125 protein-coding genes, 1 tRNA gene and 3 pseudogenes are annotated in these 109549 nt (G+C 58.2%); 69 read left to right on the top strand and 60 right to left on the bottom strand.

Features of this window, described 5'->3' with window-relative positions; all coding sequences use genetic code 11:
- The first annotated feature begins 48 nt into the window (after positions 1-48).
- On the top strand, positions 49-645 hold the full coding sequence (locus tag AB7M29_RS22375; protein WP_454248008.1) for a TetR/AcrR family transcriptional regulator: 597 nt from the start codon (positions 49-51) through the stop codon (positions 643-645).
- A gap of 339 nt (positions 646-984) precedes the next feature.
- Here AB7M29_RS22375 and AB7M29_RS22370 read toward each other — a convergent pair whose 3' ends face one another.
- Both AB7M29_RS22370 and AB7M29_RS22365 read right to left on the bottom strand, forming a co-directional pair.
- Positions 985-1842 (bottom strand): TauD/TfdA dioxygenase family protein, encoded by an 858-nt coding sequence (locus AB7M29_RS22370; protein WP_217856382.1) that lies wholly within the window; start codon positions 1840-1842, stop codon positions 985-987.
- Between the two features lie 246 nt (positions 1843-2088).
- Positions 2089-3114: an AraC family transcriptional regulator gene (locus AB7M29_RS22365; protein WP_454248007.1), complete on the bottom strand. Its 1026-nt coding sequence runs from the start codon at positions 3112-3114 to the stop codon at positions 2089-2091.
- Positions 3115-3223: 109 nt separating this feature from the next.
- On the opposite strand from AB7M29_RS22365, the gene AB7M29_RS22360 reads away from it, so the two are divergent.
- Positions 3224-4261, top strand: coding sequence for an alpha/beta hydrolase (locus AB7M29_RS22360; RefSeq protein ID WP_454248006.1), 1038 nt, complete (start codon positions 3224-3226; stop codon positions 4259-4261).
- 66 nt (positions 4262-4327) lie between these two features.
- Here AB7M29_RS22360 and AB7M29_RS22355 read toward each other — a convergent pair whose 3' ends face one another.
- From AB7M29_RS22355 to AB7M29_RS22345, 3 genes are all read right to left on the bottom strand, one after another.
- The gene (locus AB7M29_RS22355) at positions 4328-4807 is read right to left on the bottom strand and encodes a 2,4'-dihydroxyacetophenone dioxygenase family protein (protein ID WP_217856376.1); all 480 of its coding nucleotides are present in this window, start codon (positions 4805-4807) and stop codon (positions 4328-4330) included.
- A gap of 107 nt (positions 4808-4914) precedes the next feature.
- A complete protein-coding gene (locus AB7M29_RS22350; protein ID WP_454248751.1) occupies positions 4915-5787 on the bottom strand; it encodes a TauD/TfdA dioxygenase family protein in 873 nt (290 codons plus the stop codon).
- Positions 5788-6288: 501 nt separating this feature from the next.
- Entirely contained in the window at positions 6289-7182 is an 894-nt protein-coding gene (locus AB7M29_RS22345; protein ID WP_217856374.1) for a LysR family transcriptional regulator, read from the bottom strand.
- Between the two features lie 94 nt (positions 7183-7276).
- Here AB7M29_RS22345 and AB7M29_RS22340 point away from each other — a divergent pair, with 94 nt between their 5' ends.
- Positions 7277-8443 (top strand): MFS transporter, encoded by a 1167-nt coding sequence (locus tag AB7M29_RS22340; RefSeq protein ID WP_217856372.1) that lies wholly within the window; start codon positions 7277-7279, stop codon positions 8441-8443.
- Between the two features lie 470 nt (positions 8444-8913).
- Here AB7M29_RS22340 and AB7M29_RS22335 read toward each other — a convergent pair whose 3' ends face one another.
- The 4 genes from AB7M29_RS22335 to AB7M29_RS22320 form a co-directional block, all read right to left on the bottom strand.
- On the bottom strand, positions 8914-9963 hold the full coding sequence (locus AB7M29_RS22335) for a tyrosine-type recombinase/integrase (RefSeq protein ID WP_454248005.1): 1050 nt from the start codon (positions 9961-9963) through the stop codon (positions 8914-8916).
- 1 nt (position 9964) lies between these two features.
- The gene (locus AB7M29_RS22330) at positions 9965-10207 is read right to left on the bottom strand and encodes a DUF4224 domain-containing protein (RefSeq protein ID WP_454248004.1); all 243 of its coding nucleotides are present in this window, start codon (positions 10205-10207) and stop codon (positions 9965-9967) included.
- Positions 10208-10508: 301 nt separating this feature from the next.
- Positions 10509-10847 carry a hypothetical protein gene (locus AB7M29_RS22325; protein WP_454248003.1) on the bottom strand — a complete coding sequence of 113 codons (339 nt, stop codon included), beginning with the start codon at positions 10845-10847 and terminating at the stop codon, positions 10509-10511.
- 333 nt (positions 10848-11180) lie between these two features.
- The gene (locus AB7M29_RS22320) at positions 11181-11477 is read right to left on the bottom strand and encodes a hypothetical protein (RefSeq protein ID WP_454248002.1); all 297 of its coding nucleotides are present in this window, start codon (positions 11475-11477) and stop codon (positions 11181-11183) included.
- 93 nt (positions 11478-11570) lie between these two features.
- On the opposite strand from AB7M29_RS22320, the gene AB7M29_RS22315 reads away from it, so the two are divergent.
- Positions 11571-11840 (top strand): hypothetical protein, encoded by a 270-nt coding sequence (locus AB7M29_RS22315; protein WP_454248001.1) that lies wholly within the window; start codon positions 11571-11573, stop codon positions 11838-11840.
- A gap of 7 nt (positions 11841-11847) precedes the next feature.
- Here AB7M29_RS22315 and AB7M29_RS22310 read toward each other — a convergent pair whose 3' ends face one another.
- Positions 11848-13653 (bottom strand): DNA cytosine methyltransferase, encoded by a 1806-nt coding sequence (locus AB7M29_RS22310; RefSeq protein ID WP_454248000.1) that lies wholly within the window; start codon positions 13651-13653, stop codon positions 11848-11850.
- A 284-nt stretch (positions 13654-13937) separates the two neighbouring features.
- Between AB7M29_RS22310 and AB7M29_RS22305 the strand changes: the two genes are divergently transcribed.
- Positions 13938-14180 carry a hypothetical protein gene (locus AB7M29_RS22305; RefSeq protein ID WP_454247999.1) on the top strand — a complete coding sequence of 81 codons (243 nt, stop codon included), beginning with the start codon at positions 13938-13940 and terminating at the stop codon, positions 14178-14180.
- A gap of 15 nt (positions 14181-14195) precedes the next feature.
- Here AB7M29_RS22305 and AB7M29_RS22300 read toward each other — a convergent pair whose 3' ends face one another.
- Positions 14196-15326 carry a DNA-methyltransferase gene (locus tag AB7M29_RS22300; RefSeq protein WP_454247998.1) on the bottom strand — a complete coding sequence of 377 codons (1131 nt, stop codon included), beginning with the start codon at positions 15324-15326 and terminating at the stop codon, positions 14196-14198.
- 2 nt (positions 15327-15328) lie between these two features.
- Here AB7M29_RS22300 and AB7M29_RS22295 point away from each other — a divergent pair, with 2 nt between their 5' ends.
- Complete coding sequence (locus tag AB7M29_RS22295) at positions 15329-15742, top strand: hypothetical protein (protein ID WP_454247997.1); 414 nt, start codon at positions 15329-15331, stop codon at positions 15740-15742.
- 11 nt (positions 15743-15753) lie between these two features.
- Here the strand turns inward: AB7M29_RS22295 and yejK are convergent, their stop codons facing one another.
- Complete coding sequence (gene yejK, locus AB7M29_RS22290; protein WP_454247996.1) at positions 15754-16761, bottom strand: nucleoid-associated protein YejK; 1008 nt, start codon at positions 16759-16761, stop codon at positions 15754-15756.
- A 129-nt stretch (positions 16762-16890) separates the two neighbouring features.
- Here yejK and AB7M29_RS22285 point away from each other — a divergent pair, with 129 nt between their 5' ends.
- Positions 16891-17346, top strand: coding sequence for a hypothetical protein (locus AB7M29_RS22285; RefSeq protein ID WP_454247995.1), 456 nt, complete (start codon positions 16891-16893; stop codon positions 17344-17346).
- On the opposite strand, the gene AB7M29_RS22280 is transcribed toward AB7M29_RS22285, so the two are convergent.
- From AB7M29_RS22280 to AB7M29_RS22240, 9 genes and pseudogenes are all read right to left on the bottom strand, one after another.
- Positions 17343-17651: a hypothetical protein gene (locus AB7M29_RS22280; protein WP_454247994.1), complete on the bottom strand. Its 309-nt coding sequence runs from the start codon at positions 17649-17651 to the stop codon at positions 17343-17345. The two genes, AB7M29_RS22285 and AB7M29_RS22280, sit on opposite strands and share 4 nt — an antisense overlap.
- 75 nt (positions 17652-17726) lie before the next feature.
- Positions 17727-18188, bottom strand: a complete 462-nt coding sequence (locus AB7M29_RS22275; protein WP_454247993.1) for a hypothetical protein — start codon at positions 18186-18188, stop codon at positions 17727-17729.
- Entirely contained in the window at positions 18185-18427 is a 243-nt protein-coding gene (locus tag AB7M29_RS22270) for a hypothetical protein (protein WP_454247992.1), read from the bottom strand. The genes AB7M29_RS22275 and AB7M29_RS22270 overlap by 4 nt, the downstream gene beginning before the upstream one ends.
- A 2-nt stretch (positions 18428-18429) precedes the next feature.
- The gene (locus AB7M29_RS22265) at positions 18430-19092 is read right to left on the bottom strand and encodes a lambda exonuclease family protein (RefSeq protein ID WP_454247991.1); all 663 of its coding nucleotides are present in this window, start codon (positions 19090-19092) and stop codon (positions 18430-18432) included.
- A complete protein-coding gene (locus AB7M29_RS22260; RefSeq protein ID WP_454247990.1) occupies positions 19092-20081 on the bottom strand; it encodes a RecT family recombinase in 990 nt (329 codons plus the stop codon). Before AB7M29_RS22260 ends, AB7M29_RS22265 begins: the two co-directional genes overlap by 1 nt.
- A 53-nt stretch (positions 20082-20134) precedes the next feature.
- Positions 20135-21256, bottom strand: coding sequence for a hypothetical protein (locus tag AB7M29_RS22255; protein WP_454247989.1), 1122 nt, complete (start codon positions 21254-21256; stop codon positions 20135-20137).
- Positions 21257-21414: 158 nt separating this feature from the next.
- Positions 21415-21606 (bottom strand): annotated as a pseudogene (locus tag AB7M29_RS22250) (hypothetical protein); the annotation flags it as partial.
- Positions 21603-21836: a hypothetical protein gene (locus AB7M29_RS22245; protein ID WP_454247988.1), complete on the bottom strand. Its 234-nt coding sequence runs from the start codon at positions 21834-21836 to the stop codon at positions 21603-21605. The gene AB7M29_RS22245 and the pseudogene AB7M29_RS22250, both read right to left, overlap by 4 nt.
- Positions 21833-22081: a hypothetical protein gene (locus tag AB7M29_RS22240; RefSeq protein WP_454247987.1), complete on the bottom strand. Its 249-nt coding sequence runs from the start codon at positions 22079-22081 to the stop codon at positions 21833-21835. The genes AB7M29_RS22245 and AB7M29_RS22240 overlap by 4 nt, the downstream gene beginning before the upstream one ends.
- Positions 22082-22304: 223 nt before the next feature.
- Between AB7M29_RS22240 and AB7M29_RS22235 the strand changes: the two genes are divergently transcribed.
- Positions 22305-22823: a DUF1993 domain-containing protein gene (locus tag AB7M29_RS22235; protein ID WP_454247986.1), complete on the top strand. Its 519-nt coding sequence runs from the start codon at positions 22305-22307 to the stop codon at positions 22821-22823.
- A 767-nt stretch (positions 22824-23590) separates the two neighbouring features.
- Here AB7M29_RS22235 and AB7M29_RS22230 read toward each other — a convergent pair.
- From AB7M29_RS22230 to AB7M29_RS22185, 10 genes and pseudogenes are all read right to left on the bottom strand, one after another.
- Positions 23591-24463, bottom strand: coding sequence for a hypothetical protein (locus tag AB7M29_RS22230; protein WP_454247985.1), 873 nt, complete (start codon positions 24461-24463; stop codon positions 23591-23593).
- 325 nt (positions 24464-24788) lie between these two features.
- On the bottom strand, positions 24789-25040 hold the full coding sequence (locus AB7M29_RS22225) for a DUF1654 domain-containing protein (RefSeq protein ID WP_454247984.1): 252 nt from the start codon (positions 25038-25040) through the stop codon (positions 24789-24791).
- A 156-nt stretch (positions 25041-25196) separates the two neighbouring features.
- The gene (locus tag AB7M29_RS22220; protein ID WP_454247983.1) at positions 25197-25781 is read right to left on the bottom strand and encodes a hypothetical protein; all 585 of its coding nucleotides are present in this window, start codon (positions 25779-25781) and stop codon (positions 25197-25199) included.
- Positions 25782-25916: 135 nt separating this feature from the next.
- On the bottom strand, positions 25917-26135 hold the full coding sequence (locus AB7M29_RS22215) for a hypothetical protein (RefSeq protein ID WP_454247982.1): 219 nt from the start codon (positions 26133-26135) through the stop codon (positions 25917-25919).
- A gap of 69 nt (positions 26136-26204) precedes the next feature.
- Complete coding sequence (locus tag AB7M29_RS22210) at positions 26205-26426, bottom strand: hypothetical protein (protein WP_454247981.1); 222 nt, start codon at positions 26424-26426, stop codon at positions 26205-26207.
- Positions 26427-26786: 360 nt separating this feature from the next.
- Positions 26787-27332: a hypothetical protein gene (locus AB7M29_RS22205; RefSeq protein ID WP_454247980.1), complete on the bottom strand. Its 546-nt coding sequence runs from the start codon at positions 27330-27332 to the stop codon at positions 26787-26789.
- Entirely contained in the window at positions 27322-27549 is a 228-nt protein-coding gene (locus AB7M29_RS22200) for a hypothetical protein (protein ID WP_454247979.1), read from the bottom strand. Before AB7M29_RS22200 ends, AB7M29_RS22205 begins: the two co-directional genes overlap by 11 nt.
- Positions 27550-27590: 41 nt before the next feature.
- Complete coding sequence (locus AB7M29_RS22195) at positions 27591-27830, bottom strand: hypothetical protein (protein ID WP_454248750.1); 240 nt, start codon at positions 27828-27830, stop codon at positions 27591-27593.
- Between the two features lie 391 nt (positions 27831-28221).
- Positions 28222-28423: pseudogene (locus AB7M29_RS22190) on the bottom strand (hypothetical protein).
- 2 nt (positions 28424-28425) lie between these two features.
- Positions 28426-29079, bottom strand: a complete 654-nt coding sequence (locus tag AB7M29_RS22185) for a LexA family protein (protein WP_454247978.1) — start codon at positions 29077-29079, stop codon at positions 28426-28428.
- A gap of 109 nt (positions 29080-29188) precedes the next feature.
- Between AB7M29_RS22185 and AB7M29_RS22180 the strand changes: the two genes are divergently transcribed.
- The 16 genes and pseudogenes from AB7M29_RS22180 (at position 29189) to AB7M29_RS22105 (ending at position 37359) form a co-directional block, all read left to right on the top strand.
- The gene (locus AB7M29_RS22180) at positions 29189-29368 is read left to right on the top strand and encodes a Cro/CI family transcriptional regulator (RefSeq protein ID WP_183678732.1); all 180 of its coding nucleotides are present in this window, start codon (positions 29189-29191) and stop codon (positions 29366-29368) included.
- 53 nt (positions 29369-29421) lie between these two features.
- Positions 29422-30039: a hypothetical protein gene (locus tag AB7M29_RS22175; RefSeq protein WP_454247977.1), complete on the top strand. Its 618-nt coding sequence runs from the start codon at positions 29422-29424 to the stop codon at positions 30037-30039.
- A gap of 64 nt (positions 30040-30103) precedes the next feature.
- The gene (locus tag AB7M29_RS22170) at positions 30104-30964 is read left to right on the top strand and encodes a BRO-N domain-containing protein (protein WP_454247976.1); all 861 of its coding nucleotides are present in this window, start codon (positions 30104-30106) and stop codon (positions 30962-30964) included.
- A gap of 1 nt (position 30965) precedes the next feature.
- Positions 30966-31263 (top strand): annotated as a pseudogene (locus AB7M29_RS22165) (phage replication protein); the annotation flags it as partial.
- 2 nt (positions 31264-31265) lie between these two features.
- The gene (locus AB7M29_RS22160; RefSeq protein WP_454248749.1) at positions 31266-31553 is read left to right on the top strand and encodes an HNH endonuclease; all 288 of its coding nucleotides are present in this window, start codon (positions 31266-31268) and stop codon (positions 31551-31553) included.
- On the top strand, positions 31550-32458 hold the full coding sequence (locus AB7M29_RS22155) for a helix-turn-helix domain-containing protein (RefSeq protein WP_454247975.1): 909 nt from the start codon (positions 31550-31552) through the stop codon (positions 32456-32458). Before AB7M29_RS22160 ends, AB7M29_RS22155 begins: the two co-directional genes overlap by 4 nt.
- Positions 32445-33248 (top strand): hypothetical protein, encoded by an 804-nt coding sequence (locus AB7M29_RS22150; protein ID WP_454247974.1) that lies wholly within the window; start codon positions 32445-32447, stop codon positions 33246-33248. Before AB7M29_RS22155 ends, AB7M29_RS22150 begins: the two co-directional genes overlap by 14 nt.
- Entirely contained in the window at positions 33241-33828 is a 588-nt protein-coding gene (locus tag AB7M29_RS22145) for a DUF1367 family protein (RefSeq protein ID WP_454247973.1), read from the top strand. The genes AB7M29_RS22150 and AB7M29_RS22145 overlap by 8 nt, the downstream gene beginning before the upstream one ends.
- Entirely contained in the window at positions 33825-34409 is a 585-nt protein-coding gene (locus AB7M29_RS22140) for a recombination protein NinG (protein ID WP_454247972.1), read from the top strand. Before AB7M29_RS22145 ends, AB7M29_RS22140 begins: the two co-directional genes overlap by 4 nt.
- A complete protein-coding gene (locus AB7M29_RS22135) occupies positions 34406-35083 on the top strand; it encodes a hypothetical protein (protein ID WP_454247971.1) in 678 nt (225 codons plus the stop codon). Before AB7M29_RS22140 ends, AB7M29_RS22135 begins: the two co-directional genes overlap by 4 nt.
- Positions 35084-35280: 197 nt before the next feature.
- Positions 35281-35478 carry a hypothetical protein gene (locus tag AB7M29_RS22130; protein WP_454247970.1) on the top strand — a complete coding sequence of 66 codons (198 nt, stop codon included), beginning with the start codon at positions 35281-35283 and terminating at the stop codon, positions 35476-35478.
- Between the two features lie 317 nt (positions 35479-35795).
- The gene (locus tag AB7M29_RS22125; protein WP_454247969.1) at positions 35796-36014 is read left to right on the top strand and encodes a hypothetical protein; all 219 of its coding nucleotides are present in this window, start codon (positions 35796-35798) and stop codon (positions 36012-36014) included.
- Between the two features lie 116 nt (positions 36015-36130).
- Positions 36131-36445: a phage holin, lambda family gene (locus AB7M29_RS22120; protein WP_238541247.1), complete on the top strand. Its 315-nt coding sequence runs from the start codon at positions 36131-36133 to the stop codon at positions 36443-36445.
- A gap of 59 nt (positions 36446-36504) precedes the next feature.
- A complete protein-coding gene (locus AB7M29_RS22115; protein ID WP_007941832.1) occupies positions 36505-36735 on the top strand; it encodes an Acb2/Tad1 domain-containing protein in 231 nt (76 codons plus the stop codon).
- Positions 36736-36919: 184 nt separating this feature from the next.
- Positions 36920-37108, top strand: coding sequence for a hypothetical protein (locus tag AB7M29_RS22110; protein WP_454247968.1), 189 nt, complete (start codon positions 36920-36922; stop codon positions 37106-37108).
- Positions 37105-37359, top strand: coding sequence for a hypothetical protein (locus AB7M29_RS22105; protein WP_454247967.1), 255 nt, complete (start codon positions 37105-37107; stop codon positions 37357-37359). The genes AB7M29_RS22110 and AB7M29_RS22105 overlap by 4 nt, the downstream gene beginning before the upstream one ends.
- A 31-nt stretch (positions 37360-37390) precedes the next feature.
- Here AB7M29_RS22105 and AB7M29_RS22100 read toward each other — a convergent pair whose 3' ends face one another.
- The gene (locus tag AB7M29_RS22100) at positions 37391-37594 is read right to left on the bottom strand and encodes a hypothetical protein (protein ID WP_454247966.1); all 204 of its coding nucleotides are present in this window, start codon (positions 37592-37594) and stop codon (positions 37391-37393) included.
- A 75-nt stretch (positions 37595-37669) separates the two neighbouring features.
- On the opposite strand from AB7M29_RS22100, the gene AB7M29_RS22095 reads away from it, so the two are divergent.
- From AB7M29_RS22095 to AB7M29_RS22045, 11 genes are all read left to right on the top strand, one after another.
- Positions 37670-38191, top strand: a complete 522-nt coding sequence (locus AB7M29_RS22095) for a hypothetical protein (protein WP_454247965.1) — start codon at positions 37670-37672, stop codon at positions 38189-38191.
- A 1-nt stretch (position 38192) separates the two neighbouring features.
- Positions 38193-39683: a terminase gene (locus AB7M29_RS22090; protein ID WP_454247964.1), complete on the top strand. Its 1491-nt coding sequence runs from the start codon at positions 38193-38195 to the stop codon at positions 39681-39683.
- Positions 39683-41143: a DUF4055 domain-containing protein gene (locus AB7M29_RS22085; RefSeq protein WP_454247963.1), complete on the top strand. Its 1461-nt coding sequence runs from the start codon at positions 39683-39685 to the stop codon at positions 41141-41143. Before AB7M29_RS22090 ends, AB7M29_RS22085 begins: the two co-directional genes overlap by 1 nt.
- Positions 41061-42173, top strand: coding sequence for a minor capsid protein (locus AB7M29_RS22080; RefSeq protein ID WP_454247962.1), 1113 nt, complete (start codon positions 41061-41063; stop codon positions 42171-42173). The genes AB7M29_RS22085 and AB7M29_RS22080 overlap by 83 nt, the downstream gene beginning before the upstream one ends.
- An 8-nt stretch (positions 42174-42181) precedes the next feature.
- Positions 42182-42670, top strand: coding sequence for a DnaT-like ssDNA-binding protein (locus AB7M29_RS22075; protein ID WP_454247961.1), 489 nt, complete (start codon positions 42182-42184; stop codon positions 42668-42670).
- Positions 42671-42804: 134 nt separating this feature from the next.
- Positions 42805-43335, top strand: a complete 531-nt coding sequence (locus tag AB7M29_RS22070; RefSeq protein ID WP_454247960.1) for a hypothetical protein — start codon at positions 42805-42807, stop codon at positions 43333-43335.
- Between the two features lie 140 nt (positions 43336-43475).
- On the top strand, positions 43476-44249 hold the full coding sequence (locus tag AB7M29_RS22065) for a hypothetical protein (protein ID WP_454247959.1): 774 nt from the start codon (positions 43476-43478) through the stop codon (positions 44247-44249).
- 3 nt (positions 44250-44252) lie between these two features.
- The gene (locus tag AB7M29_RS22060) at positions 44253-45230 is read left to right on the top strand and encodes a major capsid protein (RefSeq protein WP_454247958.1); all 978 of its coding nucleotides are present in this window, start codon (positions 44253-44255) and stop codon (positions 45228-45230) included.
- Positions 45231-45293: 63 nt separating this feature from the next.
- Positions 45294-45599, top strand: coding sequence for a HeH/LEM domain-containing protein (locus AB7M29_RS22055; protein ID WP_454247957.1), 306 nt, complete (start codon positions 45294-45296; stop codon positions 45597-45599).
- 9 nt (positions 45600-45608) lie between these two features.
- Positions 45609-45986 carry a hypothetical protein gene (locus tag AB7M29_RS22050; protein ID WP_454247956.1) on the top strand — a complete coding sequence of 126 codons (378 nt, stop codon included), beginning with the start codon at positions 45609-45611 and terminating at the stop codon, positions 45984-45986.
- 2 nt (positions 45987-45988) lie between these two features.
- Positions 45989-46378 carry a hypothetical protein gene (locus AB7M29_RS22045; protein ID WP_454247955.1) on the top strand — a complete coding sequence of 130 codons (390 nt, stop codon included), beginning with the start codon at positions 45989-45991 and terminating at the stop codon, positions 46376-46378.
- 16 nt (positions 46379-46394) lie between these two features.
- Here the strand turns inward: AB7M29_RS22045 and AB7M29_RS22040 are convergent, their stop codons facing one another.
- The gene (locus tag AB7M29_RS22040) at positions 46395-46850 is read right to left on the bottom strand and encodes a hypothetical protein (RefSeq protein WP_454247954.1); all 456 of its coding nucleotides are present in this window, start codon (positions 46848-46850) and stop codon (positions 46395-46397) included.
- A gap of 103 nt (positions 46851-46953) precedes the next feature.
- On the opposite strand from AB7M29_RS22040, the gene AB7M29_RS22035 reads away from it, so the two are divergent.
- The 9 genes from AB7M29_RS22035 to AB7M29_RS21995 all read left to right on the top strand — a co-directional run bounded on the left by AB7M29_RS22035 (position 46954) and on the right by AB7M29_RS21995 (position 54322).
- Positions 46954-47550, top strand: coding sequence for a hypothetical protein (locus AB7M29_RS22035; protein WP_454247953.1), 597 nt, complete (start codon positions 46954-46956; stop codon positions 47548-47550).
- A complete protein-coding gene (locus AB7M29_RS22030) occupies positions 47547-47963 on the top strand; it encodes a phage tail terminator-like protein (RefSeq protein ID WP_454247952.1) in 417 nt (138 codons plus the stop codon). Before AB7M29_RS22035 ends, AB7M29_RS22030 begins: the two co-directional genes overlap by 4 nt.
- A gap of 68 nt (positions 47964-48031) precedes the next feature.
- Positions 48032-48679: a phage tail protein gene (locus AB7M29_RS22025; protein ID WP_454247951.1), complete on the top strand. Its 648-nt coding sequence runs from the start codon at positions 48032-48034 to the stop codon at positions 48677-48679.
- 9 nt (positions 48680-48688) lie between these two features.
- Positions 48689-49072 (top strand): phage tail assembly chaperone, encoded by a 384-nt coding sequence (locus tag AB7M29_RS22020; RefSeq protein ID WP_454247950.1) that lies wholly within the window; start codon positions 48689-48691, stop codon positions 49070-49072.
- A gap of 47 nt (positions 49073-49119) precedes the next feature.
- Complete coding sequence (locus tag AB7M29_RS22015; RefSeq protein WP_454247949.1) at positions 49120-49392, top strand: DUF1799 domain-containing protein; 273 nt, start codon at positions 49120-49122, stop codon at positions 49390-49392.
- A 27-nt stretch (positions 49393-49419) separates the two neighbouring features.
- A complete protein-coding gene (locus AB7M29_RS22010; RefSeq protein ID WP_454247948.1) occupies positions 49420-52458 on the top strand; it encodes a phage tail tape measure protein in 3039 nt (1012 codons plus the stop codon).
- Positions 52458-52796, top strand: coding sequence for a phage tail protein (locus AB7M29_RS22005; RefSeq protein ID WP_454247947.1), 339 nt, complete (start codon positions 52458-52460; stop codon positions 52794-52796). Before AB7M29_RS22010 ends, AB7M29_RS22005 begins: the two co-directional genes overlap by 1 nt.
- A gap of 9 nt (positions 52797-52805) precedes the next feature.
- Positions 52806-53555 (top strand): phage minor tail protein L, encoded by a 750-nt coding sequence (locus AB7M29_RS22000; RefSeq protein ID WP_454247946.1) that lies wholly within the window; start codon positions 52806-52808, stop codon positions 53553-53555.
- A gap of 2 nt (positions 53556-53557) precedes the next feature.
- Positions 53558-54322 carry a C40 family peptidase gene (locus tag AB7M29_RS21995; protein ID WP_454247945.1) on the top strand — a complete coding sequence of 255 codons (765 nt, stop codon included), beginning with the start codon at positions 53558-53560 and terminating at the stop codon, positions 54320-54322.
- 98 nt (positions 54323-54420) lie between these two features.
- Here AB7M29_RS21995 and AB7M29_RS21990 read toward each other — a convergent pair whose 3' ends face one another.
- Together AB7M29_RS21990 and AB7M29_RS21985 are read right to left on the bottom strand one after the other, a co-directional pair.
- Positions 54421-54669, bottom strand: a complete 249-nt coding sequence (locus tag AB7M29_RS21990; RefSeq protein ID WP_454247944.1) for a hypothetical protein — start codon at positions 54667-54669, stop codon at positions 54421-54423.
- 81 nt (positions 54670-54750) lie between these two features.
- Positions 54751-55053 carry a hypothetical protein gene (locus tag AB7M29_RS21985; protein WP_454247943.1) on the bottom strand — a complete coding sequence of 101 codons (303 nt, stop codon included), beginning with the start codon at positions 55051-55053 and terminating at the stop codon, positions 54751-54753.
- 561 nt (positions 55054-55614) lie between these two features.
- Between AB7M29_RS21985 and AB7M29_RS21980 the strand changes: the two genes are divergently transcribed.
- The 8 genes from AB7M29_RS21980 to AB7M29_RS21945 all read left to right on the top strand — a co-directional run bounded on the left by AB7M29_RS21980 (position 55615) and on the right by AB7M29_RS21945 (position 62885).
- Complete coding sequence (locus tag AB7M29_RS21980; RefSeq protein WP_454247942.1) at positions 55615-55959, top strand: hypothetical protein; 345 nt, start codon at positions 55615-55617, stop codon at positions 55957-55959.
- Positions 55960-56039: 80 nt separating this feature from the next.
- Positions 56040-56600: a tail assembly protein gene (locus AB7M29_RS21975; RefSeq protein WP_454248748.1), complete on the top strand. Its 561-nt coding sequence runs from the start codon at positions 56040-56042 to the stop codon at positions 56598-56600.
- Between the two features lie 57 nt (positions 56601-56657).
- On the top strand, positions 56658-60221 hold the full coding sequence (locus AB7M29_RS21970) for a phage tail protein (protein ID WP_454247941.1): 3564 nt from the start codon (positions 56658-56660) through the stop codon (positions 60219-60221).
- Positions 60222-60236: 15 nt separating this feature from the next.
- On the top strand, positions 60237-60545 hold the full coding sequence (locus tag AB7M29_RS21965; RefSeq protein WP_454248747.1) for a hypothetical protein: 309 nt from the start codon (positions 60237-60239) through the stop codon (positions 60543-60545).
- Entirely contained in the window at positions 60545-61225 is a 681-nt protein-coding gene (locus AB7M29_RS21960; RefSeq protein WP_454247940.1) for a hypothetical protein, read from the top strand. Before AB7M29_RS21965 ends, AB7M29_RS21960 begins: the two co-directional genes overlap by 1 nt.
- A gap of 24 nt (positions 61226-61249) precedes the next feature.
- Positions 61250-62188: a phage tail protein gene (locus AB7M29_RS21955; protein ID WP_454247939.1), complete on the top strand. Its 939-nt coding sequence runs from the start codon at positions 61250-61252 to the stop codon at positions 62186-62188.
- A complete protein-coding gene (locus AB7M29_RS21950) occupies positions 62188-62523 on the top strand; it encodes a hypothetical protein (RefSeq protein WP_454247938.1) in 336 nt (111 codons plus the stop codon). Before AB7M29_RS21955 ends, AB7M29_RS21950 begins: the two co-directional genes overlap by 1 nt.
- Entirely contained in the window at positions 62520-62885 is a 366-nt protein-coding gene (locus AB7M29_RS21945) for a phage tail protein (RefSeq protein ID WP_454247937.1), read from the top strand. The genes AB7M29_RS21950 and AB7M29_RS21945 overlap by 4 nt, the downstream gene beginning before the upstream one ends.
- A gap of 156 nt (positions 62886-63041) precedes the next feature.
- Here the strand turns inward: AB7M29_RS21945 and AB7M29_RS21940 are convergent, their stop codons facing one another.
- Positions 63042-63374, bottom strand: coding sequence for a YceK/YidQ family lipoprotein (locus AB7M29_RS21940; RefSeq protein WP_454247936.1), 333 nt, complete (start codon positions 63372-63374; stop codon positions 63042-63044).
- Positions 63375-63567: 193 nt separating this feature from the next.
- Here AB7M29_RS21940 and AB7M29_RS21935 point away from each other — a divergent pair, with 193 nt between their 5' ends.
- Positions 63568-63993, top strand: coding sequence for a cell wall hydrolase (locus AB7M29_RS21935; protein ID WP_454247935.1), 426 nt, complete (start codon positions 63568-63570; stop codon positions 63991-63993).
- Positions 63990-64499, top strand: coding sequence for a DUF2514 family protein (locus tag AB7M29_RS21930; protein WP_454247934.1), 510 nt, complete (start codon positions 63990-63992; stop codon positions 64497-64499). The genes AB7M29_RS21935 and AB7M29_RS21930 overlap by 4 nt, the downstream gene beginning before the upstream one ends.
- Before the next feature lie 11 nt (positions 64500-64510).
- On the opposite strand, the gene AB7M29_RS21925 is transcribed toward AB7M29_RS21930, so the two are convergent.
- From AB7M29_RS21925 to AB7M29_RS21915, 3 genes are all read right to left on the bottom strand, one after another.
- Positions 64511-65530: an FkbM family methyltransferase gene (locus AB7M29_RS21925; protein WP_454247933.1), complete on the bottom strand. Its 1020-nt coding sequence runs from the start codon at positions 65528-65530 to the stop codon at positions 64511-64513.
- A 385-nt stretch (positions 65531-65915) separates the two neighbouring features.
- Positions 65916-67766 carry a hypothetical protein gene (locus tag AB7M29_RS21920; protein ID WP_454247932.1) on the bottom strand — a complete coding sequence of 617 codons (1851 nt, stop codon included), beginning with the start codon at positions 67764-67766 and terminating at the stop codon, positions 65916-65918.
- A gap of 365 nt (positions 67767-68131) precedes the next feature.
- A tRNA-Ser gene (locus AB7M29_RS21915) sits at positions 68132-68219 on the bottom strand.
- Positions 68220-68343: 124 nt separating this feature from the next.
- On the opposite strand from AB7M29_RS21915, the gene AB7M29_RS21910 reads away from it, so the two are divergent.
- A complete protein-coding gene (locus AB7M29_RS21910; protein WP_007898177.1) occupies positions 68344-69015 on the top strand; it encodes a Bax inhibitor-1/YccA family protein in 672 nt (223 codons plus the stop codon).
- Positions 69016-69087: 72 nt separating this feature from the next.
- Here the strand turns inward: AB7M29_RS21910 and AB7M29_RS21905 are convergent, their stop codons facing one another.
- Genes AB7M29_RS21905 through AB7M29_RS21895 form a run of 3 tightly spaced genes read right to left on the bottom strand, consistent with a single transcriptional unit; the run spans position 69088 to position 70319 of the window.
- A complete protein-coding gene (locus AB7M29_RS21905; protein WP_454247931.1) occupies positions 69088-69480 on the bottom strand; it encodes a VOC family protein in 393 nt (130 codons plus the stop codon).
- A gap of 11 nt (positions 69481-69491) precedes the next feature.
- Positions 69492-69824 (bottom strand): YceK/YidQ family lipoprotein, encoded by a 333-nt coding sequence (locus AB7M29_RS21900; RefSeq protein ID WP_454247930.1) that lies wholly within the window; start codon positions 69822-69824, stop codon positions 69492-69494.
- 57 nt (positions 69825-69881) lie between these two features.
- Positions 69882-70319: an Lrp/AsnC family transcriptional regulator gene (locus tag AB7M29_RS21895; protein ID WP_008006559.1), complete on the bottom strand. Its 438-nt coding sequence runs from the start codon at positions 70317-70319 to the stop codon at positions 69882-69884.
- Between the two features lie 135 nt (positions 70320-70454).
- On the opposite strand from AB7M29_RS21895, the gene AB7M29_RS21890 reads away from it, so the two are divergent.
- Positions 70455-71348, top strand: coding sequence for a DMT family transporter (locus tag AB7M29_RS21890; protein ID WP_217856368.1), 894 nt, complete (start codon positions 70455-70457; stop codon positions 71346-71348).
- 8 nt (positions 71349-71356) lie between these two features.
- Here the strand turns inward: AB7M29_RS21890 and AB7M29_RS21885 are convergent, their stop codons facing one another.
- Positions 71357-72397, bottom strand: coding sequence for an FUSC family protein (locus AB7M29_RS21885; RefSeq protein WP_217856366.1), 1041 nt, complete (start codon positions 72395-72397; stop codon positions 71357-71359).
- A gap of 47 nt (positions 72398-72444) precedes the next feature.
- Positions 72445-74070, bottom strand: coding sequence for an NADP-dependent glyceraldehyde-3-phosphate dehydrogenase (locus tag AB7M29_RS21880; protein ID WP_454247929.1), 1626 nt, complete (start codon positions 74068-74070; stop codon positions 72445-72447).
- A gap of 199 nt (positions 74071-74269) precedes the next feature.
- Between AB7M29_RS21880 and AB7M29_RS21875 the strand changes: the two genes are divergently transcribed.
- From AB7M29_RS21875 to AB7M29_RS21845, 7 genes are all read left to right on the top strand, one after another.
- Complete coding sequence (locus AB7M29_RS21875; RefSeq protein WP_217856362.1) at positions 74270-75157, top strand: Dyp-type peroxidase; 888 nt, start codon at positions 74270-74272, stop codon at positions 75155-75157.
- A 13-nt stretch (positions 75158-75170) separates the two neighbouring features.
- Positions 75171-76139, top strand: a complete 969-nt coding sequence (locus AB7M29_RS21870) for a Gfo/Idh/MocA family protein (RefSeq protein ID WP_454247928.1) — start codon at positions 75171-75173, stop codon at positions 76137-76139.
- 258 nt (positions 76140-76397) lie between these two features.
- On the top strand, positions 76398-77015 hold the full coding sequence (lexA, locus tag AB7M29_RS21865; RefSeq protein ID WP_217856358.1) for a transcriptional repressor LexA: 618 nt from the start codon (positions 76398-76400) through the stop codon (positions 77013-77015).
- Entirely contained in the window at positions 77015-77632 is a 618-nt protein-coding gene (gene imuA, locus AB7M29_RS21860) for a translesion DNA synthesis-associated protein ImuA (RefSeq protein WP_454247927.1), read from the top strand. The genes lexA and imuA overlap by 1 nt, the downstream gene beginning before the upstream one ends.
- 7 nt (positions 77633-77639) lie before the next feature.
- Positions 77640-79055, top strand: coding sequence for a Y-family DNA polymerase (locus tag AB7M29_RS21855; protein ID WP_217856354.1), 1416 nt, complete (start codon positions 77640-77642; stop codon positions 79053-79055).
- On the top strand, positions 79052-82129 hold the full coding sequence (locus tag AB7M29_RS21850) for an error-prone DNA polymerase (RefSeq protein ID WP_454247926.1): 3078 nt from the start codon (positions 79052-79054) through the stop codon (positions 82127-82129). The genes AB7M29_RS21855 and AB7M29_RS21850 overlap by 4 nt, the downstream gene beginning before the upstream one ends.
- Positions 82130-82260: 131 nt before the next feature.
- Positions 82261-84372, top strand: a complete 2112-nt coding sequence (locus AB7M29_RS21845) for a hybrid sensor histidine kinase/response regulator (RefSeq protein ID WP_217856350.1) — start codon at positions 82261-82263, stop codon at positions 84370-84372.
- Positions 84373-84667: 295 nt separating this feature from the next.
- Here AB7M29_RS21845 and AB7M29_RS21840 read toward each other — a convergent pair whose 3' ends face one another.
- Positions 84668-85189: a DUF4142 domain-containing protein gene (locus AB7M29_RS21840; RefSeq protein ID WP_217856348.1), complete on the bottom strand. Its 522-nt coding sequence runs from the start codon at positions 85187-85189 to the stop codon at positions 84668-84670.
- Between the two features lie 218 nt (positions 85190-85407).
- Here AB7M29_RS21840 and AB7M29_RS21835 point away from each other — a divergent pair, with 218 nt between their 5' ends.
- Together AB7M29_RS21835 and AB7M29_RS21830 are read left to right on the top strand one after the other, a co-directional pair.
- Positions 85408-85650 carry a hypothetical protein gene (locus tag AB7M29_RS21835; protein WP_123722362.1) on the top strand — a complete coding sequence of 81 codons (243 nt, stop codon included), beginning with the start codon at positions 85408-85410 and terminating at the stop codon, positions 85648-85650.
- A gap of 108 nt (positions 85651-85758) precedes the next feature.
- Entirely contained in the window at positions 85759-86019 is a 261-nt protein-coding gene (locus AB7M29_RS21830) for a hypothetical protein (protein ID WP_454247925.1), read from the top strand.
- 150 nt (positions 86020-86169) lie between these two features.
- On the opposite strand, the gene AB7M29_RS21825 is transcribed toward AB7M29_RS21830, so the two are convergent.
- From AB7M29_RS21825 to AB7M29_RS21795, 7 genes are all read right to left on the bottom strand, one after another.
- Positions 86170-87258: an SMP-30/gluconolactonase/LRE family protein gene (locus AB7M29_RS21825; RefSeq protein ID WP_217856343.1), complete on the bottom strand. Its 1089-nt coding sequence runs from the start codon at positions 87256-87258 to the stop codon at positions 86170-86172.
- On the bottom strand, positions 87255-88400 hold the full coding sequence (locus AB7M29_RS21820) for an SRPBCC family protein (protein ID WP_454247924.1): 1146 nt from the start codon (positions 88398-88400) through the stop codon (positions 87255-87257). The genes AB7M29_RS21825 and AB7M29_RS21820 overlap by 4 nt, the downstream gene beginning before the upstream one ends.
- 110 nt (positions 88401-88510) lie before the next feature.
- Entirely contained in the window at positions 88511-89374 is an 864-nt protein-coding gene (locus AB7M29_RS21815) for a LysR family transcriptional regulator (RefSeq protein ID WP_123356843.1), read from the bottom strand.
- 186 nt (positions 89375-89560) lie between these two features.
- Positions 89561-91279 carry a hydrogenase maturation protein gene (locus AB7M29_RS21810; protein ID WP_454247923.1) on the bottom strand — a complete coding sequence of 573 codons (1719 nt, stop codon included), beginning with the start codon at positions 91277-91279 and terminating at the stop codon, positions 89561-89563.
- 282 nt (positions 91280-91561) lie between these two features.
- Positions 91562-93409 carry an amidohydrolase gene (locus AB7M29_RS21805; protein WP_217856513.1) on the bottom strand — a complete coding sequence of 616 codons (1848 nt, stop codon included), beginning with the start codon at positions 93407-93409 and terminating at the stop codon, positions 91562-91564.
- Between the two features lie 304 nt (positions 93410-93713).
- Entirely contained in the window at positions 93714-94028 is a 315-nt protein-coding gene (locus tag AB7M29_RS21800) for an SCP2 sterol-binding domain-containing protein (RefSeq protein WP_454247922.1), read from the bottom strand.
- Positions 94029-94092: 64 nt separating this feature from the next.
- A complete protein-coding gene (locus tag AB7M29_RS21795) occupies positions 94093-94803 on the bottom strand; it encodes a histidine phosphatase family protein (RefSeq protein WP_038982929.1) in 711 nt (236 codons plus the stop codon).
- Positions 94804-95005: 202 nt separating this feature from the next.
- Here AB7M29_RS21795 and sohB point away from each other — a divergent pair, with 202 nt between their 5' ends.
- On the top strand, positions 95006-96028 hold the full coding sequence (gene sohB / locus AB7M29_RS21790) for a protease SohB (protein WP_052964359.1): 1023 nt from the start codon (positions 95006-95008) through the stop codon (positions 96026-96028).
- Between the two features lie 83 nt (positions 96029-96111).
- Here sohB and AB7M29_RS21785 read toward each other — a convergent pair whose 3' ends face one another.
- Positions 96112-96606 carry a DUF934 domain-containing protein gene (locus AB7M29_RS21785; RefSeq protein WP_217856336.1) on the bottom strand — a complete coding sequence of 165 codons (495 nt, stop codon included), beginning with the start codon at positions 96604-96606 and terminating at the stop codon, positions 96112-96114.
- Positions 96590-98248: a nitrite/sulfite reductase gene (locus tag AB7M29_RS21780; protein WP_052964357.1), complete on the bottom strand. Its 1659-nt coding sequence runs from the start codon at positions 98246-98248 to the stop codon at positions 96590-96592. The genes AB7M29_RS21785 and AB7M29_RS21780 overlap by 17 nt, the downstream gene beginning before the upstream one ends.
- Before the next feature lie 523 nt (positions 98249-98771).
- Between AB7M29_RS21780 and AB7M29_RS21775 the strand changes: the two genes are divergently transcribed.
- Positions 98772-99857 carry an ABC transporter substrate-binding protein gene (locus AB7M29_RS21775; protein WP_454247921.1) on the top strand — a complete coding sequence of 362 codons (1086 nt, stop codon included), beginning with the start codon at positions 98772-98774 and terminating at the stop codon, positions 99855-99857.
- A gap of 6 nt (positions 99858-99863) precedes the next feature.
- Here the strand turns inward: AB7M29_RS21775 and AB7M29_RS21770 are convergent, their stop codons facing one another.
- Both AB7M29_RS21770 and metH read right to left on the bottom strand, forming a co-directional pair.
- Entirely contained in the window at positions 99864-100085 is a 222-nt protein-coding gene (locus AB7M29_RS21770) for a DUF2970 domain-containing protein (protein ID WP_123722372.1), read from the bottom strand.
- Between the two features lie 196 nt (positions 100086-100281).
- On the bottom strand, positions 100282-103992 hold the full coding sequence (metH, locus tag AB7M29_RS21765; RefSeq protein WP_217856330.1) for a methionine synthase: 3711 nt from the start codon (positions 103990-103992) through the stop codon (positions 100282-100284).
- 155 nt (positions 103993-104147) lie between these two features.
- Here metH and AB7M29_RS21760 point away from each other — a divergent pair, with 155 nt between their 5' ends.
- Both AB7M29_RS21760 and nfuA read left to right on the top strand, forming a co-directional pair.
- Complete coding sequence (locus AB7M29_RS21760) at positions 104148-106433, top strand: fatty acid cis/trans isomerase (protein WP_454247920.1); 2286 nt, start codon at positions 104148-104150, stop codon at positions 106431-106433.
- Positions 106434-106646: 213 nt separating this feature from the next.
- On the top strand, positions 106647-107231 hold the full coding sequence (gene nfuA, locus AB7M29_RS21755; protein WP_007898222.1) for a Fe-S biogenesis protein NfuA: 585 nt from the start codon (positions 106647-106649) through the stop codon (positions 107229-107231).
- Positions 107232-107315: 84 nt separating this feature from the next.
- Here the strand turns inward: nfuA and cobM are convergent, their stop codons facing one another.
- The 4 genes from cobM to AB7M29_RS21735 form a co-directional block, all read right to left on the bottom strand.
- Positions 107316-108062: a precorrin-4 C(11)-methyltransferase gene (gene cobM, locus AB7M29_RS21750; protein WP_454247919.1), complete on the bottom strand. Its 747-nt coding sequence runs from the start codon at positions 108060-108062 to the stop codon at positions 107316-107318.
- Positions 108063-108144: 82 nt separating this feature from the next.
- Positions 108145-108558, bottom strand: a complete 414-nt coding sequence (locus AB7M29_RS21745) for a cobalamin biosynthesis protein (protein WP_007898224.1) — start codon at positions 108556-108558, stop codon at positions 108145-108147.
- Positions 108555-109262 carry a CbtA family protein gene (locus AB7M29_RS21740; protein ID WP_217856326.1) on the bottom strand — a complete coding sequence of 236 codons (708 nt, stop codon included), beginning with the start codon at positions 109260-109262 and terminating at the stop codon, positions 108555-108557. Before AB7M29_RS21740 ends, AB7M29_RS21745 begins: the two co-directional genes overlap by 4 nt.
- Positions 109263-109273: 11 nt before the next feature.
- Complete coding sequence (locus AB7M29_RS21735) at positions 109274-109480, bottom strand: CbtB domain-containing protein (protein WP_123722376.1); 207 nt, start codon at positions 109478-109480, stop codon at positions 109274-109276.
- Positions 109481-109549 lie beyond the last annotated feature (69 nt).

The following is a 109549-nucleotide window of genomic DNA, read 5'->3' as shown; positions in this document are numbered from 1 at the left end:
CGTGGACGGCCCCGGAATTTCGATAGAGAGAAAAGTCTTGCCAAGGCAATGGAACTTTTCTGGGAGAAGGGTTACGAAGGCGCTTCGATGGCGGAATTGACTGCCACAATGGGCATCGGCTCGCCGAGCTTGTATGCAGCGTTCGGCTCCAAGGAAGGACTCTTCAGGGAAGCAGTGGATCTTTATCGCGCGACCGATGGAGCCGCGGTTTGGCAAGAGACACTTGCCGCGACCTCGGCATATGGCGCTGTTGAGGCGTTCCTGATGTCTTCAGCCCGCGAATTCAGCAGGATCGACAAGCCAAGCGGGTGCTTCATCATCCTTTCAGCCTTGCACTCGACGCAGGCCAGCGCCGCTGTCGGAGCCGACGTATCAGCCAAAAGAGCGCGCAACGTCGAGATCCTTGCCGAAAAGCTCGCTCAAGGTGTGCAGAGTGGTGAGATTGACGAAGGGGTAAACGTTGAGGCGGTAGCGCGTTTTCTCATCACGGTTCAACAAGGTATGTCGATTCAAGCGCGCGATGGCGCGAGGCGTCAAAAACTCGAGGAAATCGCCCACAGCGCGCTCGTCGCGTGGCAGGCACTGACGAGGGATGATTCATTGGCACAAAACCGTGACACCACTGTTCTTCGAACGCACTCATGATAGTGTTCGCATTATTTGGACAGCAGAGTACGACTGGAGTGGGGGACGGCTCTGCCAACAGGGGGGGGCGCCGTCGGAGAGTGTCCGCTATTGGTCCAGAGTGTGTAAAAACGCTTCGCCAAAATTGAAGTGCGCGCGTCTACGTTAAATCTGAAATTTATCGGCACGTCAGCAGATGTGGATTTCGCGTAGAAGCGTAATTTCCAGTCCAGTTTTGAGTACCTGTCGCGCTCAAAAACGTTTTTACACACCCTCGGCCGATTTCTGCCTGTCGCGAAGGGCTGCAATCGACCCAAGGAGACGCTCAGAAGCGTCTCCGGTCTCTGGACCATTCACATATCAGTAGGGTTTATCGCCGATAATGGCCGCGCGCTCCATCTTGCGATGGCAAGGCGGATAGTCCATCACTGCATAGTGTTGGGTGCAGCGGTTGTCCCATATCGCCACGCTGTTTTTCTTCCAACGCCAACGGACCTGATACTCGGGGTTGTAGGCCTGGCTGATCAGGTACTTCAGCAGATCGACGCCTTTTTGGTTGTAGTCCTGGCCGACACGGACACGTCCCTGGCTGTGGTAATTCACGAAATGCGTAGCGTAGGCATTGACGAACAGCACCTTCTCGCCCGTTTCGGGATGGGTACGCACGACTGGATGTTCGGCATCCGGGTATTGCGCCTTCATCGCCAGGCGCTTCTCCTTTGGCATGGCGGCGGCAAAGGAAGAATTGAAGCTGTGGTTGGCGATCAGGCTGTCGATTTCCTGCTTCACATCTATGGGCAGATTGTCATAAGCCAGCACCATGTTGGCCCACATGGTGTCGCCACCGGTCGGTGGGCATACGATGCAACGCAGTACGGCACCCATCGGAGGCGATTCACGCCAGGTGGCATCGCAGTGCCATGCATTCTCGTAGCGATCCGCCGGATTCTCCGGGGTCTTGTAGATTTGCACCAGACCGGGAGCCTCCGGATGGCTTGGGAGCATCGGGTGGGTTTCAAGCTGGCCAAGGCGGCTGGCAAATGCTTCGTGATCGCGACGTGAGAGTTTGTCCAGATCCTGATCACGCAGGAACAGCACCTTGTATTTCAATAGCGCCGCGTAAATTTCAATGAACAAGCCATCATCGCGCACTGCGTCACCCAGGTTCACGTTGTGCAGTTCCGCGCCGATGGCACAGGTCAGTTGTTCGACTCGCATGGCGTCTCCGTTTCGATGCTTTATCGCCGGACAGTGGGCGGGGCAGGTGAAATAGTGCCTTGATACACGGCGGCGTTTTTTATTGTTGATCCAGTCTTTGCGGGTTCGGTAAGTGGGGATACGCGCGCCCGGCATAAGCTCTTGCCCGATCGGCAGAGCGATTGCGGCCCCATGGTAGATTGCTCGAGAGCAGCGCCATGGGCATTGCGAGACAAAATCTTCGCGTATTGGGACGTGACCAACGGGTTAAAGCGGCAGTGTCGCCTTACTCTCTCGGTAGGCGGCGGCCCAATCCGATGGTGTCTTGCCGAACTGGCTGCGGAACCAGCGTGAAAAGTCACCGGCGGAGGAAAAACCGAGGAGTTCGGCAACTTCATACAATCGGCGTTTGCTGTTGGCCAGGTACTCTTCGGCGAGTTCAGCGCGGACAGCATTGATGATCGTTGTGACACTCTCTCCCTCGGCTGCCAGGTGTCGGCTAAGGGTGCGTCGATGCATGCCAAGATGCTGGGCAATCCCATCGACAGAACACAGTCCGCTTGGCAGCAGTATCTTGACGATCTGGCGTACCCGCTGCGCCGGCTCGTCGCGCAGGGTAGTCAACTGCATGTCCAGCGATCGCTTTACTTCACGATGCAACGCGGGGTCAGCCGCAGGAATGGGCATGTCCAGATCGCGCCTTCGGCAAACGATGGCATTGAACTCCTGTGAAAACTCAATAGCTGTGCCCAACACGCGGTGGTGCACTTCAAGGCTGGCAGGTCGCTCGTGAGTAAAACTGACCCTTATCGGGCGGAACGTATTGCGCGTCAGTACGCTCAACGTCCGCAATCCAATACCCGTCGACTGTTCGATAGCCTGGCGCCAGACACCGTGATGGCCCTGCATTTTCACACCCACATGCACCAGCACCAGGTCGCCTACATCCTCAAGTCGCAACTCCACCCCAGCGTTATGCAGCCGCATATAGCGCGCGCACGATTGCAAGGCGGCGCGAAGTGTCGGTTCTTCGCGGATGAGTAGCGCGAGCATGCCGAAATTGGATAGGTGTCGCGTTTCCGCGAGCAGCAGTCCGAAGGCCTCCTGGCCGGAGAGGTGGGCCGATTCCTCCAGCAGCCAACCCACCGAATCGCTGCTGATCATGATATTCGGATCGTCGAGGGCACTGGCTGGCAACTTGGCCAAACGCAGCATACGAAATGGATCGAGTCCCACTGAACGGGCAACCTGCTCATAGTTGGTAAGGCTGGCGCTTCGCGTCAGGGTATACATGTGTCCTGATGTCCCAGTTTCACAAGATTGTGTCCTGCGAAGCTTAGTGCAAGACACCTTCTCACGGCTACCTTCAGGCCAACAACGACAAAAAGATGGAGGTAGATAAATGAACACGCGCACCGCAACACGTATCAGTCAGCCGCTCGCGGCAAGGGCGCAAGTGGACGCCGATGACCCTGAGGCATTCAATCACTGCTTCGCCGAACTCAACGGCATTCGCATGCATTACATCGACGAGGGACAGGGTCCGCTCGTCATCCTGCTGCACGGTTTTCCCTATCTTTGGTACATGTGGCGACGCCAGATCGTGGCGTTGACCGAGGCCGGTTATCGAGTCGTGGTCCCCGATCAACGGGGGTTTGGTCAAACGGATCGACCCGATGCCATTGAAGCCTATGACATGACTCAGGCAGTCGGCGACATGGTGGGCTTGATGGCGACTCTGGGCGAAACGTCCGCGGTGATCATTGGGCACGACTTGGGCGCCTGGGTGGCCCAAGCGGCAGCCATGCTACGGCCGGATCTGATCCGTGGCCTGGTGATGCTCAATACGCCGGTGCCACCACGCGGCAAGGTCAAGCCGACCGCAGGTTTGCAGGCAATGGCGAAGGGCCGGGTGTATCACCACCTGTATTTCCAGCAGCTCGACAAGCCGGATCGCGAGTTGGCCAGCGACCCGCGCAAGACCTTGCGTAGCGTTTTCTATTCGATTTCCGGCAGTGCTGTCGGCGCTGAACGTTGGCGTCTGTTCGTCGAGCAAGGTGAGCCCATTCTCAATGCCTTCACTGAACCGAAGGGCGAGTTCCCATCATGGCTGAGCGCACGGGCGCTCGATTACTACGTCGCCGAATACACGCGCACCGGGTTTACCGGTGCCTTGAACTACTATCGCTGTCGCGACCGGAACTGGGAAATCACCGCGTTTCTTGACGGTGCGGTGGTGCGCCAGCCGAGCATGTTCATCGGTGGTGCTGCCGACCCTTCACTGGAGCCGGTCGAAATCCGCGGTCTCTACGATCAGCTCGACACCTATCTACCCGGGCTAAAGAAAAAAGTACTGCTACCCGGCGTGGGCCATAGCGCCGCGGAAGAAAACGCCGGACAAGTCAACGAACTGCTCCTGACGTTTCTCGAGCAGTTCTAACGGTTGGGGGACGAGCGCCTTGGTGCGCTCGCCCCGACTCGCGTTTTTCGCGGCGATGCCTGTAACTCAGTTGAATGCCGTCAGATCTTTCGGTGCGATGTCATACTGCTCGCAGTAGGCAAGGTAGCGATGCAATCCTGACTTCCAGTTTTCGAGCGCGACGATGTTGTCGTTCCCGTCCAGAAACGCGAGATCGCCATTAACCTGAACCAGCGTGAGCACATAGCCGTCTGTGCTTCCCGTGCTGACGACTTCAGGCGTGTGAGTCGATCCGGCCGTCTCATAGACGATGCTGCCAGGGCCGGCGATCCAGTCATGCTCCTTGTATTTCCACTGGCCTTCGATCGTGTAGACCATCACCGTACCCGTGTGGTGATGCTTGGGCAGTTGCATGTCGATCGGCGACTTCATCATGACGATCCATTCACCACGGATGGGGTCAAGCTTGAAGTACTTCAGCAGGACGTTTTCCGCATAGGGCGTAAAGGGTACCCACGGCAGCGATTCGCCATCGATGACTGCGGTGTCGATGTGTTCGTAGAGCATGTCTATCTCCATTGATGCGGTTCAGATCGAGTATTCGTCGGCAGCCAAGGCCGCCCGACAATCTCTGATGGTCGGGTGGCCTGGTTTCTCTGGGGAGACTGTTCGAATCAGGTGAGCGGGGTGCCCGCAAGGGTGGCGCGGAGCATCTTTCTTGGCGCATTGCCGTAGTCAGCCACCGCGTAGTGCTGGACTTGCAAGTTATCCCACATGGCAACCGTGTTGGTGCGCCACTTCAGGCGTACCTGGTACTCCGGAATCGCCGCCTGAGAGGTCAGGTAGTTCATCAGGTGATGAGCCTCGGGCATGAAGTCCTGGCCGTAGCGGATGTCCTCGAAGTTGAAGAAATTCGCGAAATGGGTGGTGAACGCGGAGTTGACGAACAGCACCTTTTCACCTGTTTCAGGGTGGATCAGTACCACCGGGTGTTCAGCGGCGGGGGTCTTCAGGGCCATGGCGTGACGATCTTCGCGGGGCAACTGGGCACCAAAGGAGTGCTCGGCACTGTGTTTTGCGAACAGACCTTCGATCCGTTGCTTGATGGTGTCGGGCAGGTTTTCGTAAGCCATCACCATGTTGGAGAACAGGGTGTCGCCGCCGGATTCAGGGCCTTGCTCACAGCGCAATATCGCTCCGCGAGGTGGCGCCGGCTTAAAGGTGACATCGGTATGCCACAGGTTTTCGCGGCTCGCTTTTTCGACAAAGCTCTTGGGCTTACTCGGGTCGAGGTTGCGGTACAGCATCAGCAGCTTGTCTGCCTCCGGATGGCTCGGCGCCAAGGGATGACCTTCCAAATCGCCGAATTGCGCGGCGAAGTGCTGTTGCTCCGTGGGGGTGATGTCCTGATCGCGAAAAAACAGCACTTTGTGCTTCAACCACAGCGCCCGGATTTCCGCGATCAGTTCTGGGTCCTGGGCAGCATCGGCCAGGTTGATATTGCTGAGTTCGGCACCGATGGCGGGGGAGCAAATTTCCACCTTGATCGAATGCTGGCGCACTGACGATCGGATAATGGCGGGTGCCGAGGGAGGGAGTTGTGAAGGCGTGTCTTGGGTGGCGATTATTGTCATTGTTGTCTCCAATCCGGGCTTGTACGGCGTTGCGCAATATGTGCATCCGCTATGGGTAACTGCTCCCTGCCAAATTGGGCAGAGGCACCGGGCCTATAGTAGGTATCGCGGGCGCGACGCCATGGGCTTGGCAGGACAGTTTCTTCGCATATTGAGACAAGGGAGGAGAGGAAAACGAACAACATTGCGATGCAGGTTGGGTGATCCGATTTTGGCTGAAAGTGGCCTTTGATGAGAGGCAGCTTTTGGTTGAAAGCGGTCTTTCACGACGGCCATTTAAGACGTGCGGACGACCCATCAATGCCAGAGCTCACGATTGTTCCAGTAAGGCAAACCACCTATTGATAGTGCACCCAAAATGTTGTGGTCACTTCAATATCACGAGTACCCGGAAGTATCAGCCTACGCCTCCGCTTACATCCGGTGATGTTCCAGCAAGAAGTCCACGAACAATCGCACCCGCGCCGGCATTGCCGCCCCACCGACGAACACCGCATGAATCGGTTCCTGGTCCCCGGGGTTCCAGGCTTCCAGCAGCGGTATCAGGTCACCGCGCTGCAGATCCTCGCTCACGCTGAACTCGCCGATACGCGCAATGCCGGCACCTACTCGCGCGAGTTGTGCCAGCGCTTCACCACTGCTGCATTCGATGTTGCCGCTGACCTTCAGGGAAAACTCTCTTCCGTCGCGGATGAACGGCCAGTTGGGTTCGGCACGCCGGAAGTTGAAGCGTAGGCAGTTGTGCCGTAGCAGGTCTTCCGGTTCCTGGGGGATGCCGTGGCGCTGCAGATACTCGGGTGATGCCACCACTATCTGGCCGGTGTCGCCGATCCTGCGCGCGGTCAGCGGGCTGTCGGGCAGATGGCCAAAGCGTACCGCGACGTCGGCCTGGCCGCCGAGAATGTCGACCACTTCGTCGCCGAGGGTGAGGTCGACGACGATGTTCGGGTAACGGGCGCTGAATGCTGCCACCAAGGGAACGATGGCCAGCCGCCCATGGCCAAGGGCGGCGCTGACCCGCAATCGGCCCCTTGGTACGCCCTGGTCGGCGATGGCTTCTTCGACCTCGGCCATGTCGGCCAGGATACGCCGGGCGCCGCGCAGGAAAGCCTCGCCCTCGGCGGTGAAGGTGATCGCTCGGGTGGTGCGCAACAGCAGGCGGGTGCCAAGACGTTGTTCGGTACGCGAGATGATCCGACTGACCGCCGAGGGTGTCAGCCCCAATGCACGCGCGGCGGCCGAAAGGCTGCCTTCCTGCGCCACGGTGGTAAACACGCTCATTTCACCTGACCTGCCGTTGAAATCCACTTGTGCCTCCTGCGCAAAGGTGATTACCAAAAATGCTATCTACCGCCTGAAAAGACTGGATCGTAGCATCAGCGGCATAGATAAGGAGCCTTCCATGCGTATCAATCCACCACTTGTCGCACTCGCCATCGGTGCCTTTGGCATCGGCGTAACAGAATTCGCTCCCATGGGCATGTTGCCGGGTATCGCTGCGGATCTCGGCGTTTCCATTCCCGCCGCAGGTCTGTTGGTCAGTGCTTACGCCTTGGGCGTACTGCTCGGCGCGCCCCTGATGACCCTGACCACCGGCAGGATTCCCCGGCGCTATCTGCTGATCGGACTCATGGCGATTTTCACCCTGGGTAATCTGATGTCAGCCCTGGCTACCGATTACTACAGCCTCATGGTCGCCAGGGTGGTGACCTCACTGAACCACGGTGCGTTCTTTGGCGTTGGCTCCATCGTCGCCGCTAGCGTGGTCGCCCCGGAGAAACGTGCCGGGGCGGTGGCGGCAATGTTCATGGGCCTGACCCTGGCGACCATCGGCGGTGTGCCGCTGGCCGCCTGGTTTGGCGAACTGTTCGGTTGGCGCACCGCTTTCTGGGGTATTACCGGCCTGGGCCTGTTGACCATGGCCGCGTTGTGGTTCGCCCTGCCTAACCTGAAGACGCCGCAAAACGTCGGTGTAATGGCGGAAATTCGGGTATTGGGGCGCGGCCCGGTGCTGGGAGCGCTGGCCCTGACCGTAGTCGGCTCGAGTGCCATGTTCACCGTCTTCACCTACATTGCGCCGATCCTCAGCAGCGAGACCCATGCGTCCACCGCCTTCATCACCGCCATGCTGGTGCTATTCGGTGTCGGGTTGACGCTGGGTAACATGTGGGGCGGCAAGGCCGCTGACCGCTCGATAGATCGCACTCTGATCATCTCGCTGAGCGTGCTGATTCTCGTCTTGTTGGCGTTCACCGTACTGATGCGTTGGCCGCTGCCGGCTGCCGTAGCCATCTTGATTTGGGGTATCGCCAGCTTTGCCCTGGTGCCGCCGCTACAGATGCGCGTCATGGAAGCAGCGAAGGACGCGCCCAATCTTGCCTCTGCGGTGAACATTGGCGCCTTCAATTTTGGCAACGCGATTGGCGCAGCGCTGGGCGGAGCGGTGATCAACGCGGGTCTGGGTTATCCGGCGATTTCCCTGGCCGGAGCGGCGATGGCAGGCCTGGGGCTGCTGATGGTGTTGGCTTTTGCCTGGCGCTCCAGAACGATTGAAGCAGCAGTGGTGTGACGAAGATGAAGGGGGAGTGATTCGTTACCATCGATGAGTGGCGGCAAGTGGTAGATTTCTGCCGTTGCTGACCGGCAGATACGGCCGAAAGCTGCCTACCGCCCAATCTCAAACGCATCCTTCACTTTTTGGTCGAGCTATTTAATTTGGGTGGAGGAGGGGGCGGAGAGGTGGGGTTGCGGAAATGGCCGAAAAGATGCGGAAACGATCCATAAAGAGAGGAGCAAAATTCCTGAATGCCAGAAACGACAAAGCCCTGAATAATCAGGGCTTTGTCGTATAAAGATGGCGGAGGCGATGGGATTCGAACTCATGGACCTGTTACAGTCGACGGTTTTCAAGACCGATATTCAAAGCCGCTAAAGCCGTGGCCTGTAGCTCTTTTTCGTTACAGTACTTTTGTTTTTCGGCTCCTCTGTAGACCGCATTCTACAAGGGGCCAAGTTTGAGTTTTGTAACGGGTTTTTGGGCTATTTTGACGGCTTTGCAATGGCGCCAATGCGACGGTAAACGCGTTCCGTGATATCGCCCTTGGTGTGACCCAGGAGCAGACTCGCATCACCAACGTCGAGGATTTCTGACGCGGCTTTTGGCCTGATGTCACGGAACTGAAAGCTGCCGATTTTTTCCGCCAACAGGGTGTCACCCGTCTCATCCGCCTCTTTTTTGGCCTTTTCCCGAGCCTTATCCCACCGGTCGCGAAGCATCTTCGCGGTCATGCGCTTACCCCGAGCGCTCACTATCAGGTAACTACAAATGTGCTGAGCATTGCGCTCTGCCATTTTCGCGATCAGTAGCCCCAGGCTGTTTGCCTCGTCGCCGGCGGTCATCTGGATGCGCAGTTTCTTATGCGTCTTGTTTTGCTGAACACCCAAATATCCCCCCTCGATATCATCCTTCCGCATGACCAGAACATCTGCTGGCCGTTGTCCAGTCAGGTAAGCCAGGTCCATCGCGTCTTTCAGCTCTTGAGCTGCCTTCTTGTAAACAGCATCCCAAACCACATCATTCGCGTAGTAGTCCCGCGGCGTTTCCTTGTTTTTGCGCACGCCCTGGCAGGGATTTTCTTTGGTCGTCAGACCCCATTCCCTGGCTATGTTGAAGACGTGAGATAGGGTGGCAATCTCGCGATTCGCCCGAACCTTTGCCGTCCGTGCATCTCGGTACCCGGCAATCGTGGCCGGGGTGATCGAGTCAATGGGAGCGCTGTCGAACATCGGCCGCAGCTGCTTGATCTCCGATAGATTGTCCTTTTGGGTGCGCGGCGCTTTCTTGGAGACGATGTCGCGGATGTACCTGTCAAAGATGCCCTTCATGGTGCGCAGGTCGAGGGGCTTTTCCTTGGCTTCGAGTTCTGCCCATTTGATCCTGGCCAGGTCCAGGTCTTTGCCCAATGGGATCGCCTTGCCGGTCAGGTCCAGGTAGTAGTAGGCAATCCAGTCTTTTCCGCTTTTGCGTGGCCGCGTCCATTGATACATTCGGGGCGGCAAATTGCGTGTTTCGGCCTTGCGGGGTCGCATATCAGTTCACTCGCGAGAAGTCGGGCGTCCATGCCGGCGCGGCCGGCGGTGGGTTGGGATCAGCGATGGTCGGTGACACCATGCCCAGCTTCATGCGGGCGTACATGCGGCCAACAAGTGGACGTTTGCCGCGGCTTTCGACGAACACCCATTGGCGATCCACCAGCCAGCGCCGTTGGTAGGCCCTGGCCTTGTAACCGGTGATATCCGCCAGCTCCTCGTCCGAGAGAATTTCAGTTTCCATGTTGATGCTCCATGCCGCGCGTGGCGGCAGAAGGTGGGGAGAGTGGTTACGCCAAGCGCTTATTGCGGCAGCGGGTGCATTGGACTTTCTGTTCTTCGGGCATGGGGATTCCTCGACCGCCGTTCACTGGCAGGCTGTTCAGGTTTATTCAGAATTGTGTTCGGGACACGTGGCGCAACTCTGGATAGAGTTTTCACCGCTCACCCAGCTTTGGCTCTTTACCAAGCACGGAGTGCTAGGCCCTAGCTGGGTGAGCCCCTATTATGATTTTTCTCGACCCAGAAGCAGACGCCGACTGCTTTCAGGAGCAAGGCGTCACCCGCCGGCCCCAGATGCAAGCAGGGCCATCCTCGGCGTCGTGAATCGACAGGATGAACCAAGCAGGTTCGGCGGGGTGCTGAATCACCCACGCCGAGCAATCAGCTTGGCCGTCTTCCATATAGACGTTGAATACGTCGGTCGATACGTCGCTCTCCATGTAGGTAATCTTCGTATCCACCTGGTGGCGTGCGCACCAATTGTTGAACTGCTCTTCGGTGATTTCGTCATCGAATTCCGAGAGGTAGTCAGGGTGCGACCACCAGCCGTTCGCATCGCGATGGACCGGAAGCGAATCTATCAAAACAGTTTCTTCAGGCATGACTGTTCCTTTGGCGCTATAGCGGCTGACTTTGAAGGGGGGACTTTCCTTTTCTGGCGTCTAGGCTTTACTTCACAAACCAGATCACTATGAAGAGAAGGTCGTAATGGGCGAATGGTCGGATTACTTCGAGGACTTTCCAGAAGAAGACCCCGCGAATTCTAGCAAGCGAGATCCTGACCCCTTAGAGGGTGTCATGGAATCAACAAGAAAGCGTGTTCGTGAGCGCTCCATTGCTGAGCGGGATGAGGTTCGGAAAAAACTTAACGAAGCTTTCTCCCGAAACGACTCAAAGAAGAACCAGTCCTGACTTTGAATGAGCTGGGATAAGGGTTACTGCGGTGTGAATTCGCGCGCGTGCACTGGGTAATCTTTGCGTTGCTCGATTGCCATCATCAACGTCCTGACCTTGGTGCCTTTGCTGAACAGCGTGCCGGGCGGCAGCTTCACGTCACAGGGCAGAACTTGGATATCTCGAGCCAACGAGGCATCGACGCACTGATTCATCTCCGTCCAGACTTGCACCTCAAGCCGCACCTCGGCGCGCACGGCCTCAATGATCCACATCGGAAGGGTGACCAGTCGTTCGTCTCTCGCGGACTGATCAGCTCGTTGGTTTTCTGTGGGCATGGGGCGTCCTATGCCGGGCCATACCCGGGCGGTGGAAGGGTTGATTGAGGCGGTATCAGCTACAGTTGATAGGTGATTCAAAAGGAGGTGCGTATGAGCTTCACTGTCTGCGTCGTATGTGGTGATAGCGCCGAGAAAGCTTTTCCAGTAGGCAGTTTTGATGAGTTTAAATGTGCGAGCTGTGGCTACTACTCAGTCAATCGGCAGTTGATTGAGGAGATGGAGGCAGCCAATCAGGTCTTTGATACCGAGCGTACCCAGCAATACTTGATGATCCACTCTCGGCTGGGCCAGGTGCCTGTGATTACGCGTGTCGAGACTACGAAGCATCAACTGATTGTGGAGAGTGCGCGAAAAAGGTGAGGGTTGGTCAGGCAGCTAGCCGCTGGTAAAGCTCGATGATGTCGGCGGCGTTGGCCGCGACCAGGGCTTCCGCCTCATCCGGGCAGACGCTGTTGCCGATCAGTCGGACCTGGTCGGTCTTGTTGATCGGTAGCCACTGCTCGGCGCCGGTGACCGGGTCGACGAACAGTCCACGATCGATGATGTAGTCCTTGTCGAAGCCCTGGGCAGCCTTCAGCTCTGGTGGTTGCAGCATGCGCAGGGTGATGTCCACCAGTACATAACCGCCGACCATCACCATTTCGGCCGGGTCTTTGAAGTGTTCCGGCAGATGCTCATGCATGAAGGCGGCGCAGCGGCGGGCGCCTTCCATTTGTTCTGGTGTGAGCGTGTCAGGCACCTGCACGACTTCGACCAGTGCAACCCGATCCTTCGTCGGTAGGGTATGCATCGGCTCGGTGAGTGAAATGCCGTCCTTCTCGTTGCCGTAGTACTTCACCAGGTAGGCGTTGACCAGTCGCTGATTGGCTCCGGATTGGCAGATGGTCGATATCGGCGCATAGGCGGATCTGCCATCACCTTTATAAAAGCCGCCGTTCGCCTGCTCGAAGAATGCTGCCGATACTGCGTGGTGCCCGGTGCTGGTAGCGATCACACCGAGCGGGCCGTCGACGCCGGCGCCGACAGAGCCTTTTCGCAACGTGACCATGTTCGCCGCGGCCATTGCGAAGTGGCCGCCCTTTACCTGAGCAACCTGAGTGCGCAGCGGCTCCTGCACGTCGAAGTTGCGCTGAGCCGATCCATTGGCGCACTCGGTGAGGAAGGGCGCTGCTACCGGCTGTACCAGTGCGTGATGCGTGTCGCCGGCGCTGATGGTTGAGAGCGATTCGTCCGTACCGTGGGTGCTGGTGTGTGCTGCTGATGTTCCGCGCATTGGGACGATGAAGGGCTTCGCGCTGGTCAGCACGTGGCGCCAGCAGCCCTTGGCCACGCGGCGCATCGTGTTCACTGCCATTGGCTTGTCGCGGAAGATCGTGCGGCCCAAGTTGCTCCAGTCGATGCACTCCGCAGCAGTGCGCCAAGGTTGCTGTTTGGCGGTAGGCGTCTTGTGGCGCTTCGGAGCCGGCCAGACAATCGGCTTCCCGTCACTGCGCGCTACCAGGTAAAGACGTTTGCGAATGGTCGGGGTACCGGCGTTGGCCGCAATGCGCTCGCGCCATTCGACGTTGTAACCAAGGCCACGGACCAGTGCGTCCATTGGCACGAATTCTCCGATGGCCTGCATGATCTCCGGCATGTCCGGGTGATTGGCCGGAAGCCCCGTGCTGATCGCTGCAATGAAAGCCTTGAAGGTACGCCCGCGCTCGGCCTTGATCGGCTGGCCCTCGTCGTCGATCGGTCCCCAGTCGCAGAACTCTTCGACGTTCTCCAAGAAGAGCAGTCGCGTCTTGGTGACGAAACACCAGCGGATCACTACCCACGCCAAGCCGCGAACGCCTCGGTCCCGCGGCGCGCCACCCTTCGCTTTGCTGTGATGGCGGCAATCAGGGGATGCCCAGATAATCGCCACTGGCTGGCCGCCAGTTGCTTTCCGAGGGCACACCTCATACACGTCGGCAACGTAGTGCGCCGTCTGCGGGTGGTTTGCGCGGTGCACAGCCAGGGCGATGGGGTTGTGGTTTACCGCCACATCCGGCTCCCGGTACGCCCGAGCGATGCCGGTGCTGGCGCCACCGCCGCCGGCGAACAGGTCGACCACCAGTTCTTTTTCGAACGGCAGGCCCATGCTTGGCTGGCCATGGATGAACTGGGGTAACTTCTGTTGTGCGGACATAGAGGATCCTCGTCGGCTGGCGTGATTCGTTGAAGTGGATTCGGTCTATGCTCATGGAAGCCCTACAGGAGGCTTCACATGGCTATTTGCAAATGCGGGGAAGAGATCGCGGTAGATCCCGACGACACGAAGGATGTGATGGAAGTGGTATGCCCAAAGTGCGGAGCTCGGTACGAACTCAGATGGGTCGCAGCGTCACCCGCGCTACCTGGTGCTCAGTTCACACTAGTGCCCATCGAGTGAGAAAAGTGAGTGCGTATGGAGCCGGATTGAGGAGAATCGATATGGCTTATTGGGATTCGTACGGTTACCCAGAGAGCGATCCAAAAGTGTGGATCACGTTCGGCCCGCAAAAGGATGGTCCGCCGCAGGTGGCATTTCTCGGCCCTATTCGCCAGCCAGAGGGTGATAGCCCAAAAGCCGTCGAGTACTTCCAAGAGGTGGCAGGGCTCTGGACTGATGAGCTTGTAGCCCATGAAGAGCTGGACAAAATAGCTCAAGCGATTATTGAGCAAAAACGGCTTTAGCAACCTGAGGGTGAGTCAGGCGGCTGGCGCGGAGTCATGAAACACGTCCATCTGCGCCGCGCCGTCGAGCCAGGCCGCCGCGATCCGGCGCTCTGCCATGGTGGCATAGTCCGGGTTGAGTTCGCACAGCACTGACTTGCGACCCTCCTGCATGGCAACCACCGCAGTGGTACCGGCACCGCCGAACGGGTCGAGTACAACACCACCGCGCGGGGCCCCAGCCAAAACGCATGGCCGGATCAGGTCCGGCGGGAAGGTCGCGAAGTGGGCACCCTTGAAGCTATGGGTCGACACGGTCCAAACACTGCGTTTGTTCCGCTCGCTAGGCATCACCGCAAGGGCTGAGTTCATTGACTCGTTGTCCTTGATGCGGCCCCGGCCGCGCTCATCACCGTCGGTGCCATGGCCCCATCCGACTCCGTTCGACTTCCTGGCTACGGCCTTCATGTTGCCGTTGCTCTTGGCTCCACCATTGGCGCGCTCGCTGCCAATCTGTGCGAGGACATCTTGCGATAGTCGGTTGTGGGTGTTCGGCGAACAAGGTTCGAGGATCGCACCCTGGTCGAAGTAGTACTTCTGCGACTTGCTCAACAGGAAGATGTACTCGTGGGACTTTGTGCACCGGTCCCGCACGCTCTCCGGCATTGGGTTTGGCTTGTGCCAGATGATGTCTTGGCGTAGATACCAACCGTCATCCTGGAGCGCGAAGGCCAGACGCCAGGGCATGCCCATCATGTCCTTTGGCTTGCAGCCAGGGACAGCGTAATCGCTTCGCGGGATGCTTTCGTTATCACGGCGGCGGGAAGCGACAGTGCGCCGGGCCTTGGCAGCGGTAACGCTTTCGTCACGTCCAACCCCGGTAATCGACTGGCTGTTTCCTCCGCAGCGAGATCCGGCGTAACTGTCGCCCATGTTCACCCAGGCCGTGCCGTCGTCCCGGAGTACTCGGCGCACTTCGCGGAACACTTCGATCAGGCGGGCGATAAACTCGGCCGGCGTTTCTTCAAGACCGATCTGGCCATCGACGCCGTAATCTCGCAACCCGAAGTAGGGCGGGCTAGTCACGCAGCACTGCATTGACCGATCGGGCAGGGTCCGCATCATTTCGATGCAGTCGCCGACCAGTATCTGGTGGGAAGGGGTCATAAGTGATTTCCAATCAAGAGCCGGCCTCGCCGGCTGGCGTGAAGTCTGTTTGTGAGCTATTGCTTGATGGCCTGGCATGGAGCCAGATGAAGGAGATCGAAATGGTCGGAATTACCCAGCTTTCTGAGTATCACCGTGCTTACCGGGCAGCGCTTGACCTGCACAGGCTTTGGGATGAGTCAGATGATCGAGCGCTAACAGAACTGTACGAGCGGCTTATCAGCAGGCTGAAGCCGTTGATGGATAGCGTTGGCGGTGAATGGTCCCGCAAAGCTGATTTGATTAGGCACTTGGGGTTCATTAAAAGAAACCTTGAACTGAGCGACAGGTCGCTTAGCGCTGGTGATGCTCGAGATATTGTCTTCTTCGATATGCCCGCGTTTGCAGACCATCTTTTAAGCCAGGCCGCGCAATAGGTGAGAAGTGTTCAGGCGGCTGCGCGCTTGAGTTGATCAGTGAGCTGGGTCGGCAGACTGCGCAGCGTCAGGGTGCCGCCGGCTTCGTCGAACTCGACTTTTGATCCGAGAAGGTGCTGCTCGAAGCTGATCGACAAGCCATCGATGCGGCCGGTGAAGCGCCGGAATTTGTTCAGGGTCTTTTTGTCCGGTGGGAGTGAAGACGACAGGCCGTAATCCTTGTCGCGGATGAAATCGGCAAACGCCTTTGGCTGTTCGTCGTCGAGTACTTCGGATAACTCATCAAGGGTAAGCGGCTCGCCCAGCTTGGCTTGGGCCATCGCGTAGCTGACCAAGGTGTTGGTCTTCTCGCGGGCTGATTCCTCGCCGAGGTCTTCGCTTTCAACGAAGTCGCTGAATGCCTTGAGTAGCATTCGGGTTTCGCCTGGGCCGTCGACACCCTCTTGGCAGCCGATGAAGTCGCGGAAGTACTCGCTCGCCCGGCGGCCGTTCTTGCCCTTGATGAATGAGATGTACTGGCGCGACGCTGGGTTGCTTTTCCACTCGCTGAGGTTGATGCGCGCGGCCAGGCGGATATGGTCCAGGTCCAGGCGCTTGATCGTCATCAGGTGCAGCTCCTCGGTCATGGTCACCGCTTCGGTTTCTTGCACCAGGGCGATGACCAGGTAATCGGTCATGCCTTGCAGATAGTGGCAGAAGAGGGCGTGCCCGCCGGTGGTTAGATTCGACTCTTCCATCAGCTTGGTCAGGTGCTCGACGGCGATGGTGCTGAACTCGAGAAAATCAGAGCCGCCTGCCCGGTACTTGGCGAGCCATCCACTGAGTGGGTGAGCGCCCGACTCATGATGAAAGAAGCCCCAGGCCTTACCGGTAGTGGCGTTGTAGTTTTCGTTGAACTGGCTCATCAGGTCGTCGCGAGTCTGGCTCTCAACCTGTTCGGCGCCGCCGAGGATCAGAACAGCCGGGCTACCGTCGGGCTTCTTGTCGATCTTATGGATGACGCTATGGAGAACGGGCATTGGAATACCTCAGGTAGGCGCCACCCTCCGTGACCGGTGGTGGCGATTTGTGGTGGCAATTGAATGACAAAACCACTAAAAAGGATGTGCTCAGATCGAGCCTAAGGAAATTCTTTCGGGAGCATTTACATGGATTTCACACAAGACCCAGAAGTGATCACGTCGTATTTAGCGATGGTGAAACGGGATTGGAACAAAGCGAAAGAAAGCTTCGTTGAGCTATCCAAACATTGGGAAAGTCTCGGTAGCGACTTTTTCCCTGGAGTGTCTGTAAATCGATCAGCTGATGGAACCACGGTGACAGGGGACGTGCTTGGCAAGCACTTCTCTATCAATATTGGTCCTCTGGCTTTCGATAAAGCATGTTTCGCCCAGGTTTTGGTCGAAGTGAAATTCAGTGGAAATTCCCGATTTGAGGCTGCGAGGTTTCTTTTAAATCGCCGTGGCCAGGTGGTTGACGACGAGGGAGCGGTTCAGATTGACACTGAATCTGGAGAGGGTAGCGCGCGTGTTTTTTCCAGTATCCTCCGTACTGTAATTCAGCAGCCCGCTCCATTATTGCAAGTGCAAGTTCAGCCTCTCTAATCTTTTCCGATGCGGAGTGCTTCCCTGTCAAAGGCGAGCTTCAATTTCCGCGACACGTTTTCGGGTATCACGTATTCGTGTCGCGGTGGGGCGAGCAGGGGAAGGGCGCCGCCTGGGCCGAGGCCGTGCAGGTGATGAATCATCAGCGTAATTGCCTCGCCTTGTTCCTCGATGCCGGCCCAAGCCATCAGATCAGCCAACGCTTGGCGCGTGCCGGCCATGCAATGCAGCCTGATTTCTTCCTCGCCGCGAGTCTTTCGCCTCGCCGCAGTCTTTGCTGATCGGTCTTTCGGCTGGACTGCCATGGCCTACCTCTCCTATCCCACTGGCCGGCATCGCCAGCCAGGTTTGTCGTTTGCGTTGTTGGGTGCGAAAACGTCTCACGCTGCTACCTTGAACTGATTCCAGGCCCCGACCGCTTCAAAGATTCGAGCTGCATGAGCTTCGTCGAGCGACAAAGATTCCGGGATAGCGATCCAGCCAGAAGCCACCATCTGGCTTTGATTAGCTGAGTCGCGCAGTTGCTTGTAGCAATGCTCGATCACGTCCTCCAGGTGGTCGGAGAGGTAAACGCCATCCGGGGCCACCTCTATCGACTTGCTGTAGCGGTCGCCGCGGGCATCAATACAGAGAGCGCTGAGGTAGATCGTCCAGCGGTGGGGGATGCCACAAACAGCCTGGCCAATCTTCCCGGGAGCGATGTTCTTCAGCGATTTGTAGTTGATCATGCCCTGATGGCCACTGGGATCGATGTTCACCACTGCAACGTGATTGGTGGCCAGCAGCGAACGACACGATCGGTCGATGCGCGCCTTGAGGCTGTGCGGTTTGCGCTTGCTCATAGTGAGTCCGCCATTAGTCGGAGAGCCTTTCGATCAGCAGCGGTCAACGCCTTGGGTTTTCTCTTGAGGACCGTGCCGGGATCGATTTTCTGTGAACAGGGAGGTGGCAGCGGGTTACGTGGCGGATTTTTCATTTGGGCGATTTGCCCGCCGGCGGCCAGAAACTCGGCGGCCCGGGAGGAAATTGATTCCGCGTTCCGCCGCTGCTGCTCGACCAAGTTGAGGTGGTTGCTGATCATGATCAGGCTCCTAAACGATGGGCTTGAGCCCTGGCTTTGTCCGCGACTTCATCAACCATGCGATTCAGTTCCAGGTTGAACTGGACCAGCTCTTTGTGCAGGTTGGCGATGTAGTCCTCATCGCGGTGAATTGTCTCGATGTAGAGCTGACACTCTTCATCTTGGCGAGAATCGAACGACAGAAAGTCCCACCATTTCCGTCCCGTAACGAACATGCAGCCCTGGACCTGCGGCATGTGTTCCTCGGGCATGCCTTCGAGCCAAGTCCTGACGTGAATCGCCTCATTGAAGGGGCACTTCGACTCGGTGCCACCGTCATCGTTGATCAGGCCGTCTGGCGAGCAGCCGAGCCAGTCGTACCTTGGGTGGACGATGAATTCTGATGGTTTGACGATGTGGCCAGTCAGCATCTCGTAGGCATCCTGAGCTTTCTGTTCTTCGGCGTGACCCCACTTCAGGGAGGCGCTGCTGACATTATGCTTGGACTTTTTCGCCAATCGCTCGAAGCACAGTTCGCGCATGTATGAGGTACGAGCCCCCATAGGCTCGCGCTTCCCATTTTTGTCAGGCTTTCCCCAAGCCATCACGTCTTTGAAACGACTGGCGGTCACTCGACCAGATCGGTCGGCATGCCACTTCTCTGTGCCCTGAAGTTCTGCTCTCACTACGCCGCCTCCTCGGCCTGCGACAGGTCGTCATGGGAGCCAGTTATGTCGGTGAAGTCGCCATCAACAGTTGCCGCCATGGCCTTTAGCGCTTCATGGCACTCCAGGCCGATTGCTGCGCGTTGCTTCGGCTTGAGACCTGCCCAGGCTGTCGCATAGGCTTCAATGTTCTGCTGTTTGGCGACGGCCAAAAGGTCGGCGAACACTCCGTCGATTTCCGGTGACGGGGATTTCGGGCCAAATGACACACCAGCAGCGGCCGCAGTGTTTGCCACTTGCTTCACAGGGGTGATATCGATTTCGCCGCCGTACGAGTCTTCGAACTCGTCGGGCGTATAGACGCCGAGGATGACGTCAGGGCAGAAGAGTCGCGCCCATTTTTTGGTCACCAGGTATGCAATCTGCTGCTTGGGGTCTTCTGCCCAAAGCGTAGAGTTCCGCGTGCGGACCTGGGTGAGCAATAGCTCCAGAACGCGTGGCTCGTCTTCGCCTTTGAAGGTTGCCCAAACTTTAATCCCGAGACCCTTCTCATCGTCAAAGCTCCAGCCGGGAACGCGATACTTCTTGAACTCGCCAGTGTCTTCGTCCTTTTTGGTCCGGCTGGTGACTTCGCGCATCTTCCCGATGACGTTTTCCCAGGTGCCGAACCATTCGAAGTTCAAGCGACCTTTGACGGGTGCCTTGGCGGTGATCACTGCGTTGACGAGCTGCGCCTCATAGCTCAATGCCCCGCCGTTGACGATGAATGTCTTTTGCGCAACAGCGAACGGGTTCATCTGCCACTGCATCGCTTGCAGCACTACTGCCATGCAGTCAGCTTGATTGCCCTTCAGATGCTTGGGGACTGTCGTCACGCCTTTCGACATCATCATTGCGAGGTCGCTCATCGACTTCATGGTGCCTGGGTCGAGAATGAGCGCTGCCGCGTTGTGCGATGGGTCGTGATACGTGGCGAGGCCAGTTGGTGCTTGGGTGTCTGATTCGTTCATTGCGCTCTCCGTGGCCGACAAGGATTTGGTCGACCGCTGGATGGAAAGGGTGGTTAGAAGCTGATGGCGTGGAGCCAAGTGCGAGCAGTGTCGAGGTCCACATCGAAGCCCAGGGCTACAACCTCCACGATGTCGTCAACGGACGGCGCGGTTGTAGTCACATCGTCGGATTCGGCGGCGACCGCATATGTGCTGATGGGTGCGACTTCGACCTTCTCTGCGATCAATGGGGCAACCACCGGGGCGACTGAAGCTGGTGCAGAAGCTTGGGCGCGCAGGCGAGCCAGTTCTTCCTGATCGCGCTGGTGTTGCTGGTCCTTGAGGCGCTGAGCATCTTGATCGCGTTGCAGTTGCTCGCGCTGCCGGTTTAGTTCTGCTTGCTGATCTGCAATGCGCTGGCGATCTTCTGCCGCGATCCGCTGGCGTTCCTTCTCAGCATTCTCATCGGCGATTCGCTGCTTCTCGCGCAGCTCATCAAGTTCTTTCTGCTGGGCCAGCAGCTTGGCGGCAGCCTCTTCTCGTTGAACGGCAGATCTGTGTAGCGTTTCAAGCTGCTCAATAGCGTTGTCGCGAGCGATGGTGCCTTCAGCTTCGAACTCGGCATATTCTTCGGGCAGAATCACCGACTCCTTGACGCTTTGCAGGACGCTTGCGACATCAGCGGCGCTGCGGCTTGCATATGCAGCAGCGACAGAACTGAAGCGGGTAATCTTCGTCCGGATAGCTTCGACACGTTCAGCCTCGACACGCTCGCGCTCGGCCTTGGCGTCAGCTACGCGTTTTTCTTCGGCCTTGATTGCTTCGTCAACAGGCGCCTCGATTGCCAAGACTCGATCCTTCAGGGCCTCGCCAAACTCCTTAACCTGGTTGACGCGAGCCTGAGCATCTTTGACTTTCTGTTGATATGGAACGAGTGCCGTCTTGGTGGTGTTCGCCAGGGCGTAGCGCACGTCGCGGATATCAACGCGAACTTCCTTCGCATTCGCCAAACCTTCGCTGGTCGAGCAGTCAACGACCAGCTTCGCGTAAGTGGTCTCCAGACGGACGATCTGTTCCTCGTGCGGCCGATATTCGGCGATGTCGGTGACGGCAACCGCAGGAACCACAGATTTTTGTACGTCGTCGGTTTCGCTCATTTCGAGCGATTCTTGTGCTTGTTTAGTATTTGCGGACATGACAGTTCCTTGCGGCGCGGTACGCAGCTTTGAAGGTGTGGGTTATTGAGTAAGCTGGCCGGAGTAGGCGCTTGCCAGCATCCAGGCGGTGAAGAAGAGCAGGGCGATGGCTGAGCCGCGCCAGAACCAAAAGCGCTTTGCGCGCTGATAGGAAGTAATGGCCGAACCCTCACCGCGATCCGGCCGCCTTTCATAGTTGCCGCCAGACGGCGCGGTAGGCTGGCGACCAGCGCTTCGCGAGACTTGCCAATCACTTCGTTGAACGGCAGGCCGAAACCCAGCAGGACCAGCTTCGATTCGATCTCGTCGAGCTGCTCGTCGATCAGTGATTTAACCGGCGGGGTCGTCATGCTACTGCTCCCTGCTTGTTCGACTCGTTGTAGGAGGAGTAGATCTGATCGATGCGCGCCCGGTAGTGGCGCTGCTCGGCGTCGTCGATCACGCGCAGCAGGTATGCCAACGTGATTACTGATGTCGCAGCTGAACTGGCGTTTGGCTTGCCGAGGTCGCGGATCATGTTGTTGATCTCGCCTTCGATCCAAGTGACCGCTGTATCGTGGTCGCGTTGTTGAGTGCTCACGCTGCGCCTCCTTTTGGCGGACACACCATTTCCATTTGAGCCATGGTTGCGGTAATGCGCCGCTTCAGGCTTTTGTGCTCTTCGATTGCGCGAGCGGCGCGATCAGCCAGCGCCTGAGTGCGCATCTGTTCGGAGGCTTCGTAGTCGTGGAACTCGTCGAGCTTCGCTTTCTTCTCGCGACCCCAAGCGTCATAGCGCCGATCCCACTCCCGGGCCTGCGCACCGTCTGCATAGCTGGTTGCCATGGTCGCCTCCAAAGTAACGGGTGTTGATCCAACAAAACTCGGCTGCACTCATCCGTTCCGCTGGTTGCCGTTGGGCGCGGAGGGGAGTGCATGCGGGTGGTGTCGGGGAAGAGGACGCTGCTGTTGGCGGATGAAATACAGCAATCTGCTAGCATTCAGCCCGCTGGGCGGAAGAAAGACTGATTGCTTGTGCCCGCTTTGAATGACTACTTAAGGAAAAGATATGTCGGTTTACTCAGTTACCATCCCCTGTTTCGCGCAAATGCTGCGAGCGTTATCGTCTCTTTTATCTAAGGGCGAGGCCTCTGCTCTAGAGCGCGGTTACGACCCGCAAATTCTGCTTGGATCTCGACTAGCACCGGACATGCATGATCTAACCCGACAAATTCAGTACGCTTGCACGCAAGCGCAGGAGGCGGTTCAGCGACTTACACAACAGCCGGTGCGATCACTCACTCCTCCCGAAAACTTGGCGGCAGCGAAGGTACTAATCGAACGTACTTTGGCAGTTCTTGATTCGTCGGACCGGGCTCAAATAGAGGAAGGGGCTGAGCGCAAAATCACTATAGAATTACCTAATGACATAGTCTTCGATATGACCGGCAATGAATACGCTGTGAACTGGGCTGCTCCACAGTTCTACTTTCACCTGGTCACGGCATACAACATCTTGCGCCATAATGGTGTACCTCTCGGGAAAGCCGATTATGTACAGCACATGTTTGCCTACCTGCGACCGTAGCTTCTCCGCTTGAAGTTTGGCGAACGGCCCAGGCCCGCAACTGGCGACGGCCTGGGTTTGCAGCATCAAGTTGTCTTCGTGCGCTGGGGGTGGCCTACCGAAATTCCGGCCGATGCGCGGTGACATCGACGGCCGACTGTCCGCTGCCTGTATGGGTGTTGGGCGCAGCCTTCAGGCTTGCTGCGCCACGCGGAGGAAGCGTTGGTCTATTTCATGATGGTCATTCTCCTATCGCTCGCTCACTGGGCAGGCAGTGGCCACCTATTGAAGCTGCATTGGAATGTCGGTCCTGACCAAGATGCCTAACTACGTCCGCCCGTTCGCATACAAAAAGTTGGCCTTGATCAGCTTTTTTCATGGGGCGCCGACATTCCGATGCAGCCTCTTTCGAGGCGATCGGGCTTGCTTTTGGCTCACTGCAAGCAGGCGCTTGAAATCCCTGGTGAGACAGGGATGCCGTTCCTTGCTGCCGATACCCGGCAAGGCTGGTCGAGAAATCATCTAGCCAGTGTTGGAGCACTAGCTTCACAGATCGGCTCTATGGTGTGACGCAGGTGGGCGGTTATAGGCCGCAGTTTCGTCCGCATCGGGGTGTGATCTGCGCGAGGAGCTACCTCTGTCTCTACCCTGCGCCGCTTTCTGTACGGCGTGCTCAGTGGCTGTCCTGATTACAAGTCAGGGGCCTGGCTTTGATGCAGATCACACCCCGATGCGCTCTCATAGAGAGGATCGGGCAGTTAACGGCAGGCTGCCGTGGCGCTGGTTGTTCAGTCGTAAATGCCGTAGCTGAATTCGTCTTCTTCGCAGTCCACCAGAATCTTGGAAGCGCCGAAGTAGAGTGCAGCCAGAAGCTTCTCGAACTTCGTCCTGAACCGCAGGGTTTGGCCAATCTTCTCGTTGTTGATCTTGGCTGCGTAGACGGTGCCGACTTCGCGACCTTTTTCGTCACGATCCGTGCCGCGCTTACTGAATGAGATATGGATGGCGTTATCCAGGCTGTACTCGTCACGCTCGCGGCTGCTGTAGAGCGACGAGTCATCCTTCGGCTTTTTGTCGAAGTAGATGTGCATGCCACCGTAGTCGGATTCTTGGAAACGAATATCCGGATGCTCCCAGCGTTCCTCGGCGGCGCTTTCCTTGTGGTCCTCGATGAAAGCATCCATGAGGTCTCGGAGGCTGATCACTTCGGGCATCTGATCTTTGGTCAGGACTTCGTCGATTGCTTCTTGTGCCCGGCGGACCATGTCGGCTTCTACACCGCTGGCTTCCCATTTTTCTTTCAGCGCCTTGGCGATCATGTCGTTGTAGCGCGTCAACTCGAAAACAGTGGTCAGGTTGGCGGGTAATGCCGACTTGATGGCCTCCTCAACCTGCTTGCTCAAGTCGCCGTAACGACCAAAGCAGTTGTCGATCACCTTGGTGAACATGATCTTCACATGCTCGTCGATGATCTCCTTTGGCTGTTCACTGGCTGCGAAAGCGGTGACTCGCTCAGCGAGAAGCTGCTGAAGTGTTTGTTCGCTCATTTGGTGCTCCGTGCTTATCGGTCGTTTTCCCAATGCACCCGTCACCAGGTGCATCAGTGAAAATTCCTTGTTGCTCGCACCTCCTACCGGGTCATTCGCCAGTTCGGTCAACACCTCGTCCGCCGTCGCAGTTCTGCTCGTTGGTAGCCTTTCGGGGCTATCGGATCGCCGGTCGCCAGTAGTGGCAGCGCGATTTTGTTCACCTGACTTTCTCTCGCCCCACAGGTGTGGCCGGGGCTGACCTCCCAGCGTGAGCCGGGTAATCGTGTATGGCGCGGGTTGTTAAAGAGCGGCGCGGCTTTCGCTGCTGGGCCGGTGATGTGTTGGCTTGAGATGAATTTAAGCAAGCTGAAATTAATGTGTCAAGCATGCTGAACTAATAAATTCAGAATGCTGAAATGTTTGGGGGATAAAAAGCCCGCTCAGTGGCGGGCTCATTTCAGGCTTCGCAGTACTCTCGCCACCCGATCCTTACCGCGCCGCTCTCAAGGCGCTCCATGCTTACACCGCTGGTCTCTTCAATCTCCTGAAGGACTTGCTGCCATGCTTCAGCGGGTTCTGCTTCGAGTCTGGTGACAGTGATGGCCTGAACCTTCTGAACGCCAGGCGCAGCTATCAGGCGCTGGATGCGCCGGCCAACCAATTCATATGAGTCTCTGGCTTGTGATACGGGTGAAGCGATTTTTGACATAGAAAGCTCCTTGCTTTTAACTGTATGAATATACAGTATTGTTCCTGCCGTATTTTGGCAAGAGAGATGTTCTATCTGGTACGGGGTAGGGGGGCTGCGCCTTTTCTCCGGGCACAAAAAAGCTCGCGCTTGGCGAGCTTGGGTCTCGGGACAGCTTTACTCGGTCACAATCACTTTCACTTCTTCACCCTCCGCAACTGAGATTTCGCGAAGTAAGAATCCGCCTTGTTCAGCTAGTCCATAACGGGTTGGAGCCTCCCAGACAACGTTGCCTCCTATGTAGTACTTTCCAGCAGGAACACGTTTATATGAGAAATTTCCCGAGCCGTCAGCCTGGGTTCTTCGGGTGTATTCACGAACTCTTGGATCAGCTTCTTCAAGGGGTTGCTTCGCCTTCACTGCTCGATATAGCACTGCGCTGTAGCTAGTGGCGGGAATCAGAAGGATTTCACTACCGGCACCGTACTTCACATCACCACCTCGGGTTCTGAGAAATAACTGTCCCTGAATCACGCTGGTGCCGTCTTTTTGGAGGGCTTCGTACTCGCTTGCCGGGAACTCACCAAAAGCGATCTTGTTCTGAGCACAGCCGGCGAGCAGGGCGGTAGCGAACAGTATCGCCAAGCGGCTTTTATGATTCATGGTATCCCTCCAAAATTTGGTGATCATCGTACCGGTGCGAATCCAAGGGACATGACGTTCTGATTGATTCGATGGAGCAGGGAGGGAGGCGTTCAGCATGGCTTATTCCTCCATTGACAGAGGAAAGCGTAGTCCAGGATCTAAAGCTGGCGCACCTTCAACAAATTCCAAGCAAAAAAACCGCGCTTGGCGGGCTCATATTCTGTTGCGGATTTCAGGAGGAAACTGTCTCGATCAGTCGGGTCTTTGAGCCCTTAGCCTGGCCAGGCCCTGTTTGATATGCCCGGTGTTCTCGTGGATCGTATCCAGAGCGCCCCGGACGTTACCGCCTATCTCTATCGCGCCCTGACTCTCAACCAGCAGCGTCAACTCCATAATGGCAGCCTCCAGAGCGTGTTGATTTTCATGCATGCGCTCTAGGACGTCGGGAAGAGAATATTCGGGGGCAGACATGGCTTCGACTCCATTCGAGGGAGCTGAAGGCGTAGCAGCGGAGGAGGGGAATACGGGCTCATACAACTTTCAGTGCAAGCTCTCATCCGTCTTGAGCAGCTCAATAATCGCTTTATCCATGGTTTCCGCGTTGAATCTCAGATCACCAACACGAACCCTAAGCTTCTGTGCTGTCTCTATTGCACCTTCCTTTTCCAGCCACGCCGCGATCTCCTCAAAGGCTTCGCCGATCATCATCTGATTCAATTGAAGGCTGGCCAGCACGGCTGGAAACAGTTTTGGATGGACCACGGTTCATTCCTCCAACATGGCATTGAGCGTGCAGACAACAAAAAGCCCGCACGTGGCGGGCTCTCTGTTGAAGGGGCTGATACATCAGCTACCGTCAGTGTAGATGGCCTCCGCGGGAGCGCAAGATGGAACGACAAAGCCCGGCGCTAGGCCGGGCTCTCTGTAGACGGGGCCAAATCCCTTTGGCTGACTGCATTGTGCTTTGTCGGTGTGACGAAGGCGTGACAGCTGGCTAAAGGTTGTCGCGACAATAGTTTTTGGTGAAATTCCCAGCCAGCGGCGGCCTAACTATTATCGGGATAATCATTAGTCAGGGAGAGTACGGTAGAGACGAAAAGCCCGGCGCTGGACCAGGCTGATTTACTTGGAGGTCGTTGAAGGAGGGGCTGGAGGCGGCGCAATTTGGGGCGACTGCTCTGCTTTTCCCGCTTGAAATGCAGAAAGCATATTGGAGGAAAGGGTCGCGTTGAAGGACACAATTCCGAACACAATCGCAAGAACTGCAGAGACAGCAGTGACAATCGTTGTGGTTTTCATGGAGCTAATGCTGGTTTTTATTTCGGCATTCATCGTTTTCAGATTGCCATTCATACCTGCCAAGTCGCTTTCAATTCGCGAAAAACGAAAATCAGCGGCTTTGTCGCGCTCCGCTTGAACCGCCAGAAAAGCGTCAATTTTTGCAGACACAGATTCAACCCGAGCGTCCATCTTGGCTTCGATGGTCTCAAGTTTTGCATTGAATTCTTCGCGAGTGATATCGGTCATGGGCACAGTATTGCCTTGTTCCTCGGCTTTGTCATCAAGCAAGGTCTTGGCGGCGTCAGCGGCTTTGAGCGAATCGAGATCTCGTTCCATCTCCTTGATTCGCTCTTGAAATGCCGTGTAGTTAATGTTCTCAGCTGCCATCTGCAAGACTCTCAAACTCGGCGATTTCCTTGAGGATGTCCATTTGAGTTTGAACGTGATCAAGGGCTTGAAGGACTGTTGTCTTAACCTCTTCGGGGAGGTCTGGCACTTGAGCCAGCGCGGTAGTCAAATTCATCGTCGCACCGGCATTGGCAATCGCCAGGCGATGAAGTCTTGATACTAGGAATTTCAGCCGTAACTCTTGATGCTTATCCATGTATATCCTTGTCAAAACCCTAAGAAATTTCGTCGTGCCAACTACTCCGGCTTCGCCCGCACAATCCTTCCCGCCCTTACCTCATCAGCGTAAGCAGTCAGCCGATCCTCATCGTTATGGAAGATCGTGATCATGCGCATGATGGCTTGGGCGTCAGGCTCATTCCCGGCCAGGCTTGCACGCTCGGCGATTCGCATCAGCTCTACCGCTGACCACTTCAGATCAGAGGCAACCCCCTGGAGGTCGCGCTTTAGGTCTTGCTCTGGTTTATTGAGTCCCATCATCACCCCTTGCAAATCACCGCCACTCCAACCGCTTGAGGCTGCCATAGCAATTCTCAGCGCTACCGCAGCCTCAAGCAGCTTATTCGCCTGGTTCGAAACAGCCGTCGCCAAGACATCATTTCCAGCGTCCTTCAACATTATTGCCAGATCGAGGAGTTTTCCTACCTCGATCTCAACGACGCGAACGGATTCGGTAATCTGGTATTGAAGCGAGTGCGCCATGCCATCAACCCTCGGTCCAGATCGGCTAGGAATTCCCATGTGTCAGGTGGTCCGCTGTACCTCTAATGGTTCTCCGGAGAACAGTTAACCGGGATAACCTTAGGTCTTGGTGCGCCTACAAACCCCTGTCGCGCCAGACGCCGTTTCAATGAGTCCATGGCGGTCTTTAATGAAGAACCTTGCGGCTTTCGCCAATCCTGATCCGATCCAGCGCTCGGTTTAGAGCATCCAAGGCAATCAAGGAGGGCTTTCGCCTCGGTCTCTCGACCGTCTCCCCAAAGGCGCTCAGCCATTTTGTTTAGGGCTTGGATCGATCTCTCGATATCTGCAGCACTTGCTGCAGTGTCGGCTGGCCGCTTCTTTGGCATTGTCAGAACTTCTGCAACGCTCGCACAACGACACCCACGATCCGGCAATGCTCGTCAAACGGTTCAATCGGGTACCCAGGGTTCAGCGGCTTTAAGAACAGTCTCCCGCCATCATTGACGAGCTTCTTGAACGTGGCCTCGTTGCTAGCTGGTAACTTGGCGATCACAAGCTTGCCTGGGGCAGCCTCGGCTTCTGTGTCCACCAGGATCAATGTCCCTTCAGTAATGCTTTGCCCGACGGGCGAAGTCATCGAGTCTCCTTTGACCTCAAGCCAGAAAGCAGCGCCCTTCGAGTCGTATTCGGAAAACTCATAGCGATCCGAGAAGCCGGCCGGGTAGGGCTCCACGGCTTCGGCCCAGGCGCCGGCGGCTACCCAGCTGATTACTGGGTAGCGGTAGGACTCGATAGGCTGGCGGGCTTCTCCGACGTTTGAGTCGGCTTTCTCTACCTCGCTACCCTGGCCGATGGCCAGCCACTCGGCACGAAATCCGGTGGCCTTTGCAAGCGCATACAGGTTCTCCGGTCTGAGGCTTTTGCTCTCGCCGGTAATCCACTGGGTTACAGCAGAGTTTGCAACGCCGCAAAGCGAAGCAATTTCACCCTTCTTTTTCCCACTGAGCGCGATGGCCCGGGCAATACGTTCATGTCTTTCCATGGACTCAATATTAAGTTAACTGAATTTAAGCATGCAGTAGCCGGAAAACGTTATTGACGCAATTACTTAAGCATGCTGAAATTATGGGAAGCTCGAACGAGGATGCGCAATGAATACGCATGAAGTCGCCGAATTCTTCGGCAGCAAGACAAAACTGGCAGCGGCGCTGGGCATCCGTCCGAGCGCCGTGACCATGTGGGGGGAGTCCATTCCAGAGTCCCGCCAATACCAGATTCAGGTTCTTTCCAAGGGCAAGTTCAAGGCGACCAAAAAGGAACAGGCTGCTTAGCGACATCCTTATCCGCCAATCCATTGAAGCCAGATTAGAAGAGAGCAGTCCCTATGGAAACGTCCAGTGCAAGACACAGCGTGCAAACCCGTGACCAGGTGCTTGTCGCGCATGCGGCAAACCAGATAGCTCGCACAAGCCTGAGTCAGGACGATTTCGCCCAGGCGCTGAGCCGTCAGATCTACCTGACTGTCCCGGTCACGAAAATCAATGACGCCAAGGTCCCCGACTTCGACGAGCTGGCGCGCCTGAACGACGTGGGCGAGTTCATGAAGGCGACTGGCCGCTGGCTGAAGCGTGTTCAGCGCTGGTTGTCCGGCGACCAGGAAATGCCGTCGTGGCTGGAAGAGTCGTGGGTGAACGCTCTGGAGCCTGAGTTCCGTGATCACTGCATCAACGAACTGGCCGGCCGCCACGGACTGATCGGCGCCCGCCAGATGACAAGCGATCAATGCGCGAACAAGAGCTTCGGCGCGTTGATTCGCGCCCTGGGTGATGTGATCGATACCGGCAGCGAAGTGTTCGACGACCAGGTGATGTGCGAGGAGGACTTGCCGCACCTCCCGGCGTTTGCCAAGCAGTGCCGCCAAGTTGAAGCGCGGGCAGGGGAGTTGGGTCGGAAGGCTGAAGCGCTGCTCGCCAAGCACCGACTGAATTTGAAAATTGCCTGAATCCCGGGCACAAAAAAGCCGACGGAGAAGGTCGGCTGATTCGCAAAACTAGAGAGGGCCGATTATGCAGAGCCAACCCAATTCAAGCAATACCCCGAACCATGTGGCGACACGTTTTCAGAATTTGCAAAACGTGTCGCGTACTAAACCCGCGACCCCTTTCAGCTTTCACGGCCTTCTGGTTCGCGTCATCGACGATGGCACCGGCGAGCCTTGGTTTATCGCCAAGGACGTAGCTGACGCGCTTGGTTACGCCAATACCTCAAAGGCGATCAACGCCCATTGCAAAGCCGTGAATATCTGCCATACCGAAATGGGAGGGCAGGTCCGTGCCGTGCAAATCATCCCTGAGCGCGACCTTTACCGGCTGGTGATGAAGTCGAAGCTTCCGGCCGCCGAACAGTTTGAAGAATGGGTGGTGGGGCAGGTGCTGCCGAGCATCCGCAAGACTGGAGCCTTCAGCACGCAGCCGACCAACAACTCGAAGCTGATCGGCGAGCTGGCCATCCTTGAGTGCTTTGACCGCCTGCTGAAGCCGGCGCCGTCGAGCAAGATGTTGATGCTGGCCAAGATCGCCGCAAACAACGGTCTGGAGTCGAGCTTTCTGCCCGGCTATGCCATCGACGCCGCACCAGATGCCAACGGCGGCAGCGCCATGCCCACCAAGGCCGTTACCGCCCTGATCAAAGACCACAGCATCGCCAGCACCGCAGCAGCCTTCAACCATGCGCTGGCCGCAAAGGGTTTCCTCAAGCAGCTCCAGCGCAAGAACTCCAAGCAGGTGATGGTCGACTTCTGGTCGGTGACTGATCAGGGCCTTCGTTTTGGCAAGAATTTGACTAATCCTCAATCCCCTCGCGAGACCCAACCTCATTGGTACGTGGACCGCTTCCTCGAACTGGCCAAATTGGTCGGGAAGGCCTGAAATGCAATACACCGTCACGATCAATCAGGCGAAGGCGTTGGAGTGGGGGCTGAATTCTCAGCAAACCCTGCTGTTCGCTTTTGTCTATGAGTGCCCGAGCTGGGCCAATCCAATCAAGACGGATACCGGGATCTACTTCGCGTTGAGTAAGGCCAAGATCGTTGACGAACTGCCGTTGCTCACTGATAAGCCCGACACCGCTTACTGCCTGCTGAAAGCTTTGCGAGACGGGGGATTGATTGAGCTATGCGCCGAAGGTTTTCGACTCACTGAAAAGGGTCGTGAGTGGAACTCGAATCGCATGGGGCACATCAGTGCTTATCAACCGCCAGTGCAACCCCCTCGCCGCAGGACTAAGAAGAAGCCGATCCCTTCAGGTTTACGCGCCCGGGTATTTGCCCGCGATGGTCACGTCTGCCTGCGCTGCGGCTGCTCGGTGCTGATGCGTTTGAGGGCCGACCACGTTATTCCTGAGAGCAAGGGCGGAGGGGCATCTTTGGATAATCTTCAAACCCTTTGCATGTCCTGCAATAGCTGGAAAGGCGTTCGGGCCATAGATTTCCGTGGTCTCGCCGGAGGTGCAGCATGAGCATGGGCCTTATGGTCGCCGCGATGAAGCTTCGTGTAGGCAATCCGCTGCGCAAGTTGGTTTTGATCAAGCTGGCGGACAATGCGAGTGATATTGGGGAATGCTGGCCGTCCTATCAACACATCGCCGACCAGTGCGAGATAAGCAAGCGCTCTGTCATGAACCACATTGCTGCTTTGTGCGAGTCAGGACTTCTCCGCAAGGAAATTCGGAAGGGTGGGCCAAAGGGCAACTCCTCCAACGTTTACTTTTTGACTCTTGATGGTGGTGCACCTCCTGCACCAGGGGTAGTGCAGCAGATTCACCAGGGTAGTGCAGCAGGTTCATCCCCTAGTGAATCTCCTGCACTAGGGGGTAGTGCAGCAGCTGCACCCAGAACCAGTCACTCTCCTGAATCAGTCATGGAACCGGTCATTGAACCAATTACGCCGCTGGCTTCCGCCAAGGTCGTGACGGGTCAGGTCGTGCCATTCGCTCCCCAGCAGCCGCGCTGTGAAATCCCCGCCGACATGCCAGGGCCGAAAGACCAGACCTGCAAAACCTTCAAAGCCTGGGCCAACTACGCCATGGCCTACCGGAAGCGTTACGGCACCTGGCCAGTGTGGAATGCAACCGTGGGCGGCCAGCTTGGCAAGCTCATTGATCGGCTCGGCGCCGATGTTGCCCACCACGTCGCCGCTTACTTCCTGACCATCGACGACTCACGGCTCATCAACGGCTGCCACGGAATTGGCGACCTGTTGGCGAAGGCTGAGGCGTACCACACCCAATGGGCTACCAACCGCCGCATGAACTCGACCACTGCCCAGCAGATCGAACGCAAGCAGGCGAACCTCACCGCCGGCATGGAAGCGGCCCAGCGGATCATGCAGCGAGCCGGAGGGCAGCCCAATGAATTCCTTTGAGCGCATGGCCCCGGATCAAATTGCCCGCCTTTCCCTGGCGATCACCGCCACAGCGGAAGTTCTGGGGCAGACGATCACTTCCGAAGCTGCCGAGATGATGGCTGACGACTTGGCCGACTATCCGGTCGAGGCTGTTTCCTGTGCGCTGAAGGCGTGCCGCCGGGAGCTGACCGGCAAGCTGACCCTGGCGGCGGTATTGCAGCGGGTACAGGCCGCCGATGGCCGCCCGGGCAAAGATGAGGCGTGGTCTATCGCGCTGACCGCAGGCGACGAATCCGAAACAGTCGTGATGACCGCCGAGATACGTCAGGCGATGGTCGCTGCGCAACCGATCTTGAGTCGCCGGGATGTAGTCGGTGCCCGTATGGCTTTTAACAGTGCCTACGAGCGTCTGGTATCTGCAGCCCGGGCTGAAGCCAAACCGACCACTTGGAGCGTTTCCCTCGGGCTCGATCCGGCACGCCGAGTCACAGCGATCGAATCAGCGGTCCGTATGCAACTGATCACCCAGCAGGCGGGTACCCAGTACCTGGCTGATCTACGCATTGCGCCCATCACAACCGATGGTCAAGCCATCGCTGGACTGATCACCGGCTCTACCGCGGAGCCGTCTCCGCATCTGCGTGAGAAGTTCGCTGAAGTGCGCCAGATCGTCGACGCGGCGAAGGCCCGGCAGAAGCGCGAGCAGCTCAAGAAGGCCCAGGCAGATCGGGTCGATACATATCTGCGCAAGCGCAAGTTCCGTGCGGCCATCGCTGCCGTGCAACGCAAGGAGGCATCCCATGGCTGAGCTCGCATTGATCCGCACCGCCCAGGGTTTGGTGCCGGCCACCGAAGCTGACCGTGAAACTGTCCAGAAGTGGAAGGCAGGCCAGATCATTCACGGCAGGTTCACTCGCATGCGCAACGGTAAGTTCCATGGCAAGTTCTTCTCGATGCTCGATCTGGCGTGGGAATACTGGGAGCCGGTCGGCGGACTGATTCCGCGCCAGGAGATGCGTGGCATTCAAGGGCTGGCCAAGTTCTTCGAAGCGCAGAGCGGAAAGCCGGGGCAACTGTCGCACGCGGTTACCGCTTACATCACCGGTCTTGAGCTGGCTCGTGCTGAGCGTTTCCCGGCTGTGGACAAGAGTCGCGAAGCCTTCCGTGAGTGGGTGACGATAGAGGCCGGCCATTTCCATCTGGTGCACACACCTGAAGGGATCCGCAAAGAGGCCAAGTCGATCAGTTGGGCAAACATGGATGACACCGCTTTCGAGCCACTTTACCGCGACGTCTTCAACGCCTGCTGGCGATTGGTGCTGTCTGCACACTTTGAGAATGAAGCTGACGCGCTGTCCGCCGCCGATCAGTTGGGGAGTTATGCATGAGAGTCGCCCTCAAGGAGGTAAAGGCGAAGAAGTGCAAGAACCCGGCCTGCGGCATGAGTTTCAAGCCGTCATTCTCCACCGCGCAAAAGGTTTGCAGTTGGGCCTGCGGCCTTGCGATCAAGGACGTGAACCAAGAGAAGGCCCGCAAGTCACTGGCCCAGATCGAACGCAAAGAAATCAGGGCCCGCAAAGAGAAACTCAAGAGCCGGGCCGATTACATGCGGGAAACACAGGTTGTGTTCAACGAGTGGATTCGCCTGCGCGACGCCGTACTGCCGTGCGTGAGCTGCGGCCGTCACCACGAAGGCCAATACCATGCGGGTCATTACCGCACTGTGGGAGCGAACCCTGAGCTTCGCTTCGAGCCGATGAATGTCCACAAGCAATGCGCGCCGTGCAATAACCACAAATCCGGCGACATCGTGAACTACCGAATTGAGCTGGTGAAGCGCATCGGCGCCGACAAGGTGGATTGGCTGGAGGGGCCGCACGATCCGAAGCGCTACACGATCGAAGAACTGAAAACCATCAAGGCCGCGTATCGGGCGAAGACCAGAGAACTGAAGAGGGAAGCAGCATGAAGCTGATCAACGCAAGACAGGTATGGACTGAGTCGCAGCACGAATCGAATGCATCGATCAGTGCCGTGGCCATCGACAAGGCAGAATCGGCGCCGGTGAAGACCGGCAACCGGATGCGCCGGCACGAGGCTGTGTTTGCCGCCCTGGGCGAGGACAAGGAGGAGCGCATCCAGATCGTTCGGCAGAAGATCAGCATCAGCGAGACACGCCGCACGCCGATTGGTCGGTCCACCGCCCGCGCCGCGCACCTGGCCACTATCGGTAAGGTCTTGCGCGCCATCGACACGCTGCCGTTCCAGGTGCAGCAGTTCGGGCATTACCTCTACCACCCAGCAATGACCATGCGCCACGTCATGAACGCGGTGCTGCTGATCACCGCCCATGCCAAGTTGCCAGACCTCACTTCGGCAAAGCGCGTGAAGGCGCAGTACTTGGTGACCTTGGCGCTGCAATCGTACAAGGGGGAGGTCGTCGGAGCGGCAGAGTGGGGGCCGGCCCGGGTCGCCGCCGAGATGAAGACCTTCTTCGGCGTCACGATCGATCCGAAAAACTGGACGCGCGACTGGCTCGACCTATGGGAATCCCTGAAAGAGGTCATAAAGGAAGTGGATATTCAGGCACAACAACCGGTATGGCAGGTCATTCACGCGGAAAAAGATGAAGAGGCGGCATAATCATATTGACATGACGACGTTTTGTGCGTACTTTTCCCATAGTGCACAAGTAACGCGAAACGCACACGAAACCCTGAACCCGGCCATCGAGCCGGGTTTTCATTGCCCACCATTCGTCCAGTGCCCGGCACTCACAATGTACTGCCGCCTCTCACTGTTAAGCACGGATATCCCGCGCCTCTGAACGGAGAGCCAACATGGACATTGACGAGAACGCACCAGGGAACAAGTCCCAGCAGGAAGTAACGCGCACGACGGACAACGAAACCGGCCATGACCCTAAGCGGAATGAACCTGAGGTTCCGCTGCCTCCGGACGACGAAGCGCCTGTCGATGAAGAAATGGTCGATGTGGATGCCAACAATTCGGTGTCGAGCGAGCATCCTAAGCCCTGATGATTACTTCTAGTTAATGAGCCCGGCCACCATGCCGGGCTTTTTCGTTTTCGGCTCAGCCACACCCATTGCTCCGAGCTGGGAGTGCTGCTGTAGCCGATTTGATTCGCAGCAAATTCACCGCAGCCAGGGCGGCCTCACGGAGGGCCTGGACGTCGATAGCCGGACAGTGCGAAGTACGGAATCAACACCGGCCGCCTGTCAGAATGCACCGATGAATCGCTGATCCGTTCGTCTACTCGATAGCACTGCCATCAGCACCAAATCCTCCCATGTGTACGGCCCAGAATTACTGGACCTCAAACACTGAGGTGCGTATGGCTAACGAAACTGAATACGAAAACGGACAAGGCGGCTCAGTGCCCTCTAAGCCGATGCCTGATTCAAACGATCCAACGGTGAAACCAAGCGACCCTGCTGAGACAGATCCAATGAGGAATCCCGGGGTCCCGGATCGTGATAGACCTGAAGATTGGAAAGACCCTAACGAAACTGAAAAGCCTGATGAAGATGACTCGTCACGTTCAAACAATTAAGTGCTTCATTGCCCGCCGACGGGAGCCACATGCTCTCATCTCCACCAAGCCTCAGCATCTGCTGGGGCTTTTTCGTTTATAGCTCCCTGATCGGGGAGGAACCTGAGATGCCACACATGCCAGAAAAAGACCCGTCGTTCTGGGTGTTGGTCCTGACCGCCCTGAGAGAGAACGGCTTAGCCATGGGGCTGACCTTCGCCCTGACATGGCTCCGCATTCAGTACGACGGTAAAGAGACGAAGCCTTTGCGTCAATTGATCGAGGCGGCGCTGGGTGCGCTGATTGTCATGGTGGTAGGCCTGACGGTGAAAGAGTTCGGCTTCAGCATTGCCTGGTCATTCGCAACAGCTGGCTTCATTGGCGTGCTCGGTGTTGAACAGGCCCGTCAGCTTGGCAAGCGCTGGGCTGAAAGAAAGGCTGACGAAATCTAGTGCGCGACACGTTTCGCGAATACTCAAATCGTGTCGCGACATGCGACGAGGAAAGCACCATGGACAACCAGCACAAGAAGATCACCGGTTACCGTGACCTGAGTCAGTCCGAGATTGACGGTATGAATTCCATCAAGGCGCTTGAAGCTGACGCGGGTGAGTTGTTCAAGCAGATTAGTCAGATTGAAGGCGTTGATCCTCGTCTGTTGGCTTTGGCCAAAACGAACCTGCAGCAAGGCTTCATGTGGTTCGTGCGCTCGATCGCCAAACCTGCTGATCCATTCAGCTGATGAGTAACGTCACCCGACTGCATCACTGCCGATGAGCCCGGACATCAACAAGGCCGTAGCTGATCTAGATAGCGCTATCGCCAAGGCAGTAGGCGCTGCCAAGAATGCCGGCCTGCCTCAGGGGTTGGTCGTTTCTCTCTTGCACGGGCACGCCCAGGTGCAGACCAACATCATGGTGAGCTGAATGGCCGCAGAGATTCACGACCTGGCCGACCACAGACCTCACTTGACGATCGCTGTTGATGACGGTGTCCATGTGATGCCTGTTGCGTTGGTGCGCGAAGTGATAGCTGGCGACAAGCCTTCAAGCATCCTTACCGAGCCAGTGGTGCGCCGAATCATTGAAGAATGGATAGAGCGAGTGACCGCATGAGCATAAAGGTCGTTGAGTTCAAACGAGAGGGCTGGCGAGACGCCGTCCGCACGCTGCGCAAGATCGCCGATGACCTGGAGTCGGGTGAGCGAGAAGCCTGCTCGACCGGTGTGATTGGCCTGCGCTCAGAGAGCGGTCGCATCGATGTGTTCGGATTTGGCCCGATGGCCGATGACATGCAGTCGCTTGCTCTGTTCCGCCTGGGCGAGCAGAAGCTGATCGAAATCATTTTGGAAGACGCGGAAGGGTAGGTGTGCCGCAGTTTAGTGCGGCACGAGTGAATCACTTAACTTTCAGTGCATCTTGGATCTTGTCCGCGTATGCGGAGAGGCTGTCGAACTCTGAGGCCAAGTTGATACCGGGAGCTCCGCTGGCGGCAAGAGCTGCAATTATTTCAGCGGCTGCTGCCACAGCATTAAGGCGAAAAATCTCTTCGTAAGTAGTTTTTTGGCTTGCCAATAGAACTAGCTTTCCAACTTCAGACATGTTGCTTTCCTTGCGTTGAGTTGATTTCTATCAATACCGGCAACCCGCCACTATTTCAAGTCTCAGAGATATCCCATGACAACCATGCAACCCGACTGGGAGGCAATCGAACGCGCCTACCGGGCTGGATTGCTTTCAGTCCGCGCCATAGGTGAGTCGCACGGCGTAAACCACGCGACCATCCTAAAGCGGGCCAAGAAAGAAGACTGGAAGCGCGACCTCACTGATCAGGTTCGTGCAGCAACCAAACAGAAAGTAACCACGGCGGTAACCAGCAAAGGTAACCAGTCGAAAGTGGTTACCGATGCCGAGATTATCGATGAGGCATCTGATCAAGCCGCGGCTGTAATCCTCGCTCACCGGACAGGATTGGCTCAGTGGCGGGGGATAGCTGACAAGCTCAGCCTCGTCCTTTCTGACATGGAAGTGACCGAAGATAACGCCGGTGACTTTGCTCGCTCCCTAAATGCTGGTGTTGACGCACAGCTCAAGGTGATCAAGGGCGAGCGCCAGGCCTACAACCTCGACACGGAGACAGGCGACAAGACAGTCAGCGACCTGGCCGCAATGATGGACGAATTATCGAAGGAAGCCTGACATGAAGCCCGAGCACTTAAAGCTGCTCCGGGACAAGCGATGGCGCCTGAACAATCTCTACTTCATCACGGACAAGCAGGGCAAGAAAGTCCGCTTCCGGATGACGGACGAGCAGATCGAGTACTTCGATGGGATGCATACGCGGAACATCATCCTTAAGGCTCGGCAGCTCGGCTTCACCACTGAGTGCTGCATCATCCAGTTGGACGCGGCGCTGTTCGAGTCAGCCAAGTGCGCGCTGATCGCTCACACGCTGAACGACGCGAAGCGTCTGTTTCGGGAAAAGGTGAAGTATGCCTACGACAACCTCCCGGCTGAGATTCGCGCCGCCAATCCGGCGAGCAACGATGCAGCTGGTGAGCTGGTGTTCAGCAAGGGCGGCTCGCTTTACGTTTCCACGTCATTCCGAGGCGGCACGCTGCGTTACCTGCACGTTTCCGAATTCGGGAAGATCTGCGCCAAGTTCCCCCACAAGGCCCGTGAGATTGTTACTGGCGCCTTTGAGGCGGTGGCCACCGACTGCTTCGTCACGATTGAATCGACAGCGGAAGGTCGGGCAGGTTACTTCTTCGACTATTCGCAGAGCGCGGAACGGCAGCAAATGGCTGGTGTGCCCTTGGGCCTGCTGGACTGGAAGTTCTTCTTTTTCAGCTGGTGGAAGAACAAGGCCTATTGGCTTGACCCGACTGATGTGGTCATCCCGCAGCGCCTGACCGACTACTTCAATGAGCTGCTCGCCAAGCACGAGATCGTCACGAACGACGGTCAGCGCGCCTGGTACGCGGCCAAGGAAAAGACGCTCGGCGACGACATGAAGCGGGAATACCCTTCGATCCCTGTCGAAGCCTTCCAGCAGTCGGTTGAGGGCGCTTATTACGCTAAGCAGTTTACTAAGCTTTACGCGGCTCAGCGTATCGGCGTGCTGCCCGACAACAGCCATCTTCCAGTGCATACCATCTGGGATATCGGCGTCGGCGACTCCACGGCGATCTGGTTTGTCCGGATCGTTGGCGAGGAATACCACGTCATCGATTTCTACGAGAACAGCGGTGAAGGCCTTCGGCACTACATGAAGGTGCTCAAGGATCGCAAATACACGTATGGCGATCACTGGGGGCCGCACGACATCGACAACCGAGAGTTCGGCAGTGACGGCAAGACTCGCCGCGAGCTGGCTCGGGAGGGCTACGAGATCGACGGACAGAAATACAGCCTCAAGTTCAGCGTGGTCCCGAAGCTCGGTATTGATGAAGGTATCGAGCAGGTTCGAGAAATTCTTCCGGCTTGCGCCTTTGATGAGTCCAAGTGCGAACTGGGCATTTCTTGCCTGGAGAATTACCGCAAAGAGTGGGACGACAAACGCGGCTGCTGGAAAGATAAACCCTTACACGACTGGTCATCACACGGCGCGGATGCATTCCGCTACTTCGCAGTGTCGATGGGCAGGCGTAAACGCACAGGCGGTGTCCGCCGTATTGGAGGATTGGCCTGATGCCAGTGCAATCGACAAACCCCGACTTCGCCGCGCACATCGCCGAATGGGAAATGATGGACGATGCGCTCGAAGGCGAGGGTGCCATCAAACGCAACGATCGGAACCTGCCCAAGCCCAGCGGCATGGTGGAGGCTGAAAAGCTTGATGCCACCGGAAACAAGTACCTGTACCTGAACTACACCAACCGGGCGCAGTACGAGCACTGGGTACGCGACTCGCTTCGGTCGATGATGGGTCTGGTTTCCCGGCTCATTCCCGAGATCGAGTTGCCGACAGGCCTGAAAGGCTTGGAAGAGAACGCCACGTCCGACGGCTTCGGCCTGAAGCAGTTGTTCTTCCGCATGGTGCGGCAAGCCATTTCTCATGGCCGGGTGCCGCTGGTGGTGAACATCGACGAGACCGGCGAGCCGTATTTCTCGACGTACGCTACTCGCAATGCGATCAACTGGAAAGTTGGTAGTCAAGGCGGCCGGCAGGACTTGGTGCTCGCTGTGTTCATCGAGTTCCGCGACAACAAGGAGGACGAGTTCGACCACGACTGCAAGATGGTTTATCGCGTCTTCAAGATGATCGACAACGTGTGCCACAGCGAAGTGCTGGGCGACAATGGGGAGGTCATCGAGGAACTGAAACCGCTGGGTACGACTGGCACCGATAACCGCCTGGTGCGCGGCTTGGAATTCCTGCCGGTGATCTACTGCGGCTCGACGGACAACTCGCCAGACGTGGACGAAGTGCCTCTGCTGACGATGGCCAGGGCCGCCCGAAAGTCATACCAGCTCAGCGCTGACTATTTCACTGCACTGCACCAAACCAGCCATCCACAACCATGGGTTGCCGGACTGGACGAGGCGGTAGAGCTCAGCGTCACTGGCCCGTCAGCTGCTTGGGATCTCGGCCCGAAAGGCTCCTGCGGTTACCTGGAGTTCCAAGGCGCGGGCATCGAAGCAGTCCGTAAAGCAATGGATGAACAGCGTAACGCCGCTGTTGAGGCTGGGGCCAAGGTAATGGACGTGGGCGGCACTGAGTCAGGGGAAGCGCGCAAGACGCGCCAGAACGATCAGCACGCAACGCTGCACAGCATTGTCGTCACGGTCGCTGAGGCGGTCGAGCAGGGGCTTCGGTACGCCGCGGAGTGGAAGGGCTACGACCCGAAGCAGGTTACGTTCAAGGTCAACCCTGAATTTGTGATTCCGCAGGTCGATGCCCAGGTTCTGGCCGAGCTTCAGAAGAGCGTCATGGCAGGCACTATCAGCGCCGACACCTACTGGCAGTACCTCACGACCGGGAAGCTGCCGGAACGCCTTTACGACGAAGAAGCCGAACTGATCAGCGACGAGCGCGAATCGGCCGGCCTCAACCTGGACAAAGAAGATGCCAACAGCAAACCAGGAACAGGCAGACAGCCAACTGCTGGAGCAGACGACACGCCACTCGGTGATGATCGAGCGGCTTAAGGCTGGCGAGGTCAAGAAGTTCGAGAAGTACCTACGCCAGATCGACACCCTGGTACGGGAGCAACTGACCCGCAAAGAGCTGACTACCTACAGCCGCGACCGCCTTGAGCAATTCCTGGGCCGGGTCGACGGCAAGTTGCTGGAAATCTTCAGAGCATTCGGCAATGTGCTGCAGGTCGACTTGGTGGACATTGCTCTATATGAGTCCACCTTCGAGGCCAACAGCCTTAGCCATGCGATTTCGATCGACGCTGTGGTGCCAGCCAACGCTGTGATTCGCGCCGCGGTGCTCTCGTATCCGCTTCAGGTCAAGGGGCTTGATGGTGGCAAGCTGCTTAAGAGCTTCCTGAGCGGCTGGACCCGCACTGAAACAATGCGGGTGACAAACACTATCCGGCTGGGCTTCGGCCAGGGACAAACGAACGCCCAGATTATTCAGGCGGTTCGCGGTACCGCAGCACAGAACTTCACCGACGGTATTCTCGCGGTGAGCAACCGTAATGCAGTCTCAGTTGTGCAGACGGCGATTCAGCATGTGGCCACGACGGCGCGGATGGAAACCCTGAAGGCGAATAGCGATGTTGTGCTGGGCTACCGATGGGTGTCGACGCTGGACCGCAAGACCTCGCAGCAGTGCAAGGGGTTAGACGGCATGCGCTTCGACCTGGGCAAGGGGCCGCTGCCGCCAGCGCACATCAATTGCCGTTCAACGACGGTGCCGACCACTAGGCTTTCTGAGTTGTTCGCCAAAGACGCCACACGCGCATCGATTGGCGACAACGGAGCCGGGCAGGTCGATGCGAGTCTGAACTATTACGAGTGGCTGGCAACGCAGCCGGAGCGCTTCCAGGACCACGCTCTCGGTCCGATGCGCGGCAAGCTGTTCCGCGACGGCGGCCTGACGCCGGAGAAGTTCGCCATGCTGCAGCTCGACAAGAAGTTCAAGCCGCTGACCCTAGCCGAACTGAAGGAAATCGAGCCTGACATGTTCATCCGAGCAGGCGTTACACTTGGGGCTCAACCAGGTTGAGATGACCGATGCAGATCATTGTTGAGGATGGGCAAGGAAGGCCGGACGCCAACAGTTTCGTGTCGCTCGAGAAGCTGACCTTCTACCGCGACTACTATGGCTTTCGGATACCCGAAGCAGAGGATGAGCAGCGTACTTTGCTATTGCGCGCTGGGGCAGAGATCAATGCTCGCCAATGGAAGGGCTGCAAGGCTAATCCCAACCAAGCAATGGCTTGGCCGCGCCAGGATTGCAAGATCGAATTCCAGACGCTTTCCGAGACGTTCATTCCCTTTGAGCTGGAGTGGGGCCAGGTACGGCTCGCTGTCGAGATCCATGCCGCTGAGCATGGCTTGGAAATCCAAGAGCCAACGCATTGCACTGAGCCTAACGGCAGGCGAACCTTGCTCGTTCGATCTTCACCTGGTACCCGAATGCGACCTCCGCCATACGCGCCAAGCCGGACGCAGTTCGCCGATTACCTAGTGATGCGCGGACTTCATCCAGTCGATCGATAGTTGAGTTAAATTTAAACAGCATGAGCTCTTTCGACTACTCTAGTGTTGAAAAGGGAATGTTTTTAATTGGCGAACGTAGTGAACAGCCAAGGCTAATAATATTGATAAAGTAGTTCAGCCGAAGGATTAGGCATATGTCTGATGCTCTTGAAAATCAGCTTTTAATTTTTGGCTTGGTGTGTCTTGGCGCCGCGATAGTAGGCGGGGGACTTAAAGCGCTAGGTATAGAAGTTCCCCTGCTTAAGTCTATACGGCGCCAGCTTTTACTAGCTCTATTCGGATTGGTTCTGCTTCTCCCTTCGGCTTGGGAGGGCATCATGGATATAATGTTTCCTCCGGTCATAGAAACTCGTTCTTTCACTATTGATCCAGGCCATGCAAGGAATCTCACAGTTGATATGTCTCGAAAGGGCAGATTAAGTGTGGTTATGAAATCCGTTGTGCAGGATCTTAATGGGTTCAGTGGGAATCCTTCTGTTAATGGGGCCGATAGCATATTTGTCAGGATTTGCGGTCATCAAGAGGTCGGAGATTGCCCATCTTCGCAAATGGGGGAGGGTGCAGCATTTGGCAGAGATCTTCAAAAAGGTCAGGCTACGGTGCAGATGTTTAGTTATGGGACAAGCCCTAAAATAATTTACTCCCTAGAAATCAAGCACCCTTAATGGTTGGACATAAATAATGCTCCAAGCGTCAAGCGAAAAAACCTATCAATACTGAAATACAAGCACACAACAAACCTCGGTCATGCCGGGGTTTTTTTATGCCTGCAAAGCGGGCTCCGACAATTCCCAAGGGGAAAACCATGCCATTCGATTTTGATCCGACCGAGCTCGGCCTTGAGCTTGATGCCGAAAAAACGGCTGCACTGAAAACAGCCTTGGGTGGCATTTTTCAGAGCGCACTGGATGCCGAGGTGACTGGTCTGAAGACCAAGAACGCAAACCTGATCCGTGATGGGAAAGTCATCAAGACCGAACTCGACCAGTTTAAGACCCAATTCGAAGGTTTGGACCTTGTTGCCGTGAAAGGTTTGCTTGCGAAAGTCGGCCAAGACGAAGAAACGAAGCTGATCGCCGAGGGCAAGCTGGACGAGGTCATTACCCGGCGCACCGAGCGTCTGCGTACCGACTACGACACCAAACTGGCCACCGAGAAGGCCCGCGCTGATAAGGCCGAAGCATTCGCTGCAAAATACAGCGACAAGGTACTGGCCGATTCCATCCGCGCTGCCGCTATCAAGGCCGGCGCACTCCCCGAGGCTGCCGAGGACATCATCCTGCGCGCCCGGGGCACTTTCAAACTCAGTGAGGACGGTGAAGCAATCGCCACCGACCGTGACGGCGAAGTCGTTTATGGGAAAGACGGGAAAACCCCACTGTCTCCGCTCGAATGGGCGGAATCGCTGCGTGAAACAGCAACACACCTGTGGCCAAGGGCTCAGGGTGCCGGGCCGACCGGCGATCAAGGTGGCAAGGCTACCAAAAAGTGGGGGGAGTACACCGAGCAGGAGCGCGCGACGCTGGCCCGAGAAAACCCCGAAGCATACAAGCGCATTAAAGCCACTCAAGGAACCTAATCCATGGCCACCACGCAACTCGCGGACATCTTTGTCCATGACTACTACACCGATCTGGCGCCGGTTAACTCGCCAGAAAAGACCGCCGTTTTTGAATCCGGCATCATCACCAAGTCACCAGTCCTCGATGCCATCGCATCCAATGGCCAAGGTGTTGCCGAGATCGATTATTGGCAAGACCTGGACGCCGACGAAGAGCCGAACATCTCTAACGATGATCCGGATGACCTCGGCGCTGTCGGCAAGGCTGAAATGGGCAACATGCGTGCCCGCACCCTGTACCTCAACAAGGCATACGGCGTTGCCGACCTGACGTCGGAGCTTGCTGGTTCCGAGCCAATGCAGCACATCCGCAACCGCTTCGGCACCTACTGGACTCGTCGCTGGCAGCGTTACCTGCTGGGCGCGGCTCGCGGCATCATTGCCTCGAACATCGCCGACAATGCAGGCGATATGGTCAAGGACGCCGGTGCAACTATCAGCGCCAACGCATTCCAGGATGCAGCTTTCACTGCTGGCGACGCCGCTGATGTGTTCGCCGCGATCGGCGTGCACTCGGTGGTCATGAACCAGATGGTCAAGCAGGACATGATCGAATACCTGCGTGACTCCGACGGCAAGATCATTCTCGCCACGTACCTGGGTAAACCGGTGTTCATGGACGATGGCCTGACTTACGGCACCGGCAAGTACCTGTCCGTGTTCTTCGGTCAGGGCGCTTTCGGCTACGGAGAGGGCAATCCGACTGTGCCGGTAGAGCTTCAGCGCAAGCCCGACGGCGGTAACGGCGGCGGTGCCGAAGTCATCTGGGAGCGCAAGACGTTCATTCTGCAACCGGCCGGCTTCAGCTGGAAAGGCAGCGAAAATCGCAACCTTAGCCCGACGGCAGCGCAGTACGCGGCCGGGGGCAATTGGCAGCGAGTGTTCGACCGCAAGCAGGTGCCTTTCGCCGCCGTAATCAGCGGTGTGACGACGCCTTAACTCCGGCCAACCCATCGCGACACGGGCGCCATCTTTGGCACCCGTATCGATGCGAGGTGATTCATGAAAGTCATTTACACCGACACACCCGGTAATGAGCCGGGTGTTTGTTATCGCTTGCTCGACGAATTCTTCGGCGTGATCAGTTCTGCGACCGAGGTTGTCGTCGAGGGCGACGTGCCCAGCATCATCGAGGCGTACCAGAGTGCCGGGATCAAGGTTTCAAACGGGCAGACGGAAGACGAGCCAGAAACTGACCCGCTCAAAATGAAGGTCCCTGACCTGAAAGAGTGGCTGACCGGCAAAGGCATCGAGTTCGACGCAAATGCCAAGAAAGAAGACTTACAGGCCCTGGTGCCGAAGGAATAAGGACTGCACATGACCGACTTCATCACTGTTGCCGATGTTGACGCCTCTCTGGGTCCTGGTTGGGCCGGCACCGGTGATCCGGTCCTTGCCGTGACCATGGCCAACGCCTGGCTCACGGCCAAGATTCAGCGGGTTGTTTCGGATCCGGTTCCGACCGAGATCAAAACAGCCGGCGCCCAAGTCGCCAAAGAAGCGGCAGCGGGCAATTTGTACAAGACTACCCAGAAGGAAGTGCTCAGCAAGACGGTGTCCGCTCAATCTGGCACCTCGACGAGCAAGACCTATGCGGCCGGGTCAACGGATCTGTCTGCCGGTGAGAATTTCGCCTTGGCTCTGCTGGTGCCCTGGACCAAGCGCTCCGGCGTGATGATGCTCAAAAGGATTTGATCATGGGCATGTGCGAAGAAATCCAGGCCGAGCTGGCTGAGGCGTTCGATGATCCCGATGGTCTGGCTGATGCTGTCAAGCCTGTGGTTGGCGTGCGGAAGGTGCCAGGGGAGTACGATCCGGAGACTGGCACCGCTCCCGAGGTACTCATTACCTACGGTGGGCGGGGAGTGTTCGGCAGCTACTTGGCCAAGGAGATCGACGGCTCGCTCATTCAAACAGCAGACGAAAAGCTGCTTGTGCTACAGAACGAGCTGTTTGTCTCCGAAGCGAGCGTGCCTACAGCGATACCGGCGACCCCGGCCATCGGCGACATCATCAACGGTCTACGAGTGATGAATGTGTCCGCCGACCCCGCCGAAGCGACCTGGACGACTCAATTAAGAAAGTGAGCGGTTCAATGCCTAGTTATTGCCCGTGCAGCTCAATATAGGATTGGACTTGATCCACGATTAATGTCTTTTGCATGGAGAAGTTGTAGGGGTATCTGGCGGCGATTTTTTTTGATGTTTTGCTCAAGGTTTCTGAAGGTATGCCATCAGGTGTATAGGTTTTAAGAAACTCATAGCTTTCCACTTGATCAACGATTAGCGTTTTCTGCATCGAATAATTGTTTGGGTATCTAGCTTCAATTGGGTCTTTTATCTTTTCCATTAACCCAGCGGGCAAGGCGCTTGGGTTGTATTTCTCAAGGAAGTCGTAGGAGCTAATCTGGTCGCTGAGAAGCACTTTTTGCATAGAAAAATTATCGGGATATCGGGCTTCGATCTGCTCTCGCATCGCGCTAATCGCTTCTGGGGGAGCGCTATACGCAAATGTTGATGTAAGCGCCAAGGTTGCGAAAGCAATTCCAATTTTTTTCATAACGATTTCCCTTTAAAAAAGCGCTAGGTTTGCGGTTCTAAGTTAGCTACCTAATTTTTCAGCTCACGAACTGAACTACGGTTTCATTAATCGAGCTGGTGCTATGTCATCCAGACATTCTAGCCAATCCGGCAGTTTCGCCCTGAGCCTGGCCAAATTCGCTGAGCAAGCCACTGAAACAATCGATGCCAGCCTGCGAGAGATCATCATCGAGGTCGGCAGCAGCGTCATCCGCATGTCGCCTGTGGGGAATCCCGAGATATGGGCGCAGAACACCGTAGCTCGCCAGTACAACAAGGCCGTGGACGAGCACAAAAGCAGCCTGCGCAGCGATCCGGCCAACCTGACAAAGGCGGGGCGGCTGAAGCCTGGGCGCAAACTGAACGATGGCATGGACATCGTTGCCCCTCAGGGCTATGTCGGCGGGCGGTTCCGGGCGAATTGGCATCTTTCGATCGATGTAGTGGAGAACGTGACCTTTGACGAGGTTGATCCAGGCGGGCAAGCAACAATTGCTGCGTTGGTTTCGGCCGTCAGCGATTTCACCGCCGGACAGACTGCCTACCTCATCAATAACCTGCCATACGCTATCCCGCTCGAGTTCGGGCATTCGACCCAGGCACCCGGCGGCATGGTCCGCATCACCGTGGCGCGCTTCCAGCAGATCGTGCAGGAGGCCATCAGGAACAACCAGGTATGAGCCATAACATCATTTCTTCGATCTACGAGGCCAAGCTGATCGCCTGGGCGAAAGCGTTGCCGGTACCGCTGAAGGTCGTCGTAGAGAACGAGGCCTACACGCCAGTTGACGGCGCCACTTACCTGAAGGCCTTCACGCTACCGGCGGACACCGCGAGCAACACGCTCGGTGGCGACCACAAGCTGTACACCGGTGTGTTTCAGGTCAGCATCGTGACGCCATCGGGGAAGTACCGCGGCGCAGCCGGTGCACTGGCTGATCAGATCGCCGCCATGTTCCCGCTGTATGAGCGAAACACAAAAGGCGCGCTGACCGTCGTCACCATGACACCAGTCGACCCCGGCCCTGGAATTCCAGACGACACGACCTTCACTGTACCGGTCTCTTTTCAATACCGAGCCGACACAAACTAATCCGCCCATTGGGCAACCCAGAACCCGCCACTGCGCGGGTTTTGTCATTTCTGCAAAGAGGAAAACCCATGAGCGTCAAGATTCCCAACGGCACCACGTTCGAGATTGCTGCCAATCTGAGCGCGGCGAAAGCGTTCACTGCCATCTCCAACGCCAAGCCCGCAGTGCTGACCGCTGCCGCGCACGGTCTGGCCAATGGCGACGTGATCGTCATTGATTCGGCGTGGGCGAAGCTGAACGGCCGCCCTGCGCGAGTGATTGATTCCGATGTGGGCGACTTCGCGGCCGATGGCGTGGATACCACCAGCGTCAAAAACTATCCGGCAGGCTCCGGTGCGGGATCGGTTCGAGCTGCGTCCGGCTGGACCCAAATCGCTCAGATCACCGAGCCGACAGCAAACGGCGGTGAGCAGCAGTTTCTGACTTACGGCTTCCTCGAAGACGACGATGATCGCCAACTGCCCACCACCAAGTCGGCCAGCAGCATGACGCTGCCAGTTGCAGATGACCCTGCTCAGGCATACGTCGCTGTTGTGGAAGCCGCCGATGAAGACAAGGAGCCGCGTCTGGTTCGCGCAAACCTTCCAGGCGGCGCGACCATCTACTACTACGCATATGTGTCGATCACTGCGACCCCGACGCTGAGCCGCAACAACATCATGACGCGGACCATCACGCTGTCGTTCGCCTCCCGCCCAACTCGCTACAACGCCTAAGGGGTTCCCATGGCAAAGTTTTCGATTGCGCCAAAGCCGACGTTCACCGTCGATGTGGCCATCCCTCAGGTGGGCGGCAAACCCGCAATGGTTCCGTTCACCTTCAAGTATCGAGACCGTACGGCCCTGGCCGAATTGTTCGACGCCTGGAAGGAGAAAGCCGAAGCCCTGGGCGAGCGCTTCAAAGACACCCAGCCAACTCTCACCGAAATCACCGCAGCGGAAGTGAAGCAGGGTGTCGAACAGATTAAGGATCTGATCGTGGCATGGGGCTTCAACGACAAGCTCAACGACGAGTCGATCACTGCTCTGGTGAAGAGCTGCATCGGTGTCTCGGATGCCGTCGTGAAGGCCTACAGCGAAGCCTTCGGCAAGGCCCGCCTGGGAAACTAACCGCCGCTGCCCGGGCGCTCTACGAGTCTGACGGATCCGCCGAACAGATGGCCCTGTTCGGCTTTTCACCAGAGGACTACGACGAAACTGTCGAGGTCTGGCCGGACAACTGGAAGTCGTTCCTCGTCATGGATTCGATGTGGACTCAGTGGCGCACAGGCGCATGCGGCGCAACCGGACTCGATTACGGCGTCCTGCCCGACGTGATGAAGCTCGTTGGCATTCCGGCTAAGGATCGCCCACGCGTGTTTCAGGACATTCGTGTGATGGAGTCGGAAGCCATCGCCGTCATGGCAGAAGCCCGCGACAACAGCCCGTGAAGACGGGCACTTATTCAAGGTGAGTCGATGAACATCGCAGAACTGGGCATCAAGATTGACTCAGCTGACACCGCCCGGGCCACTGTCGAACTCGACAAGATGACCAAGGCCGGCGATCGCGCGGAGCAGTCCGCCGTCGGCCTGATGAAAGAGATGGAAGCGCTGGAGAAGTCGTTGTCGAAAGGCGCGACCACCACGCAGGAACTGGCAAAGCAGCGCGAAAATCTGGAGAAACTCACTAAGACCGGTGCCTATGGCGAGGCCGAGTTCACGAAGATCACCGCACAGCTCGACAAGCAGCAGGCGGCGCTGGCCAAGTCCACGCTTGATGAACAGAAGGCGCTGAACAGCCTGCTCGGCGCGATCGACCCAGCCCGTGCGGCCATGGCCAAGCTCGATAATCAGGTTGAGCAGCTGGGCAAGCATCTCGATGCCGGCCGCATCAGTCAGGACCAGTACAACTCGGCGCTGGGCAAGCTGAACGGCAACTACGCATCACTGGAAAAAACTGCCACCGGTTTCGACAAGCTGAAGCTCGGCACCCGTCAGGCTCAGGAAAACGTCGTGCAGCTCGGCAATGCGCTGTCTTCTGGCGATTGGGGGAGTGGTGTTCGTGCTGTTGCTCAGTTGGGCGCTGGTGCGGGTGCGTCGGCTGCTGGCCTGCTTGCCATTCTGGCGCCAATTGCCTTGGCCACTGCTGCCGTTGGTGGGCTGGCCGTTGCTTACTACAAGGGCAGCGAAGAGCAGGACGCCTATACCAAAGGTCTGGTGCTCACCGGTAACGCCTCTGGCATGACCGCCAGCCAACTTGGCGAAATGGCACGGCAGGTCAGCGCGACCGTCGGCACGACTGGCCAGGCTGCCGAAGTGCTGGCGCTGCTGGCCGGCAACGGAAAAATCGCTGGCGAGAGTTTCGGCGGCATTGCCCAGGCTGCCGTGTCCATGAAGGAAGCGACCGGCAAAGCCATAAAAGAGACGGTTGCAGAGTTCGAAAAGATCGCAGACGAGCCGGTCAAGGCATCAGCCGCGCTGAATGAGCAATACCACTACCTGACCGCCTCGGTTTATTCGCAGATCGCCGCTCTGGAAGAGCAGGGCGACCATGCCGGTGCCGTGAAGCTGGCAACCGAACAGTACGCGGATGCGATCAACGAGCGCACCCCGAGGATCCTCGAAAACCTGAGCTTCTGGGAGAAAGGCTACAACGCTGTCGCGCGAGCGGCGGACAACCTGAAGAATCTGGGTCGGCCCGACATCGATGCCGACATTGAGCAGGCCCGGCGGAATCTGGAGCAGGCGCAATTGGGCAATGTGGGCGCCTTCCAAAACCAGAAAGAGATGGTTGAGCTCTACAGCAATCAGCTGAACATGCTGGAGGACCAGAAGGCTGCAGCGGCCGACATTGCCAAATACGAAGGCGATCAAGCCAAGGCTCAGAAAGACGCTGTGTCTGCGATGGTCAAAGTCGATGCGCTGACAAAGTCCTCACTGACCAATGAGCAGAAGCGCGCCGAGGCGATCAAGGAATACAAGAAGCAACTCGACGACATCCGCAAGACCAGCCCGAACGATGCGCGACTTGATCCGGCCGCGGTCGCCAAGAACATGGCGAATCTCAACGACAAGTTCAAAGATCCGAAAGGCGCAACAGGCAGCGTCGACCTGACTGGCTTCAATGACGCAAAAAATGTACTCGCTGAAACTTTGGCCTACTACCAAAACGCCGATAAGGAACTCGAAGCATCTCAGCGGGCCGGCGTTATCTCGCAGGCCAGCTACACGGAGCAACGTGTCAGCCTGCTGAAGCAGGAAGCCATCGAAGTAGCCCAGGGATATGAGGCGGAAATCGCGGCTCTGGAAGCAGCCAAGGCCAAAAAGGGAACGACTGCAGCGCAAATCATCCAGATCGATCAAAAGATCTCGGATGCACGCAGTGCGATGGTCAAGGTGCAGCAGGAAACGGACAGCCAGCTTTCGATCATTGCCACCAACGAAGACGGTCGCCTGCGCAAGCAGACTCTGGCCGTCAAAACGTATACCGACGCCTTACAGCAACAGGTCGAGACGCTTCGACAGCAAGGGCTGCGTGCGGCTTCAGGATTGGGGCAGGGCGATCGACAGCGTGGGCTGACGGATCAACAGAACGGAATCGACGATCGCTTCAACCAGCAAAGCCTAGAGTTGGCAAACCAGTACGGCGATGGCTCGCGCGGCATGAGCCTCGACGAGTACACCCAGAAACTGGCAGCGCTAAAAGCTACACAGCAGGATCTGCACGACACCGTTCAAGCCAATTACGACGAGATGACCGCGGCCCAGGGTGATTGGAGTGTCGGGTCAACGTCAGCATGGCAGAACTACCTGGAGTCGGCTCGGGATGTCGCCGGGCAGACGAAGAGTCTGTTCACCAACGCCTTCACTTCGATGGAGGACGCAGTCGTCAACTTCGCTATGACTGGGAAGTTGTCGTTCGCTGACTTTACGAAATCGATCTTGGCGGACATGGCGCGCATTGCTACTCGGCAAGCCAGTTCCGCGCTGCTGGGCAGTCTCATCGGCGCAGGTGCGAGTTACTTCGCCGGCGGTGCGGGATCAGCAGCGTCAGCAGGATCGACTCAGGCAGGTTACAGCGGCGACCTATCTGGCTTCACACCGGGCAGCATTCAGGCTGATGGTGGCGCCTGGTCGTCGGGTGTGCAGTTGTTTGCCAACGGCGCAGCTTTCACCAATAGCGTAGTGAGCAAGCCAACAGCCTTCGGCATGGCCGGTGGCGATATCGGAATCATGGGGGAGGCGGGGGAAGAGGCGATCATGCCGCTGACCAGAACAGCAGGCGGCCAGCTTGGCGTGCGGGCTTTGGGCGGTGGCAGCAGCGGATCGACCATCAGCATCAACGCACCGGTCACCGTGGCGATTCCCGATCGCAGCTCTGAAGGGATGCAGCTCGACCAACAGGCGCTTTCGCAAAACCTCCAGACGCAGATGAAGGCGGCAGCAGAAAGAGCCGTGGCCGAGTCGTGGCGTGCTGGCGGCGTTAGTTTCCGCAACGTTAACGGGAGAGCCTGATGGCGATTGAGACATTCAGCTGGCCAACTCAGCACGGCGACGCACCTGAAATTACCTATCGGGTGCGCACCTCGCAGTTCGGTAACGGCTACAAGCAGACAGCTGGCGACGGCCCGAACAACAAAGAGGACTCCTATCCGATCACCTACAGCGGCCCAAAAGCCAAAGTGTTGGAGATCATGGCGTTCCTCGACCGGCACGCCGGCGCGAAGGCATTCCTTTGGACCACGCCGCTTGGCCAGCTTGGTCTGTTCACCTGCAAGAATCCGGTACCCACTCCGGTGGGCGGCGGCGTTTTCAAACTCACGGCAACTTTTGACCGTGCATTCCAACCATAAGGGGCAACCATGCCGCTGATCAGTGACATCCAGATCCTCGAACCTGGCAGTGAAGTGCTGCTCTTTGAATTGGACGGCACAGATTACGGTGCGGACGTGTTGCGCTTCCATGGGCATGCGATCCCGCACTCGCCGGAGGAACTGATTGCCGCCGGTGCCGATGCGGATCAGCTGCCCGCGAAGGCGATCTGGTGGCAGGGCAACGAGTACGGCGCCTGGCCAATGCAGATCGACGGCATCGAAGCCAATGGGGACGGCACGGCGGTGCGTCCCACCCTGTCGGTCGGCAACGTCAACGGGCGCATCACTGCGCTCTGTTTGGCGTTCGACGATCTGCTCGAGTTCAAGCTGACCATGCGTCACACCTTGGGCACGTACCTGGATGCAGTGAACTTCCCGGCAGGCAACCCGACAGCGGACCCAACCCAGGAGACGATCGAGGTCTGGTACATAGACCAGAAAACCAACGAAGACGGGGAGACGGTCAGCTGGGAGCTTGCGAGCCCGGGCGACGTCGGCGGCGAATCCATCGGGCGTCAGGCCACGACGCTGTGCCACTGGTGTCTCACCGGCAGTTACCGGGGGCCGAACTGCGGCTACACCGGTGGCTACGTCACGAAGGATGGCGTACCCACCGACAACCCTGAACTGGACGAGTGCGACGCCACGCTGGGCCGGGGATGTATTCCTCGCTTCGGTGAGGGGAACCCACTGCCATTTGGTGGATTCCCCGCCGTTTCCCTGATCGCACGGAGCTGACCATGCGCAAGCACATCTTGAGTGCGATCCAGGCTCATGCGGCTGCCGAGTACCCGAAAGAGTGCTGTGGTTTGCTGCTGGGCATCGAACGCAGGCAGCAGTATTACCCGTGCCGAAACATCGCATCTGAACCCAACGAAGAGTTCCGGATTGATCCTGAGGACTATGCCGCAGCGGAAGACGTTGGCGAAGTAATCGGCATCGTTCATTCGCATCCGGATGCAACCAGCAGGCCATCTCCCCGCGACCTGGCCATGTGCGAAGCGACCGCGATGCCGTGGCACATCCTCAGTTGGCCGGAGGGTGACTTGCGCACGGTGATGCCAGCCGGCGCCGTTCCGCTGCTGAAGCGTCCGTTCGTGCATGGCGCTTGGGACTGCTGGCAGGTCTGCGCGGATTGGTATCAGCGCGAGTGGGGGCTGGAGTTTGAAGCCTTCAATCGCGCCGACGGCTGGTGGGAGAGCAAGGACAACACCAGCCTGTACGAGGCGAACTACGAGACTGCCGGCTTCTACCGGGTCGACCAGCCTCAGCGAGGTGACATGATCGTAATGGAGGTAGGCCGGACGGTTTACCCGAATCATGCGGGGATATTCCTCGGCGCCAGTCCGTCACTGCCTGGCGAAGACGCGGCGACCTTCGGCCCTGGGCCTTTCCTCCTGCATCACCTGTACGGCAGGCCGAGCGAGATCATCGTCTTCGGCGGTCCATGGCTGGACCGAACAAGCCTGATCCTCAGGCACAAAGATGCACGACGAACCATATGATGCGGCAACGTCGAGGGAGTGAAAGATGCTTGAATCGGAGAGGAAAACCGCCAGCGGCGAACCTGTTTGGCGGTTATCGAAAAAGAAAGAACTGGAAATTAATTCATGATTTTGTCTGCATTCAGCAAGTTCTGAAGCTGTGAAAGGTCTTTTGTCAGGATACAGAGAGGCCATTCGTAAGCCTCGAAAGAAGCCCCCTCTGAACAGCCCTGCACGGGATTGTAGATGAAATGCTGCGCCGCTTTAGTGAGAGCCTCACCATCGAAGCCTGGTGTTGATCGAAGAGTTGCAGTGATCGAAACGAGAGCCATGAGAACTCCCTTTTCGAATGGTGAAAGCACTTCCATTTTGACCTCCTAGGTCCCATCTGCGCCAAAATTGGCGCAATCCCAATCCTTTGCTTTGCAGGCAAAAGACTGGGAAGTCCTTTAATTTCTCAATCTGCTGAGTGCATCATTCAATCCAGAGATGGCATCAAGCGCCCAAACATAATGCTGCTTAATGCTGTGACCGTTTGTGATGTCATATCCAAGCATTGCAGCCGAATGAGAGCGAAGACGCTCTACGTTTTCATCGGCGTCTACAGCTTTTTCTTTGAAGTATCGGTCCAGCTTATCTACCAATGCAGTAATCGCCGCGAATGCCGCAGCGTGTGCAAACAGGCTGTTTGTCTCGCGCGCTGCTTTCAGGAGTTCTTCGATTTTTTCGACTGACTGCTTTGGGTTATTCATGCTCACTCCTTTGGTAAATCCATTGCACCAGACTGGAGGCTACAATCTAAGGGGTGGCGGAGATACTGGGGATTCGTACAGGCGATAAAAAGCCCGGGCGGCACCGGGCTCCTTGATAGAGACATTCAACACGTAGGTGTATCAGTCGGAGACTCGCTTTCCTCATCGTATGAACGAATGCGAGATTGATCACGTATGTCCTTTTGGTGGTATTGCCAGTGAGTATGAATACCATGAGCGATCACAATTAAAGCGATCGATGCCATGACAATATAAAGCGTAATCAAGCCAGCACCTTCGTGTGCGAACATCGTGGGTTACTCCTGTATTCACTATGTCGGAAACTTAAGGGTAGGCAATCTACGGCTGCGCTTGCATGAATGTATGTTCATTTTACGAGGCTTGAACTGCGCTAGGTCAGCTGTTAGCCCTTCGCTCGCTGCTGAGTGTGGAACAGGCAACCGTAGCAGGTACTCTGCTGATAAGACTTTCAGCCCGCTTACGATTCGTACAGGCGCAAAGCGGTGATATGGTTGGCACCTTTCCACAGGAGTGACCTGCATGAAATTTTTCGTAGGGGCGCTGGCGGTAGCGTTGCTGGCGGGGTGCGTATCGCCTGGTGACTTGGAGTCGAAGGATCCAAGTATCTCGGGCAATACCTCAAAAGATCCAAAGCGCTATGCCCTTTGTGTTTTCCCCAAATGGCAGAACGCCCGTAGCGACGTGTCTATGTCAGAGACGGAGCATGGATATCGGCTGATTGCGGCGAGCAACAACTTGACCGACGAGCTTTTGAATATTCGCAAAATGCCAAAGGGTAGTGCCGTCGCGCTATACCAGCGTATGGCGTGGGCCCCCGGTTATGGGCGAAGCGAAATAGAGCAGGCGGTTAAAAGCTGTCTGTGAGCACAATCCAAAAGCCGCCTACGGGCGGTTTTTTATGACTGGAGAAAACTGTGTCTGCAATCACAAGCCCGCACCAATCAATGACGACCATCTTACTGTCTGGCCCCCTGATCAAGATGTTCGGCAGGGTCCACCGACGGGAGCTTGGCAGCAAGTCGGTAGGCGAAGCGTTCAAGGCGCTTAAATGCACGCTCGATGGGTTCGAAGCGGCAATTAAGGAACTCGAGCGCCGAGGCATGCGGTTTGCGATCTTCCGCAATCGGAAAAATGTCCCCGAGAAAGACTTTGCACTTGGCGGCGCGCAGGAGATTCGAATTGTTCCGGTGATCAGCGGCAGCAAACGTGCTGGTCTGCTGCAAACGATCATTGGTGCTGTTCTAATTGCCGCGTCGTTCATTCCCGGCTTTCAGGCCCTGGCCCCTGTCGGCATCGCCCTTGTCGCTGGCGGCGTGATCCAAATGCTTAGCCCTCAGGCATCAGGCCTGAAGCAAAGCGCATCACCCGAGAATGCACCGTCCTACGCCTTTGGCGGCGCCAAGAACACTACGGCCAGCGGCAACCCGGTGCCGATCTGCATCGGCGAACGGCGGTGGGGCGGAATGATTATTTCCGCATCGATCTACGCCGAAGACAAAGTGTAAACAGGACACAGCAAGCAGGCCGCCCATGAGGCGGTTTTTTTATGCCTGGAGGAAAGCATGGGCGCAGCACAGAAGATAGATATCCGCGGCGAGAAGGGCGGCAGCAGTAAACCGAAGTCGCCGACCGAGGCCAGCGACAGCCTGCGCTCGACCAACCTGGCCAAGTTGCTGATTGCCGTGGGCGAGGGCGAGTTCGACGAAACCCCGACCGACTACGACATCTACCTCGACAACACGCCGATCCGGGATGCGAGCGGCAACTACAATTTCCCGAACGTGAAGTGGGACTGGCGCCCGGGCTCCGTGGACCAGACCTATATCCCCGGCATCCCCTCGGTCGAGAACGAAACCTCGCTGAACGTGGAACTGCGTAGCGACTCCCCGTGGGTACGCTCGATCACTAACATTCAGCTGTCGGCCGTGCGCGTGCGTTTCGCCTGGCCGGCGCTGCAACGTCAGGATGATGACGGCAACATTGTCGGCTACCGCATCGAGTACGCTATCGACGTGGCCACCGATGGCGGCGCCTATCAGCAAGTGGCAGTTGACGCCGTGGACGGCAAGACCACCACGCGCTACGAGCGCTCCCGCCGGATCGATCTGCCAGACGCCACCACTGGCTGGCAGATCCGCGTGCGGCGCCTGACCCCGAACCAGAACAGCAACAAGATCGCCGACACCATGCTGATCGCCGGCTTCACCGAAGTGATCGACGCCAAGCTGCGTTACCCGAACACCGCGCTGCTCTACATCGAATTCGACGCCGAGCAGTTCACCAACATTCCGGCCGTCACCGTGAAGTGTCGGGCACGTCGCTGGCAGGTGCCGAGCAACTACGACCCGATCGCACGCACCTACACCGGGACGTGGGACGGCAGCATGAAGCAGGCCTGGACCAATAACCCGGCCTGGATCACTTACGGCGTGTGTACCGAGGACCGTTTCGGCTTGGGCAAGCGCATCAAGCCGTTCATGGTCGACAAGTGGGAGCTGTACCGGATTTCGCAGTACTGCGATCAGCTGGTGCCGAACGGCCTCGGTGGTGTCGAGCCGCGCTTCCTATGCGATATGAACCTGCAGGGCAAGGCAGACGCCTGGTCATTGCTGCGTGACATCGCCGGCATCTATCGGGGAATGACGTACTGGGCTCAGGGCCAACTGGTGATGCAGGCGGATATGCCGCGCGCGCAGGACTTCGACTACGTCTTTACCCGGGCCAACGTCGTAGACGGGAAATTCTCCTACGGCAGCGCCTCGGCGAAGACCCGCTATACCCGGGCTCTGGTCAGCTACGACAACCCGGCGAACAACTACGACACCGACGTCATTCCGTTCGCGGATTTGGACCTTCAGCGCCGACTGGGCGACAAACCGACCGAGCTGAGCGCCATCGGTTGCACTCGCGCCTCTGAAGCACAGCGCCGCGGCAAGTGGGCGATCCTCAGCAACAACCAAGACCGCACCGTCTCGTTCAAGACCGGCATGGAAGGGGTGATTCCACTCCCTGGCCACATCATCCCGGTGGCGGATTCGCTGTTGGCTGGTCGCGAGGTGGGCGGGCGCATCTCGGCTGTTGCTGGCCGGGTGGTGACGCTCGACCGTGACACCCAGGCCAAGGCTGGCGATCGGTTGATCATCAACTTGCCCGGCGGGCGGGCTGAGGGCCGGACCGTGCAGAGCGTCAATAACCGCGCTGTGACGGTGACCACCAACTACAGCGAGGCACCACTGCCGCAATTGCAGTGGGCACTGGATGCCGATGATCTGGCAATCCCGCTCTATCGCGTCCTGCGGACCAAGCGCACGGCCGAAGGTGACTTCGAAATTAGCGCGCTGCAGTACGAGCCGAGCAAATTCGCTTACATCGACACCGGCGCTCGACTGGAAGAGCGGCCGATCAGCGTGATTCCTATCACCGTGGTACCGGCGCCGGCCAGTGTCACCATTGTGTCGAACTCGGTTGTTTCCCAGGGCATCGCCGTCGCAACCATGACCATCACCTGGCCAGCGGTGAACGGCGCCGTTGCCTATGACATTGAATGGCGCAAGGACAGCGGCAATTGGATCAAGCTGCAGCGCACCGGAATGACCAGTGTCGACGTGGTGGGTATCTATGCCGGCGCCTACGTAGCTCGCGTCCGCGCGGTGAGCGCCTTCGATATCTCGTCGATCTGGCGCAACTCGATGCTTAACCAGCTCAAGGGCAAGGAGGGCTTACCGCCGGCGGTGTCGTACCTGACGGCTACGCCGCTGCTTTTCGGCATCTACCTGAAGTGGGGCTTCCCAGCTGGCGCCGAGGACACCCAGCGCACGGAGATCTGGTACGGGCCGACAACCAGCCTGGAAGCAGCAACAAAGCTGACAGACCTGTCATACCCACAAAGCGACTTCTCGATGCTGGGCCTTGCCGCTGGCGTGACATTCTATTTCTGGGCGCGCCTGGTGGACCGGATCGGCAACATCGGTCCGTGGTACCCCGTGGGTCTCGGTGTACAGGGGCAATCGAGTGCAGACGCTTCCCCGATTCTGGCAATGATCGCTGGCCAGATCACTGAGACGGAGCTCGGGCAAGACCTGTTGGACGAGATCAACAAAATCCCAGGCCTTCAGGAGCAGATCGACGCGCTCGATGGCCTGGCCGCCTACAAACCGGATCAGGTTTACGAGAAAGACCAGATGGTCGTGGAGGACGGCCATATCTTTCAGGCCAAGGGCGAAGTACCAATCAACACGCCGCCGCCGAACGCGACCTATTGGCTGGATGTCGGTCAGTCGATCGAGACAGCGAATGGACTGGCGCAACAAGTTGCCTTCAACACCGCCGATATCACCGAGCTCGACGGCGTGGTCACGGCCCAAGCTACGGCGTTCCAAGCGTTGCGCGCCTCTTCCCGGGATGACAATGGGGAGGGTGATCTGGCTGACGCCCTGAAAGGGTGGACCAGCACTGCGGCTATCGCTTCGGAATCAAAGGTTCGCACCTCTGAAAACGAAGCGATGGCGGAGCGGATCACTACCTTCGACGTCGCCATCGGCGAGAACGCGGCAAACATCACCGAACTGGAACAGGTAGTTGCCACCAACGAGTCAGCAACAGCCACGAAGATTGATCAGCTGAATGTGTCGGTGGGACAAAACACCGCTGCGATTCAGCAAACATCGACGGCCTATGCCGACACCGCTGGCAAGCTGAACACGATGTGGTCGGTGAAGATGCAGGTCACCGCGGGAGGCCAGTACGTCGCGGCCGGTATCGGTCTTGGCATCGAGAACACCGGTACCGGCCTGCAAAGCCAGTTTCTGGTGAGCGCTGACCGGTTCGCCATCGTCAACACCATCGCCGGCGGCGCCATCTCGGTTCCGTTTGCGGTGCAGGGTGGCCAAGTGTTCATGAACTCAGCCTTCATCGCTGACGGCACCATCACCAACGCCAAGATCGGCAGCTACATCAGTTCGACGAACTACATTGCCGGCCAGCAGGGCTGGATCCTTAACAAGGACGGAACACTGGAGATCAACGGCATTGTTCCGGGGCAGGGGCGGTTGGTAATCAACTCGCTGAACGTCTCGGTCTACGACGCCAACAATGTGCTGCGTGTGCGGCTTGGATATCTGGGGTGAAAGATGGCTTATGGAATGCGGGTCTGGGGCGGCGATGGATCGCTCCAGGTCGACGAGAACTCTTTCACCATTCGTGTGGCCCTGTCGACGCTCGTGACTTTCCCACCTGGTGGAAAATCCAATCAGGACTTCTCGGTACCAGGTGTTGGCCCAGGCAATGGGTCTGCCATTGTCGTACCTGTCGGGGGGTATAGCGATAGCCAGATGCAGTTCGAAACTGAGCTCGTCGACAATGTCGCACGGGTCTACAACCATACGCGTGGTTTTGCGGCAAGCACGGTGGCCACGGGAACGATGCGACTGATTGTGATGAGGTGGAGTTGATGAGCTACGGACTTCAATTCATGAACAACAGCAATACAGTGATTCTCGACTCGGAGTATGCCCGTCTGATGGTGATTTCTTCCGGTCGGTTTGCGCCGACGGAAGAGTCGGGGATGGGCTCGACGACGTATTTCGCAACGCCCGTAACCTCTCAGGAACCGCCGCTGGTATTTGTCCGGCCTGACACTGTTGGTGGCGTGGCAGGGCTTTGCCGAATGCGTCTGATCGGGGCGGCCGGCAACTGGACGGGATTCTACGTCCGCGCCTATGACGTGAACACTGCTCAGCCCAATGGTCGATATTTCGTTGCCGCCTTTGCAGCACAGGCGGCAGCTCAATACGGCATGCGATTGTGGGATGGATCAGGGGCTTTGTTGTTTGACTCAGGCACGCCAAACGCGACGTTTACCCGTGCATTCCAAAGCTGGTCGTTCGTCAAATATGACACCACTGTGCAAGGTCTCACCAGAAACTATTACACGGTTCCGTTCAACTTTCCGCAGAACGAATACATGTTGTTGAACACCTTCGGCATGAACATGACGTCGGGTAGTGGCATACCCCGCAATCTCTACTGCTGGTGGGACTTTCCCAACAACACGCTGTACGCAATCACCATCGCCGCTACAAACCCGATCGCGTTTTTCTTGCCCGCTGTATTCGCAAAACTCGCCGCTTAAACAAATCAGAATAGGAAGCAAGCCATGCCCTGGTACAAATCAGGAACGGTCTCTCTCACCCAAAATTCCAATGCCGTGATCGGCACGGGTACCGCATTCATTGCCAACAGCCGGGTCGGCGATGCCTTTCTCGGCCCGGACGGCGGTTGGTACGAGGTGACGAACATCGCCAGCGACACGGCGTTGTCGATCTCGCCGAACTACCAAGGTGCGACGAATGCAGCCGGGGTCTACGCGCTGGCGCCTATGCAGGGATATGTCAAGGACTCGGCTGACGCTCTGCGCGCAATCGTTAACACCTACGGCACGAAGCTGGCCGCACTAGGCACTACCGGCAACTACGACATACTGCCGGCGAACAAGGGCGGCACGGGGATCTCTGATCTGTCCGTATTCATCCAGACCTTGCTGAATGATCAGGATGCTGCGGCTGGTCGCAGCACCTTGGTCGCCGCACGCAGCGGTCCGAACAACGACATCACCTCCCTCACCGGATTAACGACAGCGCTCAGCGTAACCCAGGGCGGGACGGGTGTTGTTACAACTGCTGCACTACTGGCTGCAATACAAGCAGCAGGAGCTTACGGAAAGTCCAATATCGTAGGCACAGTTTCGCAGAGTGGTGGCGCGCCTGCTGGGGCAATTGTGGAGACTGGATCGAACGCCAGCGGCACTTACACGAAGTTCGCTGATGGATCGATGATATGTCGTGGGACTACAACAGGTCTTGGGATAGATCAAACAACCACAACTCAAGCTTATTCAGCCAATCTTACCTTGCCAGCAACATTTGTTGGTCCTTACGATGTAAAAGTAAACATTATAAGTGTTAATGTCTCTAATATTTTTCAAGGGTATTGCCGGGCATCAGCTATTAGTCAAAGCGTTATTTCCATTATCCAGTATTGGAACTCTGTTCAAACTTACGCGTATTCGTACTTGGCAAACGGTCGGTGGTTCTAATGAAAATCAATCTTTCCCCAACTCGCCGCGATGATACGCTGGACGTGTCTCGCGTTGGCGCCATACTCACCATCAATGGCGACGCCTTCGACTTCTCTCAAATGGCAGACGGCGATACGCTCCCGGCCAGCGCGATCAGCTGCCCGTGGCTCGCCGGCCAGGTCGACAACGTCGGCGGCGAACTTGAACTGACGCTGATCCTTCCGCTGCCGGTCAACTACAGCCCAGAGCAAGCATTCCCCATTCCCCTTGAAAACGTTCCGGATGGTCCGGTAGTTTTTCCCGCGTCCCTGCCGGAACCTTTAACAGATGCGGCGCCGGAGGACATTGAATGAATATCGACTGGTCCAAGCTGATCACCAAAGCCATGAAAGACGCTGTCGAGCAAACTCGCCAACTGGCCACTGCGAAGGCAGAATTGTCAGCAAGGAACATCAAGGCTGTTACTCAGATCGCACGCATCCAGGATCGCATTGATACGCTCGGTTACGGCATTGATTCCGGCCAGGCGACAGAAGAGGATGAAGCAGAGCAGGCCGCTCTGGTCATCAATTTGAAAGCTTGGAAATCCTACAAATTCGCTCTTGGCAAGATCGCCACGCAGGTGAGTTGGCCGCTGGCGCCGAACTGGCCGACTATTCCGGCAATCCCTGACATTGCCGCTGATCCCGCCGCGCTGCCACCTGAAACTGTCTGATCGCGATCCCGCGACCCAACCCGTCATTGATCGGGTATGTTTTTGCCTAGAGAGACATGCCAATCACTGCGCAGAAATTGCTACAGATTATCCCGAGCGCCGGCAAGCAAGTCGACGTTATTGCATCTGTACAGGCTGAGGCAGGCAGCGGTGGTGTTATTCGAAGCGAGCCTTTGGAATATCTCCGTGCTTGTTCTGCAGGTAAATTGTGTATGGCAAAACTACGGTGTCAGCGACCCCAGACAACGCCAAATCGAAAACGATCAATGGCGCCGCAGGATACCCATCAAAGCCCACAGAACGGCGGGGTTCTGCATTCAAAGTGCAGTAGTTTAATGCGGCACCGCTGTAGATCCGTGGAATGAAGTCGCAATGGGAGTGCCATCGGGCTAGCTTGTTGCTAGAGACCATGTCATCTCTGAAGACAGTGTTGATCGTCCCGCAACCAGTTAAGAAGATCGACCCCAAAAGAATGCTCACGAATTTCATTTTTGCGCTTCCTTGCTTTGCTTGATGGCGATTTTTTTAAAACAAATCAGACATTCTGTCTGAGTCACCACTAATAAACCACAACCTTACTGAGCAATGAGTGGCTTAGAAACGCCTCTTCATTAGTTCAGTACCTGAAAAATAATCCATGCGCCGGCCAAGTTGCCGGCTTTTTTGTGTCCGGAGAATCTTTATGACTGCAACCGAAAAAGACCGCGACATCCTCGCGCGCACACTGTGGGGGGAGGCCCGCGGTGAGTCCCTGGCCGGCCAGATCGCTGTAGCCTGGACGATCCGCAACCGCGTGACCGACGGCAAGGCTAAATCGTGGTGGGGCGAAGGGTATGTCGGCGTGTGCCAGAAGCCGTACCAGTTCAGCTGCTGGAACAGGAATGACCCGAACTTCGCCTACTTGAGTGGTGCGAAGCAGATTCCGTTTCGCGAGTTCGCCCAGGCGCAGATCGCCGCTGATCAGGTAATGGCCGGGAAAGTGCCAGACCCCACTGGAGGCGCCACGCACTATTACGCGACCTCAATGCCGAAACCACCGGTTTGGGTTAAGGGAGCAAAGCAAACTCTGGTGCTCGGCCACCACATCTTCTTCAAGGATGTGCCATGAAACCGATTTGGCTGCACATCCTTCCTTATATAGCTGCGCTGGCAGTGATGGCTGGTGCGCTGTTTGGCGCCTATCACCATGGGCTGTCGGTGAAGGATGCCGAGTGGCAGGTTGAGTGGAATAGCCGCGATGCCCGAGACGCCACAGCGAGGGCTGCCAACGAGTCCGCCGAACGCACCAAAGAACAATCCCGTCAACTCTCCATCAACAAGGCGATTCAGGATGGCCAACAGATTATTGATCAAGCAGTTGCTGATGCTGCCACCGCTCGCGCTTCTGCTGACGGCCTGCGCGGGGCGGCCGACACCCTTGCCAACCGCCTCGCAGCCAGTGAAGCCAGCGGCAATTCCTGCACTGCCGCCGCAAGCAAGGCAGCTGCCCGCGCCGCAATGGTGCTTGCCGACGTGCTCAAGCGCGCTGACCAGCGAGCGGGCGACCTGGCTGAAGTTGCTGACCAGGCCAGAGCTAGGGGATTGACTTGTGAGCAGGCGTACGACGGACTTTGAAGCAGGATCTTTTATGCGAGCATTTTTTTCAGGGTCCGAATCGGCGCTGTCAATTTCCAGCTGGTCGACGCAAGGATTTCATTGTTGCGGCGTAACGCGTCGTTGAGCTCGACCGTCAAATCATCAGCCAACGTTTGTAGCTGAGCGGCATCGTTTTTAAGTTGGTCAATATCTCTGGTTAACCTTGCATTGTCCTCAACCAAAGGATCAATCACAGAGACTACTACCTTTGGTTTCGCGGCTTCAAGGTTCGCCAAGCGCGCTAAGATGTCTTGCTTATCAAAACCAGCCACGATATTGGTGTACTTCATGCTGATGAGGTGCCCGTGGCTTGCAATCCTTGCCTCCTCGGCATCAGTTAGATCCAGGTATTCCCCGGCTTCCAACGCATAGACCACAGGGAAAATAGCCAATAACCGTTCCCGGAACTCTGGTAGAGATATCCGACGGAACATATTCAAACACCAGTGATTCATTTCCAAGACGACACGTGGCTTGTACTTACTCAGTGTTTGCAGTGCTCCCTCGAGCACCTCAAGTTCAAATCCTTCGACATCGATCTTCATGAAATCGAGGCGGTCCAAACCAAGAGTCGCGAACGTTTCATCTATCGTTTTCACCTCAACATTTACTGTGAAGTGGTTTTCTTCTTCAATGTGAAAGGCGTCGGCGATGAACGATCCCGAAAGATTGTCGTTATAGCCCTGCATTGGCAAAAATCCGGGAGTGCTGCCGAAAGCGAAGTTCCAGATATTCACGTTTGAAGCTTGAGAAGTATTTGCCTGCAATAGGACGAACGTTCTTGGTACAGGCTCGACTGCAACCACTTTGCCTTCGTTGCAGATGGTGGACATTGCCAAGGCAGTCAGTCCGATGTTTCCGCCAACGTCGAGTGCATGCGAATTTTTGTCACATAGCCGCTGGATCAGTTCTGTCAGTTCGGGATCGAACGTCCCGTCTATTGATCGTGCGTATGAGTCATCACCGATGATCTCAAATGGGGTCCCTGCAATTACTATTTCCTTGTGCACGATCAAGCTCCAATTTTAACGTTGATCGCTATTGTGGGTTTCTTTTGCGACTAGAGGCAAGAGCCGTGGTTAGCCAATTTTGGATTAATTCCGGGCGTCGCGTGGGAGGAATTTGCGTAAGCGGATGGCGAACACACCTACTGAACTCCAGAATTTGCTGCCCCGGCGCATGCTCAACGACATCACCAACGACGGAGGCCGAGGACTGATCGCGCTGCGGGCGTGCCAGGCTTGCGTAAGGACAATCTCACCTTAGCGAGGCTTTGGCTCTCGCGCATATCATAGGTCAGTCGAGGGTAGCGGGGGAGGGGGCGCAGTTCCATATCGAGCATGTGCAGCACCTATATAAAGAATAGGTGCTACTCACGCCTCTAATCGGAACGTATTAAGGGGAAGGGGTCAAGGAGATAATTTTAACTCCTAGTCCAAGTACGCGGATATCTTCGGACTGACCTAGTTGTTTTGGCGATACAGAGCCTGGCGCTTTAAACACGATTCGTAGAGAACCATCCCGGATTAAAGCCTTAGGAATTTCCGCAAAGCGTGGGCCGCTGGGTTTGGCCAAGTCGAATGTCCACTTCGCGATCTCGATGCCATTAGCCTCAGCAATGATTGTCTGGCTGGGGTGTTGTTCGGTTAGGTAGGCCATGGCGTCGACATCGAGGCGGTACGAGTTTGTTGGCAGGTTCAGCAGAATAGAGCCGTCCTTGTTGCCGAGCGACCATGCACCCCACGCTTCTGCGCCACCCCACCCATCACCGGCATACTGCCAGGCACTTCCGCCTGGAATGAAGCTCAGTTGCTCGCCGGGCAGATAGCTGTTCAGGCATGTCGGACTGACAACTACGTAGCCGCCAGTTTCGGATAGCTTCGAATCGCAAATTTTGTCGATGTATGGCGTGCGGCGCATCATCAAATATTCCGCGCCGTCCTTCATCGCTGTCCCACGCAGCCACGAAATAGCGCGCGCATCGAATGGGTGTTGGAACGCTGTGAGCGTCACCATCACGTTACCCATCAATGGAAGTGTGCCGTCATCCGAAATCGTGTTGCCAGGCTTGAAGTCGGCCAGCTGATACTGGGCAGCGTTGTTCGCGTATGCCAGCGCATTAACGATTGGCGCTACTGGCGTGGTGTAACCCTGCAGGGCGAACACTGATGCAATGCCGGCCAGTACGGGTGTAATCAACCCAGCACGCAGGGTCTCTTTATTGCCCCAGTAGTGCGACGTTATCAGTCGTGCTGCGTTCATCATGCCCAGCGTGAACACGATGAACATGTGTTTCTTGATCGCGTAGTCAGAGCCATCGCCATGCAACTTGAGCATGGCGAACTGCAGAACAACCAGGCCAACAGCTGCGATCACGGCAGAACCAAGGATCACATCGGCGTATTCGCCCTTACCCACCCAGTACCGGCGCAGGTTCCAGGCGCCGACGGCAGCGCAGATAAGTGCAATCAGCAGCGGCGCGTTGTAGCCAAAGACAAGGTAGCCGTCGTTCCCGGAGATCTGGCGCATAACCTTGAAAGCCGGGTTGGTGTACACGATTACCGCGGCGCCGGTCACCATAATGACAAGGCTCGCGGCGTTCAGCTTGCGCACAAACGGGCTCTCGTTCCATCGATTCCACAGCTGGAATGCAGCCAGGGCGCAGCCGGCAGCGAGGACGTGGACTGCTACTAACGGCTGGATCCACATAGTGGCAAAGCCAGCGATCAAGAACGCAGCTGTTTGTTTCCAGTTTTCCCGATTGTTCAAGGCCCACAGCAGCGCGCCTAAATACACCACATCAGCAACAAGCTGCGGGTAGAAGTAGTTTTCAACTACCTCCCAGCCTATCAGGGAGTGAGTGAACATAAGGGTGGAGAACAAGATAGTCAGCACCAGCACTCGCGCAAGTGATCCGGCGCCTACCAGGCGGATGATCAGCACGTAGCACAGATAGACAGCAATAATAGAAACGATGGAAATCCCGACAAGGCCTGAACCGCCGATCCAGCCAATAATGGTTGCCATCCAGTGAGCAGCAGGCGGATAGAGGGCCATGGCGCCGATACGCTCAAAGGCGCCCGGCATAACACCCGCATGCCTCGACAGTTCGTCGACCAGTAGAAGGTGCTGGACAAGGTCAAAGCTGCTGGTCTGGATGTAGCGAGCGAACCAAAAGGTGAGGAAAGACAGTATCACTGCCCCTAATACTAGGTGGCTCGCATTGAGCCGTAGTTTGCTGTTCATATGTTCCCTATATTTATCGAGTTACAGGATTTCCCCGGCCATTGATTAGCCGTTCACCATCGTCTTGAAGTTTTTGCGCTGATCTTCGGTCATGCCGTCCCTGAGCGCATCCAGGTAATCCGCGTACCACTGCATCATGTGTCGACGCTGGGCCATATGCCTGGCGGCGGATTCTACAAGCGAACGTCAGGTATGTCAGGTTTGTGGGATTGTGTTCGTTCGGCAGGACGCCGGAGGAGGGAGAAAACTGGAAAGTTTTGTAACGGTTACCAAATAGTTTTGTAACGCCTCAAAAATCCCGGCGAAAATCTCAAACCCCAGAAACGACAAAGCCCTGAATAATCAGGGCTTTGTCGTACATAAGATGGCGGAGGCGATGGGATTCGAACTCATGGACCTGTTACAGTCGACGGTTTTCAAGACCGTTGCCTTAAACCACTCGGCCACACCTCCGTTTGCGTTGCGGGCGCCATAATACCTGAATGAAACACACTGTCAAACTCTCTGCATGGCTTGTTACAGAGCGTCTGTTATGATCTTTGCGACTGAACGTTTCAAACCCAACAGGAGTGTCGCCATGCGCGAACAGGATTACGCAGTTAATAACAGCGTGCAGGCTGAGCAGCTAGAGGTTAGCCGCGTCCTGCGCAACACTTACGGCTTACTCGCTCTCACCCTCGCATTCAGCGGCGTGATGGCGTTTGTCGCGCAGCAGATGCGTGTCGGCTACCCGAATATCTTCGTGGTGCTGATCGGCTTCTACGGCCTTTTTTTTCTTACCAACAAACTCCGTGACTCGGCGTGGGGCCTGGTGTCTGCGTTCGCGCTGACCGGTTTCATGGGTTTCCTGCTCGGCCCGATCCTCAACCGTTACCTGGGTATGCAGGGCGGCGCGGAAGTGGTCAGTTCGGCCTTCGCGATGACCGCGCTGGTGTTCGGCGGCCTCTCGGCTTATGTGCTGATCACCCGTAAGGACATGAGCTTCCTCGGTGGTTTCATCACAGCCGGTTTCTTTGTGCTGCTGGGCGCGACTCTGGCGAGCTTGTTCTTCCAGATCAGCGGTCTGCAACTGGCGATCAGCGCAGGTTTCGTGCTGTTCTCGTCGGTGTGCATTCTGTTCCAGACCAGCGCCATCATTCACGGCGGCGAGCGCAACTACATCATGGCGACCATCAGCCTGTATGTATCGATCTACAACCTGTTCGTCAGCTTGTTGCAACTGTTCGGCATCATGAGCCGCGATGATTGATCGCCAGCCCTGAGTAAAAAACCCGCTTCGGCGGGTTTTTTATTGTCTGTGATTTGGCTCAGCGCGTTGGTTTCAATCGGGTTCGTGGCAACACACGCAGAGTTTGTTGCCGTCCGGGTCGCGCATGTAGGCGCCGAAGTAGTCGGGATGGTAGTGCGGACGCAGGCCGGGCGGCCCCTCGCAGGATCCACCATGAACCATGGCCAGTGCGTGACAGCGGTTGACGATCTCGCGACTCGGCGCAAGCAGGGCGATCATCTGCCCATTGCCCGGTTTGGCCGGCTGTTCGTCGAACGCTGTGCCAATGACGAACAGCGGACGCGGTGCATCCTTGCTCATCCACGCAGCCCAGGGTTTGCCGGGGTCGCAAAATTTCATCTGCAGCTGCAGTGCATCCATGATCGGTTGGTAGAACGCTAATGCACGATCGAAGTCGGTGATACCGATAAAAACGTGGGACAACATTCACCTGCTCCTTATTCGGCCACAATGATGCTGCCATCAGCCTGCTGCCGATAAATGGTGTAGGGCAGCAGCATGGTATCGAGAACGCCGGAAATCACTACATCCAGCAGGACAACGGGCGTGCCAGTGCCATCATATTGGTACTCATCAATGCCCGGGCCTGGAAGCGCATGCAGGGTGCAAAAATCATAAGTCACGCCGCTATAAATCCGTGGAACCGCACCGCAGTAGGTTTTCCGTTCTTTAAGACGTTTCACCGCAGCCTCGTCACTGCGCACTACCGTCTCGAACGTACCGCAGCCGGCGAGCATCAGCGCCGCCAGTAACATGACTTGAGTTTTCATACCGCCAATCCTTCGCCGGAAAAAGATCAATCTACGCTTTCGCGAACAAAACAGCACTCACGCCATCGGTGGCAACCGGCGTTTGACCGGGGTCTTCTTGACGATGGCGGTGTTGGTTTCGGCGTGGCTGTTGAGGCGATCGAGGAGGGTGTCCAGTTGTTCCATCGAGCGCACATGCAGGCGGGCGATGAAACAGTCGTCGCCGGTGACTTTGTCGCACTCGGTGAATTCGGGGATGGCCTGAATCTGTCGCTCCACTTCCTGTAACTGGCCCGGCAACGGGCGGATGCGGACGATGGCCTGGAGTTGATAACCGAAGCATTTGGGGTCGATCTCGACGGTATAGCCCTTGAGCACGCCACGTTCTTCGAGGCGGCGCAGGCGCTCGGCGACGCTGGGCGAGGACAGGCCGCTGATCTGTGCCAGGGCCTTGAGCGAGCGGCGTGAGTCTTCCATCAGCGCGCTGATCAGCACTTGGTCGATGTCGTCGGTCATGGCGAATCCCCTGTTAGGCAATCAGCTGAATAAGCCTTGATAAAAAAGGCAGAAGCCGAGTTTAGCCTGCTTTTTGCGCTGGAGAAGCCCCCCGGTGGATTGGCATACTTTGGGCTCAAACACGGGAGGTTGATGATGGACAAAACACTACGTCGCGGCTCATTCGAGATGACCGCCGCCATGCTGATTTCCGGGACCATTGGTTGGTTCGTGCTGGTGTCCGGGCAACCGGTGCTGGACGTGGTGTTCTGGCGCTGCGTGTTCGGTGCCGCCACCTTATTGCTGATCTGCGCGGCGTTCGGCTTTCTGCGCCCTGGCATTTTGACGTCCACCACTTTCCTCCTGGCCGTGCTGAGCGGTGTGGCGATTGTCGGCAACTGGGTGTTGTTATTCGCATCTTACTCCCGCGCCTCGATTGCCATTGGCACGGCGGTTTATAACGTCCAGCCGTTTATGCTGGTGGGGCTGGCCGCGCTGTTTCTGGGAGAGAAAATCACCCTGCAGAAACTGTTCTGGCTGGGCATTTCGTTTCTCGGCATGCTGGCGATTGTCAGCGCACATGGTGGGCAGGGCGAGGGCGGCAACGATTACCTGATGGGGATTGGTCTGGCGCTGGGGGCTGCCTTTCTGTATGCGATTGCCGCGCTGATCATCAAACGCCTGACCGGTACGCCACCGCATCTGATCGCGTTGATCCAGGTCTGCACCGGCGTGCTGTTGCTCGCGCCCTTTGCGCATTTCTCGGCGATACCGCAAACGCCCGATGCCTGGGCCAGTCTGGTGACTCTGGGCATCGTGCATACCGGTCTGATGTATGTGTTGCTCTACGGCGCGATTCAAAAACTGCCGACAGCGCTGACCGGTGCGCTGTCGTTCATCTACCCGATTGCGGCGATTTTCGTTGACTGGTTCGCCTTCGGCCATCGCCTGGAGCCGCTGCAATGGATCGGTGTTGCCGCGATTCTGTTGGCCGCCGCCGGGATGCAACAGGGGTGGGGCTTAAAGCTTCGGCGGGTGGCTACACAATAAACAGACTCTCAGATGTTCCAGCGCGGTGCGGTCTTCGCCAAGCGCTGGCGCATCTCGCCGATGTTCGCGGTCAATTGTCGGGTCAGCAATCGATAGCCATCCAGCGGACTGTAGACCGGCGCACCGAGCGTTGAGTCTGATGGCGATTCGGCTGGCCGGCTGAGCCGTTGCGAAGCGCCCGATTTCAATGCCCGGGCCATACCGATCAGTTGCACCCGAATCTGTCGATGTTCAGCTTTCAATGCCGATTGCAGATGGGCCATTGCCTCGGCGTCATCGGCATTCGGTCGGCTATTGCCGAGGATTTCCAGGATGCTGACGCACATCCGCAGATTGCGCTGAATCGCATCGAGTTCGGTCATGGAAACTCGCACTTCCTTGGACACCGAGGGCATCAATGAGCGCAGTTGTATCATCACCGTGTTCAAGCGATTCATCAGTTTCAGGTGTTCGTCAGCGGTGACGGACTCACCCTTGATGATGCGGCCGTAGATTGCCGCGCAGTCGCGCAACGCATCGGCCAGGTTGTAGCGCCAGGAGTACACCGCATAGAGCGGCAGGGCGAAGGAGAAGGCCAGTGCCAAGGCGATGCCGATCAGAATATCCACCCCGCGCCACAGGCCATCGGTGACCGGGTTGTCACCGTGCCCCGCGACGATAAACACGGTGATCGCCGACAGCAGCGCCGTGTAACCGCCCTTGCCGATGGCGTGGTACGAGAAGAATCCGCACACCACCGACATTGCGAAATAGGTCAGCCACGGCATCCCGAGCCAGGCCTGTTGCGCCACCAGCAACAAGCCGACGCCGGCCCCGATCAAGGTGCCGATGGCCCGCTCAGCGGCTTTTTTGCCGATATTGCCGTGGTGTTGCAAACCACCGATCACCACCAGCATGGTCACCGACGCCCATTCGCCGTGGGGCAGGTTGATACCGGTGGTCAGCAGGATCGTCGCCAGCAATCCCAACGAAACCCGCACCGCATGGATCAGTTTGGCGTGGCGGTAGCGCCGGTACGGGTCCAGTAACGGACGCAGTATCCGGCGCAACAGCGGTGGCAGTCGAAGGCTTCTGATGATGCTCAGGCTCGGTGTCCTCAGAAGATGTAGTCAGTGGTCAGGAAGCTCGAGTTTCGTCCGCTGATGATCTCGCTGAGAAGCTCTTTGCTGCTCTCCTGGAATTTGGTCGCCACCAGTGTCCGAATCGAAAACACTCGCAACGCATCATGCACCGACAGCGTGCCCTCGGCGGAGTTCTTGCGGCCGTTGAACGGATAGGTGTCCGGACCGCGCTGGCACTGGGCGTTGAGGTTGATCCGGCCGACTTGGTTGGCGAACGTGTCCACGAGCCTGCCGACCGCCACCGGGTTGGTGCCGAAAATGCTCAGTTGCTGGCCGAAGTCGGACTCCAGGACGTAATCGATCACGGTGTCCAGATGACGGTAAGGCACGATCGGCACAACCGGGCCGAACTGTTCTTCCTGGTAGACGCGCATCTGCGGTGTCACCGGGTACAACACGGCCGGGTAGAAGAACGATGCGCGGGATTCACCGCCGTTGGGGTTAACCACGGCTGCACCTTTGCTGACCGCGTCTGCCACCAGCGTGTGCAGGTAATCGACCTTGCCTGATTCCGGCAATGGCGTCAGGGCCACGCCGCTGTCCCACGGCATGCCGGGTTTGAGGCTGGCGAGTTTGGCGTTGAATTTCTCGATGAACGCCTCGACCACGTCTTCATGGACGAAGAGGATTTTCAGCGCAGTGCAGCGTTGACCGTTGAACGACAGGGAACCGGTGACGGCTTCATTGACCGCGTTGTCCAGATCGACCTCCGGCAGAACGATGCCGGGGTTCTTCGCATCCAGGCCCAGCGCCGCACGCAGGCGGTGAGGCCTTGGGTGGAGTTTTTTCAGGTCGCTGGCGGCCTTGTTGGTGCCGATGAACGCAAAGATATCGATCTTGCCGCTGGCCATCAGCGCACTGACGGTTTCGCGGCCGCTGCCGTAAATGACGTTGATCACCCCGGCCGGGAAGCTGTCGCGGAACGCTTCGAGCAGCGGGCGAATCAACAGCACGCCGAGCTTGGCCGGTTTGAACACCACGGTGTTGCCCATGATCAGGGCCGGAATCAGCGTGGTGAAGGTTTCGTTCAGCGGGTAATTGTAAGGTCCCATGCACAACGCCACACCCAACGGCACGCGGCGGATCTGGCCGAGGGTGTCCTGTTCCAGTTCGAAGCGGCTGGAGCGGCGGTCGAGCTCCTTGAGGGCGTTGATGGTGTCGACGATGTAGTCGCAGGTGCGGTCGAACTCTTTCTCCGAGTCCTTGAGGTTTTTGCCGATCTCCCACATCAGCAACTTGACCACCGCCTCGCGCTGTTCGCGCATGCGAGCCAGGAAGGTTTCGACGTGCTGGATACGCTCGGCCACGCGCATGGTCGGCCACAGGCCCTGGCCGCGATCATAGGCGCGGACGGCGGCGTCGAGCGCGGTCAATGCGGTGTCGGCATCGAGCAGCGGCGTGCTGCCGAGAATCACTTGTTCATCGCCATTCGCACCGCTCAGGTACACCGGACTACGGACTTGGGCGAGGGGCCCGGACCAGGTTTTCAGTTCGCCATCGACCAGATACTCGCGCTGCTCGGTCTGGCCGTTGAGGCGGTATTTTTCCGGGACGTTGTCGGCGGTGGGAAACAGGTTGCCAAGGATCTGTGCTGTGGTCATGTCGCTACCCCGTCTGGATTGGGTGATGCGGATAAGGTGTTATCGCTACGTTCCGTTATTAGGTCAAGGCCTGATCAGCATAGCTGAATCGTTTTACCAAGATCGCAACACATTGTCATGACCCGCTGATCTTTTGACCTGAGCGCACACAACTGAGCATCCCCCGGTTAAACTTCACGCTCTTTCTGAAGGAGTTCATATGAGTTATTACCAGCCGGGCATTCTCGCCACCCCTGTTCCGCCTCAAGCTCGTCATATGTTCTTCGCCCTTGAATCCGCCGAGGCACTGCCGGCTGCGCTGGATAATCTGATGCGCCTGGTGGACGGAAAGTCGGCGGTCGTCGGTTTCGGTGAATCCCTGGTCAAGGCGCTGCACGCGCAGATCGACGGGCTGCGTGCCTTTCCTGCGCTGGTCGGTGTCGGCGTCGACAACCCGTCGACCCAACACGCGCTCTGGTGCTGGCTGCACGGTGTTGACCGTGGCGAACTGCTCAATCGCAGTCATGCGATCGAAGCCGCGCTGGCACCGGCCCTGCGTCTGGTGCAGATGAACGAAACCTTTCGTCACATGACCGGCCATGACCTGACCGGTTACGAAGACGGCACCGAAAACCCTCACGACGAAGCCGCTGTGGCCGCCGCGTTGTTGGGCGAAGGCGCTGAGGGACTGGTCGGTGGCAGCTTCGCCGCGATTCAGCAGTGGCAGCATGATTTGAAAGGCTTTCACGCGATGCCGTCCCATGAGAAAGACAACATCATGGGCCGGCGCCTGAGCGACAACGAAGAACTCGACGACGCGCCGATCTCCGCTCACGTCAAACGCACCGCCCAGGAAAGCTTCACACCCGAAGCCTTCGTGGTCCGTCGCTCGATGCCGTGGATCGAAGGTGATCGTGCCGGCCTGATGTTCCTGGCCTTCGGTTTTTCCCTCGATGCGTTCGAATCCCAGCTGCGGCGCATGAGCGGTCTGGAAGACGGCATCACCGACGGTCTGTATCGCATCAGTCGGCCGATCACCGGCGGCTACTACTGGTGCCCACCGCTCAAGGACGGTCGCCTCGACCTGCGCGCACTGCGCATCGGTTGAACCTGCAGTGTCTATGAGCGTGGTGCGCTGGGGCATGATTGGGTGCGGCAGTGTGGCCGAGCGCAAGAGCGGGCCGGCGTTCTACAAGGCGCCCGGCTCGGCGCTGTTGGCGGTGATGGGACGGCGTCTGGAGGCGGTGAGCGATTACGCCGCGCGTCACGGCATTGCCCGGGCCTACACCGACGCCAGCGCGCTGATCAACGACCCCGAGGTGGACGCGGTGTACATCGCCACGCCCCCCGACAGCCATCACGCTTACAGCCTGCAAGTGGCTGCCGCCGGCAAACATTGCTGCGTCGAAAAACCAATGTCGCTGAGCGCCGGGCAAAGCCGTGAGATGCAAAAAGCCTTTGCCGAGGCCGGACTGCACCTCTTCGTTTCTTATTACCGACGCTCGTTGCCGCGCTTCCAGCAGGTTCGGCAATGGCTGGAGGAGGGCCGGATCGGCGAAGTCCGGCACCTGATCTGGACGCTGACCAAAGCGCCTTCATCGAGCGACCTTGGCGGCACAGACAACTGGCGAACCGACCCGGCGATTGCCGGCGGTGGTTACTTCGCCGACCTCGCCAGCCATGGCTTCGACCTGTTCCAGTACCTGCTGGGTGACATCGTTGAGGTCGCCGGTTTCACCGCGCATCAGGCTGGTCTCTATGCCGCCGAAGATGCCGTCAGCGCCAGTTGGCGATTTGCATCGGGGGCGTTGGGCATGGGCTGCTGGAATTTTGTGGCGGACCGTCGCGAGGACCGGGTCGAGGTAATCGGCAGCCAAGGCCGGATCAGCTTTTCGGTGTTCGACGAACATCCGGTACAGCTTGAGGCCGATGAACACCTCAGCCTGCACATCAAACATCACGAACACATCCAGTGGCACCACGTGCTGGGCATGAACGCCCACATCCGTGGCGAAGCGCAGCATCCGGCACTGGCCGAGCAAGCGTTGAAAACCGATTGGGTGATGGACCAGATCCTCAAGCGCGATTGAAGAAATAGAACGCGGCATCTACCCGTGGCCCTACTTGGCAAACCTCGCCCCCGAAAACGACTGATATCCCTGTGGGAGCGGGCAAGCCCGCGATGGCGTCGTGTCAGGCGACATCTATGTCGAATGAGAAATCGCTATCGCGGGCAAGCCCGCTCCCGCAGGAAGCAATAGCGGTCAGAGGATTGCTGACACTTAGCGCCCCTGCCGCGGGTTGAGCTGACTGGCGGTCCTTGTCAGGAAAAACCCAAAAGAGTACAAATGTACTCCATGACGACTTTAACTCCCCGCCGTACCGCCATCCTGACCTTCATCCGCGATCGAATCGCCGAACACGGTCAGCCCCCGAGCCTCGCTGAAATCAGCGAGGCCTTTGGCTTCGCCTCCCGCAGCGTGGCGCGCAAGCACGTGTTGGCGCTGACCGAGGCCGGTTTTATCGAGGTCAATCCGCATCAGGCGCGAGGTATCCGGCTATTGAATCAACCGCCGCGACCCGAGTTGCTGGACGTTCCGGTACTCGGTCGAGTGGCGGCCGGTGTGCCGATCGGTGCCGATGCCGAGGTCCACAGCCGTTTGCTGCTTGATCCGTCGATCTTCTCGCGGGTGCCGGATTACATGCTGCGGGTGCAGGGCGACTCGATGATTGAGGACGGCATTCTCGATGGTGATCTGGTGGGCGTGCGGCGCAACCCCGAAGCGGTCAACGGCCAGATCGTCGTGGCGCGGCTCGATGGCGAAGTCACCATCAAGCGTTTCGAGCGGGTCGGCGATTCTGTTCGCCTGCTACCGCGCAATCCGGCTTACAAGCCGATCATTGTTCGAGCCGATCAGGATCTGGCCATCGAAGGTGTGTTCTGCGGTCTGGTGAGGCAAGGGTGATGGGCGCCGTCGTTGCGTTGGATACGCTGTTCAATGGCGGCCAGATCTGGAAGGGCCGGCCTGCGCCACCGGCCGTCAGCCCGCAACCCACCGGACATGCGGCGCTGGATGTGGCATTGCCCACTGGCGGCTGGCCGGAAGCGGCGCTGACTGAAATCCTGTTGGCCGGGCAGGGCGTGGGTGAGTTGCAACTGGTATGGCCGGCGCTGGCGCGGCTGTCGGCGGCGGGGGAGCGTATCGTGCTGGTGGCGCCGCCTTACGTGCCGTATCCCCAGGCCTGGCAGAACGCCGGGGTTGATTTGCGGCAACTGTCGATTATCCAGACCAGCGAGCGTGATGCGCTGTGGGCGGCGGAGCAATGCCTGCGTTCGGGCAGTTGCGGGGCGGTGTTGTGCTGGCCGCACAAAGCCGACGATCGAGCGTTGCGACGTTTGCAGGTGGCAGCGGAAACGGGTCAGACCCTGGCGTTCGCCTATCGCTCGATCAGTGAAGCCATCAACCCGTCGCCAGCGGCCCTGCGCATCGCCATCGACGCCAAACCTGCGCAATTGCGGGTGCTCAAGTGCCGGGGCGGGCTGGCCCGTTCGGCGCCGATTGCCTTTGCCGTCGGGCATTGAGGTTGCCATGCGCTGGGTTTGCATTCTCTTCCCGCAATTGGCGCTGGACGCGGTACTGCGTCAGCGCCCCGACCCTGATGAGCCGCTGGCACTGCTGACCGGCCCGGCCCAGCGTCGGGTGCTGCAAGCGGTCAACGGTTCGGCGCGGGCGCTGGGCTTGCGGCCCGGCCAGTCGATGACCGCCGCTCAGGCCTTGAGCAAAGGTTTTGTCACCGCCGAATACGACGCCGCCGAGATCGAACACTGGCAGCAGTTCCTGGCTGCCTGGGCCTATCGGTTCAGCTCTCAGGTCAGCGTGCATTACCCGCGCGCCGTGGTGTTTGAAATCGAATCCAGCCTGGGCTTGTTCGGGCCCTGGCCGCAGTTCGAGGCGCGGTTGCGGGCGGAACTCGGCGAGCTGGGGTTTCGTCACCGGATTGTCGCCGCGCCCAATCCGGTGGCGGCGCGGGTGCTGGCCAACGTTTATGACGGTCTGGTGGTGCCGGACAATGAAGCCTTGCAGTACCACCTCGGGCAGTTGCCCGTCGACCGGATCGCCCTGGAGCCAAGCGTTGCCACGGCGTTATCGCGCATGGGGCTGCGCACCTTGAGTCAGGTGCAGGCGCTGCCCCGGCATAGCCTGGCCCGGCGTTTCGAGGCTCAGGTGCTCAAGCATCTGGACACCCTGTTCGGCGAGCGACGGCTGGCGCTGGCGTTTTACCTGCCGCCGGACCGTTTCGATGTGCGCATCGAGCTTAATTTCGATGTGCAATCCCATCAGGCATTGCTGTTTCCGTTGCGCAGGCTGACCGGCGATCTGGCGGCGTTCCTCTGCGGGCGGGACAGCGGTGTGCAGCGTTTTGATTTGCACCTGGAGCACGCTGGGTTGCCTGACACGCTGATCAAGGTCGGCCTGCTCAGCGCCGAGCGCGATCCGGCGATGTTGTTCGAACTGGCCCGGGGGCGTCTGGAACAGGTTCAGGTCGAGGCGCCGGTGCGCGGTTTTCGTCTGCGCGCCGAAGAGCTACCGGCCTTTGTGCCCCAGTACCAGGAACTGTTCGATGATCGTCCGCAGCAATCCTTGCCCTGGGAGCAACTGCGCGAACGCTTGCGCGCACGGCTGGGGGATGATGCGGTGCAGGGCTTGCGGTTCCAGGCCGATCATCGGCCGGAATGCGCGTGGCAGGCCAGTGTCGACAGCCAGGCCTGTGGGGTGCTGCCTGCCGTGCAACGTCCGGGCTGGCTACTGACTGAACCGCAGGCGGTACACGAAGGTTCGACGCGCATCCTCATGGGGCCGGAACGCATCGAGTCGGGCTGGTGGGACGGCGGCGACGTGCGCCGCGATTACTACCTGATCGAAACCCGCTCCGGTCAGCAGGGCTGGGCCTATCGGACGGTGGGTGAGGGCGGTCCGTTGTGGCTGCAAGGCTGGTTCGCATGAGTGTCGACTATGCCGAACTGCACTGCCTGTCGAACTTCAGTTTTCAGCGCGGTGCTTCCAGTGCGCTTGAGCTTTTTCAACGGGCGAAAAAGCAGGGTTATCAAGCGTTGGCGATCACCGACGAATGCACCCTGGCGGGCATCGTCCGTGCCTGGCAGGCAGCCAAGGCCGTGGAATTGCCGCTGATCATCGGCAGTGAAATACGCATCGAAGACGGCCCGAAACTGGTGCTACTGGTGGAAAACCTCGAGGGTTATCAAACCCTGTGTCGCCTGATTACTCGCGCCAGACGCCGCACGCAGAAAGGCCAGTATCAGGTGCAGCGGGAGGATTTCGGCGAGCCGTTGCCGGGACTGTTGGCATTGTGGGTGCCGGACACCGTCGATGACTTTGAGCAGGGTCACTGGCTGAAGCAGACCTTCGCCGAGCGCTTGTGGCTGAGCGTTCAGTTACATCGCGGGCAGGACGACACCCGGCGACTGGCGGCGCTGCTGACACTGGCGCGGGAACTGCGGATCCCCGCGGTGGCCAGCGGCGATGTGCACATGCACGCCCGTGGCCGGCGCGCCTTGCAGGACACCATGACCGCGATCCGCCATCACGTGCCGGTGGCCGAGGCCGGGTTGCGTTTGCATCCCAATGGCGAACGGCATTTGCGCAGCCTCGACGCCTTGCGCGATCTCTATCCGCAGGCACTGCTCGACGAAACGCTGAGCATCGCCCGGCGCTGCACGTTCGACCTCGGTCAGTTGCGTTATCAATATCCCCGGGAGCTGGTGCCTGAGGGTCACACGGCCACGTCCTGGCTGCGGGAGTTGGCAGGAAAGGGTGTTCGGTGGCGCTGGGAGAAAGGTCCTAAAGCCGAGGTGTTGGCGCAGATCGACAAGGAACTGCAGCTGATTGCCGAGCTGGGGTACGAAAGTTATTTCCTGACGGTTCACGACATTGTGAATTTCGCTCGCAAACAACACATTCTTTGTCAGGGGCGCGGTTCTGCGGCCAACTCGGCGGTGTGCTACGTGCTGGGCATCACGGAGATTGACCCGGAGCGGAGCACGTTGCTGTTCGAGCGTTTTCTCTCCAAAGAGCGCAACGAGCCGCCGGACATCGACGTGGATTTCGAGCACGAACGGCGTGAAGAAGTCCTGCAGTACGTGTTCCAGCGTTATGGCAGGACCCGTGCGGCGCTGACGGCAGTGGTCAGCACTTACCATGGAGCCGGCGCAGTGCGCGATGTCGCCAAGGCATTGGGTTTGCCGCCGGATCAGGTCAACGCCCTGGCCGACTGTTGCGGTCACTGGAGTGATCAGGCGCCACCCGTCGAGCGCCTGCGTGAAGGAGGCTTCGATCCCGATAGCCCGGTGTTGCGCCGGGTGCTGAGTCTGACGGGGCAGTTGATCGGTTTCCCCCGGCACCTGTCCCAGCACCCTGGCGGTTTCGTGATTTCCGAGCAGCCCCTGGACAGCCTGGTGCCGGTGGAAAACGCCGCCATGGCCGAGCGCACCATCATCCAGTGGGACAAGGACGATCTGGACGCGGTCGGGTTGCTCAAGGTCGATATCCTCGCGCTGGGCATGCTCAGCGCGATTCGTCGTTGTTTCGATCTGCTGCGTCGGCACCGTGGCCGTGACCTGAGTCTGGCGACGGTGCCGGCCGAAGACCCGCAAACCTACGAAATGATTGGCCATGCGGACACCATCGGGGTGTTCCAGATCGAATCCCGGGCACAGATGTCGATGTTGCCCAGGCTCAAGCCCAAGAATTTCTACGATCTGGTGATCGAGGTGGCGATCGTTCGTCCGGGGCCGATTCAGGGCGGGATGGTGCATCCCTATCTGCGGCGGCGTAAGGGCGAAGAAGAGGTGATCTACCCGTCGAAAGAACTTGAAGCGGTGCTGAAGCGTACATTGGGCGTGCCGCTGTTCCAGGAACAGGTGATGCAGATAGCGATTGTCGCCGCTGACTACAGCCCCGGCGAGGCCGATCAATTGCGTCGCTCCATGGCCGCCTGGAAACGCCACGGCGGACTGGAACCGCACAAGGAACGACTGGCGGACGGAATGAAGAAAAACGGCTACACGACGGAGTTCGCCGCGCAGATCTTCGAGCAGATCAAAGGCTTCGGTAATTACGGTTTTCCCGAATCCCACGCCGCGAGTTTTGCCTTGCTGACCTATGCCAGTTGCTGGTTGAAATGCCATGAGCCGGCGGCCTTCGCCTGTGCGCTGATCAATAGCTGGCCCATGGGTTTCTACAGCCCGGACCAGATTCTTCAGGACGCCCGCCGACATGATTTGCAGATTCGTCCGGTGGACGTGCGGGCCAGTGACTGGGATTGCAGTCTGGAACCGATCACCGGCGCGCAGCCGGCCATTCGCATGGGGTTGCGGATGATCAAAGGCTTTCGCGAGGACGATGCCAGGCGCATTGAAATCGCACGGTCGAAAGGGGCGTTTGCCGACATCGCCGACCTTGGCGAACGGGCGCGACTCGATGCTCGCGCCCAGGAGCAACTGGCCGATGCCGGAGCGTTGCGCGGGCTGGCCGGTGACCGGCATCGGGCGCGCTGGGAAGTGGCGGGGGTGCAGAAGCAGCTCGGCTTGTTTGCCGGTTTGCCGAGCCAGGAAGAGCCGGCGGTGTCTCTGCCCAAACCCACCGTGGGCGAGGACCTGCAAGCCGATTACAACAGTGTCGGCACCACCCTCGGCCCACATCCGCTGGCATTGCTGCGGAGTGAGTTGAAAGCCCGACGTTGTCGCAGCTCGAAAGAACTTATGGATGTCGAGCACGGCCGACCGGTCAGCGTCGCCGGATTGGTCACCGGTCGGCAGCGCCCGGGCACCGCCAGCGGCGTGACCTTCGTGACGCTTGAAGACGAGTTCGGCAACGTCAACGTGGTGGTCTGGCGCGACTTGGCCGAACGGCAACGGCAGGTACTGGTCGGCTCGCAATTGCTCAAGGTCGATGGGCGTTGGGAAAAGGAAGGCGAGGTGCGGCATCTGATTGCCGGACGCTTGAGCGACCTGAGTTCATTGCTTGACGGTATCCATGTGCGTAGCCGGGATTTCCGCTGAACCTGAGACATTCAGCTATACCTCTATGAAACCATTGGCGTCGGCGGTGCTCGAAACAAACGGGCACGCACCGTCTCCTCACGCCGTTGCACTGCCTGAAAACATGTCATTCACAGGACATAGGCCAGTCGATGCAGTTTCTAGACAATAGCCACGGATGTACCGGCTGGAGCGGCGAAATGGCCGGACGCATTCGCGCGTTCGACTGGAGCCTGACCGAGCTCGGGAGCATCGATGCCTGGCCCGGGAGCCTGTGTAGCGCGGTGCAATTATTGCTCGCCTCACCCCTGCCGATGGTGATGCTGTGGGGCCGCCCCGGCTACATGATCTATAACGATGCCTACTCGAGATTTGCCGGTGGGCGCCATCCTTACCTGCTGGGCTCCCCGGTGGAGTTGGGCTGGCCAGAGGTCGCCGAATTCAATCGGCATGTGGTGGATATCTGCCTTGCGGGCGGAACCTTGTCCTATCACAACAAAGCCCTGGTGCTGTTGCGTGACGGCGTACCCGAAGATGTCTGGATGGATCTTTACTACAGTCCCGTCGCCGATGATGACGGACACCCCGCCGGGGTCATGGCGATGGTGGTCGATACCACTGATCATGTGATTTCCGAGCGCCGCCGCCAGGAAGCCGAAAGTGCCTATCGCGCTGACAACGAAAGAGTTCGCCTGGCTCTTAATGCCGGGGCTTTGCTCGGCTCGTTCGTCTGGGACATCAAGACTAATGTGCTGTCTGCCGACGAACGCTTCGCCCGTACGTTTTCCTATCCGCTCGACCAGGACTTGGCCAACCTGCCACCGCTCATTGCCGAAATGCAGATTCATCCCGACGACCGTAGCTGGGTTCAAGAGCGGCTCAATCAGTCGGTGGAAACCGGCATTCCCTATAACGCTGAATACCGGGTTCTGCGTCCCGATGGCAGTTACCTGTGGGTGCTCGCCAGCGGGTGTTGCGAGTTCAATGAGCAAGGCGAGGCGTTCCGCTTTCCCGGGGTGTTGATTGACATCCACGAACGCAAGAGCGCCGAAGAGTCGTTGCTCAAATTCACCCGCAACCTGGAGCAGCGCGTCGCCGACGAAGTCGAAGCGCGGCTGGCGGCCGAAGAGCAGTTGCGTCAGTCACAGAAACTCGAAGCCATCGGCGGTCTCACCGGCGGCGTGGCCCATGACTTCAACAACTTGTTGCAGGTCATCGCCGGCAACTTGCATTTGCTGGCGCGTCACGAGCCGGACAACGCCAACGTGCAACGCCGGGTCAGTGCGTCGATTGCCGCGGTCGAGCGCGGTGCCAAACTGTCGTCGCAATTGCTCGCGTTTGCCCGTCGTCAACCTTTGTCGCCGGCGGTCTGCGATCCACGGCAGATCTTCGAAGGCCTGGGAGAGTTGTTGCAGCGGGCGCTGGGGGAAACTATCCAGATCAAGGTGACGGCGCCTGACGATCCATGGCATCTCTACGTGGACCGCAATCAACTGGAAAATGCCATTCTCAACCTCGCGATCAACGCCCGGGACGCCATGAACGGCGAGGGGACCATTGCCCTGAGCGCCGAGAACATTACCCTCGACCGCAAGTTCTGCGCAGGCAAGGGCATCGTCGCCGGCGACTATGTTTGCGTCGCGGTGGCTGATACGGGTGTCGGCATGCCGCCTCAAGTGCTTGCACAGGCCTTCGAACCGTTTTTCACCACCAAGGCCGACGGTCAGGGCACCGGCCTGGGTCTGAGCATGGTGTTCGGTTTCGTCAAACAGAGCGACGGGCATATCGAGATCTCCAGCGTCGTCGGGCAGGGCACGCGGGTGCAGCTGTATTTCCCGCGCAGCTTGCGTCCGTTGCCCGGTGAAACAACGCGCCATGATCCGCAGCACCATGGCGGGCACGAAACCATTCTGGTGGTCGAGGATAACGAAGCGGTGCGTGGCTCGGCGGTGGACTTGTTGCGTGAAGAGGGCTATCAGGTTCTGACCGCGGCCAACGGTGACCTGGCCATGCAGATGTTGCTCGATGGCGCGGCGGTGGACCTGATCTTCACCGATGTGGTCATGCCCGGTCTGATCAAAAGCTCGGACCTGGCCGCCTGGGCCAAGGTGCAGAATCCGCCGGTGGCGGTGCTGTTTACCTCCGGCCATACCCGGGACATTATTTCGCGCAATCACCAACTCAGCCCCGACACATATCTGCTGAGCAAACCCTATGGCCCTGAAGCGCTGTTGAGCATGATCCGCAGCGTGCTGGGTGGTTGATTATTGTGGCGAGGGAGCTTGCTCCCGCTGAGTGCGAAGCGCTCCAAAAGCTGTATCACTGTTCATCTGATACTACGCGGTGAATGGTTTCACGACTGCTTCGCAGCCGAGCGGTAGCAAGCTCCCTCGCCACAATGGATCGCCAGACTGTGGGTTTTCGTTGACTGCGCAATACGTGTGGGAGCGGGCTTGCTCGCGAAAGCGGTGTGTCAGGCAACATTGATGTTGACTGTGACGCCGCCTTCGCGAGCAAGCCCGCTCCCACAGGTTCCGCACCTGGCCTCAAGGCTTGGGATTATTTATCAGGATGAGCCGCCTGGAGTTTTTTCGCCATATCCAGGTGCTTTTCCAGCGCCGGCAACATTTTTTGCGCGAATGCCTTGAGTTCGGTGGCGCCTTTGGTCCTGTCGTCCGTCACTGTGTTGGCTTCTTTTTTGAACCGTTCAATGGTTTCTTCGTGAGCCTTTACCTGATTGTTGGCATAGGCCGTGTCGAAGGATTCATCGCGCAGGTCAAGAATTTTTTCCTTGGCCTGTTTGACCACTGTCGTCGTGTCTGGCATCTCGATGTCATGCTTTTTCGCCAGGGCCGCCAGCTCTTCATTGGCCTTGGAATGATCGGTGACCATCATCTTGGCGAACGCCTTGACGTCGGCCGATGAGCTTTTTTCCAGCGCCAGTTTGCTGGTCTCGACTTCCGCGATGCCACCCTCGGCCGCGTCATCGACGAAGTCGTTGGAAGTGGCAGCAAAAGCCGTGCCCATGCTGGTGCTCAAGGCAACGGCCAAGGCGAGGTGACGCAGATTGAATCCGTCCATCGGTCATTCTCCACACAGGTTTTCATGAGCGATCCAGGTGATCGTTATTCAATGGAGGCGGACGATTGGGCAAAGGTTTTATCGCGTTTGCGACAGGACGACGAACGGACACCGCTGGTCTGATAGACGGTCGACAGAACACGGTAAGCAAGGCCATTCTGATAGCTGGTGAGCGCAATCAATCGCGTTTGCTACCGATTAACAAACGGAGGTGTTCCATGCCGGTGACTCATGATCTGTATCAGGATCTGAAACTTTCGAAGGAAGAGATCCAGCAAAAACGCACCAAGGATCCGTTACTGGATTCACTGATCAACAAGTATTCTCAGGCGGACGCCGAGGTGGTAAAGGCTGAGACCGCCCAATCGGACGCGCTCAGCGATGACGAACTGAAGAAGCTCAAGGAGAAGCGCGTGCTGGTCAAGAATAAGATCGTTGAACGACTCCAGACGCCGTCCTGACTTCTGTATCAAGCCACTGACGACCGGCGGCTGAAAAATTGGAACGGGGATAAATACCGGCACCTCGAATGATCAGAGCCCGACTTTGCGGCCCATGCGAGGTGCCCCATGCCCCATTCAGCCGTTCCCCATAAAGAAAAGTACCCCAGTGAAGAACAGGGCGGCTATGACCCGATCCCGACTCATCCCGAACCCTTGAGCCCGGGACGCACCACAGTCAACCCCGAGGATGAACCGGGCATCGATGAATTGCCGGACAATGAGGACATAACGCCTCTGGAGCAGGATGACGTCACTGGCATCGACCCGGAGCGAGTGCGCGAAGAGACAGACAATTCGGTTCGTGATGGTGAGATGGATCCGCGTTGAGTCCACGAGGGGTGATCACAAACCTCGCGGCAACCCCAATCAACTGTGGGAGCGGGCTTGCTCGCGAATGAGGCCATGCCAGTCGACATCAATGTTGAATGTCAGTCCGCCTTCGCGAGCAAGCCCGCTCCCACAGGTTGATCACCGTTATTACTTCAATGCCGTACTCAACGGCAACCGCGCCATGTGCCGTGCTTTCAGCGAACCCAGATACAGCCAGTCCCCATACTCGCGCACGGTGGTGATGGGGGAGTAGTTGCCGCTGCTGGCGTCCTGCAGATTGGCGATCACTTTACCGTCGAGGTCCAGGCCGAGGGCAAAGGCGCGGCTCTCTACCGGTTTGGGCAGGACCGTCAGCGCGCGCACGATCATTTTGCGTACCAGAGGGTAGGGCGCCGTGGCGTCGAGCAGTGCATTGCGTGGGGTATACAGCGCCACCCAGAAACGGTCGCGACCATTGAATGCCAGGTTGTCCGGCAGCCCTGGCAAATTGTCGATGAACAGATCGTGGGTTCCGGCTTTCGGCCCGGTCAGCCAATAGCGGCTGATGCGATAGGCACCGGTTTCGTTGACCAGCACAAACGCATCGTCAGGCCCCAGGGTCACTCCGTTGGCGAACTCCAGCTTATCCAGCAAGACCGTCGTCGTGCCGGTCTGGAAGTCATAACGCAGCAGTCGGCCGTCGCCGCCGTGCTCGATGATTGCCTCGCCATCCTTGCCGTAACCCCAACGGCTGGAAGCATCGCTGAAATAGGCGTAATGCCCGGGCTTGTCGATAACCACGTCATCGGTAAAGCCGAAGGGCACGTTATTGGCCGTGGTGCTCAATGCAATCACACGGCCTTGAGCATCGAGCGACAGCAAACCCTTGACCCCATCGGCGATCACCAGCAAACCATTGGGATGGCGCGCCAGGCCCAATGGCCTGCCACCGGTATCGGCCAGCACCTTGGTGGTTTTGCCGTCGAGGCTGGTGCTGATCAACCGGCCGTCATGCAGGCCGGTGATGAGGACGCCTTCCTCCAGCAGCAACGCCTCCGGGCCGTCGATGTCAGCGGCGCCGACACGCTCCACGCCTTTGAGGCGCTGATTGTCTGTGTAGATGCCATCGATGAGTGAGGGCGCCGGTGACGGTGTCCAGGCGATTGGCTGGACTTTGGTGGGTAATAACAACAGGAAGCCGCCAATCACAATGATCAACAGCAACAATAAATGCCGAACCTTGAGGGCTCTTTTCACGCGGTGACTCCTGTCGAGGCCAGATGTTTTTGCGCCATTTCGCGCAACGCCAGCATCGATTGCGCCGATTCACGCTCGATGCGCCGCTTGAGCAACAATCGATTGGCGATGCGCATCACCACACCGCTGAAGCAATATTCCAGGGTACGGACAAACCGCGTGCCGTCGCCCTCAGCCTCGCACTCGTAAGTCACCACCAACGACAGCCCATGATCGCCCCAGGCCCGAGCGCTCCAGCGGCGACCGGGCAAGTATTCGTCGACCTCCCAACTCAAATGTCCCTCACGCCCGCCGGCCCGAATGTCTTCCTCGAACCGCGCACCGGCATACAGCGGGCCGCTCTGGCCATCGACCTTGAGGGAGGACGGATGCCACTCCGGCCAACGGGTCGCCGTGCTGGCGTAGGCGAGCACGGCGAGCGGATTTCCAGCGATGTCGACTGAGTGCTGCAGACGGGTCATGGGCGCTCTCGTCAGGTGCAGAGGCGCTTGCTCCGGTTCCCAGTACAAGGTGCCGAACAGGTAGTCCATCAGCGGAAACACGATATTGAAATTGCGCTCCTGCATCAGCTCGCGGCGATGGTGCAATGCGTGCAGACGGCGCATCTGGCGGATCCATGGCAGACGTGTCAGCGGGTTGCCGGGTGGTAGATGTTCGCAGGCATGGAACACTTCATAAGTCAGGTAGCCGAGGACCATACAGCCGCTAAACAGCCCTGCGACGTTGCCGTTGATCTGAGCCAACAGCCACCAGGCGGGCGTGGTGATGACGAGGGTATGCAACACGATCAGCCAGGCCGGAAACAGAATCACCCGCCAGTCCCGGGCGCTGTCGTAGGTCATGTGGCTGGGGGTGAAAAAGCTGTGATGGTCACCGGCGTGACGGGCGTAGAACATTCGCGCCAAGCGTTTTTTGTGGTGCCCCAGATGCCGATGTACGACATAGACACCGAAGTTGAAGAACAACAGGGTCAGCGGCACCGTCAGCCATTCCAGGGGGTGTACCTGATGCACGGTGCTCCAGAACGCGCCGATGGCCAGCAAACCGAACAGCAACACAAAGGCGCCATGCAGCCAGGGGTTGTAGAGCGGATGAATATCGGCACGGTAGCGCGCGCGGAATGCTTCGGTGGTCTGCCTCACTGCGTTCACCTGTGGTTATTGTTATAACCAGCAGATTAGTCGATCCCGCCGCAGAGGCTGGCCCAACCTTGAGGACACATGCGCCATGCTCCGGTGCAAGACGCCTGGCGTCAGGTCAAGGGGTTCCAGCGCTGGGACCAGTCGTCGTCCGTCTTGATCACTTCGCGCAGCAAATCGAAGGCTCGTTGCAGGGTCGCCGAGTCACGGTCCCGGGAGTAGACCAAGTAGGTCGGGTAGCTGAACTCCGGGGCTTTGGGCACTGGCTCCAGCACGCCGCTTTCCAGGTAGCTCTGGACCACGCGGGTGCGGAAATAGCCGCTGCCGCCGTTTTCCAGAATGTATTGCAAGGCCAGCGGTCCGAGGTTGAAGCTCAAGGCCGCCTTGGCTTTTTCTGGCAGTGCGGCATCGTGCTGACGACGGAAGTCCGGGCCCCAGTCGATATACACGTAAGGATCGGGTCGTCCGGCCAGGCGTACCAGGATGAGTTTTTCTTCCAGCACTTGCTCGACTTGCAGGCGCGGCCAGTACTCGGGCTGATAGACCAGCGCCGCATCCAGCACCCCCAGTTCCAGTTGGCGCAGCAGGTTTTCGCCGTCGCGGATTTCCATGCGCAAGGCGTGGCTGGGGATTTTCTCGCGCAGTTCGCCGGCCCAGCTGAGCATCAACGGGTTGCACAGACTGACCTCGCCACCGATGTGCAGCACGTCGCGGTAGCCCTCGGGCAGCGGCAAGTCCCGGCGCGCCGCTTCCCAGGTCTGCACCAGTTGATTGGCGTAAACCACAAAGGCCTCACCGTTCGGCGTCAGGCGCGCCCCGGCGCGATTGCGCACGAACAGCGTGCTGCCGAGCTGACTTTCGAGCTTCTGCACGCGGGCAGTGATCGCGGTCTGGGTGACGTGCAACTTTTCAGCCGCCGCGGCCAGGCTGCCGTGGCGAACGATTTCCAGAAAGGTGCGAGCGAGGTCGATGTCCATGGGCTGGCCGATGTGGGAGGTGCGGGCATTGTAAGAGCAGCATTTGTCTTCCGATACCGCGTTATCGTTCTTCGCGAGCAAGCCCGCTCCCACATTCGATCTGCGATGTTACAAATATCTATGCCCAACACCCATTCAATGTGGGAGCGGGCTTGCTCGCGAAGAGGCCCTGTCAGGCACCGCGAATCAATCGGCTAACTCGACTTCCTGAACAGTCGCCCACTGCGCCACCAACCGCTGCGGCGTGCCACACGCCTTGCGCTTGAACACAAAATTTTGGCACTTCTCGGCAAACTGTTTGCGGTTCTGCACCATGTCCAGTTGCATCTCTTCCAGCTCGGCATTGCGACAGTGCTGCATCAGTTGATTATCGAGCTGGCTTTTGCGTTCACGCACCGCCTGATACGCCGGATCACTCAACGCACCGTTGGCCCGCTGCAACAACCACAGGCCAAACTCGTCGGGGCAACGCGGGCCGATTTCCTGGACCATGCCCAGCTGCAACGCCTGGGTGGCGCTGATTGGCAGACAGTCTTCAGTGAGTTTTTTCGCCATTGCCTGGCCGACGGCGCGGGGCAGGCTATAGGTCCAGTACTCGGAGCCGTACAGGCCCATGGTTTTGTAGTGGGGGTTGAGCACGATGTCGGACCGGGCGAAGACGATGTCGGCAGCCAGCGCCAGCATCACGCCGCCGGCCCCGGCGTTGCCGGTCAAGCCGCTGATCACCAGTTGCCGGGCGCTGAGCAACTCCTGGCAGACGTCATCAATCGCCTGAATATTGGCCCAGGCTTCCAGCCCCGGAACCGCTGCGGCCTGAATCACGTTGAGGTGCACGCCGTTGGAAAAACTGCCGCGCCCGCCCTTGATCAGCAACACTTGGGTGTCCCGGGACTTGACCCAGCGCAGAGCTTCCACCAGTCGCTGGCACTGTTCGGTGCTCATCGCGCCGTTGTAAAACTCGAAGGTCAGTTCGCCGACATGGCCTGATTCGCGATAGCGGATCGGTTGATAGGACTCATTGTTGAAGGGCAGGGAAGCGATCGACCAATCAAGGGTCGGTACTTGCGCCAGATGTTCGGCGAGCACATGCCGGGCCGGGCGTTTGAAGGTTTCTTCACCGGGCTGGGGTTTGTGTCGCAGCGAGCCGATCCACAGGCAGGTATCGCCGGTCGCCACCAGCACCGCATCGTCGTGCACCGCGAGAATCTCCCCCGGCGTGCCGCTGCGCGAATCCAGGTGAGCGTCGTACAGGTAATACTGACCGCCGGCCAGACTCGCCAATACGCCGGGCTGGCCATCGGCCGCATCGATGCAGCGTTTGATGAAGTGTGAACTGTCGTGCCAGCTGAAGGAGCGGTCGGCTTGCTTCATGTTCGGCTGCAAGCGGCCAATCACATGGCGTTGGCTGTAATCCAAGGGTGCCGGAACGAAACCGGCGATGAATTTTTCCACGACTTCGCGGATGCAGGATATCGCGGCATCGCTGACGCGCCCGTTGTACAGCTCGGATTTGCGCAAGCCCTGGGGCAGGTTGAATTCACAGGTGGCCCAGACCGGCCCGGCGTCCATTTCCTCCACCGCTTGCAACGCGGTCACGCCCCAGCGGCCGAGTTCACGGGTGATCGCCCAGTCCAGCGCACTGGCGCCACGGTCGCCGACAATGCCCGGGTGAATGATCACCACGGGACGCTGGCAGTTGCTCCACAACTGTTGCGGTACCCGGTCCTTGAGGAATGGACAGATCACCAGATCGGCGCCGGAGTGTTCGATTTCCTCGCACACCGCGTCCGCGTCGGTGAACAGCACCACGCTGGGCGAGTGGCCGGCTTGACGTAAATCCAGCCAGGCCCGTTGGGTCAGCCCGTTGAATGCTGACGCCAGCAGAATGATTTTTAATGACCGCATGATTGTCTCTTCCTTGAGAATAACGGGCCGCAGGCTCCCAATGAGCCGTCCGTGGCCTTCGATGGAAGCGCGATAGTAGTGATTGTGCGGTGGGGAACAACTGATCGAGGTCAAGCTTGTGTCAGTGGGTGTTTCGGGACAGAAGGTTGAACAGCGATTTAATGTGGGAGCGGGCTTGCTCGCGAAAGCGGACTGACAGTCAACATCACTGTTGAATGTTGAACCGTCTTCGCGAGCAAGCCCGCTCCCACATTAGATGGATGGTGTTTGGAAATATTTTGTTCAGAACGCAAAACACGAACAGCCAAACGCCCCCCAGAACCCTTGAAAGTCACTGACCGGCGCTGACGACAACCGCGCCCGCTCATGGCTGTGGGCATGCACCGCGCAAGCGCCCACACACTGGTGCACTTGCGCCGTCAGCGGCGCCAGTGGTTTCCAGTGTCCCGGTACATTCACCACGGGCGACCACTCAGGCACCACCGGGATAGGCGGTGGTCCCAGTTTTTCGAACTCGACGCTGCCGTAGACGATCTTGCCGTCGACAATGGTCAGCACCGACTCGATCCATTTGATGGCTTCGTCTTCGATGTGAAAGTAGTCCGCCGACAGTGCGATCAGGTCCGCCAGTTGCCCGACCTTGATCTGGCCTTTCTTGCCTTGTTCGGAGGAAAACCAGGCGCTGCCGTGAGTGAAAAGCTCCAGCGCCGTATCGCGGCTCAAGCCTTGCGGGTACAGGGCCAACCCGCCGACGGTGCGGCCGCTGACCAGCCAGTACATCGAGGTCCAGGGGTTGTAGCTGGACACGCGCGTGGCATCGGTACCGGCGCCCACCGGCACACCCTCGGCCAGCATGCGCGCGATCGGTGGTGTCGCTTCGGCCGCCTTCGCGCCATAACGGTCGACAAAGTATTCGCCCTGGAATGCCATGCGATCCTGGATGGCAATGCCGCCACCGAGGGCTTTAACCCGTTCAATGTTCCGTGGGTTGATGGTTTCAGCATGATCGAAGAACCATGGCAAACCGTCGAACGGAATATCCCGGTTGACCTTCTCGAACACGTCGAGCATGCGGCTGATGGATTCGTTGTAGGTGGCGTGCAGGCGGAAGGGCCAGCGCTGCTCGACGAGGTGGCGGACCACCGGTTCCAGCTCCTGCTCCATGGTTTGCGGCAGGTCTGGGCGTGGCTCAAGGAAGTCTTCGAAATCCGCTGCCGAGAACACCAGCATTTCCCCGGCACCGTTGTGCCGCAGGAAGTCATCGCCCTGACCGTAATGGGAAGTGCTGGTCCAGTTTTTGAAATCGGTCAGCTCTTCCTTGGGTTTTTGGGTGAACAGGTTGTAGGCAATGCGCACCGTGAGCTGCTGGTCTTTGGCCAGTTGCTGGATGACTTGATAATCGTCTGGATAATTCTGATAACCGCCACCGGCATCGATGGCGCTGGTGACGCCCAGCCGATTGAGTTCGCGCATGAACTGGCGGGTCGAGTTGACCTGATACTCCAGCGGCAGCTTCGGCCCCTTGGCCAAGGTCGAGTAGAGGATCATCGCATTGGGTCGGGCAATCAGCATGCCGGTGGGGTCGCCATTGGCATCGCGCTGGATCTCGCCGCCCGGCGGGTTCGGCGTGTCGCGGGTATAACCGACAACTTTCAACGCCGCGCGATTGAGCAGGGCGCGGTCGTAGAGGTGAAGGACAAACACCGGGGTATCCGGCGCGGCCTTGTTCAGCTCTTCAATCGTCGGCAGGCGCTTCTCGGCAAACTGGAATTCGTTCCAGCCACCGACCACCCGCACCCATTGCGGCGTCGGTGTGCGGTCGGCCTGATCCTTGAGCATGCGCAAGGCATCGGCCAGGGACGGCACGCCTTCCCAGCGCAGTTCGAGGTTGTAATTCAGACCGCCACGGATCAAGTGCAGGTGGGAGTCATTGAGCCCCGGAATCACCGTGCGGCCATGCAGGTCGATGATCTGGCTGCCGGGGCCTTGCAGCGCCATGGCCTGGGCATCGCTGCCGACCACCACGAAGCGCCCGTCCTTGATCGCGACGGCACTGGCTTGGGGTTTCTTGCGGTCGACGGTGTGCAGGCGTCCGTTGTAAAGAATCAGATCGGCCGGAGCATCGGGCATGGTTTTACTCCCTGCGAATAGTGGGCTGACCCAGGCACCGACGGCGCCTGCTGAAAGGCCTTGCAATACACGGCGACGGCTGAAGTCGTTGGGCTCGTCAGGTGGGCTCATGGCACTGCACTCCACTAAGTTCTTCACAAAGAAGTGAGGGCAAACAGCCGATGTCTGACGCATGCGGCCAGAAGGAATATAGTCGGCAAATCCGCAGATGGCCGTTTTCCGAAAGCGAAAACGACGAATCCCGCCACAAGGGGCGGGATTCGTTTGCAGCCGGACGTGCTCCCGAAAGACGGGAGCGGCGTGCTTAGGCCGGGAACAGCTCGGACAGTTTCATGGCCAGCATCATGTCGCCTTCAGCGCGCAGTTTGCCACCCATGAACGCTTGCATGCCGTCGGTCGAACCGTCAACGATGCCTTCCAGGGTTTCGCCGTCCATTATCAGAGTGACCTGGGCGTCCGGGTTCTCGCCTTCTTGCAGTTCGCAGGTGCCGTCTTTGACGATCAGCGAGAAGTTCTTGGTGTCGTCGATGCGGAAACCGAATACCAGGTCCAGACCGGCAGCAGCGGCTGGGTTGAACTTGGCTTTCATTGCTTGTACGGCATCAGCTACGGAGGTCATGGTTCGATCCTTTCTTGGGTAATAAGAGCTGGGTGATTACAGCCAGGGTCACAATAATCCGGACTCAGCGAAACGTGATGAGTTCCGGGGCCTTCAGCAGTTGCAGGTGTGCATGACTGTTGAAGGAAGCCAGGGCCACCTCGCGACCACGAAACTTAAGCAGGTTGAGCGAGGTGTTGACGATTTGCCAGTTCAGTTCAAAGGCCTGCTTTGCGGGCATTTGCGTAATGAGGTGGAGCAGGGCAGTGATGGTGCCGCCGGAGGTGAACACGGCGATTTTCTGGGTATTGTCGGCGTGTTCGAGTAATCGATGCAGACCGGCCTGCACGCGTTCGACGAAGCCCAGCCAGCTCTCCAGGCCCGGCGTGTCGTAGGTGCCGGCGAGCCAGCGCTCGATGATCAAGGCAAAGATGCGTTGGAATTCAGCACGGTTTTGTGCGGCGTTGCGCAGGATATCCAGCGCTTGGGGCTCGTCCTCCAACATGGCTGGCAGCAGGGCACGGATCACCGCGTCGGCATCGAATTCGTTGAAGGCGCAATCGATTTCCAGCACCGGCACCGGCATCCCGACGGCGGCGAATTGTTCCAGCGCGCTGTTGGCGGTATGTTGCTGGCGGCGCAGGTCACCCGACAGGCAGCGATCGAAGCTGACACCGAGTTCGGCCAAGTGCTGGCCGAGGAGTTCTGCCTGGCGAATACCGGTCGGCGACAGGACGTCATAGTCGTCTGCACCGAAGGAGGCCTGGCCATGTCGAATCAAATAGATGCTGCCCACGTCCGCGTCATCCCGGTACGTTGAAGGTTTGGCGAGGTTATGAGGATGGCGGTGAGCTGTCAATGAAAAAACATACGCTTGTTTGAAATGCCCGTTACAGGCCTGTTGCCAGAGGTTTCACGGCTGGTCGTCGAGCCGGCGGATGGGTATGCTGGAGGTATCCCGCGCGTGTTTACCCCGCGCATTGATTGAAGGAGTCCCTGTGGAGCTTTTGTTCGAGTACGCCATTTTTCTGGCCAAGACCGTGACCCTGGTGATCGCCATTCTGGTGGTCCTGGCCAGTTTTGCGGCGTTGCGCAGCAAAGGTCGGCGCAAGTCGGCCGGGCAGCTGCAAGTCAACAAACTCAATGATTTCTACAAAGAGCTGCGTGAACGCCTGGAGCAAACCTTGCTCGACAAGGATCAGCTCAAGGCCTTGCGCAAGTCCCAGGCTAAAACCGATAAAAAGCAAAAGAAGACACCCGAGGCCAAACCGCGGGTGTTCGTGCTGGATTTCGACGGTGACATCAGGGCGTCGGCCACTGAGAGCCTGCGCCACGAAATCACCGCGCTGCTGACCCTCGCCACGCCGAAGGATGAAGTGGTGCTGCGCCTTGAAAGCGGCGGCGGCATGGTCCACAGCTATGGCCTGGCGTCTTCGCAACTGGCGCGGATTCGTGAAGCCGGCGTGCCGTTGACCGTGTGCATCGACAAGGTCGCGGCCAGTGGCGGCTACATGATGGCATGCATCGGCGAGAAAATTATCAGTGCGCCGTTCGCGATCCTCGGCTCGATCGGTGTTGTGGCGCAGTTGCCCAACGTCAATCGCCTGCTGAAAAAACACGACATCGACTTTGAAGTACTGACGGCCGGCGAGTACAAGCGCACCCTGACAGTGTTTGGCGAAAACACCGAGAAGGGCCGGGAGAAATTCCAGGAAGACCTGGACATCACCCATCAGCTGTTCAAAAACTTCGTTTCCCGCTATCGCCCGCAACTGGCCATCGACGAAGTGGCCACCGGAGAAATCTGGCTGGGCGTTGCGGCGCTCGACAAGCAACTGGTGGATGAACTCAAGACCAGCGATGAATACCTTGCCGAACGAGCCAAGCAGTCCGAGCTCTACCACTTGCATTACGCCGAACGCAAAAGCCTGCAGGAGCGCATCGGCATCGCGGCCAGCGGTTCGATCGATCGTGTATTGCTGAGCTGGTGGAGCCGCTTGACTCAGCAACGCTTCTGGTAAGCACCGTCGCGTAATCGTTTATGCCGGACACAAAAAAGCCCTGAACCGGATTTCCGATTCAGGGCTTTTTGTTGTACGCGTACTTAGCGGCGACGGAACAGCGGCAGCGGTTCGTCGGTAGCAGCCTGATAGGTCACCGAGAAGTCCTTGAGACCTTCCAGGGCTTCATACGGGTCTTTATCGGCGCGGATCGCAAAGGCGTCGAAACCGCAGCGGTGCAGGTAGAACAGCTGGTCGCGCAGCACATCGCCGATCGCCCGCAGTTCGCCTTTGAAACCATAACGGTCACGCAGCAATCGAGCATTGGAGTAGTTGCGTCCATCGGTGAAGGCCGGGAAGTTCAAGGCGATGACCTGGAACTGTGCAACGTCGTCACCGATTTCTTCGGCTTCTTCATCGGCGTCCAGCCACACACCCAAGCCGCCATCGCGGGCCTTGAGCATACGGCTGTGCTCGCGCCACAGTTGCAGCGGGACGATAAGGTCGTCGCAGTTGCTGATTTCGTCGATGTTGAAGTCCTTCGGCAGCAGGTGCCAGGTTTCATCGACGACTTCGTTGTTCTTAATTATTCGCTGCATAGACGCGCTCCTTGAAGAGGTCGATGCCGATACGCTGATAGGTGTCGATAAAGCGTTCGTCTTCGGTACGTTGTTCGATGTACACGTCGATCAGCTTCTCGATCACGTCAGGCATGGCTTCCTGTGCGAAAGACGGGCCGAGGATCTTGCCCAGGCTCGCATCGCGACTGGCGCTGCCACCCAGGGACACCTGGTAGAACTCTTCGCCTTTCTTGTCCACCCCGAGAATGCCGATGTGGCCGACGTGGTGGTGACCACAGGCGTTCATGCAGCCAGAGATGTTCAGGTCCAGCTCGCCAATGTCGAACAGGTAGTCCAGATCGTCGAAACGGCGCTGGATCGATTCGGCGATCGGGATCGATTTGGCGTTGGCCAGGGAGCAGAAGTCGCCGCCCGGGCAGCAGATGATGTCGGTCAGCAAACCGATGTTCGGTGTGGCGAAACCTTGCTCGCGCAACTCGCCCCACAAAGCGAACAATTGGCTCTGCTCGACATCGGCAAGAATAATGTTCTGCTCGTGGGAGGTGCGCAGCTGACCGAAGCTGTAACGATCGGCGAGGTCGGCAACGGCATCGAGCTGCTTGTCGGTGATGTCACCCGGCGCAACGCCAGTCGGCTTCAGGGACAGGGTCACGGCCACATATCCCGGTTTCTTGTGGGTCAGGGTGTTGCGGGTGCGCCAGCGGGCGAAGCCTGGGTGCTGTTTGTCGAGCTCGGTCAGTTCGGCAGTCTGGTTGTCCAGAGCCTGGTATTCCGGATCGACAAAGTGTTTGGCCACGCGATGCACTTCGGCCTCGGTCAGCGTGGTCTGGCCACCGCGAAGGTGTTCCATTTCCGCGTCGACTTTCTGCGCGAACACTTCAGGCGTCAGGGCCTTGACCAGAATCTTGATCCGCGCCTTGTACTTGTTGTCGCGACGGCCGTAGCGGTTGTAGACCCGCAGGATGGCGTCGAGGTAGCTCAACAGGTCCTGCCATGGCAGGAACTCGTTGATGAACGCGCCCACCACCGGCGTACGGCCCAGGCCGCCACCGACCAGCACACGGAAACCCAGTTCGCCCGCGGCGTTATGTACCGGCTCAAGGCCGATGTCATGGACTTCAATGGCCGCACGGTCGGACGTCGAACCGTTGATGGCGATTTTGAACTTGCGCGGTAAATAAGCGAATTCCGGGTGGAAAGTAGTCCATTGGCGCACAATTTCGCACCATGGACGCGGGTCGATCAACTCGTCGGCCGCGACACCGGCGAACTGGTCGGTGGTGACGTTGCGCAGGCAGTTGCCGCTGGTCTGGATCGCGTGCATCTGCACGGTCGCCAGTTCAGCCAGGATGTCCGGGATGTCTTCCAGGGCCGGCCAGTTGAACTGCACGTTCTGCCGGGTACTGATGTGGGCGTAGCCCTTGTCATAGTCGCGGGCAATCTTGGCCATCATTCGCGTCTGGCGCGAAGTCAGTTGGCCATAAGGCACCGCCACCCGCAGCATTGGCGCGAAGCGCTGGATGTAAAGGCCATTTTGCAGGCGCAGGGGGCGGAATTCTTCTTCGCTCAGCTCGCCTGCCAGATAGCGTCGGGTCTGATCACGGAACTGCTTGACGCGGTCCTCGATGATCCGCTGATCGTACTCGTCGTATACGTACATATAAGTCCTGTTCTCAGGCTTGGGCCGGTCGGATCCAGTTGCGTTTTTCGCTTGCTGAAGTCTCCGATGCTGCCTCGGCAATTCTGCGCGCACGGCCGCGCACTCCCAACGGAGCGGAGGCAAGATACCAGTTTGCAGTTATGCGCAAAAGTGATGTTTGAGTATATGTAAAGAACCAAAAAGACTAATGAAGTTCATGGGAGCAAAACCCACATTTGTGGTGCGGGCAATCATCGTCTTAACTGTGCTCGAGTCTTTATGCAATCACCGATAAAACCGACAAGAGGCGATGCAATGAGCAACCCAACCAAAGCAGGGAAAAGCGATAGCACGGTCGATGCTTGGGCGATTTTGTTCCTGATCATCCTGGTCGTGGGCACAGCGGTGTTCTGGGTCAGCCATCAATAAACGACCCCGTCCGGGCCCGGCGCTGACGATTGTCGGACAGAAGCCGGAATAAGCGCCGTTCCAGGGACTTCGCTGGCTATAATGCGCAGCGGATTTTCGGGGCCTCGGACGTTTAATGTTGAAGTTCTTCTGTGGTGTAGTGCTGGCGCTTGGTACGGTCTTGGGACCGTGTGCCCAGGCGGCGTCCGTATTGTTCCTCAATCCAGGAACCACCCAAGAGGTCTTCTGGGTCAGTTACTCGCAGTTCATGCAGGCCGCGGCCAAGGACCTGAGCATGGATTTGCGCATCCAGTATTCCGAGCGAAACGCTGAAACCACAATCAAGCAGGCCCGCGAAGCCCTGCAAGGGCCGAATCGACCGGACTATCTGGTATTCGTCAACGAACTGTACGTCGCGCCCGAAATCCTGCGCCTGGCTCAAGGCAGCGGTGTGAAGCTGTTTTTGGTCAACAACGGCCTGACCGTAGACCAGATGCGCTTGCTCGGCGACCAGCCGGACAAGTATCCCGACTGGTTGGGCAGCCTGGTGCCCAACAATGAGGAGGGCGGCTACTTGATGCTCAAGGAGCTGATTCGCCTGCATCGCCCGGTCGCGCCCGGTCAGGTCATTGATCTCGTGGCCTTCTCTGGCCTGAAGATCACGCCAGCCGCGCAACAGCGTGAGAAGGGCATGATGCGGGCATTGGCCGAACACCCTGAAGTGCGGTTGCGTCAGTTGGTCTACGGCGGCTGGACCCGCGAGCGCGCCTATGAACAGGCCAGGTTATTGTTCAAGCGTTATCCGCACACGTCGCTGGTCTGGTCGGCCAACGATGAAATGGCCTTTGGTGCCATGCAGGCCTACGCCGAAACGGGCGGCCAACCCGGCAAGGGCGCGCTGTTCAGCGCCGTCAACAATTCACCGACTGCGCTACAGGCGCTGTTGGAAGGGCGGTTGAGTGTGCTGTTGGGCGGGCACTTCACTCTGGGTGGTTGGGCCCTGGTGCAACTGCATGACTACGACCTGGGGGTGGATGTCAGCCAGTACGGTGGGCGCGACCGGCAGATTCCGTTGTTACAGCTGATCAATCACGCACAAGCCAAGCGGTTGCTGGCGTTGAGTGCTACTCAGGATTATGGCGTGGATTTTCAGAAACTCTCCGCCAAGGGGCGACCGACGTCGTATCGCTACCCGTTCAGCTTGCAAGCCCTGATGCACTGAGCCGGTTCAGATACCCGCCAGGTACACCACCAGTTTGACGATGCCAAACAGCGTCAACGCGAACACTGCCGTGAACAGAATCCCCAACATCACGAAATGACTCGGCTTGCCGTGGCTGAAATCCCGAGCCCGATTCTTCCCGCTCTGCACCCCGAAAGCCGCCGCCATCACGCTGTGCAGCATCTGCCAGAAGGTCGGCGGTTTGTTGTTGTCGACTGGATCGTCCATAAATCCCCCGTCACGCATGTGTGAGAGCTAAGCATAGACAATCCACGGCATGCACAAATCAAATGTGGGAGCGGGCTTGCTCGCGAAAACGGACTGACAGTCAATATTGATATCGACTGTTATGACCTCTTCGCGAGCAAGCCCGCTCCCACAGGGATCGTTGTTGGCCGCAGTATTGTGGCCAACAGGCCTAGGATTAGTTGTCGTAACCCAGATTAGGCGCCAGCCAGCGCTCGGTCACGCTCAACTCCTGGCCTTTGCGCGAGGTGTAGCTCTGCACCTGATCCTTGTCGATCTTGCCCACGGCAAAATACTGCGCCTGCGGGTGAGCGAAGTACCAGCCGCTGACCGCTGCCGCCGGGAACATGGCGTAGTGTTCGGTGAGGAACACGCCGCTGCGACCGGCTTTGAGTTCTTCCGCTTCCGGGTCCAGCAGTTTGAACAGCGTGGCTTTTTCGGTGTGATCCGGGCAGGCCGGGTAGCCCGGAGCAGGGCGGATGCCGGTGTATTGCTCTTTGATCAACGCCTCGTTGTCCAGCGTCTCGTCCTTGGCGTAGCCCCAGTAGTCTTTACGCACCTGTTGGTGCAGCCACTCGGCACAGGCCTCGGCCAGGCGGTCGGCCAGGGCCTTGACCATGATCGAGTTGTAGTCGTCGCCCGCATCCTGATAGGCCTTGGCCACTTCTTCGGCGCCGATCCCTGCGGTGGTGATGAAACCACCCACGTAGTCGGTCACGCCGCTGTCTTTGGGCGCGACGAAGTCGGCCAGGGAGAAGTTCGGTTTGCCGTCGGTCTTGATGATCTGCTGGCGCAAGTGGTGCAGCTTGGCCAATGGCTTGCCGTCATCGCCGTAGACTTCGATGTCATCGTCACGCACCTGATTGGCCGGCCAGAAGCCGAACACCGCACGGGCGCTGATGAGTTTTTCATCGATCAGCTTGGCGAGCATTTCCTGGGCGTCGGCGTACAGCGCGGTGGCGGCTTCACCGACCACTTCGTCCTTGAGGATGCGCGGAAACTTGCCGGCCAGGTCCCAGGAGATGAAGAACGGTGTCCAGTCGATGTATTCGGCCAGAACCTTCAGGTCAATGTTGTCCAGCACCTTGGCGCCGGTGAACGTCGGTTTGACCGGTTCGTAGCTGCCCCAGTCGAACTGCGGCTTCTTGGCGATGGCCGCCGGGTAGCTCAGGCGTTCGGTACGGGCGCTGCGGTTGGCGGTGCGCTCGCGAACGTCGATGTATTCCAGGCGAGTCTTCTCGACGAAACCGGCCTTCAGTTCCTTGGACAGCAACTGCGTCGCCACGCCTACAGCGCGGGAGGCGTCAGTGACGTAGATCACCGCGTCGTTGCTGTACTTGGGCTCGATCTTCACCGCGGTGTGCGCCTTGGACGTGGTCGCGCCACCGATCATCAACGGCAGATGGAAGTCCTGACGCTGCATCTCGCGGGCCACGTGAACCATTTCGTCCAGCGACGGCGTGATCAGGCCAGACAGGCCGATGATGTCGCATTTCTGTTCTTTGGCGACTTGCAGGATCTTCTCCGCCGGCACCATCACGCCGAGGTCGACGATGTCATAACCATTGCAACCCAGCACCACGCCGACGATGTTCTTGCCGATGTCATGCACGTCGCCCTTGACCGTGGCCATGAGGATCTTGCCCTTGGCTTCCGGCTTGTCGCCTTTTTCCAGCTCGATGAACGGGATCAAGTGGGCCACGGCCTGCTTCATCACGCGGGCGGATTTCACCACTTGCGGCAGGAACATTTTACCGGCACCGAACAGGTCACCGACGATGTTCATGCCGGACATCAACGGGCCTTCGATCACTTCGATCGGGCGAGCAAAGGACAGGCGCGACTCTTCGGTGTCTTCGACGATGTGGGTGGTGATGCCCTTGACCAGCGCATGTTCCAGACGCTTGTTGACGTCCCAGTTGCGCCACTCTTCGGTCTCGGCTTCCTTGACGCTGCCGTCGCCCTTGTACTTGTCGGCGATGGCGAGGAGGGCGTCGGTGCCTTCCGGGGTGCGGTTGAGGATCACGTCTTCGACGGCGTCGCGCAGCTCGGCCGGAATCTGGTCGTAGATCTCCAGCTGACCGGCGTTGACGATACCCATGGTCAGGCCATTACGGATCGCATACAGCAGGAACACCGAGTGAATTGCCTCACGCACCGGGTTGTTGCCACGGAACGAGAACGACACGTTCGACACGCCGCCGGAGGTCAGGGCGTACGGCAGTTCATCGCGGATGTAGGCACAGGCGTTGATGAAGTCCACAGCGTAGTTGTTGTGTTCTTCGATACCGGTGGCCACGGCGAAGATGTTCGGGTCGAAGATGATGTCTTCCGGCGGGAAGCCGACGTCGTTGACCAGAATGTCGTAGGAGCGTTTGCAGATTTCTTTCTTGCGCGCTTCGGTGTCGGCCTGGCCGGCTTCGTCGAAGGCCATCACCACCACGGCGGCGCCGTAGCGTTTGCACAGTTTGGCGTGATGAATGAACTGCTCGACGCCTTCTTTCATGCTGATCGAGTTGACGATGCCCTTGCCCTGGATGCATTTGAGGCCGGCTTCGATCACTTCCCACTTGGAGGAGTCGATCATGATCGGGACGCGGGAGATGTCCGGTTCACCGGCAATCAGATTGAGGAAGGTCACCATGGCCTTCTTCGAATCGAGCATCCCTTCGTCCATGTTGATGTCGATCACCTGGGCGCCGGCTTCGACCTGCTGCAGGGCGACTTCCAGGGCTTCGGTGTAGTTGTCTTCACGGATCAGACGGGCGAACTTGGCGGAACCGGTGATGTTGGTCCGCTCGCCGACGTTGACGAACAACGAGCTGCGATCGATGGTGAACGGTTCCAGGCCCGACAGGCGGCAAGCCTTGGGAATGTCCGGAATCTCGCGCGGCGCATAACCGGCCACCGCTTTGGCGATGGCTTCGATGTGGCCCGGCGTGGTGCCGCAGCAGCCGCCGACGATGTTCAGGAAGCCGCTTTGGGCGAATTCTTCGATGACCTTGGCGGTTTGGGCCGGCAGCTCGTCGTACTCGCCGAATTCGTTCGGCAGGCCGGCGTTCGGGTGCGCTGACACGTAGGTGCTGGCCTTGTTCGACAGTTCTTCCAGGTACGGGCGCAGTTCACTGGCGCCAAGGGCGCAGTTCAGGCCGACGGAAATCGGCTTGGCGTGGGCCACGGAGTTCCAGAACGCTTCGGTGGTCTGGCCGGAGAGGGTGCGGCCAGAGGCGTCGGTGATGGTGCCGGAGATCATGATCGGCAACTCGACGCCCAACTCCTCGTAAACACCCTGCACAGCGAAGATCGCGGCTTTGGCGTTGAGGGTGTCGAAAATGGTTTCGATCAGGATCAGGTCGGCGCCGCCTTCGATCAGGCCTTTGGTGGCCTCGGTGTAGTTTTCCACCAGTTCATCGAAGGTCACGTTGCGGTAGCCGGGGTTGTTCACGTCAGGCGACAGCGAGCAGGTGCGGCTGGTAGGGCCGAGCACGCCGGCGACGAAACGCGGCTTGTCCGGGGTTTCCAGGGTCTTGGCGTCCGCCACCTTGCGTGCCAGGCGCGCGCCTTCTACGTTGAGTTCGTACGCCAGGCCCTGCATGCCGTAGTCGGCCTGGGACACTTGGGTGGCGTTGAAGGTGTTGGTTTCCAGAATGTCGGCGCCGGCATCCAGGTAAGCTTTTTCAATAGCGCCAATCACGTCCGGGCGCGTCAGCACCAACAGGTCGTTGTTGCCTTTTACATCGCTCGGCCAGTCGGCGAAGCGTTTGCCACGGTAATCCTGCTCCTCGAGCTTGTAGCTCTGGATCATCGTACCCATGCCGCCATCGAGAATCAGGATGCGCTCTTTGAGGGCGTGCTTGAGAGCTTGAAGGCGAACGCTGCGATCGGACATTTGGACTACTCGGTAAGGCCATGACGAAGGGGCGGGATAATAACAAACCTGTGCGCTTTTGGAGCATGTGCGGGTTTTGCATGAATATCGTTCATGTTGGTGCGCGGGCCACACCGGTAGAATCGCGGCGTTTTCTCATGATCAGGACCAGGGATATGTCGTATCGCGTCGTCACCAGCCTATTGATGCTGTTTTTAAGCGGGGGCGCTGCTGCACAAGGTCCGGATATTTCCTACGTTCGCGACATTCAACCGATCTTCACCGAAAAGTGCGTGGCCTGCCATGCCTGCTACGATTCCGCCTGTCAGCTCAATCTGGGCAGTGGCGAAGGGGTGGCCCGAGGCGCGACGAAGGCGCCTGTCTATGACGGCGAGCGCCGCCAGGCAGCGGCGCCGACCCGGCTGTTTTATGACGCCTTCGGCAAGCGTGCCTGGCAGCAAAAAGGCTTTTATTCGGTGCTCGACGCCCAAGACAGCCAGGCGGCGCTGATGGCTCGGATGCTCGAACTGGGCCACAAAACCCCGTTGCAACCCAACGCCAAATTGCCGGAGGAGATCGTCCTGGGCCTGAACCGGGAAAACATGTGCGCCATGCCGGGGGAGTTCGACGGCTACGCCAGCTCCCACCCGAAAGAAGGCATGCCGTTGGCGGTCACCGGCCTGACCGATCAGCAATACCAGACGTTGCAACGCTGGCTGGCCTCCGGCGCGCCGATTGATGAGCAGGGCCTGGTGCCCAGCGCCAAGGAAGCCTTGCAGGTTGTGCAGTGGGAAAACCTGCTCAACGCGCCGGGCGCCCGGGAGAGCCTGGTCGGGCGCTGGTTGTTTGAACACTGGTTTTTGGCGCACATCTTTTTCAAAGACGGCGAGCCGGGGCATTTCTTTCAGTGGGTACGTTCGCGCACGCCGACGGGGCAGCCCATTGATTTGATCAATACCCGCCGTCCGAATGACGATCCGGGCACTCAGGTTTACTACCGTTTGTGGCCGGTGCAAGGCGTGATCGTGCACAAGACCCACATCACCTATCCGTTCAGTGCGGCGAAGATGGCGCGGATCAAAAGCCTGTTCTACAGCGGCAATTGGCAGGTCAACGCGCTGCCAGGTTATGGGCCGGAACGACGGGCCAATCCGTTCACGACCTTTGAGGCCATCCCGGCTCAGGCGCGTTACCAGTTCATGCTCGATAACGCCGAGTACTTCGTGCGCACCTTTATTCGTGGCCCGGTCTGCCGCGGTCAGATCGCCACCGACGTGATTCGCGATAACTTCTGGGCGTTGTTCCAGGCCCCGGAGCATGACCTTTACATCACCGACCCGAATTATCGCGGGCAGGCCACGCCGTTGCTGGCGATGCCGGGGCAGAACGATGACGTCGGCAGTGTTCTGAGCCTGTGGCACGACTACCGCGACAAACGCAACGAGTACGAAGCCTTGCGCCGCGACAGCTATGCCGATCTGGCGGCACCGAGCTGGTCGACCCTGTGGGCCGGCAATGACAACGCGCTGCTGAGTATCTTCCGGCATTTCGACAGCGCCTCGGTGAACAAAGGCCTGATCGGTGACGTGCCGCAAACCATTTGGCTGTTCGATTACCCGTTGCTGGAACGCACGTATTACCAGTTGGCGGTCAACTTCGATGTGTTTGGCAACGTATCCCATCAGGCCCAGACCCGGTTGTACTTCGACCTGATCCGCAACGGTGCCGAGCAGAACTTCTTGCGTCTGATGCCGGCCGACTCACGGGACGGCTACCTCGACGATTGGTATCAGAACGGCGGCAAGTTCAAGATGTGGCTGGATTATGAGTACATCGACAATGACAAACCAACGGCGCTGACGCTGGACGAAAAGGACCCGAAACGCGATTTCGCCCTGCAATTGCTGGCCCGGTACGGCGACCTCAATGCCAGGCCCGACCCGATCAACCGTTGCGATGGCGCTTATTGCTCGCGACCGAACATCGATCTGGCCTTGCAGAACGCCGAACAGGCCTTGAGCCGCCTGACTTCACGTCCGGCTGCAGGGCTGAAGGTCATCGATCAGTTGCCGGAAGCCACGATGTTGCGTATCGAGACCCAAAGCGGCAAGCGCGAGGTCTACAGCCTGCTGCGCAACCGCGCCCACAGCAACGTGGCGTTCCTGCTCGGTGAGTCGCTGCGCTATCAGCCGGGGCTCGATACGTTGACGATTTATCCGGGTGTGCTCAGCAGCTACCCGAACTTCATGTTCAACATCCCGGCCGGGCAAGTGCCCGCGTTCGTTGACGCGATGGAAAACGCGAAGGATGCTGCCAGTTTCGAGAAAATCGTCGAACGCTGGGGCATTCGCCGTAGCCATCCGCAGTTCTGGCAGTATTTCCATGATCTGAGCCGCTACATCCACGACACCGACCCGGTGGAAGAGGGCGTGCTGGACATGAACCGCTACGAGAATCTTTGATGCACGGAATTTAGAGGTGCCTGCGACCCAGTGTGGGAGCGGGCTTGCTCGCGAAAGCGGTGTGTCAGGCAACATTAATGTTGGTTGTGTCGCCGCCTTCGCGAGCAAGCCCGCTCCCACATTGGATCAGCTGCGCTTTCCCGACAAAAATACTAGGACTTTGTCCGGCGCGATGATTGGCGTAAACTGCGTCCAAGCCTGCGAGGAGTTTCCATGACCGCTATTACCATTACCGACGCCGCCCACGATTACTTGGCTGATCTGCTCTCCAAGCAGAACACCCCGGGTATCGGCATCCGCGTCTTTATCACCCAGCCTGGCACCCAGTACGCCGAAACCTGCATTGCCTACTGCAAGCCGGGCGAAGAAAAACCTGAAGACACAGCGCTGGGGCTCAAAAGCTTCACCGCTTACATCGACTCGTTCAGCGAAGCATTCCTGGACGATGCGGTAGTCGACTACGCCACCGACCGCATGGGCGGCCAACTGACCATCAAGGCGCCAAACGCCAAAGTACCGATGGTCAACGCTGACAGCCCGGTCAACGAGCGCATCAACTACTACCTGCAAACCGAAATCAACCCGGGGCTGGCCAGCCACGGCGGTCAGGTCAGCCTGATCGATGTGGTCGAAGACGGCATTGCTGTGCTGAAATTCGGCGGCGGTTGCCAAGGCTGCGGCCAGGCAGACGTCACCCTGCGCGAAGGCATCGAGCGCACCTTGCTCGAGCGTATTCCTGAGCTCAAGGGCGTTCGTGACGTGACCGACCACACGCAGAAAGAAAACGCCTACTACTAAGGTGTTCACTGCGACATAAAAAACGGTGCCCGTGAGCACCGTTTTTTTTTGATCGTTCCCACGCAGAGCATGGGAACGATCATCTCAGGGTCTGTAGAGGTGCGCATGCCCCGCGCGATACAACGACGATTCACTGAAGTGATCGCTACCCAACACCCGGCCCACCAGAATCAGCGCCGTCCGGCGAAACCCCTTGGCTTCAACCTTCCCGGCAATATCCGCTAGCGTCCCCATCACCCAATCCTGATCCGGCCAGGTCGCCCGATGAATCACCGCGATCGGGCAATCGGCGCCGTAGTGCGGCAGTAATTCGGCGAGGATTTTCTCCAGATGATTGACCCCCAGGTGGATCGCCATGGTCGCCCCATGCTGCGCCAGACTGCCCAGCTCTTCACCGGCCGGCATGGCGGTCTTGTCGGCGTAGCGGGTCAGAATCACGCTCTGTGACACGTCCGGCAAGGTTAGCTCGGCACCCAAAAGGGCCGCGCAGGCGGCGGTGGCGGTGACGCCGGGAATGATTTCGAAAGGGATGTCGAGTTCACGCAAGTAGCGAATCTGCTCGCCAATCGCGCCATACAGGCTCGGATCGCCGGAATGCACCCGGGCCACGTCCTGGCCGTTGGCATGGGCGGCCTTGACCAGCTCGATGATCTGTTCCAGGTGCAATTCGGCGCTGTTGACCACCTGTTCGGCCCGGTGACCCTCCAGCACCGCGGCGGGCACCAGGGAGCCTGCATAGATGATGACCGGGCAGCTACGAATCAGCCGTTGGCCTTTGACGGTGATCAGTTCCGGGTCGCCGGGGCCTGCGCCAATAAAGTAGACGGTCATCGTCGTTTCCTGTCAGAAAAAGGGTATGGGCACGCTTCAGATGAAGATTGCTCATGATCGAAGACGGGGATTATCGGGGATTTTACGCGGCGCTGGCCAATGCAAGGGTGGCCTGGGCGTATTTTTGTCGTGGAATCAGTAACTTTGCCGGTGCCTGAGCCAACTGTTCGGCCAATGCCAGCGCGGCACTTTCCGCTACGCCGTAACAGCCGGTGCGTTCGAACGCGATGTCCGAGTGGTGGCTGAGTTGTGGTTCATAACCGGCCAATTGTTCGCTGCTGAAATACATCAACGGCAATGCCAGCTGTTCGGCCAGTTCGATCAGGGCGGGCTCTTCGCGCTTGAGGTCGATGCTGGCCAGGGCCTTGATCTCACGAAGCTCGATTTGATGGGCCTGTAACGCCTGATCAAGTAGCGCCCGCAGCGTGCTGACGGGGCAGCCGCGCTGGCAGCCCAGGCCGACCACCAGGGTCGGCGCTGCGCTGACGTCAGTCATGCGGAGTATTGGCCATCGCTTTTGCGGCGGAACAACCAGGCGCTGATCAGGCCCAGGGCCAGCCAGAACGCCATGTTGGTCAGCTGCGAAGCGATTTTGAACTGCGCTTCCAGGGCTTCCGGAGCCAGCATGGAGTGCACTTCCGGTTGCGGCGCACCGATCACATGAGGCACAGCCAGGATCGCCACGCCGAGGATCTTCATCAGCCAGTGGCGGCTGAACACGATCAGCGCGATGCCGACAGCAGTGGACGCTGCCGTGCCAATCCACCAGATCTGCCGTTGCGCCAGATCCGCAGCAGCAGTGCCCGGCAGCTCAGGTGGCAGGCCGAGGGTTGGCGCCAGCACGAACGTCGCATAACCGGCCAGCCCCCAGAGCAGGCCCTGAGAGGTACGGCGTGGGGCGCGCAAGGTGTAGAGGCCCGCGAGCATCAAAGCGAAACCGACCGCTACCACCAGATTGCCGCCGGTGGTCGACAGCACGCGCTGCCAGCCGTCTTCCGGCTCCCAGGCTTCGGCATCGTGGGTGTGAGCGGTGACAGCACCCGCGGCGTGCTCGTGAATTTCAACAGCGGCCGGCTCGGATTTTTCGTAGGTTTCGGCCTGCAAAATCAGCGGGGCCACCCAGAAGCTTTGCAGCAGGGTCAACAGCAGGGCGGCCAGCAGCCCGGCGAAACCTGCGGTTTGCGCAATACGCTTGATCATGTCAGCAGGTCTCAATGGCACGGAAAGGCGGAGCTGTGACGGGTGTCGTGCGCGGCGTTGTGCACTGCTTCGATGTGCGAGAAACCGGCGAAATACACAAGGCACGCGCCAAGGATCGACGCACAAAAAGCGGCGGTCAGGCGTTGGCTCAGGGTAGTAGTGGTGCTGATCGTGATCTTTTTATCGGTGTTGCTGCCGGTGCTGCTGATGATCGACATGGCGCTTCCCTCTGGTCTGTCAGCGGGTGAATAGAGCGCATGAAAACCTCCGCACGCCGGGGCACACAG

This window comes from Pseudomonas sp. F-14 TE3623, from assembly GCF_053629015.1.
The sequence above is the reverse complement of the archived record's forward strand: the minus strand, read 5'-3'. Positions and strand labels throughout refer to the sequence as shown.

Bases quoted from the DNA above. Each gene is read 5' to 3' on its own strand.
- AB7M29_RS22130 (WP_454247970.1), top strand. From the start codon at position 35,281: ATGGACATTGACGAGAACGCACCAGGGAACAAGTCCCAGCAGGAAGTA.
- AB7M29_RS21900 (WP_454247930.1), bottom strand. From the start codon at position 69,824: ATGAAAACTCAAGTCATGTTACTGGCGGCGCTGATGCTCGCCGGCTGC.
- AB7M29_RS22310 (WP_454248000.1), bottom strand. From the start codon at position 13,653: ATGTCCGCACAACAGAAGTTACCCCAGTTCATCCATGGCCAGCCAAGC.
- AB7M29_RS22065 (WP_454247959.1), top strand. From the start codon at position 43,476: ATGCCATTCGATTTTGATCCGACCGAGCTCGGCCTTGAGCTTGATGCC.
- AB7M29_RS21830 (WP_454247925.1), top strand. From the start codon at position 85,759: ATGCCCCATTCAGCCGTTCCCCATAAAGAAAAGTACCCCAGTGAAGAA.
- AB7M29_RS22280 (WP_454247994.1), bottom strand. From the start codon at position 17,651: ATGGCAGTCCAGCCGAAAGACCGATCAGCAAAGACTGCGGCGAGGCGA.
- AB7M29_RS21950 (WP_454247938.1), top strand. From the start codon at position 62,188: ATGAAAATCAATCTTTCCCCAACTCGCCGCGATGATACGCTGGACGTG.
- AB7M29_RS21835 (WP_123722362.1), top strand. From the start codon at position 85,408: ATGCCGGTGACTCATGATCTGTATCAGGATCTGAAACTTTCGAAGGAA.
- AB7M29_RS21910 (WP_007898177.1), top strand. From the start codon at position 68,344: ATGCGCGAACAGGATTACGCAGTTAATAACAGCGTGCAGGCTGAGCAG.
- AB7M29_RS21975 (WP_454248748.1), top strand. From the start codon at position 56,040: ATGACGACCATCTTACTGTCTGGCCCCCTGATCAAGATGTTCGGCAGG.
- AB7M29_RS21815 (WP_123356843.1), bottom strand. From the start codon at position 89,374: ATGGACATCGACCTCGCTCGCACCTTTCTGGAAATCGTTCGCCACGGC.
- AB7M29_RS22275 (WP_454247993.1), bottom strand. From the start codon at position 18,188: ATGAGCAAGCGCAAACCGCACAGCCTCAAGGCGCGCATCGACCGATCG.
- metH (WP_217856330.1), bottom strand. From the start codon at position 103,992: ATGTCCGATCGCAGCGTTCGCCTTCAAGCTCTCAAGCACGCCCTCAAA.
- AB7M29_RS22050 (WP_454247956.1), top strand. From the start codon at position 45,609: ATGACCGACTTCATCACTGTTGCCGATGTTGACGCCTCTCTGGGTCCT.
- AB7M29_RS22060 (WP_454247958.1), top strand. From the start codon at position 44,253: ATGGCCACCACGCAACTCGCGGACATCTTTGTCCATGACTACTACACC.
- AB7M29_RS22325 (WP_454248003.1), bottom strand. From the start codon at position 10,847: ATGCCTGAAGAAACTGTTTTGATAGATTCGCTTCCGGTCCATCGCGAT.
- AB7M29_RS22140 (WP_454247972.1), top strand. From the start codon at position 33,825: ATGAGAGTCGCCCTCAAGGAGGTAAAGGCGAAGAAGTGCAAGAACCCG.
- AB7M29_RS22090 (WP_454247964.1), top strand. From the start codon at position 38,193: ATGAAGCCCGAGCACTTAAAGCTGCTCCGGGACAAGCGATGGCGCCTG.
- AB7M29_RS21770 (WP_123722372.1), bottom strand. From the start codon at position 100,085: ATGGACGATCCAGTCGACAACAACAAACCGCCGACCTTCTGGCAGATG.
- AB7M29_RS22375 (WP_454248008.1), top strand. From the start codon at position 49: ATGGAACTTTTCTGGGAGAAGGGTTACGAAGGCGCTTCGATGGCGGAA.
- AB7M29_RS22145 (WP_454247973.1), top strand. From the start codon at position 33,241: ATGGCTGAGCTCGCATTGATCCGCACCGCCCAGGGTTTGGTGCCGGCC.
- AB7M29_RS22200 (WP_454247979.1), bottom strand. From the start codon at position 27,549: ATGGATAAGCATCAAGAGTTACGGCTGAAATTCCTAGTATCAAGACTT.
- AB7M29_RS22000 (WP_454247946.1), top strand. From the start codon at position 52,806: ATGCCGCTGATCAGTGACATCCAGATCCTCGAACCTGGCAGTGAAGTG.
- AB7M29_RS21995 (WP_454247945.1), top strand. From the start codon at position 53,558: ATGCGCAAGCACATCTTGAGTGCGATCCAGGCTCATGCGGCTGCCGAG.
- AB7M29_RS21845 (WP_217856350.1), top strand. From the start codon at position 82,261: ATGCAGTTTCTAGACAATAGCCACGGATGTACCGGCTGGAGCGGCGAA.
- AB7M29_RS22285 (WP_454247995.1), top strand. From the start codon at position 16,891: ATGGATTTCACACAAGACCCAGAAGTGATCACGTCGTATTTAGCGATG.
- AB7M29_RS22340 (WP_217856372.1), top strand. From the start codon at position 7,277: ATGCGTATCAATCCACCACTTGTCGCACTCGCCATCGGTGCCTTTGGC.
- AB7M29_RS22070 (WP_454247960.1), top strand. From the start codon at position 42,805: ATGTCTGATGCTCTTGAAAATCAGCTTTTAATTTTTGGCTTGGTGTGT.
- AB7M29_RS21870 (WP_454247928.1), top strand. From the start codon at position 75,171: ATGAGCGTGGTGCGCTGGGGCATGATTGGGTGCGGCAGTGTGGCCGAG.
- AB7M29_RS22205 (WP_454247980.1), bottom strand. From the start codon at position 27,332: ATGGCAGCTGAGAACATTAACTACACGGCATTTCAAGAGCGAATCAAG.
- AB7M29_RS21905 (WP_454247931.1), bottom strand. From the start codon at position 69,480: ATGTTGTCCCACGTTTTTATCGGTATCACCGACTTCGATCGTGCATTA.
- AB7M29_RS22040 (WP_454247954.1), bottom strand. From the start codon at position 46,850: ATGAAAAAAATTGGAATTGCTTTCGCAACCTTGGCGCTTACATCAACA.
- AB7M29_RS21985 (WP_454247943.1), bottom strand. From the start codon at position 55,053: ATGAATAACCCAAAGCAGTCAGTCGAAAAAATCGAAGAACTCCTGAAA.
- AB7M29_RS21970 (WP_454247941.1), top strand. From the start codon at position 56,658: ATGGGCGCAGCACAGAAGATAGATATCCGCGGCGAGAAGGGCGGCAGC.
- AB7M29_RS22035 (WP_454247953.1), top strand. From the start codon at position 46,954: ATGTCATCCAGACATTCTAGCCAATCCGGCAGTTTCGCCCTGAGCCTG.
- AB7M29_RS21945 (WP_454247937.1), top strand. From the start codon at position 62,520: ATGAATATCGACTGGTCCAAGCTGATCACCAAAGCCATGAAAGACGCT.
- AB7M29_RS21840 (WP_217856348.1), bottom strand. From the start codon at position 85,189: ATGGACGGATTCAATCTGCGTCACCTCGCCTTGGCCGTTGCCTTGAGC.
- AB7M29_RS21735 (WP_123722376.1), bottom strand. From the start codon at position 109,480: ATGTCGATCATCAGCAGCACCGGCAGCAACACCGATAAAAAGATCACG.
- AB7M29_RS21890 (WP_217856368.1), top strand. From the start codon at position 70,455: ATGGACAAAACACTACGTCGCGGCTCATTCGAGATGACCGCCGCCATG.
- AB7M29_RS22335 (WP_454248005.1), bottom strand. From the start codon at position 9,963: ATGCGACCCCGCAAGGCCGAAACACGCAATTTGCCGCCCCGAATGTAT.
- AB7M29_RS21760 (WP_454247920.1), top strand. From the start codon at position 104,148: ATGTCGTATCGCGTCGTCACCAGCCTATTGATGCTGTTTTTAAGCGGG.
- AB7M29_RS22055 (WP_454247957.1), top strand. From the start codon at position 45,294: ATGAAAGTCATTTACACCGACACACCCGGTAATGAGCCGGGTGTTTGT.
- AB7M29_RS21965 (WP_454248747.1), top strand. From the start codon at position 60,237: ATGCGGGTCTGGGGCGGCGATGGATCGCTCCAGGTCGACGAGAACTCT.
- AB7M29_RS22105 (WP_454247967.1), top strand. From the start codon at position 37,105: ATGAGCATAAAGGTCGTTGAGTTCAAACGAGAGGGCTGGCGAGACGCC.
- AB7M29_RS22180 (WP_183678732.1), top strand. From the start codon at position 29,189: ATGAATACGCATGAAGTCGCCGAATTCTTCGGCAGCAAGACAAAACTG.
- AB7M29_RS22370 (WP_217856382.1), bottom strand. From the start codon at position 1,842: ATGCGAGTCGAACAACTGACCTGTGCCATCGGCGCGGAACTGCACAAC.
- AB7M29_RS21880 (WP_454247929.1), bottom strand. From the start codon at position 74,070: ATGACCACAGCACAGATCCTTGGCAACCTGTTTCCCACCGCCGACAAC.
- AB7M29_RS22005 (WP_454247947.1), top strand. From the start codon at position 52,458: ATGGCGATTGAGACATTCAGCTGGCCAACTCAGCACGGCGACGCACCT.
- AB7M29_RS22150 (WP_454247974.1), top strand. From the start codon at position 32,445: ATGAATTCCTTTGAGCGCATGGCCCCGGATCAAATTGCCCGCCTTTCC.
- AB7M29_RS22115 (WP_007941832.1), top strand. From the start codon at position 36,505: ATGGACAACCAGCACAAGAAGATCACCGGTTACCGTGACCTGAGTCAG.
- AB7M29_RS21850 (WP_454247926.1), top strand. From the start codon at position 79,052: ATGAGTGTCGACTATGCCGAACTGCACTGCCTGTCGAACTTCAGTTTT.
- AB7M29_RS22240 (WP_454247987.1), bottom strand. From the start codon at position 22,081: ATGGCAACCAGCTATGCAGACGGTGCGCAGGCCCGGGAGTGGGATCGG.
- AB7M29_RS22095 (WP_454247965.1), top strand. From the start codon at position 37,670: ATGACAACCATGCAACCCGACTGGGAGGCAATCGAACGCGCCTACCGG.
- AB7M29_RS22030 (WP_454247952.1), top strand. From the start codon at position 47,547: ATGAGCCATAACATCATTTCTTCGATCTACGAGGCCAAGCTGATCGCC.
- AB7M29_RS21990 (WP_454247944.1), bottom strand. From the start codon at position 54,669: ATGGAAGTGCTTTCACCATTCGAAAAGGGAGTTCTCATGGCTCTCGTT.
- AB7M29_RS22255 (WP_454247989.1), bottom strand. From the start codon at position 21,256: ATGTCCGCAAATACTAAACAAGCACAAGAATCGCTCGAAATGAGCGAA.
- AB7M29_RS21920 (WP_454247932.1), bottom strand. From the start codon at position 67,766: ATGAACAGCAAACTACGGCTCAATGCGAGCCACCTAGTATTAGGGGCA.
- yejK (WP_454247996.1), bottom strand. From the start codon at position 16,761: ATGCCCGTTCTCCATAGCGTCATCCATAAGATCGACAAGAAGCCCGAC.
- AB7M29_RS22025 (WP_454247951.1), top strand. From the start codon at position 48,032: ATGAGCGTCAAGATTCCCAACGGCACCACGTTCGAGATTGCTGCCAAT.
- AB7M29_RS22320 (WP_454248002.1), bottom strand. From the start codon at position 11,477: ATGCCCACAGAAAACCAACGAGCTGATCAGTCCGCGAGAGACGAACGA.
- AB7M29_RS21960 (WP_454247940.1), top strand. From the start codon at position 60,545: ATGAGCTACGGACTTCAATTCATGAACAACAGCAATACAGTGATTCTC.
- AB7M29_RS22155 (WP_454247975.1), top strand. From the start codon at position 31,550: ATGAGCATGGGCCTTATGGTCGCCGCGATGAAGCTTCGTGTAGGCAAT.
- AB7M29_RS22080 (WP_454247962.1), top strand. From the start codon at position 41,061: ATGCCAACAGCAAACCAGGAACAGGCAGACAGCCAACTGCTGGAGCAG.
- AB7M29_RS22015 (WP_454247949.1), top strand. From the start codon at position 49,120: ATGGCCCTGTTCGGCTTTTCACCAGAGGACTACGACGAAACTGTCGAG.
- AB7M29_RS22305 (WP_454247999.1), top strand. From the start codon at position 13,938: ATGGCTTATTGGGATTCGTACGGTTACCCAGAGAGCGATCCAAAAGTG.
- AB7M29_RS21895 (WP_008006559.1), bottom strand. From the start codon at position 70,319: ATGACCGACGACATCGACCAAGTGCTGATCAGCGCGCTGATGGAAGAC.
- AB7M29_RS22300 (WP_454247998.1), bottom strand. From the start codon at position 15,326: ATGACCCCTTCCCACCAGATACTGGTCGGCGACTGCATCGAAATGATG.
- AB7M29_RS21930 (WP_454247934.1), top strand. From the start codon at position 63,990: ATGAAACCGATTTGGCTGCACATCCTTCCTTATATAGCTGCGCTGGCA.
- AB7M29_RS22270 (WP_454247992.1), bottom strand. From the start codon at position 18,427: ATGATCAGCAACCACCTCAACTTGGTCGAGCAGCAGCGGCGGAACGCG.
- AB7M29_RS22045 (WP_454247955.1), top strand. From the start codon at position 45,989: ATGGGCATGTGCGAAGAAATCCAGGCCGAGCTGGCTGAGGCGTTCGAT.
- AB7M29_RS22075 (WP_454247961.1), top strand. From the start codon at position 42,182: ATGCAGATCATTGTTGAGGATGGGCAAGGAAGGCCGGACGCCAACAGT.
- imuA (WP_454247927.1), top strand. From the start codon at position 77,015: ATGGGCGCCGTCGTTGCGTTGGATACGCTGTTCAATGGCGGCCAGATC.
- AB7M29_RS22120 (WP_238541247.1), top strand. From the start codon at position 36,131: ATGCCAGAAAAAGACCCGTCGTTCTGGGTGTTGGTCCTGACCGCCCTG.
- AB7M29_RS21940 (WP_454247936.1), bottom strand. From the start codon at position 63,374: ATGAAATTCGTGAGCATTCTTTTGGGGTCGATCTTCTTAACTGGTTGC.
- AB7M29_RS21780 (WP_052964357.1), bottom strand. From the start codon at position 98,248: ATGTACGTATACGACGAGTACGATCAGCGGATCATCGAGGACCGCGTC.
- AB7M29_RS22235 (WP_454247986.1), top strand. From the start codon at position 22,305: ATGTCGGTTTACTCAGTTACCATCCCCTGTTTCGCGCAAATGCTGCGA.
- AB7M29_RS21800 (WP_454247922.1), bottom strand. From the start codon at position 94,028: ATGACCTCCGTAGCTGATGCCGTACAAGCAATGAAAGCCAAGTTCAAC.
- AB7M29_RS22365 (WP_454248007.1), bottom strand. From the start codon at position 3,114: ATGTATACCCTGACGCGAAGCGCCAGCCTTACCAACTATGAGCAGGTT.
- AB7M29_RS22330 (WP_454248004.1), bottom strand. From the start codon at position 10,207: ATGGAAACTGAAATTCTCTCGGACGAGGAGCTGGCGGATATCACCGGT.
- AB7M29_RS22170 (WP_454247976.1), top strand. From the start codon at position 30,104: ATGCAGAGCCAACCCAATTCAAGCAATACCCCGAACCATGTGGCGACA.
- AB7M29_RS22175 (WP_454247977.1), top strand. From the start codon at position 29,422: ATGGAAACGTCCAGTGCAAGACACAGCGTGCAAACCCGTGACCAGGTG.
- AB7M29_RS22355 (WP_217856376.1), bottom strand. From the start codon at position 4,807: ATGCTCTACGAACACATCGACACCGCAGTCATCGATGGCGAATCGCTG.
- AB7M29_RS21805 (WP_217856513.1), bottom strand. From the start codon at position 93,409: ATGCCCGATGCTCCGGCCGATCTGATTCTTTACAACGGACGCCTGCAC.
- AB7M29_RS22085 (WP_454247963.1), top strand. From the start codon at position 39,683: ATGCCAGTGCAATCGACAAACCCCGACTTCGCCGCGCACATCGCCGAA.
- AB7M29_RS22220 (WP_454247983.1), bottom strand. From the start codon at position 25,781: ATGCTGAACGCCTCCCTCCCTGCTCCATCGAATCAATCAGAACGTCAT.
- nfuA (WP_007898222.1), top strand. From the start codon at position 106,647: ATGACCGCTATTACCATTACCGACGCCGCCCACGATTACTTGGCTGAT.
- AB7M29_RS21980 (WP_454247942.1), top strand. From the start codon at position 55,615: ATGAAATTTTTCGTAGGGGCGCTGGCGGTAGCGTTGCTGGCGGGGTGC.
- AB7M29_RS21810 (WP_454247923.1), bottom strand. From the start codon at position 91,279: ATGCGGTCATTAAAAATCATTCTGCTGGCGTCAGCATTCAACGGGCTG.
- AB7M29_RS22225 (WP_454247984.1), bottom strand. From the start codon at position 25,040: ATGTCAAAAATCGCTTCACCCGTATCACAAGCCAGAGACTCATATGAA.
- AB7M29_RS21935 (WP_454247935.1), top strand. From the start codon at position 63,568: ATGACTGCAACCGAAAAAGACCGCGACATCCTCGCGCGCACACTGTGG.
- AB7M29_RS22135 (WP_454247971.1), top strand. From the start codon at position 34,406: ATGAAGCTGATCAACGCAAGACAGGTATGGACTGAGTCGCAGCACGAA.
- AB7M29_RS21785 (WP_217856336.1), bottom strand. From the start codon at position 96,606: ATGCAGCGAATAATTAAGAACAACGAAGTCGTCGATGAAACCTGGCAC.
- AB7M29_RS21745 (WP_007898224.1), bottom strand. From the start codon at position 108,558: ATGACTGACGTCAGCGCAGCGCCGACCCTGGTGGTCGGCCTGGGCTGC.
- AB7M29_RS22020 (WP_454247950.1), top strand. From the start codon at position 48,689: ATGGCAAAGTTTTCGATTGCGCCAAAGCCGACGTTCACCGTCGATGTG.
- AB7M29_RS22215 (WP_454247982.1), bottom strand. From the start codon at position 26,135: ATGTCTGCCCCCGAATATTCTCTTCCCGACGTCCTAGAGCGCATGCAT.
- AB7M29_RS22110 (WP_454247968.1), top strand. From the start codon at position 36,920: ATGGCCGCAGAGATTCACGACCTGGCCGACCACAGACCTCACTTGACG.
- AB7M29_RS22185 (WP_454247978.1), bottom strand. From the start codon at position 29,079: ATGGAAAGACATGAACGTATTGCCCGGGCCATCGCGCTCAGTGGGAAA.
- AB7M29_RS21775 (WP_454247921.1), top strand. From the start codon at position 98,772: ATGTTGAAGTTCTTCTGTGGTGTAGTGCTGGCGCTTGGTACGGTCTTG.
- AB7M29_RS21875 (WP_217856362.1), top strand. From the start codon at position 74,270: ATGAGTTATTACCAGCCGGGCATTCTCGCCACCCCTGTTCCGCCTCAA.
- AB7M29_RS22100 (WP_454247966.1), bottom strand. From the start codon at position 37,594: ATGTCTGAAGTTGGAAAGCTAGTTCTATTGGCAAGCCAAAAAACTACT.
- AB7M29_RS22195 (WP_454248750.1), bottom strand. From the start codon at position 27,830: ATGGGACTCAATAAACCAGAGCAAGACCTAAAGCGCGACCTCCAGGGG.
- AB7M29_RS22160 (WP_454248749.1), top strand. From the start codon at position 31,266: ATGGGGCACATCAGTGCTTATCAACCGCCAGTGCAACCCCCTCGCCGC.
- AB7M29_RS22315 (WP_454248001.1), top strand. From the start codon at position 11,571: ATGAGCTTCACTGTCTGCGTCGTATGTGGTGATAGCGCCGAGAAAGCT.
- lexA (WP_217856358.1), top strand. From the start codon at position 76,398: ATGTACTCCATGACGACTTTAACTCCCCGCCGTACCGCCATCCTGACC.
- cobM (WP_454247919.1), bottom strand. From the start codon at position 108,062: ATGACCGTCTACTTTATTGGCGCAGGCCCCGGCGACCCGGAACTGATC.
- AB7M29_RS22010 (WP_454247948.1), top strand. From the start codon at position 49,420: ATGAACATCGCAGAACTGGGCATCAAGATTGACTCAGCTGACACCGCC.
- AB7M29_RS21740 (WP_217856326.1), bottom strand. From the start codon at position 109,262: ATGATCAAGCGTATTGCGCAAACCGCAGGTTTCGCCGGGCTGCTGGCC.
- AB7M29_RS21955 (WP_454247939.1), top strand. From the start codon at position 61,250: ATGCCCTGGTACAAATCAGGAACGGTCTCTCTCACCCAAAATTCCAAT.
- AB7M29_RS21855 (WP_217856354.1), top strand. From the start codon at position 77,640: ATGCGCTGGGTTTGCATTCTCTTCCCGCAATTGGCGCTGGACGCGGTA.
- AB7M29_RS22260 (WP_454247990.1), bottom strand. From the start codon at position 20,081: ATGAACGAATCAGACACCCAAGCACCAACTGGCCTCGCCACGTATCAC.
- AB7M29_RS22360 (WP_454248006.1), top strand. From the start codon at position 3,224: ATGAACACGCGCACCGCAACACGTATCAGTCAGCCGCTCGCGGCAAGG.
- AB7M29_RS22125 (WP_454247969.1), top strand. From the start codon at position 35,796: ATGGCTAACGAAACTGAATACGAAAACGGACAAGGCGGCTCAGTGCCC.